The 115,343-nt window shown below is 45.2% G+C and carries 96 protein-coding genes, 3 pseudogenes and 1 riboswitch (2 of these 100 cut by a window edge); of the genes and pseudogenes, 19 read left to right on the forward strand and 80 right to left on the reverse strand.

What is annotated here, in order from left to right; genetic code table 11:
- From HW560_RS24050 to HW560_RS24100, 12 genes are all read right to left on the reverse strand, one after another.
- A protein-coding gene (locus HW560_RS24050) for a sensor histidine kinase (RefSeq protein WP_179264949.1) crosses the window boundary here: on the reverse strand, nt 1-442 show its beginning. The gene continues 926 nt to the left of window position 1, outside the view; 442 of the gene's 1,368 nt are visible here — the first part of the coding sequence; the start codon lies at nt 440-442; its stop codon lies off the left edge, out of view.
- A complete protein-coding gene (locus HW560_RS24055) occupies nt 439-1,113 on the reverse strand; it encodes a response regulator transcription factor (RefSeq protein ID WP_179264950.1) in 675 nt (224 codons plus the stop codon). The genes HW560_RS24050 and HW560_RS24055 overlap by 4 nt, the downstream gene beginning before the upstream one ends.
- An 89-nt stretch (nt 1,114-1,202) precedes the next feature.
- On the reverse strand, nt 1,203-1,955 hold the full coding sequence (locus tag HW560_RS24060) for a hypothetical protein (protein WP_257031422.1): 753 nt from the start codon (nt 1,953-1,955) through the stop codon (nt 1,203-1,205).
- A gap of 131 nt (nt 1,956-2,086) precedes the next feature.
- Nucleotides 2,087-3,160 (reverse strand): sensor histidine kinase, encoded by a 1,074-nt coding sequence (locus tag HW560_RS24065; RefSeq protein ID WP_179264951.1) that lies wholly within the window; start codon nt 3,158-3,160, stop codon nt 2,087-2,089.
- A complete protein-coding gene (locus HW560_RS24070) occupies nt 3,157-3,831 on the reverse strand; it encodes a response regulator transcription factor (protein ID WP_099854353.1) in 675 nt (224 codons plus the stop codon). Before HW560_RS24070 ends, HW560_RS24065 begins: the two co-directional genes overlap by 4 nt.
- 131 nt (nt 3,832-3,962) lie before the next feature.
- A complete protein-coding gene (locus tag HW560_RS24075; protein WP_179264952.1) occupies nt 3,963-4,778 on the reverse strand; it encodes an ABC transporter permease in 816 nt (271 codons plus the stop codon).
- A complete protein-coding gene (locus HW560_RS24080; protein WP_179264953.1) occupies nt 4,775-5,806 on the reverse strand; it encodes an ATP-binding cassette domain-containing protein in 1,032 nt (343 codons plus the stop codon). Before HW560_RS24080 ends, HW560_RS24075 begins: the two co-directional genes overlap by 4 nt.
- A 152-nt stretch (nt 5,807-5,958) precedes the next feature.
- Nucleotides 5,959-7,359 carry a family 43 glycosylhydrolase gene (locus HW560_RS24085; RefSeq protein ID WP_179264954.1) on the reverse strand — a complete coding sequence of 467 codons (1,401 nt, stop codon included), beginning with the start codon at nt 7,357-7,359 and terminating at the stop codon, nt 5,959-5,961.
- Nucleotides 7,360-7,415: 56 nt separating this feature from the next.
- Complete coding sequence (locus HW560_RS24090) at nt 7,416-9,170, reverse strand: glycoside hydrolase family 2 protein (RefSeq protein ID WP_306459215.1); 1,755 nt, start codon at nt 9,168-9,170, stop codon at nt 7,416-7,418.
- 361 nt (nt 9,171-9,531) lie between these two features.
- The gene (locus tag HW560_RS24095; RefSeq protein ID WP_306459216.1) at nt 9,532-10,326 is read right to left on the reverse strand and encodes a glycoside hydrolase family 43 protein; all 795 of its coding nucleotides are present in this window, start codon (nt 10,324-10,326) and stop codon (nt 9,532-9,534) included.
- On the reverse strand, nt 10,323-10,481 hold the full coding sequence (locus HW560_RS34300; RefSeq protein ID WP_306459217.1) for a hypothetical protein: 159 nt from the start codon (nt 10,479-10,481) through the stop codon (nt 10,323-10,325). The genes HW560_RS24095 and HW560_RS34300 overlap by 4 nt, the downstream gene beginning before the upstream one ends.
- Nucleotides 10,482-10,656: 175 nt before the next feature.
- Nucleotides 10,657-11,616 (reverse strand): ArsR/SmtB family transcription factor, encoded by a 960-nt coding sequence (locus tag HW560_RS24100; RefSeq protein ID WP_179264955.1) that lies wholly within the window; start codon nt 11,614-11,616, stop codon nt 10,657-10,659.
- Between the two features lie 216 nt (nt 11,617-11,832).
- Here HW560_RS24100 and HW560_RS24105 point away from each other — a divergent pair, with 216 nt between their 5' ends.
- Nucleotides 11,833-12,108, forward strand: a complete 276-nt coding sequence (locus HW560_RS24105) for a hypothetical protein (RefSeq protein WP_090897446.1) — start codon at nt 11,833-11,835, stop codon at nt 12,106-12,108.
- A 183-nt stretch (nt 12,109-12,291) separates the two neighbouring features.
- Nucleotides 12,292-12,951, forward strand: a complete 660-nt coding sequence (locus HW560_RS24110; RefSeq protein ID WP_179264956.1) for a hypothetical protein — start codon at nt 12,292-12,294, stop codon at nt 12,949-12,951.
- A 68-nt stretch (nt 12,952-13,019) separates the two neighbouring features.
- Here HW560_RS24110 and HW560_RS24115 read toward each other — a convergent pair whose 3' ends face one another.
- On the reverse strand, nt 13,020-13,625 hold the full coding sequence (locus tag HW560_RS24115; protein ID WP_090897441.1) for a TetR/AcrR family transcriptional regulator: 606 nt from the start codon (nt 13,623-13,625) through the stop codon (nt 13,020-13,022).
- 281 nt (nt 13,626-13,906) lie between these two features.
- On the opposite strand from HW560_RS24115, the gene HW560_RS24120 reads away from it, so the two are divergent.
- Nucleotides 13,907-15,346: a DHA2 family efflux MFS transporter permease subunit gene (locus HW560_RS24120; protein WP_179265903.1), complete on the forward strand. Its 1,440-nt coding sequence runs from the start codon at nt 13,907-13,909 to the stop codon at nt 15,344-15,346.
- 34 nt (nt 15,347-15,380) lie between these two features.
- On the opposite strand, the gene HW560_RS24125 is transcribed toward HW560_RS24120, so the two are convergent.
- The 5 genes from HW560_RS24125 to HW560_RS24145 all read right to left on the reverse strand — a co-directional run bounded on the left by HW560_RS24125 (nt 15,381) and on the right by HW560_RS24145 (nt 18,813).
- Nucleotides 15,381-15,815 carry a TetR/AcrR family transcriptional regulator gene (locus HW560_RS24125; protein WP_179264957.1) on the reverse strand — a complete coding sequence of 145 codons (435 nt, stop codon included), beginning with the start codon at nt 15,813-15,815 and terminating at the stop codon, nt 15,381-15,383.
- A 49-nt stretch (nt 15,816-15,864) separates the two neighbouring features.
- Entirely contained in the window at nt 15,865-16,398 is a 534-nt protein-coding gene (locus tag HW560_RS24130) for a GNAT family N-acetyltransferase (RefSeq protein WP_090897434.1), read from the reverse strand.
- Nucleotides 16,399-16,448: 50 nt separating this feature from the next.
- A complete protein-coding gene (gene tenA, locus HW560_RS24135; protein WP_179264958.1) occupies nt 16,449-17,120 on the reverse strand; it encodes a thiaminase II in 672 nt (223 codons plus the stop codon).
- 121 nt (nt 17,121-17,241) lie between these two features.
- A riboswitch (TPP riboswitch) is annotated at nt 17,242-17,340 on the reverse strand.
- A gap of 46 nt (nt 17,341-17,386) precedes the next feature.
- A complete protein-coding gene (locus HW560_RS24140; RefSeq protein ID WP_179264959.1) occupies nt 17,387-17,674 on the reverse strand; it encodes a hypothetical protein in 288 nt (95 codons plus the stop codon).
- Nucleotides 17,675-17,682: 8 nt separating this feature from the next.
- Nucleotides 17,683-18,813 carry an NAD(P)/FAD-dependent oxidoreductase gene (locus tag HW560_RS24145; protein ID WP_179264960.1) on the reverse strand — a complete coding sequence of 377 codons (1,131 nt, stop codon included), beginning with the start codon at nt 18,811-18,813 and terminating at the stop codon, nt 17,683-17,685.
- 242 nt (nt 18,814-19,055) lie between these two features.
- Here HW560_RS24145 and HW560_RS24150 point away from each other — a divergent pair, with 242 nt between their 5' ends.
- Nucleotides 19,056-19,871: an AraC family transcriptional regulator gene (locus HW560_RS24150; protein ID WP_177185696.1), complete on the forward strand. Its 816-nt coding sequence runs from the start codon at nt 19,056-19,058 to the stop codon at nt 19,869-19,871.
- Here the strand turns inward: HW560_RS24150 and HW560_RS24155 are convergent.
- The 25 genes and pseudogenes from HW560_RS24155 to HW560_RS24270 form a co-directional block, all read right to left on the reverse strand.
- A complete protein-coding gene (locus HW560_RS24155; RefSeq protein ID WP_177185695.1) occupies nt 19,868-20,509 on the reverse strand; it encodes an HAD family hydrolase in 642 nt (213 codons plus the stop codon). The two genes, HW560_RS24150 and HW560_RS24155, sit on opposite strands and share 4 nt — an antisense overlap.
- Nucleotides 20,510-20,556: 47 nt before the next feature.
- The gene (locus tag HW560_RS24160; RefSeq protein WP_090897415.1) at nt 20,557-21,150 is read right to left on the reverse strand and encodes a DUF1349 domain-containing protein; all 594 of its coding nucleotides are present in this window, start codon (nt 21,148-21,150) and stop codon (nt 20,557-20,559) included.
- Nucleotides 21,151-21,215: 65 nt separating this feature from the next.
- Nucleotides 21,216-22,460, reverse strand: a complete 1,245-nt coding sequence (locus HW560_RS24165) for an MFS transporter (protein WP_090897411.1) — start codon at nt 22,458-22,460, stop codon at nt 21,216-21,218.
- An 84-nt stretch (nt 22,461-22,544) separates the two neighbouring features.
- Nucleotides 22,545-23,576 carry a zinc-dependent alcohol dehydrogenase gene (locus HW560_RS24170; protein WP_179264961.1) on the reverse strand — a complete coding sequence of 344 codons (1,032 nt, stop codon included), beginning with the start codon at nt 23,574-23,576 and terminating at the stop codon, nt 22,545-22,547.
- A 249-nt stretch (nt 23,577-23,825) separates the two neighbouring features.
- Nucleotides 23,826-25,106, reverse strand: coding sequence for an aminotransferase class III-fold pyridoxal phosphate-dependent enzyme (locus HW560_RS24175; protein WP_179264962.1), 1,281 nt, complete (start codon nt 25,104-25,106; stop codon nt 23,826-23,828).
- A 33-nt stretch (nt 25,107-25,139) separates the two neighbouring features.
- A complete protein-coding gene (locus HW560_RS24180) occupies nt 25,140-26,294 on the reverse strand; it encodes a glycosyltransferase family 2 protein (protein ID WP_179264963.1) in 1,155 nt (384 codons plus the stop codon).
- Nucleotides 26,295-26,679: 385 nt separating this feature from the next.
- Nucleotides 26,680-28,158 (reverse strand): Lsa family ABC-F type ribosomal protection protein, encoded by a 1,479-nt coding sequence (locus HW560_RS24185; RefSeq protein ID WP_179264964.1) that lies wholly within the window; start codon nt 28,156-28,158, stop codon nt 26,680-26,682.
- Between the two features lie 533 nt (nt 28,159-28,691).
- Nucleotides 28,692-30,392 (reverse strand): NAD-dependent malic enzyme, encoded by a 1,701-nt coding sequence (locus HW560_RS24190; protein ID WP_179264965.1) that lies wholly within the window; start codon nt 30,390-30,392, stop codon nt 28,692-28,694.
- A 329-nt stretch (nt 30,393-30,721) separates the two neighbouring features.
- A complete protein-coding gene (locus tag HW560_RS24195) occupies nt 30,722-31,258 on the reverse strand; it encodes a GNAT family N-acetyltransferase (protein ID WP_257031423.1) in 537 nt (178 codons plus the stop codon).
- A 68-nt stretch (nt 31,259-31,326) separates the two neighbouring features.
- Complete coding sequence (locus tag HW560_RS24200) at nt 31,327-31,710, reverse strand: hypothetical protein (protein ID WP_090897390.1); 384 nt, start codon at nt 31,708-31,710, stop codon at nt 31,327-31,329.
- A gap of 185 nt (nt 31,711-31,895) precedes the next feature.
- Complete coding sequence (locus tag HW560_RS24205; protein WP_090902270.1) at nt 31,896-32,501, reverse strand: pentapeptide repeat-containing protein; 606 nt, start codon at nt 32,499-32,501, stop codon at nt 31,896-31,898.
- 187 nt (nt 32,502-32,688) lie between these two features.
- Nucleotides 32,689-33,165: a hypothetical protein gene (locus HW560_RS24210; protein WP_090897388.1), complete on the reverse strand. Its 477-nt coding sequence runs from the start codon at nt 33,163-33,165 to the stop codon at nt 32,689-32,691.
- The gene (locus tag HW560_RS24215; RefSeq protein ID WP_257031424.1) at nt 33,162-35,201 is read right to left on the reverse strand and encodes an alpha/beta hydrolase family protein; all 2,040 of its coding nucleotides are present in this window, start codon (nt 35,199-35,201) and stop codon (nt 33,162-33,164) included. Before HW560_RS24215 ends, HW560_RS24210 begins: the two co-directional genes overlap by 4 nt.
- A 21-nt stretch (nt 35,202-35,222) precedes the next feature.
- Nucleotides 35,223-36,128, reverse strand: a complete 906-nt coding sequence (locus HW560_RS24220) for an ABC transporter permease (RefSeq protein ID WP_371129157.1) — start codon at nt 36,126-36,128, stop codon at nt 35,223-35,225.
- A 39-nt stretch (nt 36,129-36,167) separates the two neighbouring features.
- On the reverse strand, nt 36,168-37,085 hold the full coding sequence (locus tag HW560_RS24225; protein ID WP_063565206.1) for an ABC transporter permease: 918 nt from the start codon (nt 37,083-37,085) through the stop codon (nt 36,168-36,170).
- A gap of 99 nt (nt 37,086-37,184) precedes the next feature.
- Nucleotides 37,185-38,750: an ABC transporter substrate-binding protein gene (locus HW560_RS24230; protein WP_179264966.1), complete on the reverse strand. Its 1,566-nt coding sequence runs from the start codon at nt 38,748-38,750 to the stop codon at nt 37,185-37,187.
- Entirely contained in the window at nt 38,747-39,958 is a 1,212-nt protein-coding gene (locus HW560_RS24235; protein WP_090897379.1) for a M20 metallopeptidase family protein, read from the reverse strand. The genes HW560_RS24230 and HW560_RS24235 overlap by 4 nt, the downstream gene beginning before the upstream one ends.
- Entirely contained in the window at nt 39,958-40,707 is a 750-nt protein-coding gene (locus HW560_RS24240; protein WP_090897374.1) for a FadR/GntR family transcriptional regulator, read from the reverse strand. The genes HW560_RS24235 and HW560_RS24240 overlap by 1 nt, the downstream gene beginning before the upstream one ends.
- Before the next feature lie 180 nt (nt 40,708-40,887).
- Nucleotides 40,888-41,601, reverse strand: coding sequence for a glycosyltransferase family 2 protein (locus HW560_RS24245; protein WP_179264967.1), 714 nt, complete (start codon nt 41,599-41,601; stop codon nt 40,888-40,890).
- Between the two features lie 142 nt (nt 41,602-41,743).
- A complete protein-coding gene (locus HW560_RS24250; protein ID WP_179264968.1) occupies nt 41,744-42,835 on the reverse strand; it encodes a Gfo/Idh/MocA family protein in 1,092 nt (363 codons plus the stop codon).
- 12 nt (nt 42,836-42,847) lie between these two features.
- Nucleotides 42,848-43,771, reverse strand: coding sequence for an AraC family transcriptional regulator (locus tag HW560_RS24255; RefSeq protein WP_256222035.1), 924 nt, complete (start codon nt 43,769-43,771; stop codon nt 42,848-42,850).
- Nucleotides 43,772-43,789: 18 nt separating this feature from the next.
- Nucleotides 43,790-44,794 (reverse strand): Gfo/Idh/MocA family protein, encoded by a 1,005-nt coding sequence (locus HW560_RS24260; protein ID WP_256222034.1) that lies wholly within the window; start codon nt 44,792-44,794, stop codon nt 43,790-43,792.
- Nucleotides 44,795-45,032: 238 nt separating this feature from the next.
- Nucleotides 45,033-45,188: pseudogene (locus HW560_RS34500) on the reverse strand (YheC/YheD family protein); the annotation flags it as partial.
- A 376-nt stretch (nt 45,189-45,564) separates the two neighbouring features.
- Entirely contained in the window at nt 45,565-50,763 is a 5,199-nt protein-coding gene (locus HW560_RS24265; RefSeq protein WP_179264969.1) for a S8 family serine peptidase, read from the reverse strand.
- A 658-nt stretch (nt 50,764-51,421) separates the two neighbouring features.
- Nucleotides 51,422-51,592 (reverse strand): annotated as a pseudogene (locus HW560_RS24270) (YkvA family protein); the annotation flags it as partial.
- Between the two features lies 1 nt (nt 51,593).
- On the opposite strand from HW560_RS24270, the pseudogene HW560_RS34505 reads away from it, so the two are divergent.
- A pseudogene (locus tag HW560_RS34505) lies at nt 51,594-51,758 on the forward strand (sporulation membrane protein YtaF); the annotation flags it as partial.
- Nucleotides 51,759-51,878: 120 nt separating this feature from the next.
- Here HW560_RS34505 and HW560_RS24275 read toward each other — a convergent pair.
- From HW560_RS24275 to HW560_RS24290, 4 genes are all read right to left on the reverse strand, one after another.
- A complete protein-coding gene (locus tag HW560_RS24275; RefSeq protein ID WP_090897359.1) occupies nt 51,879-52,472 on the reverse strand; it encodes a hydrolase in 594 nt (197 codons plus the stop codon).
- Nucleotides 52,444-53,673 carry a multidrug efflux MFS transporter gene (locus tag HW560_RS24280; protein ID WP_090897355.1) on the reverse strand — a complete coding sequence of 410 codons (1,230 nt, stop codon included), beginning with the start codon at nt 53,671-53,673 and terminating at the stop codon, nt 52,444-52,446. Before HW560_RS24280 ends, HW560_RS24275 begins: the two co-directional genes overlap by 29 nt.
- 76 nt (nt 53,674-53,749) lie before the next feature.
- Nucleotides 53,750-54,580: an AraC family transcriptional regulator gene (locus HW560_RS24285; protein WP_090897351.1), complete on the reverse strand. Its 831-nt coding sequence runs from the start codon at nt 54,578-54,580 to the stop codon at nt 53,750-53,752.
- Between the two features lie 225 nt (nt 54,581-54,805).
- Nucleotides 54,806-56,059: an RICIN domain-containing protein gene (locus tag HW560_RS24290; protein ID WP_167434799.1), complete on the reverse strand. Its 1,254-nt coding sequence runs from the start codon at nt 56,057-56,059 to the stop codon at nt 54,806-54,808.
- Between the two features lie 243 nt (nt 56,060-56,302).
- Between HW560_RS24290 and HW560_RS24295 the strand changes: the two genes are divergently transcribed.
- Nucleotides 56,303-57,238: a carbohydrate deacetylase gene (locus tag HW560_RS24295; RefSeq protein WP_179264970.1), complete on the forward strand. Its 936-nt coding sequence runs from the start codon at nt 56,303-56,305 to the stop codon at nt 57,236-57,238.
- A 78-nt stretch (nt 57,239-57,316) separates the two neighbouring features.
- Here HW560_RS24295 and HW560_RS24300 read toward each other — a convergent pair whose 3' ends face one another.
- Nucleotides 57,317-58,777: an alpha-L-fucosidase gene (locus tag HW560_RS24300; RefSeq protein ID WP_373565013.1), complete on the reverse strand. Its 1,461-nt coding sequence runs from the start codon at nt 58,775-58,777 to the stop codon at nt 57,317-57,319.
- 130 nt (nt 58,778-58,907) lie between these two features.
- Between HW560_RS24300 and HW560_RS24305 the strand changes: the two genes are divergently transcribed.
- Nucleotides 58,908-59,732: an AraC family transcriptional regulator gene (locus tag HW560_RS24305; RefSeq protein WP_090897341.1), complete on the forward strand. Its 825-nt coding sequence runs from the start codon at nt 58,908-58,910 to the stop codon at nt 59,730-59,732.
- A 69-nt stretch (nt 59,733-59,801) separates the two neighbouring features.
- Here HW560_RS24305 and HW560_RS24310 read toward each other — a convergent pair whose 3' ends face one another.
- Complete coding sequence (locus HW560_RS24310) at nt 59,802-60,872, reverse strand: glycosyltransferase WbsX family protein (RefSeq protein ID WP_090897338.1); 1,071 nt, start codon at nt 60,870-60,872, stop codon at nt 59,802-59,804.
- Between the two features lie 28 nt (nt 60,873-60,900).
- Nucleotides 60,901-62,010, reverse strand: a complete 1,110-nt coding sequence (locus HW560_RS24315) for a glycosyltransferase family protein (protein ID WP_090897335.1) — start codon at nt 62,008-62,010, stop codon at nt 60,901-60,903.
- A gap of 222 nt (nt 62,011-62,232) precedes the next feature.
- Here HW560_RS24315 and HW560_RS24320 point away from each other — a divergent pair, with 222 nt between their 5' ends.
- Nucleotides 62,233-62,631, forward strand: coding sequence for a hypothetical protein (locus HW560_RS24320; RefSeq protein WP_090897333.1), 399 nt, complete (start codon nt 62,233-62,235; stop codon nt 62,629-62,631).
- 301 nt (nt 62,632-62,932) lie between these two features.
- Here HW560_RS24320 and HW560_RS24325 read toward each other — a convergent pair whose 3' ends face one another.
- From HW560_RS24325 to HW560_RS24350, 6 genes are all read right to left on the reverse strand, one after another.
- Nucleotides 62,933-64,282 (reverse strand): glycoside hydrolase family 30 protein, encoded by a 1,350-nt coding sequence (locus HW560_RS24325; protein WP_179264971.1) that lies wholly within the window; start codon nt 64,280-64,282, stop codon nt 62,933-62,935.
- Nucleotides 64,283-64,304: 22 nt separating this feature from the next.
- On the reverse strand, nt 64,305-65,948 hold the full coding sequence (locus HW560_RS24330; RefSeq protein ID WP_179264972.1) for a type 2 periplasmic-binding domain-containing protein: 1,644 nt from the start codon (nt 65,946-65,948) through the stop codon (nt 64,305-64,307).
- 70 nt (nt 65,949-66,018) lie between these two features.
- A complete protein-coding gene (locus HW560_RS24335; RefSeq protein ID WP_090897325.1) occupies nt 66,019-66,906 on the reverse strand; it encodes a carbohydrate ABC transporter permease in 888 nt (295 codons plus the stop codon).
- A 15-nt stretch (nt 66,907-66,921) separates the two neighbouring features.
- A complete protein-coding gene (locus HW560_RS24340) occupies nt 66,922-67,914 on the reverse strand; it encodes an ABC transporter permease (RefSeq protein WP_179264973.1) in 993 nt (330 codons plus the stop codon).
- 117 nt (nt 67,915-68,031) lie between these two features.
- Complete coding sequence (locus HW560_RS24345; protein WP_111618905.1) at nt 68,032-69,054, reverse strand: LacI family DNA-binding transcriptional regulator; 1,023 nt, start codon at nt 69,052-69,054, stop codon at nt 68,032-68,034.
- Nucleotides 69,055-69,241: 187 nt separating this feature from the next.
- Nucleotides 69,242-69,595 (reverse strand): thioredoxin family protein, encoded by a 354-nt coding sequence (locus HW560_RS24350; RefSeq protein ID WP_090897318.1) that lies wholly within the window; start codon nt 69,593-69,595, stop codon nt 69,242-69,244.
- 165 nt (nt 69,596-69,760) lie between these two features.
- Here HW560_RS24350 and HW560_RS24355 point away from each other — a divergent pair, with 165 nt between their 5' ends.
- Nucleotides 69,761-69,898 carry a hypothetical protein gene (locus HW560_RS24355; RefSeq protein WP_177185693.1) on the forward strand — a complete coding sequence of 46 codons (138 nt, stop codon included), beginning with the start codon at nt 69,761-69,763 and terminating at the stop codon, nt 69,896-69,898.
- Between the two features lie 115 nt (nt 69,899-70,013).
- Here HW560_RS24355 and HW560_RS24360 read toward each other — a convergent pair whose 3' ends face one another.
- From HW560_RS24360 to HW560_RS24370, 3 genes are all read right to left on the reverse strand, one after another.
- Nucleotides 70,014-70,307, reverse strand: a complete 294-nt coding sequence (locus HW560_RS24360) for a DUF3817 domain-containing protein (protein WP_090897315.1) — start codon at nt 70,305-70,307, stop codon at nt 70,014-70,016.
- A gap of 176 nt (nt 70,308-70,483) precedes the next feature.
- Complete coding sequence (locus tag HW560_RS24365) at nt 70,484-71,692, reverse strand: macrolide family glycosyltransferase (RefSeq protein WP_179264974.1); 1,209 nt, start codon at nt 71,690-71,692, stop codon at nt 70,484-70,486.
- Between the two features lie 85 nt (nt 71,693-71,777).
- Nucleotides 71,778-72,746 carry a LacI family DNA-binding transcriptional regulator gene (locus tag HW560_RS24370; protein ID WP_179264975.1) on the reverse strand — a complete coding sequence of 323 codons (969 nt, stop codon included), beginning with the start codon at nt 72,744-72,746 and terminating at the stop codon, nt 71,778-71,780.
- Between the two features lie 166 nt (nt 72,747-72,912).
- On the opposite strand from HW560_RS24370, the gene HW560_RS24375 reads away from it, so the two are divergent.
- The gene (locus HW560_RS24375; RefSeq protein WP_179264976.1) at nt 72,913-74,346 is read left to right on the forward strand and encodes a glycoside hydrolase family 1 protein; all 1,434 of its coding nucleotides are present in this window, start codon (nt 72,913-72,915) and stop codon (nt 74,344-74,346) included.
- Nucleotides 74,347-74,470: 124 nt separating this feature from the next.
- On the opposite strand, the gene HW560_RS24380 is transcribed toward HW560_RS24375, so the two are convergent.
- The 4 genes from HW560_RS24380 to HW560_RS24395 form a co-directional block, all read right to left on the reverse strand.
- Nucleotides 74,471-75,475 (reverse strand): ROK family protein, encoded by a 1,005-nt coding sequence (locus HW560_RS24380; RefSeq protein WP_179264977.1) that lies wholly within the window; start codon nt 75,473-75,475, stop codon nt 74,471-74,473.
- Between the two features lie 118 nt (nt 75,476-75,593).
- The gene (locus tag HW560_RS24385) at nt 75,594-76,181 is read right to left on the reverse strand and encodes a sugar O-acetyltransferase (RefSeq protein WP_179264978.1); all 588 of its coding nucleotides are present in this window, start codon (nt 76,179-76,181) and stop codon (nt 75,594-75,596) included.
- Nucleotides 76,182-76,259: 78 nt separating this feature from the next.
- Nucleotides 76,260-77,426 (reverse strand): MFS transporter, encoded by a 1,167-nt coding sequence (locus tag HW560_RS24390; protein ID WP_179264979.1) that lies wholly within the window; start codon nt 77,424-77,426, stop codon nt 76,260-76,262.
- A 106-nt stretch (nt 77,427-77,532) separates the two neighbouring features.
- Nucleotides 77,533-78,291, reverse strand: coding sequence for a TrmB family transcriptional regulator (locus HW560_RS24395; protein WP_179264980.1), 759 nt, complete (start codon nt 78,289-78,291; stop codon nt 77,533-77,535).
- A 170-nt stretch (nt 78,292-78,461) separates the two neighbouring features.
- Between HW560_RS24395 and HW560_RS24400 the strand changes: the two genes are divergently transcribed.
- Complete coding sequence (locus tag HW560_RS24400) at nt 78,462-78,590, forward strand: DUF4023 family protein (protein ID WP_036664828.1); 129 nt, start codon at nt 78,462-78,464, stop codon at nt 78,588-78,590.
- Between the two features lie 138 nt (nt 78,591-78,728).
- On the opposite strand, the gene HW560_RS24405 is transcribed toward HW560_RS24400, so the two are convergent.
- Nucleotides 78,729-80,765 (reverse strand): catalase, encoded by a 2,037-nt coding sequence (locus tag HW560_RS24405; RefSeq protein ID WP_373564957.1) that lies wholly within the window; start codon nt 80,763-80,765, stop codon nt 78,729-78,731.
- Between the two features lie 233 nt (nt 80,766-80,998).
- Here HW560_RS24405 and HW560_RS24410 point away from each other — a divergent pair, with 233 nt between their 5' ends.
- Nucleotides 80,999-81,262 (forward strand): hypothetical protein, encoded by a 264-nt coding sequence (locus HW560_RS24410; protein WP_090897288.1) that lies wholly within the window; start codon nt 80,999-81,001, stop codon nt 81,260-81,262.
- Between the two features lie 82 nt (nt 81,263-81,344).
- Here the strand turns inward: HW560_RS24410 and HW560_RS24415 are convergent, their stop codons facing one another.
- Genes HW560_RS24415 through HW560_RS24425 form a run of 3 tightly spaced genes read right to left on the reverse strand, consistent with a single transcriptional unit; the run spans nt 81,345 to nt 84,858 of the window.
- Nucleotides 81,345-82,958 carry a type 2 periplasmic-binding domain-containing protein gene (locus HW560_RS24415; protein ID WP_090897285.1) on the reverse strand — a complete coding sequence of 538 codons (1,614 nt, stop codon included), beginning with the start codon at nt 82,956-82,958 and terminating at the stop codon, nt 81,345-81,347.
- 39 nt (nt 82,959-82,997) lie between these two features.
- Entirely contained in the window at nt 82,998-83,894 is an 897-nt protein-coding gene (locus tag HW560_RS24420) for a carbohydrate ABC transporter permease (protein ID WP_257032059.1), read from the reverse strand.
- A 40-nt stretch (nt 83,895-83,934) separates the two neighbouring features.
- On the reverse strand, nt 83,935-84,858 hold the full coding sequence (locus HW560_RS24425) for an ABC transporter permease (protein WP_090897279.1): 924 nt from the start codon (nt 84,856-84,858) through the stop codon (nt 83,935-83,937).
- Nucleotides 84,859-85,193: 335 nt separating this feature from the next.
- On the opposite strand from HW560_RS24425, the gene HW560_RS24430 reads away from it, so the two are divergent.
- Together HW560_RS24430 and HW560_RS24435 are read left to right on the forward strand one after the other, a co-directional pair.
- Complete coding sequence (locus HW560_RS24430; protein ID WP_257031426.1) at nt 85,194-86,945, forward strand: sensor histidine kinase; 1,752 nt, start codon at nt 85,194-85,196, stop codon at nt 86,943-86,945.
- Nucleotides 86,926-88,536 carry a response regulator gene (locus tag HW560_RS24435; RefSeq protein WP_179264982.1) on the forward strand — a complete coding sequence of 537 codons (1,611 nt, stop codon included), beginning with the start codon at nt 86,926-86,928 and terminating at the stop codon, nt 88,534-88,536. The genes HW560_RS24430 and HW560_RS24435 overlap by 20 nt, the downstream gene beginning before the upstream one ends.
- A gap of 90 nt (nt 88,537-88,626) precedes the next feature.
- Here the strand turns inward: HW560_RS24435 and HW560_RS24440 are convergent, their stop codons facing one another.
- The 6 genes from HW560_RS24440 to HW560_RS24465 all read right to left on the reverse strand — a co-directional run bounded on the left by HW560_RS24440 (nt 88,627) and on the right by HW560_RS24465 (nt 100,124).
- A complete protein-coding gene (locus HW560_RS24440) occupies nt 88,627-90,270 on the reverse strand; it encodes an extracellular solute-binding protein (RefSeq protein ID WP_090897272.1) in 1,644 nt (547 codons plus the stop codon).
- Nucleotides 90,271-90,600: 330 nt separating this feature from the next.
- Nucleotides 90,601-92,271, reverse strand: a complete 1,671-nt coding sequence (locus HW560_RS24445; protein WP_179264983.1) for a response regulator — start codon at nt 92,269-92,271, stop codon at nt 90,601-90,603.
- A 4-nt stretch (nt 92,272-92,275) separates the two neighbouring features.
- Nucleotides 92,276-94,027, reverse strand: coding sequence for a sensor histidine kinase (locus HW560_RS24450; RefSeq protein WP_090902245.1), 1,752 nt, complete (start codon nt 94,025-94,027; stop codon nt 92,276-92,278).
- Between the two features lie 76 nt (nt 94,028-94,103).
- Nucleotides 94,104-94,994: a carbohydrate ABC transporter permease gene (locus HW560_RS24455; RefSeq protein WP_179264984.1), complete on the reverse strand. Its 891-nt coding sequence runs from the start codon at nt 94,992-94,994 to the stop codon at nt 94,104-94,106.
- A 15-nt stretch (nt 94,995-95,009) separates the two neighbouring features.
- Nucleotides 95,010-95,915: an ABC transporter permease gene (locus HW560_RS24460; RefSeq protein WP_090897259.1), complete on the reverse strand. Its 906-nt coding sequence runs from the start codon at nt 95,913-95,915 to the stop codon at nt 95,010-95,012.
- A 357-nt stretch (nt 95,916-96,272) separates the two neighbouring features.
- A complete protein-coding gene (locus HW560_RS24465) occupies nt 96,273-100,124 on the reverse strand; it encodes an alpha-L-arabinofuranosidase C-terminal domain-containing protein (RefSeq protein WP_179264985.1) in 3,852 nt (1,283 codons plus the stop codon).
- 387 nt (nt 100,125-100,511) lie between these two features.
- On the opposite strand from HW560_RS24465, the gene HW560_RS24470 reads away from it, so the two are divergent.
- The gene (locus HW560_RS24470) at nt 100,512-102,926 is read left to right on the forward strand and encodes an arabinan endo-1,5-alpha-L-arabinosidase AbnB (RefSeq protein ID WP_179264986.1); all 2,415 of its coding nucleotides are present in this window, start codon (nt 100,512-100,514) and stop codon (nt 102,924-102,926) included.
- Between the two features lie 98 nt (nt 102,927-103,024).
- On the opposite strand, the gene HW560_RS24475 is transcribed toward HW560_RS24470, so the two are convergent.
- Entirely contained in the window at nt 103,025-103,579 is a 555-nt protein-coding gene (locus HW560_RS24475) for a helix-turn-helix domain-containing protein (RefSeq protein WP_076288336.1), read from the reverse strand.
- Nucleotides 103,580-103,712: 133 nt separating this feature from the next.
- On the opposite strand from HW560_RS24475, the gene HW560_RS24480 reads away from it, so the two are divergent.
- A complete protein-coding gene (locus HW560_RS24480; protein ID WP_179264987.1) occupies nt 103,713-104,294 on the forward strand; it encodes a LysE family transporter in 582 nt (193 codons plus the stop codon).
- A 64-nt stretch (nt 104,295-104,358) separates the two neighbouring features.
- On the opposite strand, the gene HW560_RS24485 is transcribed toward HW560_RS24480, so the two are convergent.
- The gene (locus HW560_RS24485) at nt 104,359-105,330 is read right to left on the reverse strand and encodes an MBL fold metallo-hydrolase (protein ID WP_090897245.1); all 972 of its coding nucleotides are present in this window, start codon (nt 105,328-105,330) and stop codon (nt 104,359-104,361) included.
- A gap of 289 nt (nt 105,331-105,619) precedes the next feature.
- Between HW560_RS24485 and HW560_RS24490 the strand changes: the two genes are divergently transcribed.
- A complete protein-coding gene (locus HW560_RS24490; RefSeq protein WP_090897240.1) occupies nt 105,620-106,597 on the forward strand; it encodes an alpha/beta fold hydrolase in 978 nt (325 codons plus the stop codon).
- Between the two features lie 120 nt (nt 106,598-106,717).
- On the opposite strand, the gene HW560_RS24495 is transcribed toward HW560_RS24490, so the two are convergent.
- The 3 genes from HW560_RS24495 to HW560_RS24505 form a co-directional block, all read right to left on the reverse strand.
- Nucleotides 106,718-107,371 carry a serine/threonine-protein kinase gene (locus tag HW560_RS24495; RefSeq protein WP_179264988.1) on the reverse strand — a complete coding sequence of 218 codons (654 nt, stop codon included), beginning with the start codon at nt 107,369-107,371 and terminating at the stop codon, nt 106,718-106,720.
- Between the two features lie 274 nt (nt 107,372-107,645).
- Nucleotides 107,646-109,127 carry a DHA2 family efflux MFS transporter permease subunit gene (locus HW560_RS24500; protein WP_090902243.1) on the reverse strand — a complete coding sequence of 494 codons (1,482 nt, stop codon included), beginning with the start codon at nt 109,125-109,127 and terminating at the stop codon, nt 107,646-107,648.
- A 63-nt stretch (nt 109,128-109,190) separates the two neighbouring features.
- A complete protein-coding gene (locus HW560_RS24505) occupies nt 109,191-109,778 on the reverse strand; it encodes a TetR/AcrR family transcriptional regulator (protein WP_111618927.1) in 588 nt (195 codons plus the stop codon).
- A 666-nt stretch (nt 109,779-110,444) separates the two neighbouring features.
- Between HW560_RS24505 and HW560_RS34305 the strand changes: the two genes are divergently transcribed.
- Nucleotides 110,445-111,866, forward strand: coding sequence for a collagen-like triple helix repeat-containing protein (locus tag HW560_RS34305; RefSeq protein ID WP_373564958.1), 1,422 nt, complete (start codon nt 110,445-110,447; stop codon nt 111,864-111,866).
- A gap of 361 nt (nt 111,867-112,227) precedes the next feature.
- Here HW560_RS34305 and HW560_RS24515 read toward each other — a convergent pair whose 3' ends face one another.
- A complete protein-coding gene (locus HW560_RS24515) occupies nt 112,228-113,445 on the reverse strand; it encodes an MFS transporter (protein WP_179264989.1) in 1,218 nt (405 codons plus the stop codon).
- Between the two features lie 322 nt (nt 113,446-113,767).
- Entirely contained in the window at nt 113,768-114,697 is a 930-nt protein-coding gene (locus HW560_RS24520; RefSeq protein ID WP_179264990.1) for an NAD(P)/FAD-dependent oxidoreductase, read from the reverse strand.
- 396 nt (nt 114,698-115,093) lie between these two features.
- Here HW560_RS24520 and cyoE point away from each other — a divergent pair, with 396 nt between their 5' ends.
- Nucleotides 115,094-115,343, forward strand: partial view of a heme o synthase gene (gene cyoE / locus HW560_RS24525; protein WP_373565014.1) — the 5' portion only. 674 nt of this gene lie beyond the right edge of the window; only the first 250 of its 924 coding nucleotides appear in the window; its start codon is at nt 115,094-115,096; the stop codon falls past the right edge of the window.

Consider the following 115,343-nt stretch of genomic DNA (forward strand, 5'->3'; position numbering starts at 1 on the left):
GTGGAGCGAGCGTCTCAAAAAACATGGCTTTCGCTCCCATTTCCGTTTTCACCGGCAAACCTAAAAGAACTGTGGCAATACCGTTCGGATTGTCCTGGACCACGCCTCCATCTAACACTTTCTTTAGTTGCTCCTTCGTCACCGGGGCCGATTTATGCCCGTTAAGCTTTCCATAAGACTGGAACTGACCCGTTTCATCGTAAATTCGAATATGATATGAATTCAGTAGTTTCATTCCACTAACGAACGATTCAGCTTCACTTAATGGAAGGGTCTTGTAAATCTGCACGACATCTTGGCCGAAGTTACGTATGTTAATTTGAGCATTTTCATTCAATTGATCTTCGAATATCATCGTGGACATAAAAAAAGAAATGACTGTGCCGGCGATAACGGAGACCAGAAATGTCAGGACCACACGGATATATAACGATCTAATCATTCGTAAACCTCAAGCCGGTACCCCAAGCCTCGGACCGTTTCGATCCGAAATTCAGATGTCGTCGCGAACCGTTCACGCAGGCGTTTAATATGTACGTCTACCGTTCGATCATCTCCAGCGTAATCAATGCCCCAGATCTGATCGATCAATTGCTCACGTGTATAGACTTGTCCGGGTGTTCCAGCGAGCTTATAGAGCAATTCGAACTCCTTCAGCGGCAGCGTAAGTGACTCTGTTCCTCGCGTCACCTTGTAGGTTTGTCGATCCAGAATGACGTTGCCGAAATGGATCGTCTGTGTGGACCCGATTTTGTATCGTTTCAGTAATGCTCGGACACGAGCCGTGAGCTCCAACGGATCAAACGGTTTCGTTAAATAATCATCGGTTCCCAGTTCGAAGCCCTTCACCTTCTCCCAGGTCTCACCTCTCGCAGTCAGCATGAGCAACGGAAGATCAGGATTGGCTCTTCGCAGCTCTTTGCATAACGTCCAGCCATCCATGACAGGCATCATGATATCAAGCACAACAAGATCAACATGGGTTGAGCCGTATACAGTCAGTGCCTCCTTGCCATCTGCGGCTTCAGCCGTTTCAAATCCGTCATTTCTCAAAAATAAACAGACGAGTTCACGAATATTCGGATCATCGTCAGCAACCAGTATTGTAGGCATTTGTTTCCTCTTTTCTTGTTTCCATGTCATGTAGTTGTAATCATTATACTATTATTGAATTTGTAAAAAGCAAGAAGCACGTAAGAAATTTAATCACGCCATCCCCTCAGAAGGTTCTGCATCCCCGCTTTGTTATGAAAAAATTGTTTCACACGAGAGCCGTTGACACCAGATGGATGAGGGAATCCCCATAAAATTTTCCCTTCAACTAACCTATGTTCATCTAGCAATTGATGTAGTACAGCCTCCACCGACTTTCCTAATGGAATAATAAGAGGATGATTTAACTGTTCCAATTCAGGCAGAAATGACTCAAGTACGGCTTGATACAAAAAGGCATTTTGAGGAATGGAAGGCTGATGTCCATTGTAATTTTGCTTATTTACCAGGACTGGATACCGAATCAGAGAAGTTGTATGTAACAACGTACAATCAGCTTCAAATAACCTTTGCACATGGGGCACTCTTACATATTCATGCAAGCCTATTTCATGGAGCATTTGAATCAAATTGCTGCGCATGGAGCCCGCCATTCTTGCCGCTATTTTGGCTTCTTTACAGGCTTGCTCATATGAGTTGTGTGCTTTCAAAGCCTGGATTGCCGTTCTATAAGCAATCTCCATCTGCTGCCAACCTGGTGTGATGCCCACAAGCATGACTTTTGCGGAGGGATTGATATATTCATTATGTGGAGAGTAGAACATCTCCACTTCTCCTGATGAGCTTAATTTCAAATCATTAATCAGCAGCTGTGCTTTGGAGTATTTAGGTTGTATCGGGAATGAATTCATCACGTTAATCAGACGCTGTTGTTGAGTGGGAGATATCAGCAGATTGCTCACTCCTTACGGACTTATGTAATGGCTACCCTGCAGCTTATCACTTATATACCTTATTTTGTACAATATCAGCCGAATGAATTGAAATAAAAAGGGGAATTGACGGACACGTCCATCGATTACCCTTTTTATGATTATGAATGGACAGGTAGTTGTACAGTAAATGTCGCACCTTCCCCCAGTTCACTGAACACAGAGACAGTGCCCTCATGCATCTCCACAATTTTATGCACGATGGAAAGTCCAAGCCCACTGCCGCCCAAGGCACGTGTACGGGATTGATCCGCTTTGTAAAACCGTTCGAATATGCGAAGCTGATCCTGCTTGGTAATGCCGGGTCCGCTGTCAGTAATACGCACACTGACCTTGCCTTCACCTTGCGTAAGGAAAACATCAATTTTTCCGCCTTCTGGTGTGAACTTGATTGCATTATGAATCAGATTGATCCACAACTGAATCATCAAGTCCTCATCAGCAAAAATTTCTACTTCCTCCAGGTCTACATTCATATCAATTTTTTTGTCATCCCATTGGGGTTCACAGGCCAGAACCAGAGTCACCAGCTGCCGATCCAAGCGGTAAGATGTTTTGTGAGATGCATGCTCGGATGAATCCAGAACGGCGAGCTTCATTAAATTATCACTCAGTCTGGACAAACGAACACATTCCGTCTCAATGATCGTCAGATACTTTTCCCGTTTCTCCTGGTCCATATCTTTATTTTTCAGCGCTCTGGCGAAGCCACTGATTGACGTGAGCGGTGATCCGATCTCATGTGATACATTCGAGATGAATTCCTGACGCAGATCTTCCATCACTTTGAGATTTGCCGCCATGTCATTGATGCTTTCAACTAACTGCACATACGGGTGGGGATTTCTCTGTCTCCCGTTTCTATTAGCAAATTCAGGATCCAGATTCACACGAAAATCCCCCCGGGAAATGCTTCTCAAAGCCTGAATCATCTCATTAAAAAATTCATACTGCCTGCCTTTAACCAGCGGACCGATAATGGTAATGCATATTCCAAAGAAAATGAACCCAAGCATGGCATTGATCAGAAAAGCAAGCAATTCATGTGGTACCCATGGGATAAAGGAATACACATATCTCGTAAGGTAGAAAGCTGCTGTCCAGCAAGCAAACAGAGCCAGAGATACCAGAACGACGTTTCTGGCAATATGAAGAAATCCAGCCTCCTGCTTCATTGTCGTACCTCCAGGCGATAGCCCAAACCTCGCATGGTACGAATGACGAAAGCATGCTCTTCCTCCGGAAACCGTTCACGAAGTCGCTTGATATGCACATCAATCGTTCTCTCGTCCCCTTCGTAATCATAACCCCAGATCTTTTCGATTAATTGATCACGGGTAAAGGTCTTGCCAGGATAACTCGCAAGGGTGAATAACAGTTCAAATTCCTTGCGTGGCAACACAATATCCTGATCACCTTTCTTGCACTCAAACGTATCACCACGCAGGACCAGTTCACCAAGCAGGATCACTTGTGAAGTCATAATCCGATAGCGTTTCAATAAAGCCTTCACCCGTGCAACCAGCACTAGCGGATCAAAAGGCTTCACCAGATAATCATCCGTCCCAAGGGTAAAACCTTTGATGATCTGCGAGGTTTCTCCTTTGGCCGTCAACATCAATAGCGGTAGATCCGTCTGCTGCCGCAACTGGCGGCACAATTCCCACCCGTCCATGCCTGGCATCATAATATCAAGAACGACCAGGTCAACCTTATGGTCAGCGAGTAATCGCAGTGCATCCAAACCGTCAACAGCCTCGATTACGTGCAAACCCTCCTGCTGTAAAAAATGTCCTACCAGCTCTCGGATATGCGGGTCGTCATCAACGACCAATATGCTTGTCAATGTGACCACCTCCATTTTTCCAACCTTGCCTTATACTCCACATTCTGTCAAGAAGAAGACCTTATACCATGAAGGCATAACGTCTCTTTCCTGACATACTAGACTTTTTAGCAAAATTTGATGATTTCCAATTACGTTCTGCGCATATATGCCCGTACTGTCAATGGTGCAAAAATGGCTACAATAACCGCAGCTCCGGCAAGGCTGGTCACCAGATCTGAGCCCATTGTCCCTTGATTCGCCAATTCCCGTACAGCCGAGACCAAATGGGATATCGGATTGACATTAACTACCCACTGAAGCCAATTCGGCATCGTATCTACCGGAACGAAGGCGTTCGAAGCAAAGGTGAGCGGAAACAATACGAGCATGGAAATCCCTTGTACACTGGACGCTGTACGTGCAATAACACCGAGAAAAGCAAAAATCCAACTGATGGCCCAAGCGCACACAATAACCAGCAATCCTGCCATGGCGACATGACCCAATCCACCTGCAGGGCTATATCCTAATAAATATCCAATTGTAAAGGTAAGGAACGTTGCAATGGTATAACGAATTGTGTCAGCCAGCAATGCTCCGGCCAGTGGTGCAATACGTGCTATAGGTAATGATTTGAATCGGTCGAATACCCCTTTATCCATATCCTCACGCAATTGCACACCCGTAACGACTGAGCTTGTAATTACCGTCTGCACAAGTATACCCGGAATAATGACCAACAAATAAGCTTGAATATTTCCCGAAATTGCACCGCCAAAAATGTACGTAAACATCAATGTGAAAATGATCGGCTGTAACGTCACATCGAATAATTGCTCTGGTGTTCGTCTAACCTTCAAGATCCCGCGATAAGCCATCGTTAAGGAATTCCGGACGGTTTGTCCAAAGCTTGTGTATTTTCTCAGCTTACGGCTTGGGTTTTGTTTCGCTGTTGAACTATTCATACTTGCAACTCCTCCACTGCTTTTGATTCTTGAGACGTATGAGACGTTTTGCCACTCGCATCTTGGCCCGTAATGGTAAGAAATACTTCATCAAGTGTAGGTTTCTGGACACTCATCTCAGCCAGATCAATGCCTGCCGAACGGAAGGCAATCAGCAGATCTGCTGCAATATTCGCATTTGCCATCGGCGCAGTAATCTTCCCTGCTTCCGCTGATACGCTGGAATCTGTCCGAAGGATCTGCTCCACAATCTGACGGGCGTGTTCAATCCGTGTCGGTTCCTGGATGCGCAGTTGAAGTGAGGCAGTGCCAACGGAGGCTTTCAAATCATCTACCGTGCCTTCGGCCACAACATGACCCTGATCAATTACGGCAACGCGGTCTGCCAGTTGATCCGCTTCATCAAGATATTGTGTGGTCAGAAGCACCGTTGAACCAGTCTTGACCAATTGGCGAATCGTATTCCACATCTGTGCACGTGTCCGTGGGTCAAGTCCAGTCGTCGGTTCGTCCAGAAAGATCAGCGGCGGCTGAGCAATAAGACTTGCTGCCAGATCCAGACGGCGGCGCATACCTCCCGAGAACCCTTTGATCGGACGTTTCGCTGCATCCGCCAAGCCAAACTCTTCGAGCAGCTCGGCTGTTTTGCGCTTCGCTTCTGCTCGGCCAAGACCCAGGAGCCGTGAAAATATCATCAAATTTTCGTTGGCACTAAGTGACTCGTCAACCGATGCATATTGTCCTGTAAGTCCAATCAATTGACGTACGATATGTGACTCCTTCACCACATCATGCCCAAATATTTTGGCTGATCCTCCATCGGACCGAAGCAGCGTGCCGAGCATCCGAATGGTTGTTGTTTTCCCTGCTCCATTCGGGCCCAGTACGCCGTAGATCGTACCTGCCTTCACGTTCAAATTCACACCATCGACTGCACGTTTATCTCCAAAGATTTTAACAAGCCCCTCTGCTTCAATGGCCCAATCTCCAAGTTCATTACCTGTTGCTCTTTGCTGTGTATTGTTCAATTGTGGTTCCTCCCATATCGTTTATAGGGGAAGAATATCGTACTTTTATGAACTGAATATGAATGGAATCAGAAAGTTTTCAATTTCAAAACGCAAAACCCCGCCAAGGTCCAAATGGACCTCAGCAGGGTTCAGATCGGATTTATGATTCTCTAATTTGCAGGTTTGATATCAAAGAAGTCCAATTCTCCATATCCTTCACCTTTGGAGAAACGAATTTTGTTCACACCAGCCTTTAGCTGAACTCTCGCTGTAGACAGCCCCCAATTCTCCCATCCCTTGTTCGTAATGTAGAATGGGCTGGCTGTACCTTCATTCACACTCAGCAGCAGATTGGACCAATTTCCACCTGCTGTGCCATTCGCCGTCCTTGCCAGAAGAATATATTGCCCTGCAGCTGCTGCATTGACGTTAAATTCTACATAGCTGTCCGCCGTATCGATATGACCAGCTTTCATGCCGCCTGAACCAGAAGGACTCTGGGACGCATAAGCAATCCCCCCAAAGGTTCCCTCTTCTCCTTCATATCGAACGATTGACTTTTCTCCCGAAGGTAAAGCAATAGGTGCGTTGGGATTCACCGGTGTACCCAAGTTCGGGGTCTTGTCAGCATTCCAGGCGAACTTCTGTAGGCGAATCTCACGATTCCATCCGGAATTATTGGATTTCGCTGTATGATATATGATCCAGTCCTCAGTCCCATCAGGCGATTTCGTAAAAGAATGATGACCTGGACCATACAAGCCGTTGCCCGATTGGAAGATAGGCTGACTGCGCTTGTTCCAGGATGCCGGATTCAGCAAATGGCTTGAGGCGTTGGCGGTAATAAGCCCCAGACAATAGTCGTTGGTCCAACTACCACTTGCTGAGTAGACTAGACTGATAACTCCGTTTCGAACGATTACCTGCGGTCCCTCATTTACATTCGGGGAATGATTGGTTTCCCAGGCGTAGGTTGGTCGTGCAATTTCCACGCGATTTGAATCGATCGTCCAGGGATTGCTCATATGGGCAATGTACAGATTCTGCCTTACATTCGCATCTGCTTCCCAACCCGACCAGATGAAGTAGAGCTGTCCATTCACCTGTAATACCGTCCCGTCGATGGCCCACTTGTTGGTGGAGTCCGTAATCTGTCCTTTGTATTGCCAGGTTCCCTGTGTAGGATCAGCTGACGTATTTTCCATAACATACATGCGGTGATTGACGTTGTCGCCATCATCCTTGGCATAATAGATGTACCATGCACCGTTGATGTAATGAAGCTCAGGGGCCCAGATGCCGCAGCAGCCGGTATTCACCACTGTGGTTGGAGCGGCATCAATGGTCGTTAATTGAGCTGACTTCCAGATGGTAACGTTGCCACCTGTTGTTTTGGTGAAATAATAGAATCCATCTGTGTGCTTGTAAACCCATGGATCTGCTCCATCCTGCATCACGACATTGTAGAAGTTATTTTGCACGGTGGCTGCATGCGTCGTCTGTCCCATTGGGAAAATAAGAAATGCACATAAGGCCAGCAACCATTTGTTCCTGTAATTGATTAGTTTCATCTACAGTCACGCTCCTTAACGGATGATGGATCATGCACGCAACTAACCTACAACGTTCAATCTTCGATGGCAGCCTTGCGGGAATTAATGCGACGAATCGTTTCCGGGTCGAATTTCGGACGACGGTCATAGGTGTACAGTCCATTCACTTCCTGTTCCACATCGTATAGCTGGGTATAACAAAATCCGAACATGTTCGGATGGTCCAGCAGGACGTTGGTTAAGCCCTCATAACGTGCAATGAAAGCTTCTTCGGATTGCGGTCTGTCCCCGTAGCCCCAAGCTTTCTCATCTTGCTGATCGGGGTTCCACCAGATACCGCCATACTCGCTAATAAAATAAGGCTGGCCCTCATACGTCTGCCGCTCCGGAAACGTATTGAACACTTCCCCGCCGCTTTTCATCGGTTCATATCTTTCCCGGAACGTTTCCGGGTTCTGATCATAGTCATGCAAATCGAAGATATCCGTCACCACATGAAAATTACCGCTCGTATCAATGACAGGACGTGTCGGGTCCATACGTTTAGTCATCTCATAGACAATGCGGAGCACGTCGTTATCCTGCCGCGTTCCATCGCGATCCCACGTTTCGTTGAACGGACACCAGCCGATAAGCGATGGATGATTGAAGTCACGTTCCATACCTTCCATCCATTCCGGCAGGAACCGGGCAAGGCTTTCGGTCGTTGTAATATCCTGTCCCCAGTTAGCATGTTCTCCCCATACCAGGTAACCAAGCTGGTCAGCCCAATACAGGAAACGTGGCTCGAACATCTTTTCGTGCAATCTCGCTCCATTAAAGCCAAGCCCTATGGAGATCTCGATGTCCTTGCGCAGATCCTCGTCGCTGGGTGCCGTGTAGATGCCATCCGGGTAAAAGCCCTGATCCAGCACAAGCCGCTGAAAAACGGACTTCTCATTGATGCGAAATGCCATGCCATCCAGCCTTACCGTCCGCAGTCCGAAATACGAGCCTACTGTATCAATGGTCTGATCCTGCCCATGCAGATTTAACTCCAGATCATACAATCTGGCATTGCCCGGCTCCCATAAATGGATTTCAGATAATGGAACGGTAAGCTTCACAGCAGGTCCATGAACAACCGCCGTTGCCGATCCAACATCCTTGCCGTCAAAGCGGGCAGTTGCAGCCAGCTTCCCTCCAGCAGTGTTACCGCATATTTTCACTTCCAGGTGCACACATGCATTATCCGGGTCAGCGGCGACTTTCATGTCGGAGAGATACACCTCTGGCACCTGCTCCAGCCACACCGTTTGCCAGATGCCGGTCGTCCGCGTGTAATCGCAGCCATGCGAGTGGAATCGTTCGCTCTGCTTGCCTCGCGGCTGAAGTCCTGAACGCACATCGTCTTCCGCATAAACTGTGACTACATTCGTCCCCGACGAAACATACGGTGTGATATCGAAATGGAATGACGAATAACCTCCCCGATGCTTGCCAACAGCTTTTCCGTTGACCCAGATCTCGGCTTCGTAATCCACAGCGCCAAAATGGAGCAAAATGCGTCCATTCATCCAGGCATCCGGGATGGAGAACTCACGTTTATACCATACTGCTGCCATAAAATCGGTATAGGCCACCCCGGACAGTTTACTCTCTGGACAGAATGGAACAGTGATTGTTCCAGAGAGGTGATGTTCGGACTTTTCATAACCTCGTTCTTTTCCACTTTTGCCGTGATCCATTTCGAACTGCCAAATTCCGTTCAGATTGATCCAATCGTTACGTACCCACTGAGGGCGAGGGTATTCCGGGCGTGGTGTCAATGTCATCTTGTCGTTATTCATACGTAAATCACTCCTATTAACCTTTGATTGAACCGATATATGATTTTCTGGATTTGAATCAAATTATAATTACACAATAATTAGATGTAAACGTTTTCAATTTATTTTCTTGTAATAAAATATGTCTTGTATTCTTACTTACATCTCCTTCAAACAACATGATAAAGTTATTTATTAACTGGGCCAAACCATTAAAACGCTGTTACAATGCAGTAAAATCCAGTTTAAAGCCAAAATAATTATTACTTTCTTCGTCTATTGAAAACATTCGTTTTTATCACAACATTTATCTATTTCGTTTTTAATTACAAAATATTTGTAACTATAGGCATACCCATCCCCTATTCTTGAGTCTTATGTCTTACTCTCCCGATGGAATGGGGAGCGCATGATCATCGCTGAAAGGCACACCAAAATCAGGTGTTCCATCCCTGTTCCATTCAAATTTTTGTACGCGTGTTGCCCGTAAGCCGGTATCAGCACCCGGTGCCGGAAGAGCATGAAATACGATCCAGTCCTCCAGACCATCCGGTGATGTAGTAAAGCTGTTGTGCCCTGTCGCATATACACCATTCTCCGCACTCTTCCGAAAAACGGGCTGTGGTGACTTGATCCATGATGAGGTCAGCATCGGATTATCTTCTTCATTCATGGTCAACATGCCAAGTGCATAATCTTCCAACCAGGTTGTGCTGGCCGAGAAAATCAGAAAAACTCGTCCATTGCGAAGCAGCGTAACCGGGCCTTCATTAATCGCCATCCCGCCTTGCTTTTCCCACGAAAAGGTCGGAGCTGTTAACAGCACATGGTCACCTGTCAGAGTGTAAGGATTAGACATCCGCATTATATAGATCGCTGACCCATAGTCCGGAAAATGACCGTAGCCTGCGTACAGAAAATAGAGTTGACCACCCAGCTTCAGCACGGTACCATCCAGACCCGGGACAGGAGTGTCCAGAGCCCACTTCCATATCCACTCGCCATCCATGGGATTTGAGTTTTCATTCTCCAGCACGCAAATCCGCCGTGAATCGTCCCCTCCTCCATCATTGGCGGTATAGTAGATGTACCATTTTCCATTCAAAAAATGGATTTCCGGTGACCATAAATGATGGCGTAACGCCAGCCAGGCTCCGGTGACCAAATGATTTTTCACATCCCTTCGTCAATCTGAGATAGTCGGGTGGATTGTATAAGCTCCAGGTAATTAGAACGTGTGCGCATAAAATAATAATGACCATCGACATGCCTGTAGACCCAAGGGTCTGCGGATTGCAGGACCACCGGGTTACGAAATGTACTGGTTTTCATCTTTTTCCTCTCCCTTCCTGTCGCGCTATTTTCTATTATCTGGCAGGATTTGTTTGCAGACAACAGTGTTATTTCATCATAAGCATGTGAACGGGACTTGGATATACCTTCACCCTGCTCCAGATGAAACAAGTTTGGTTTAAACCGCTCGATACTCACGATAAATGAAGTACCGTTATTTGGCATATCTCGGATGCTTATCACCCGCATTCATCGTATACCTTACCTGCATAATAATGTTCTGTTCATGATCTCCGAACTCATGCCCAAACAGATTCATGCCTCCCTGATGTCTGGCATCCGGATGGATTCCAATGCGTAATCTTAACTTGGGTTTATCCTCCAGATCAAGATCTGACAGGGACACATCCGAGATTTTCTCCTGATCCAGCATGGTCTTGTTGCTGTCCACACGCCATTTTTTGAGAATGCCATATTGTGTGGAACCATCAGACCACCAAGCCGGATTCAGTTTACCACGGCGGTCGCCCAAATCTCCGGGACTAGTCCACATCCCAATCTCAGTGCCATTCACCCAAACGGAAATATCCGAGGGCCAATCATTGTTATAGGTCGCTACTTCAGAGCAGATTTCCATGGATAATTCCAAAGCTTCAATCGTTGCACCTTGCGGAATATCCATCGGAAGCAAATATTCCAGATAACCTTTTGCCAGCCAGATGATCTGAGCATCAATATGCTTGGGATGATAGAAGCTCGCCGGATCGTCTTCCTTCAGAATCATCTCCTCCGTACTCGCCATGCCACATGTTGGCTCAACTTCACAGTCGCTGTAATGCCCTATCGGCATCTGTACTTCATAAACATTCGTCTCCCGTGCGGGAAAGGATCTTACCCGATCCAGGGCAATATGAATATCATCATAATTGCGGCTGCAAACCTTCATGGCCCCGCGAGAGGCGGGGAGCATTTCCGTATGTATTAAATGGGCCGCCTCCAGCACTTTAATATGGTTGGCTACCGTTGACACCGGCAGGTTAAGTGCTTCGGCAATTTCGATAATGTTTAATTTGTTGATATTTAAAAGCTGGAGAATGTCAATCCGGGAACGAGTTGACAGGGCATGTGTTACAGTTACCAGTTTTTCCGGGTCGTTAAAGCTGAGTTCCAGCACGTATTTGCTCTCCTTTGGAAAATATTAATTAAAAATAATTCTACTGAATAAGAAGAATAAACACAATGTTGCCATGAGTAAATTATGCTTGCGAAAGAAAGCATTTGAGAACATTTTCCACGTAATCTTTTCTATAGTAAAGGCAATGAATAGAAGTAATCTGCATTTCTTGCATTTATTGCATTTCTTGCATTTCTTTCGAAAGGAAGGTTAAACGTGATAAGTGAAATCAACAGCTGGATTAGGCATATTGCTTCTAACTATATATTGATTATTGCGGCAGCTTTCATTTTCTTTGCGATTAAGGCTGTAATTGGATTCTATACCTACAAGCATTACAACAAACAATTGGACCATCTTCACCATAAAGTCGATCTGCTCATTCAGGAGCAGCAGCTTCTCGCTCAGCAGTTTTCCGTTCCTAACGAAAACAGAGAAATAACGCAAAAAGAAGACCACCTCGAGTCTTCATCGCAAACTCCTCTAATGTGAGCTTCTATCTTTTATCCATTTTTAACCACATGAGAAGCAAATGAAAGCATCATTTATACAGGATTACATACAGTCAGGGATGAACATGTCTAAACTTAATACGTGGACCATATGGTTTACTATGGTATGCTTGAACACTAGACTCATTCTTTGCACATCGGGGTTTCGTTCGGGAGGGATACAGTGAATTGGATACGTCCAGTGAATAGAGGGGAATCTGTCTTTAAAGTTAAAAATAATCGCATTATCTACTTTGCAAAATTATCTATTCCACTCAATGCCCTTATCGCAGTTGGAAAAATATTTTTGGGAATCTTCTCGCTCTCCTTCTTTTTATGCATTAACGCCTTTTATAATATCGGCATCGCTGTTGCCAAATATTACGCAGCAAAAGCACATGAGGACTCGAATCTTACTGATTCCAGCCCGGAGGATATTCTAAAGAAACAATACGCTGCATACCGATTTATAGGCAATATTGTACTCGCTTCAAGTGTGGTCTACATCATCTATTGCAGCAAGTTATTGTTCTTTACAGGCAGTAGGACGCATTACCCTCACTATGTCGCCTTCATCATCGCTGCCGTTACTTTTACTGAGATCGCCGTTTCTCTTGGGGGCGCCATTATGGCGAGACGGAATAATGAACCGGTCATTGAAGCCATCAAACTGACGAACTTCTCCTCATCATTGATCTCACTTTCATTAACACAAACTGCAATTATGTCATTCTCATACAAAGGAGATCCTACCTTTTACAATGGACTATCAGGCATCTTTTTTGGTGCTCTCGCAGCACTCATCGGACTCTATATGATATTACGAACTCCGACAGTAGAATAGCCCTTTTATAATCTGTTGAAAAGACATCCGCGTATAGTTGAGCCTGACTATAGCTGGATGTTTTTTTGTTAAATCAAATCATTGTAAGAATACGCACGAATTAATGAGAACTGTTTAGCTAGAAAATGCGGTGCATAAGGCATGTCATTGCGAAGCCAGGATACAATGGTACCAATCAGGGCGGAGGAACTGTACCAGATGGCGATCTCCTTATGAATACCCGCTTGTGCAAGAGAGTTCCCCAGCTCCAAGCTTTCGATCTTGGCCGAAACGAGTTTCGATAGCAATTTCAACAGCCTCTCCGTAAAAATAGGCGTTCGTCTGGAAGCGAGAACGACGCGATAGAATTTGGAATGGTCAGCAAAGTGTTCAAGCAATTTCACTAGCACTGGCCAACCATCGTCTTTGGCAGCATCCTCAAATTGAGGAGCATGTTCCTCCACAATGCGTTCAATGTTCTCAATCATCTCATCCGCCATTTTCTCCATCATGTCTGTGATATCCCGATAATGCAGATAAAAGGTCACCCGATTGATCGTCGCTCGTTCTGCAATTCGATTGACGGACAATTTCTCGATGTCCATTTCCTGCAACAGATCTACAAAAGCATCACGAATCAACTGTCTTGTACGAAGTATACGAGGATCTGTAGCAGACTTCTTATCGTTTTTCATGCAAAATCACTCCTCAAATTTTGAAAATTACAATTTTAAATGATCAGTCGTTTATTTCCGAATTAGACGACATATTTTATTATTTCGTAAAATAAGCAACGAAAATACCCAAAATCGTAAATTGTAATCTGCGGGAATATGTATATAATTCAATAGATACAATGTAAACTATACAACACGTTGTAAATTTAGTCACGTGTGGATTGAAAGGATGGAATGGATTGAGTCAGGCTAGATTAAAAGAAAGAGATGACGTAAAAAAGGGCCCCATACTGTTTGTTATGATTTTGGGTGCATTTCTTGCCACATTGAACCAAACCGTTATGAGTGTGGCAACGCCGGAGCTGATGGGTGATTTTAATATCTCAGCAGCAACAGCCCAATGGTTTACGACAGGCTATATGCTGGTGAATGGAGTCCTCATTCCCATCACAGCCTATTTCATGCAACGCTTTTCGACACGGCAATTATTTCAAGCTTCGATGTTTATTTTCCTCATCGGTACGATTATATCTGCCCTTGCGAGTAATTTCGGTACATTGTTAACAGGACGTATGGTTCAAGCAGCCGGTGCTGGTATTATCATGCCATTGTTGATGCATGTCATTCTTACCTTGTTCTCTCCTGAGAAAAGGGGGGCCGCGATGGGTATGGTCGGTTTTGCCATCATTTTCGCTCCGGCCATTGGGCCAACCCTTGCTGGTTATATTCTTGAGCACTACACATGGCAAACGATGTTTTACGGGATGATTCCCCTAACCGTTATTGTTATTGGTTTTGCGTTTGTATATCTCAAAAATGTATCTGAACGGGTCAAACTCAAATTCGATACGCTCAGCGTGCTGCTGTCCACGATTGGATTCGGCGCATTGCTGTATGGCTTCAGCCGGGCGGGAAGTCTGGGATGGACAAGTGCAGAAGTCATCATATGCCTTGCAGCAGGAGTTGTTGCTCTTGGACTGTTCACATGGAGACAGCTCGCGTCAGCAAATCCCCTGCTCGATCTGCGGGCTTTCAAGTATAATATGTTCTCTCTGACCACGATCATTAATATCGCGATCACGATGATCATGTATGCCGATATGATGTTGCTTCCTTTGTACCTCCAAAATGCACGGGGTTACACGGCATTGGAGTCCGGATTATTATTGCTTCCAGGAGCGCTTGTCATGGGCTTCCTGATGCCAATAACCGGTAGATTGTTTGACCGGTTTGGTGCAAAATGGCTGGCGATTATCGGGATGGTTATCACGATCGTAACCACTATTGGTTTCATTGATCTAACCGATTCTACCAGCTATACCTACCTTGTATTAATGTCAACAGGTCGTCGAATTGGTATGGCCTTGCTCATGATGCCGATCCAAACTGCAGGTTTGAATCAACTGCCTCCAAGACTTGGGCCACACGGTACAGCAATATCCAACACCGTCAGACAGGTAGCCGGCGCTGTGGGTACTTCATTGCTTGTAAGTGTAATGACCAGTCGCACAACGGCACATGTACAGGATATGGTGGCAACGGGGGCAGCCAAAGGCTTAACCCAGCAGCAGTTGGGAATGGAATCCATGATCCAGGGAATTAATGATGCTTATGTTGTCATTATCGGCATTGCCGTTGTCGGATTGCTACTTTCCTTCTTCATCAAACGTACCAAACAAGCAACGGAGGAAGACTCCAAGCAGCCTGTAAGACAAAAAGTCTCGATGAATACAAATTAAGAACAGCATTTACATGAATTACATCATGTAGAGCCTATTGTATCGTATACCAAAAGCGGCAGATCAGGACCCTAAGCTTTACGTCCAATCTGCCGCTTTTTTGTGTATGAAATAATAAAATAAACCGTAGCCTCTCCACTGAAGTGAGAACTTCCGCGCTAACGTAGAATAACTCCACAACCAGCTTTGTTTCTGGCAACATCATCGGGACCATAATCTGATCCACCAGTAGATCAAAATCGGAAGCATAGCTTTGGCTCTCCAAATCTTTGCGAATCATCATGTCTTCCTGTACACGCTGCTCCAGAATGGCAAGAATACAATCATCCTTTGAACCAAAGAATTTGTAAAATGTTCCTTTGGACACACCTGACTCGTCTAGAATCATTTGTATGGAAGTGTTGGTTACTCCATGTTTCTCAAAGAGCACAAGTGCTGAGTCCAATAACATTTGTTTCCGTTTATTCATAAGTTCCCTCTGGATGAGTTAGGCGGTTCACGTTACGATATTCAACACTCTACTGCAAATCCACTGCAAACATCACATGTTCCTTCCAAATTCCCTTGATTTTAATATTCTGACGGTCCGTTTCCTGGAAGCCCGCTTTACGCAACACTCGAATTGATCCGGCATTGTCGGGAAGTGCACCTGCCTCCACTCGTTTTATTCCCCCGTCATTCACGGCAAAATTAAGTGCTAGCCGCAGAGCTTCACTCATGTATCCCTTACCATTCTGGGCCTGATCGAGCACATAACCAACAATCCATTTGCTGATGGAATCCAGTTCAAGTTCGAACAGAGAGATCTCCCCAATAAGCTCATGCGTATGGTTCAGGAAGATCCCGAAAGAGTAACGTTTCCCTTCTTCCCTCGCCTTGTTCCAGCCTTCAAGAAGGGCTAACTGGCCCTCCAGTGTATAGAATGTCTCTGATCGTTCACTTGCCGATATCTCTTCGAAAACAGCCCGGTTACGGAACTGCAAATCCAGCAGTGTCGGCGCGTCCTCCACGTTCAAAAATCGTAAATAGATGCGTTCCCCATGATTGTTCATCTGTATGTTCATCCTTGTCTCTGGTTGTAATAGATTTGAGATTTCATTCATCAGAAGTACGAGAGTTGCTGATTATAAGCCATATCCCAGAACAGATATTCAAATTCAACACTTCTTCTAAATATGTCTTCAATGGCCTCCAGTTCCTGCTCGGTTTTATGTTCACATAATGCATCCAATGTATCATAGAACCATTCGAATGAATCGCGGAATTCATCACTTGCATAATTTTCGATCCACGTCTGATAGAAATTGCCCTCTAATGAATCTCGATATTGTTCTTTTAATCTTGTTGCATAGTCGTAATACGTCCACGCACATGGGAAAATGACGGCGATGATTTCGGCAACACCACCTGTTTGTGCAACACTCATCATATTCGACGTATACGCCTTGTTGTACAGAGATGGTTTGACCGTATGATTTTCATCCAGCGTAATCCCAAATTCCTTCATATAATTTCGATGCAAATCCATTTCTTCGTACAGAATAGCGTGTTGAATCACCGTAAAGTTCGTCATCAGTTTTTCATCTGTCGCCTTCACCGCGCCCATGGCAAAAATCTTCGCATATTCAATCAGATAGGTATAGTCCTGAAGAAGATAAAACTTAAACGCTTCCTGATCCAGTGTGCCTTTCCCCATTTCGTGTAAAAAAGGATGGTTGTATCCATCTTCCCATACGATTCTGGACTTATCTTTTAACGTTCTCGAAAATGACATGATCATTGCTCCTTTTATTAAAATCATAATGTCCCCGCTTCACACCCAGCTATCGCGTTCTGTCCCCCAAAATGCAGACCAAAAAGCCCTTGACCTATTTTCGGCAAGGGCAAAATAACATGAGTACATGTCATTTGCTCCCTACGTCAGTATTAACTAACAGGTTCAAAGGGTCAGGTTTTAACCTTCTCAACTGCGAACAGTCCCCCTGCAAATAGCTCAGGCTTATTACAACATGTGTTTTTCCAAATGTCAAACTATTCCTATTAATCTTCAAGTTCCCCTAAATCTTCTTGCAAGTTCTTAAGTCGTGTCCGGATGGTCTTAATCATACTGTGTACCTTGTTTAACTCAACCACTAATTTTTGCTCATTAGAGATGTTCGTTGCTGATGTTGAATGATCTGGAGACTTCCTTAACTGATCTAAATCCGATTCGTATGCCCGCCGCTCTTCCTCGGCTTTTGCCAATTCCTCCTCGGCGATGCTAATCTGGTGCTCCAGATAAATGATGTCTGAGGAGTTGCCGTGAGTTAAGCGCTGTGAATACGTCATAGTTCACCTCATTTCTGATGATCCATTGCTTTTCCAAGGTCATATGGCTGAATATCGATATCTAACTCCATACCAAGAGCCAACTTGGCCAGTTGACTTCCAATAAAAGGCCCCATCGTTAAACCGGAAGCTCCAAGCCCGTTGGCTGTAATCAAACCATTCCAACCTGGGACAGCACCCATTACCGGAAGAAAACCTGGTGTAAATGGACGAAATCCTACTCTTACTTCCTGAAACGTGCTATCAGCTAAACCGGGAGCCAGTTCCAATCCTTTATTCAAAATTTCCTGCATTCCGCCTGCGGTTACTCTTGTATCGTATCCTTCAATATCATTTTCGTGAGTCGCTCCGATCACAATCTTCTGTTGATCAAAGGCTAACAAATATTGATCCGAAGGAGGCATGACTACAGGCCAGTTCCCAGTGTCCTTTCGATCGTGAACCTGCAAGTGCATAATTTGTGCCTTCTGATAATGAACCTTAAAATCAATGCCCAAGGGCTTCAACAGTTCATTAGCCCACGCGCCGGCACACACAATTACCTCGTCAGCCGATATGACTTTACCGTCCACAACCACTCCAGTTACTCGGTCCGATTCATATTGAAGTGTCGCGTCTCCATCAATCAGAACCGCTCCATTACGCTGTGCCGATCGGATTAAGGCATCACGCAGTGCACGTCCATCGATACGCGCAGCACCGCTGATGTATACTGACTGAAAGCTCTCCTCCAGAAGAGGAAAACGCTCATGGGTTTCTTTTGCATCCAGACAAGTAATATCCGCAATCTCTGGTGCATCTTCTTTACGAAGGTGTGCTCGCTCCTGCATCTTGTTGATTTTCTCCACATCCGTATGAATACTAAGAGCACCCACTTGAGCGTAACCTGTTTCCGTTTCCCCTTCGCTCTTGAGTTCTTCAATCAACCCGGGATAAAAACGTGCACCCGCCTTGGCGAGCTGATACCAATCCTGATTGCGGCGCTGAGATAACCAGGGACAGATGATCCCGGCAGCAGCATCCGTAGCCTGCCCTCGATCTTTCCGGTCTATAAGAAGAACTTCCGCACCCCTTTTTGCCAATTGATACGCTGTGGAAGCCCCAAGAATTCCTGATCCTACGACGATGACTTTCTTCATGACTGCATCCCTTTCCTAAATCACTGTATCCATTATAGCGTATACTATATGGTCTGATAATGGCAAAGCATCGACATGATGATACGTGTTCCTAAAAGGTTTTCGATAAGTGGTTCATCGAAGTGAATAGACCGTTTAAATTAATGTCATTTATGTAATATAATTCAAATCATGTTTCTTTTAACGCTGTATCTTCGCCATTTACGCACACGACCTTTAACGAAATGAGGAATAACACAACGATGCCGAAACCTAGTACGGGGAATTCACTGGATACCGATATGCCGCTTATGATTACAGGTCAAAATCAGCTGACTGTAGATGAATTAATGAATTGGAACGGTCATTCACGGGATTACAGTATTGTGCAGTGTATCGGGGGAACAGGGAAAATCACAGCCCAAAATCATGAGTTTTCAATTCGGGAAGGAACAGCTCTTATTCTGTTTCCAGAGGTGACATATCGTTACGACAATCTGAGTGATTCATTGTTGTTCGATTGTCTGTCTTTTAATGGCTATTTATTGCCCCGGTTTCTGCATACCTTGCAGATCGGGGAGCTGCGCGCCTTCAAGCCGGATGGAATGCTTCATATCCTGTTGCATGAAATAACGTTGGCGCTGCAGTCCCGACACAAGGATCAGATCTGGCACGTATCCGCATTGCTGTACATGCTTCTGGTCAGGTTAACTATTGATGGCGATCGTTATGGTACTTATGAACGCTCGGATGCCCGATTAAAGCTGGGCGGACTAGTTACTTTTATCAAGCAAAATTATGATCAGGATATCTCGCTCTCCATGCTGGCTCAGCAAATGGACGTCACCGAGCAGCATTTGAATCGGATATTCAAAAAGGAATTCCAAATGACTCCGCTTGATTATCTGACACGATATCGGTTATTGAAAGCGAAGGAAATGCTTGTCCATGACGCCGGAATAACGGCCCACGAGATTGCTCGGGCTGTCGGTTTCAACAGCGCCAGTTATTTTGGATCCGTATTCAAAAAATATGAAGGGATCTCTCCTATTGAGTTACGCAAGCAATACCAGGGTTAAAGAATCTCCATCGTAATCTCTGCCAGCGAGGTTAACCGCAGATCATACTTCGAGAATTCCAAATTACGTGTTACCTCGTTAGGCACAATGACACAGCGAATTCCCGCGGCTTTGGCTGCCTTCAGTCCATTCGGCGAGTCCTCGAACACAACCGCTTCGGATGCCCCGATCCCGAGACTCTCCAGAGCAAGCAGATACAATTCCGGGTCCGGTTTGACCCGCTTCACATCCTCAGCTGTATGAATAACATCGAATAGTTCGAAAATGCCGAGTGTACGCAAATAACCATGAACCCAATCCCGGGTAGAGCTGGAAGCAACGGCAAGCCCAATCCCTTTTTTACGGGCAGACTGGAGCAACTCATGCACGCCTGGAAGAATTGCTGCCTGTCCAAGGTAGGCTTCGTATTTCTGTTCAGAGAGTAACTTGATATGATCGTGATCGATCGGTTTTTGCAGCGCTTGCTCCAGATATTGAAAAGGATGAAATTCTTCAAACGATGTCCCTACATTTTTCGACCAAAGCTCCAGGCCAAGTTCAAGTCCATGCTCTTTATAAATATCGCGAAAAGCATAGAACCAAGGTGTCTCCGTGTCCACAATCAGTCCATCAAAATCCAAAATAAAAGCTTTTACCATTCCGCTTTTCTCCCCCCAATGATCAGCCGATTAGCAGGGAGATGGGCTTAAAAGCGTGCAGTCACATCCGGACGGGTAACATTCATCGATAAAAAGTGACAGGTGCATCCCGTTCCGGCTGGTGACTGTCCAACAACTCCAGCCCGGATCTCCCCCTCTATTGGCATGCCGAAATATCTAATTAATTTCCACTCCACCCCATCGGGTGAATAAAAGAATGAAATGCAGTCCTCCACTTTACGTATGCGCAGATAAGGATTGGTTACGGGAACTTCAACCGAATTGCAATCGTCGGATGAACCTTCCTTCGTTACTACCGACACAATGGTAGCCGCTTTTCCATCATATTCAAAACAAAGCTTGCACCAGTTTCGCTCATCCGCCATCACCATCAAACATCCGGAATCATATTGGTGTTTCATGTCCACGGTTAGCTGGGTCGTCATTTCAAAATCGTTAGGCACCGGCATCGACAGAAATGGCGCGGTTGCACGGATATGCTTACCCGCCGGGTCCTGGAAAAAGTCCGTATCAGCCTGAGCTTCTACAATTAGAACGCCTTGATCGGTATAAGACCAGGTCTTCGGCTCATTAATCCAGTTCATTTGGTTTCTTGTTTCTGTTGCAAATACGTTTGTCATTTCTATGCCTCCCAGGTTCATTTTCTGTATTATATATTCGTTTCATATACAGAAAACCCCTTCTCCTACATATTTTTGTAAGTGCTAATCACTTGGGAGTGTTTCTGAGGATCAGGGAGGAATAACATAATGACCATGAGTACGATGTAAAGTGCAAGAATGACACTGAACAACAGCACGGGATTATAGTGATACAGCAGACCTGTCAGGTAACCTGATGGAATCGCTGTTAATGTCATGACCGTCTGCACGGCCGAGAACATATCCGCTTTTTCATGTGTACCCAATCGGTTCATAAGCAGTGAGTCCCGGTACGTTTGCAAGATGAAATTGCCTGCCGCCAGTACAATTAGAGTCAGAAATAACATGGCTATATTCCCCGCAGGTATCAACAGAAAAAGTATTGCCCCCACTGTACTCAAAATGATCGAGAAACTGACATACTTTTCTTCTGAACGCCGTTTCAGACGCGGGATAATGACTAAATACAAGAGCATGACGGTTACAGCGGTGACGACCGGGATAAATGATATAATCTGATCATTGAAGTTTAACTGTTCCTTGAAAAAAATTACCTGGAAAAAGTTCAACTGCAGGATCAGATTGGATAGCACCGTGATCAGAATAATCGGTAAAAGCCTCCGTTTATAGAACGATTTGCCGAAAAGTCGCAGACTGGAAGCCAGACTCTGGATCACCCGGGTTTGGCTATGCATTCCCATAAGTTCCTTCCCTACTGCGGTCTCATCCGTATATCGGTTGCGAATGAAGAACATGACGGTCATGAGAATGCCACCGACAAAATAAATACTGGCCAGTGTTGGCACAATGCCAAAATCGGCAATCACTACCCCGGCGATCGGTGTCAGTACTCCAGCACCCGTAATGATCATGTTGAGAATGGCGAATACCTTGGATCGCTTGTGTTCCTCAACATCCTCAATAATTAGACAGTTGAAGGAAACGGTCACAAATTTGGAGGTTGCATTCAGCAGGTAAGCGATCAGAAACAACCAAAAGTTCTGGGAGAAAGCCCAGATGAACATGGGAACACTCCAGGCAATCAGATCAAAGATCAGCGTTGTTCGCTTGCGCCCAAGCTTATTCGTGATTGAACCCGCAAATAACTGAAATATAAAGGCAAAATAAAGATTCACCGAATTGATCAAACCAATTTCAATATCCGAAAGTCCGGCTTCCTTCATATATAAAGGAGCATAAAAAAGAACAATCGTGCCCGGGATGGCCCACACCGGTTCAAGTAAGATGGAGTACCGCGGATTTCTCGGCAAATCCTGTAGCAGCTTCAATCGATATCTCCCCCCTTTTCTGCGGTGTTTCACCGCTGCGAATACCTGCTTTTCGCAGCGGCAAAACCGCCAATATCTACATGCTTACAAGATCAGAGCTGTTTTAACCGAATTCATGGGCAATTTCTCTCCGGTACGCAGATGATATCCGATTGTCCCATTGAATGCCTGTTCATAATCACTCAGCAGTTCCGTAGAGGTAACCATTTGCTCCAGTTCCGGAATACTTTGTGCAAATTTCAATGCTGTACTGATCATCGAGTGATTAGCTACCGCACCAATGATACTAATGCCATCATTAATCACGGCAGTTGATTTAAACGTCACTTCATAGCTGTCGTCATAACCCATAGGAATGATCTTGCCGCCTTTGGCAATCATCTCAAATCCTACATGAAGCTGGTTACCAACCGCGTCCACTACAATATCAAACTTCTTGTTATTATTGATCTCGTATACTTTATCCAGTGTCAGATCCTGAGGATAGAACACATGATCCGCGATCTCTGAAGCGAACTCTTTGCGGAATGGATCAACTTCCGTGCCTACAGTAAGCCTTGCCAATCGTTTGCTCACAAGCTGACACAAGGAACCTATTGCACCAGAACCGAGGACCAGTACAGAGTCACTTGGCTTAGTCCCTGCTTTCATGAACGTCTGAAGTACACATCCGAGTGGTTCGATCATCATGGCCGTTTCCCAACTCATGGAATCCGGTATGGGGTAGATATATTTCTCGTCCCCAACGTAATATTCTGCAAAAGTACCGTGAGTGGTCATACCTACTTGGTAGTCATCAAAGTTTTCGCAATAGATGAACAAACCTTCACGGCAATAGGAGCAGGTACCGCAAGATTGCGTGGGATCAACCAATACCCGATCACCCACCTTGAAACCACGAACTTCGTCGCCCACCTCAACCACTGTACCTACACCTTCATGACCAATAATCGTTCCTTTATTCGCCGGAACTTTGCCTTTGACAATATTCAGGTCTGTACCACAGATGCCTGAACCATAGATTTTAATCTTTACCTGGTTTGGCTTTTGTATGGTTGGCTCCTCAATATCCTGGTAAGTCACCTGTTTAAGATCCTGATATACGAGTGCTTTCATTGAATATTCCTCCTAGTCGATGTTTTATATAAGTTGAAATAAAGATTTTACACAATCCACTCCGATGACAGAACAACCTTCCAATCGCTGTTATCCCCAGATTCTTTAATTCCTTTTTTTAAAGGGGAACATCCGGGGATAAAGGCGAGCGCTCCGCTTTTTCAGGTTTATTCTGTCCTCTCCGTTCACGTGTAAATGAATAGTTCAACTAATATAATTTGAATAAAATTTTAAACGTTTTCGTAAATCTCAATTCGAAAGGTGTTCCTGTTTCAGCATCTCTTTCCAGTCGGAAAGTGTCTGCAAGAGAGCTTCCTCCACCCATAGCAATTCTTCCCGTGTATGTGCATCAGAGAAAATTAAGTACCCTTTGGTAAAAATTCCGAAGTGGGCCATTCGTTTGACCATAAACTCACGGAAAGGATCGGTATGGAAGTTTTCCTCCGAAATAGAGCTAATGGAGAAGCTTGCATAGGTCCCCTTCAGCACCAATTGATCGGTTAATCCAAGAAGCACGAGTTCAGCTTCGATCAGATCCATAATCCGAATGGTAGCCTCGCGCCAGCTAGGCCATACTTTAGCGCTTTTCATCAATCGCTCACATGCAATCGCTGCCGCGAGTGCAGTGGTCTCGCTGGAATGGGCGTTGCTGAATCTGACCTGTCCTGATAATGACATCAAATGTTCCGGTCCCATTACGGCTGCGAGTGGCAGTCCATTCGCCATACCTTTGGAAATACAGAGCAGATCCGGCCAGATGTCATACTCCCCAGCTGTAGCTTGCTTGCCCATTCGAATACCGGAGGTGACTTCATCAAATATGACAATGATATCCAATGACCGACATAGGGATACAACTTGCGCCAACGGCTCACGTTTCCATTCATTTGGACAAAGGACAATGCAGGCGATATCCTCGGGAGAGGATTGGATTTGGGCCTCGATACGCTCTGGTGAGGGCTTGTCTATCCAGATCGTTGTGCGCTCGATATCCACGGGGATGCCTCGCTCTTTCGTTTCGCGGCCATAGTATCCATAGGCAGACCAGTCATGCCACCCATGATAGGCCGTCGCGATGACCCTGCTTTTGCCACTTCCTGCACGAGCCAGACGCACAGCTCCACTGACTGCATCTGCGCCGCTTTTGGTGAATCGCAAAGAGGGATAGCGGCCTTCAAACCGCTCCAAAATCAGTTCAGCGCATTCAAGTTCAATGTCAGCAGGAATCGAATAACTTGTCCCTTTTTTCAGCTGATGGATAACGGTCAGTTGAACTTCGTGCCGTGCATGTCCCCATGGCGCCGTACCCATGGCCATCTCACAATCCAGCCATTCATTTCCATCGATATCTATAAAACGGGAATTGCGTGCTTCTGCGCAGCATACGGGTGTATATCCCGGAAATAATCGCTCTGGTGCTTTGGCTAACGTACTGCATCCGCTCGGAATGACCTTTTCGACATGTTCCAACCACTCCAGATTCCGTGTAAACCTTACGGCACGATCCAGCGTGCTCTCTTTTGATTTCACCTTTGGTTCCTCCCTGTTTACTTGGTTTGTGAGTTAGCGAACTTTGGAGCCTGGCCAGCAGCCGTCATATATGCGATCCATGGTAATGACATTGCCATACAGATCAATGATCAGATCTTTAGCCCGATGAGCGTGTCTCATCTCGATCCAGTAACGGTTTTCCAGCAACCGGGCGAAATTGTCCACCAGAAACAGTAATCGGTTCTCGCTATGAATCAACTCCTTGCCCAGAACCTGCGGCAGCCAGATAGCACCATTAGAGTTAAAGCGGTTGGAATAGTCACGTACCTCAGCAACAGGTGCAATGTCAGCTTCCTCCAGCTTGGTCCAGAACGTTTCCGCGTCACTGCGAACCTCTGCAAGATCAATGCCAACGATCGGCAGATGCTGATATTCACTCTGGCTATCCAGTTGTTCTTTCAGATGACCGAATACGAATGGCCAAACATCGGCCTCAATTTCCCCACCCCACTTTTTCCAGAAACGTGCCAGATTGTTTTTCCGGTTGAAGTTGCGGTGAATGCCACTGCTCCGTTCCCAGTGATAGGCGAGAATATTCGGATTAATGACCGTATCATATCCGGCTGACCGTGCTCGCATCTGATAATCAAAATCCTCATATCCGTTAAAGAACTTCTCATCCAGCTCGCCTACCGTTTCATATACTTCCCTCTTCATGCCGAACATGGCGAATACAACAAGCTGAACTGAAAAAGTTTCCTTCGGAATATCATCAGGCGATGCGTTCAGGAATAAGTGGCGGCCAATTGTATCAGCAAATGCAATACCACAATGCTGCACACCTCCCGTTTGCGGATAGAGCAGAACACCGCCAATCATACCGATCGTAATGTCGCTGTCCATCGTCTCCTTCATCATTGATTGCCAGTTCGGTTGAAGGATCGTATCGGAATCCAGAAAGAAAATATAATCACCCTCTGCTCGCCGAAGTGCGCTGTTGATTGATACAGCACAACCGAGTGGAAAATCATGCTGAAGAATTTCAATCGTTACCCCTTCTCTAACCTCTTGTTTCAGTTTCTCCAAATGCTGTAAAACAGCAGAACCGGAACCATCGTTGATAAAAATGATTTGAGTGGACGGGCTGACGGTCCGCAGCAATGAATCCGTAAACAGGTTCAAAATGTTATAGTCCTGGTTAACTGGCACTATAATGGTGTAAAGCATGGAATCCCTCCTGTTGGATATGATGGAATGCGTGCAAAAGCGAGTTGAAACGGTATCGCGTTTAGTGCGGATTATCGACCTCCTTGTCGCAAATACACTGTCTTAATTTGGTAATGATTTGAATCTACTAGAAATTTATATCATTTTTTGTAAGTTTGAAATCTTAAATTCTGAACTCTGTTAAAATTTGAATATGTACCGAAAAGAAAATATGCGCCTTTCAAGTATCGCGGATAGCTCTCCACGCAAAAAAACACCTCCAAAGTGAGTCCGTATCCAATGACAAGACCGACTCCACAATGGGGTGTTATATTGCATTAATATATGTTGTTATAAGGTAGCGGCTCTTAGAATTTATATTTATATCTTTATCTTTCCCTTTTGCTCATAGCTCGATAATTCTTGTTGCTATATTTGAGCAAAACTCACTGTCATGCTCTACAAACAAAAGGGTCGGGGAGTACTCCAGCAGCAAGTCTTCAATTTGCATACGAGAGATGACATCAACAAAGTTGAGAGGTTCATCCCAAATATGCAAATGAGCTTGCTCACTGAGACTTTTAGCAATCAGCACCTTCTTTTTTTGGCCTGCGCTAAACGTCGAGATATCCTTCTCCAATTGCAGCCTGGAAAAATCCAGCTTTCTTAGGATCGATTTAAACAAGCTTTCATCGATTCCCTGTGTGACAGCATAATCCGATAATTGGCCGCTGAGATCAGACGTGTCCTGCGACACATACGAGATCTTAAGTTGGTGATCCTTTCGAAAATGACCTGTATAAGGGATGTCCTCACCACAGATCAGTTTAAGGATGCTTGATTTCCCCGATCCGTTTTTACCATAGAGTGCAATCCGATCCCCCTTTTCAACTGTGAAACTCACGTCCTTACATACCGTATTGGAGCCATATGCAATCGATACATGTTCCAATTCGACAAGTTCTTTTTTGTGAAAATCCAGTTGATGAATCTGTAGACGTTCAGCACTCTCAATATTTTTTAGAAGTTTGGACTTTTCTTGGATGGCGGATTGCTGTCTCTGCTCAATATTTTTAGAACGTTTCATCATTTTGGCAGCCTTGTGTCCGATATAGCCTTTATCCACCTTTGAACCGGAATTTCTCGTACCATTTTTGGTTCTTTCCACTTCATGCGACCATCCACCCGTCCGTTTGGCAGAATCGGACAAACGCTTGATGTCCTTTATTAACTTCTCATTACTTGCAAGTTCAAACTGATCTTGCCTTTGTTTATTTTCCCACCAAGCGGAGAAATTCCCTCTCTGAATCTCGATGTTATTTTTATTAATGGACAGGATGTGGTCTACGCAGTTATCCAGAAAGGATCGATCATGCGACACCAGAATAAATCCACTTTTGCTGCGAAGATAATTACTGACGAGTTTTCTCGCATGAATATCGAGATGATTAGTAGGTTCATCAATGAGCAAAAATCGATTATCCTTCAGGAACAAGGCAGCCAGCATGACCTTCGTTTGTTCGCCATTTGATAAAGAGTCGAAAGGCCGATACAGAATATCTTCCGAAACCTTTAACAGGTTAAGCTCTCTGACAAGCTGCCAGTGCAAATATTCAGGATAGACCTCTTCAATGACATCGAGGGTCATAGCTTTTTTATTCTGAACCTGAAAAGGAAAGTACTCAAAGCTGACATTCGCAGAAATAGTTCCACTGTATTCATATTTACCAAGCAGCAGGTTGAGGAATGTCGTTTTGCCTCTGCCGTTTCTTCCGGTAAAGCCCAATTTCCAATCGGAGTCCAGCTGAAAACTCACATTTTCAAATATATTATCGTAACTGCCATCATAGGCAAAGGTTAGGTTGCTAACGTTAATTAAAGACATAAAGATCATCCTTTTTATGTGAAATATAAAAGTTAACCGACGTGAAATTTACCACGACATGGTCCCTCACTTTATATTTGAACATAATCAGAATTTCAATCCGCTCTTGCATGAATGACATATCCCTCGTGTCAGAGTGATTGGAATATCCTCAAATGAAAAAACGCAAAAAAGCGCCATTCACCGGTGCTTTTTTGCGTTACATCAACCTGACTATGATAAAGAAACCTGGCGCCTGAGAACTTAACGCCAAGATAATCTATGCATAGGAGGATTAAGTGCCGGTTTCTGATTAGTTATGTTGTGAACCATGTCAGTGTTCATGTTCGTTGACAGGTTCACATAAACATCTACAACCTCTAATTCAGTCATCGCTCTATCCCCCTTTAAAAGCTCAACAATTTAATATCAGAAACTTAACATGGAATACAGCCATGGGTCAAGGCGAGAAACAAATCGTGCCGCTTTTAAAATCCAAATCCATATGATTAGACCCACAAGGGTTTATAGTCACCACGCACTGTATTCAGTTATTAAACGGCCGCATACAGCGGTTTGTACACCGGATGCCACATGGCAGCTTTTACAGCCTCTTCAACGTCTTTCAGCTCTACACGCGCAACGCCATCTTCCACTGCCGCCTTGGCGACCGCCACTGCAACTTTGTACGATACAGCATGCAGTTCTTTCACTCTGGGCAGAAGTGGAGCACCTGGTGCAGAGGAATCTACCGAATTAGCTACGGCCACTGCAGCTGCGGTGAACATGTTTTTGGTGAATTTCGATGCTTTCGCAACAATCGCTCCTAGACCCAAACCAGGGAACACAAAAGCATTATTGGATTGACCAATTTCATACAACGTGCCATTAAACATGACAGGTTCAAATGGGCTACCTGTTGCAATCAGTGCTCTGCCATCTGTCCATTCAATCAAGCTTCTTGGTGCTGCCTCGGCAAGCGAGGTCGGATTGGACATGGGCATAATGATTGGGCGTTCCACATGCTTCGCCATTTCTTTGATAACTTGTTCATTAAAGGCACCTGTCACACCGGACGTCCCGATCAGGATCGTTGGTTTGATCTGTTTCACAGCTTCCAGCAGACTGACCTGCCCTTGCTCATTCAACACCCAATCTTTCACTTCCGCAGCTTTACGCACATAAGGTTTCTGGAATTCAAATAGACCTTCTGTCTCATCGGTAAGGATTCCGCGGTAATCGAACGCCCAGAAACGGCTCTCCGCTTCCTCCTGCTCAAGCCCTTCCTCCATCATAGCGTCACGAATCTGATCTGCGTTACCAATACCAGCGGCCCCCGGTCCAAATACCAGGACACGATGCTCACGAAGAGGCATACCCGTCACTTGAACTCCGGACATAATCGCCGCAAGTGTGACCGCACCCGTTCCCTGAATATCGTCATTAAACGTAAGGAGTTCTTCCCCGTATTTCTGAATAATATTTCTGGCATTCACGCTGCCCAGGTCTTCCCAGTGAAGCAGGATATCCGGGAACCACTTTGTTGTTTCTTTCACAAAGGCTTCGATAAATTGCTCATATTTTTCCCCGCGAATACGTTCATGGCGATTACCTACATACAATGGATCATTCAGCAATTTGGGATTATTGGTTCCAACGTCCAGCACAACAGGCAATACACGGCTTGGATCAACGCCTACGGCTGCTGTATATACTGCGAGTTTACCAATGGCAATTTTAATGCCGCCAACGCCCCAGTCTCCGATGCCCAGAATACTTTCCGAGTCGGTTACCACAATCAAATCCACATCTCCCGCATGTAATCCACTGTTGCGGAAAGCTTCCTCCAGCCCATCCATGTCATTGATGGATAAATATAGACCTCCAGGTCTATGGTACTGATGGCTATATTCTTGAATGGCTTGTCCGACCGTAGGTGTGTACACAATCGGCAGCATTTCACTAAGATGATCTTTCATTAGACGGTAGAATAGTACAATATTTCGGTTGAACAAATCACTGAGCATAATGCTTTTACGCAAATTATCCGATTCATTCTGCAATTGCTGATATACTCGACTCACTTGTTCTTCAATATTTAAAACCATCGGTGGCAAGATGCCATTCAGGTTAAGCTCTCTTCTTTCTTCTTTGTTAAAGGCAGTACCCTTGTTCAACATGGGATTGGACAGAACATCCTTGCCTTTCAAAGAGGTTTTTAAGTTTCCATCAGAATCTACAAAAAATGAGTTCATTTACTGATTGCCTTCTTTCATGATGTCTGTTGACGTCTTAACGCCTTTTTAATTTATTTTTAACACTTAATAACTTTTAGTTAGTTACATATCTTCCGATGACAATTATAAAATATTTTCTATGTCATGTAAACGAACTCATGAAACTTCCATGAATGAAATTCAATTTCATTTCGATAAATAAAATTTATCACCTTGTCATTTTTCAACAAATTCATTTTATGAATTTATACATATCTCACGCCAAAAAGCCACGATCTTCGTGGCTCCAAGCGGTGTTCCTTTCTGAATGTTCATTTCCTAATCTTACATTGATCCAGATGCTGTAGTCAGTACAGATATCCTAAAAAATCAAGTTCTCCCTCACTCCAAGGCAATGTTCCGACTTCTTTAACCATTAATCCGTCGATCTGCTCAATTCCAACTCCAATTGTAGTTAAGGTCTCATGGTCAATTTTCAACCACTTACAGGTGTTGCTGACCATTTTGAACCCATTTTTGCTATACAAGCCCTCATGATCAGCAAATAATAGCACAAAATCAATATGCCCTCTGGACAGCTTGTCCACTTCTGATAGCAACAACGAACCGATTCCTTGAGAGCGATATGCTGTCGAAACACACAGATCAATGACCCCCAGCACTCTTATTGCTTTTCCATTTAAATTCATCATTCTGTAATCTAATCCTACATGTCCAATCAGTTGATTATCTGGGTTAAATGCTAATATTCTGCAATGTGGAATTTGTTTAAAAAACAAACGGTCCTCCGGATAAACATCTGGAAAACTGTCAATAAGCAATGCCTGAAGATGCGTTGACCTTTCTTCGTTCAAATCCATATCATAAGCTTTAACTAATTTCAAAAAAATGTCCCCCTAAATTAAATCGATTTCTGTTCTATATTTGTCTCAGCTGAGTTTTAAAAGTTCAATTACGGCATGTAAGCACCTTCTACTTCAACCTTTCGTTCATTTCCGTTTGCTATGTATCTTACGTGAATGACATTTCCTTTCTGAAATTGTGGAATATGTGTAACCGGGATATATGTCTCTACGACAGAGGGAAAGGTACGGCCGTCAACTTGGGTTACGGTCAAATCCAGTCGTACTCCCGGCCTTCCATCCATACTGGATGAAGTTTGTGTAATATCATGAATAACCGCCTCCGCGGGAATCCCTTCCATTAAAACCCTTTTTCGAGTGTGTTGTATCTGTTTGTTGTTACGGAGCATTTTAAATATCATAACCATAGTGATCGTGCCTGTTATAAGCCCAAAGCCAATAATAGCAACAATAGTAAATAAAGTAGTCGTCATAATGGCCTCCTTTTATTTGAAACTTATGTTTATTAGTTCTTGATTATATCTCTTATTCCTGCAAATTTGCTTGAACAGGAACATCTTCATGCCAAAAAAGCCACCTTGTTGGTGGCTTCATGCAGTTTATGAAGTTTTTGAATTGTCTATAATACTGGCATGAACTGTAGCAGTATATGTTCAACTTAGTCTACTTTCGCACCATATGAGCGTACAAACAGAACCGCTTGTTCGCGATCCAAACGTACGCCTTTAATATCCAATGATTTCAGATCGATTCCTTCCAGATTAGCGCCTCTAAGATCCGCTCCTTGCAGCTTGGCTCTGCTTAAAACTGCTCTTGTAAGATCACAGTCTCGCAAATCCGCTTTGGTAAAATCCGTGTCCGTAAAGTCCGCTTCAAAAAAACGAATTCCTCGCAAATCCTGTTTACCCAATCGGGTATGTCTCAGATTCGTATAAGACCAATCGCCCTGACTTAGTGTGATACCATCCATTTGTGCACCGGAAAAGTCCGACCCCGTCATTTTGCAGGAGGTGAATTTGGAAGCGAAAAGATTAGCACCACCAAATAAGCAGTTTTCAAAAGCCGACTCTCTATGGATTGAGCCATTCATTGAAGCGCCTTTAAAGTCACATTCGATAAAACGGCAGTTGCTAGTCTCGATTTCCTCCATCGAAGCGTTCATAAAGGTACACTGTTTGAAAACACAACTGACCAGTTCTCCATACCGCAAGTCACGTCCTTCAAAATGTACACCTTCATACTCTTGATCCTTATATTGGTACATCACGTACACCCCATCTTGTATGATTATCATGTTTTCCCCATTAAAAAGCTTTTTATAATATACCATACGGCTGTCAAGTACCTGCTTAAAAGCCTGCAAAAGTCAAGTTACTTTTTTTTGAAAAACGTAGCTACTCAAATAAAAAAACCGCGAAAATCGCGGCTTTTGGCTCTATAACTGTTTTTAGCTAGTACTTCAATCGGATATGAACAGGGATGGGAAACGATGCGTCTCTTCCCTTGTCTCTGTGCTCGTCTTTGTTTTGTTCTTCTTCTTTCACAATCCACTGTCTGCCAACCATCAATTGCAGCAACTCGATCTCTTGTAAGGTCAGGTAAATATGTTTTAGTGACAGTCCCTCCTGGATATAATCCTGTTCTACCTTGAGGTTAAACCGGAAATAGAGCAGTCTTTTCAGGGCGTTAATATGCAAAAATTTGAATTCATAGACTCTGCTGCGTATGGCCTCTTCCCAGTTGTCTCCTATCTCAGCTGCTGTGTCCAGTCTCTCCACCAGATCCATCGTTGGTTCCTTGATCTTGGATAACAACGAAGAAAAGTCTTTTCTCTGTAAACAATCAATCATTAATTCGCTCGGTTCACCGCTCGTTAGAACATTTTCCACTAACATAGCTACGGGAATGGATAACCGAATACGGCTCATGCTCCGCCCTCTCCATCTCTGAGGTATTGATTAAACCAGGCATTTACTTGTTCAAAGCTATCCACGCGCAGCGAGGGTTTTCCGCTTTTGAGCAAAGTATGATTGGAGCCTGGGTATCGAATCAGTTTAGTCGTTTTTCCATATCGTTTTAACGTGGTATATAACTCCTCCGCCTGTCCGATCGGTGTACGATAATCTTGCTCTCCATGCATAATCAGAAGTGGCGTTTGAATCTTGTGCGCATGAGCAAGGGGAGAACGGGACCATAACATGTCTGCATGTTCTGTCGGATTGCCACCAATTACGCCCTCCACATAAGAGATTCCAATATCACTGGTTCCATACAAGGACAACCAATTGGATATACAACGCTGCGTAACTGCCGCCTTAAATCGATGGGTATGAGCAACGATCCAGTTGGTCATGACACCTCCGTAACTACCTCCACCTATACCAAGACGTGTTTCTTCCAGGAAATCATATGTTGCCAGTGCATAGTCCACCGCCTCAAGCAGATCTCGACAGTCTCCCCCGGCAAAATCTCCTCGGCAAGCTCTGGCGAATTCCTGCCCGTACCCCATACTTCCTCGGGGATTCACCCATAGTACGGCATACCCCTGTGCAGCAAGTGTCTGCATTTCGTGGCTGAAGATGCCTGTATACATGGCATGCGGTCCACCATGAATCTGTAATATCATCGGTACTTTGGTATCCGATTCCTGCATAACCGGCTTTAACAACCAACCCCGGATCGGCCATCCGTCTGACGAAGTAAACTCGATACGTTCAGGTACATTGACTTTCAAGCCTGCCAAAAATTCATCGTTTCGCCGGGTGAGTCTGAACATGTCCCCACTGTTAATATCCACACGGTACAGTTCTCCAGGGTGATCCTCAGTCAATGCACCAATGACCAGCGTCTTACCATCAGGTGACAGGGTATATTGATATACATCCTTCTCCCCGCTACCCGTAACGGATTGACAATGCCCATCCTCGGTGATTTGATACACGTCCACATTTCCACCCTGGGTACCCAGTACATATGCCGTACGTTGCGCATGATGGTCATCCATCAGTGGCGACGGGGATGGACTTGCCGATTTCATGTCCCCAAGTGCTGCGTTCCCCAACTGCATATCGACATCAGGTGCCAGCTGCTTTGGAATACCTCCACTACTCGGCACTTCATATAGTCTATTGTGACTGCCACTGCCGTACTCTCGGTCGCTGGCGATCAGAACCAGTTGCTCTCCGTCGGGTGAATATGCGAACTGGCTCACCTGAAGACTGGAATCCGTTACTCTATACTGCTCGCCGTTTGCCAGATTGACAGTATGTACGTCTGCAAAGTACAACAGATCCGCATCCACCCCCTGATCCTGTACCTGCTTGGAAATGAAGGAAATAGCCTGACCGTCTGGCGACCAGACCGGAGCAGTAACATTCCATGGTCCGGTTGTGATCTGTCTAATGGTTCCACTTCCAATCTCATATACAAACAGATGGCTATTCAGACCATCCCACCAGCCAGAGCCTTCTGCCTTCGGTGTCGTGCGCTCAAAAACCTTGCCCCTCAGGGGAGATACTTTAAGTGATTCGTCTGTCTTTGATGTTTTGTCAGCTATTGCTTCTTCTTTGCCTGCTACAACTTTGCTAGTAAACGCAATATACTGCCCATCCGGGGACCAGACAAATTGTAAAAGCTTGCGCTCAGACGAGATGAGATTTATAGCCTTTGTATCACCTGACGCAAGGGTCCACAATCCTTTACCCCCACTTTCCAATCGTAAAAAAGCGAGCTGTGTTCCATCTGGTGACCAGGAAGGATATGAATCCTTTACTCCATCTGTAAGCGGCTTGTCCCCACTACCTTCAAGTGAAACGCCACGAATTTGCGTAATATATTCATTTTTCTGCTGATCAATCGTCTGTTCAACGTACGCCACCTGACCATCTTGATTGATTACAGGCTGGCTAACCCAGCGGTAATGATATAAGTCCTCTGGCAAGATCGGTCTTTTATTCATATCCATGGCTATCCCCTCCCGTTCCTCTTATTTCTTGTTTGTATCCGTACGTGGATCAAGTACATCGCGCAGCCAATCTCCCAGGAAAATGACACCCAGAACCGTCAGGGTAATTGCCAGTCCAGGGAAAGTTGCCACCCACCAGCTTGTTGCTACATATTGCCTTCCATCACTGAGCATACCTCCCCAGGAAATGTCAGGTGGCTTAATGCCCAGACCCAGGAAACTGAGCGAAGCTTCCATAATGATCGTGGTCCCAACATTCATACCGCAGATCACGATAAAGGAAGATAAAATATTCGGCAGAATGTGTTTTAGAATCAATCTCCCATTCTTGGCACCAATCGATCTGGCAGCGTGAACAAAGTCCCGTTCCTTGATACTCAACACCTCACTGCGGACTACACGGGTGAAAGGAACCCAGTTCGTCACACCGATAACCAAAATCAGCGTCGTAATCCCTGGCCCCACAATAGCCATTACAACGAGCATAAACAGAATGGTAGGGATGGCCATGAATGCATCACCTACGCGCATAATAACCGCATCCAGCCATTTTCCGTAAAATCCGGACAAGAGACCAAGAATGGCACCGATGATTCCGGACACGATGACTGCTCCCATACCTACGATTAATGAAACACGCGCACCATATACGATTCGACTCCACATGTCCCTGCCCAGATTATCCGTACCCAGCCAGTATTCAGCCGTTCCCCCATCAAGCCAAGCTGGAGGTTTAAGGCGATTAAGGGGATTCACTGCTCCAGGATCATGACTCGTTAACAGAGGTGCACATATGGCGATTAACACAACCAACAATACGAGCACAGCGCCAAATATTCCGGTCTTGCTGATGATCAGTTGTCTCCAGATGTAGCGAAGTCCTGTTGGTGTACGTACATTCTCATGTTCCTGTTCTGCACCCGGCATTGGCATTTCATTGCTGCCTGTCATCGATTGCACCTCCTTCTAATCGTATTTAATGCGTGGATCAAGCAGCCGGTAGGCCACGTCCGTCAGAATATTCGTTACAACCACGATAAATGCAATGACAAAAACAGCGGCCTGTACAATCGCCATGTCATGGGTGTTGACTGCAACAACCAGCAACTGACCCAGCCCAGGCCAGGAGAATACCGTCTCCGTAATCAATGTTCCACCAATCAAGCTTGTAAACTGCAAACTCATAATCGTTACGACCGGAATCAATCCGTTACGAAACGCATGTTTGCCAATCACGACCATCCGGCCAAGCCCCTTACTCCGTGCTGTACGAATGTAATCCTGACTCAGAATTTCCAGCATGCTAGAGCGAATCAGACGAGTCATCTGAGCAGCAAGCCCGACCCCTAGTGTAAAGGCAGGCAATATCAGATGTGATACTCCGCCGCGGCCGGATACAGGCAAAACTCCCCACATCACGGAAAATAACAAAATGAGCATAATGCCCATCCAAAAGTTCGGCATAGCTTTACCGATGACCGATATACCGGAGATGATCAGATCGGTAAACGTATTTCGTTTGACTGCTGATGCAACTCCAAGCGGTACAGCCATAACAATGGCAAAAAACATCGCTGCAACAGCCAGTTCAAAGCTGGCCGGCAATCGTTCCAGTACAAGCTGTAAAGCCGGTTCTCCATAACGGAAAGATTGACCAAAGTCACCCTGCAATGCGCTGCCAAGGAACTTCATATACTGTGTGTATAACGGCTGGTCCAGTCCGAGTGCCTGCGTTAATACAGCGCGGTCTTCCGCAGTAGCTGTTTCAGGCAGCATCAGAGCTACCGGATCACCCGTGACGCGGACCAATATAAAAACGATCAATGAAACAATGAACAGAACCGGAATAACCTGCAGTAGTGACTTAAGTACATATTTGCCCATTTCTCTATCCACCTCCTTTTAAAAAAGAACGACAGGAACGTGGTACAGTCCCTGCCGTTCTCGGCTTATCCTTGTCATAACAGGTTGTTCTGTCTGATGTTACTGTGCAGGTGTAATCTCGTCAGCATAGAACATTTCATCGCTACGCGGCTCGAAGTTCACACGGCTATCGATACCATAAACTCCTTCCATTTGGTACAAATACACAGCCGGGCGATCTTCAGCAAGAATTTGTTGTACTTGCTGGTATTCTTTCTCCCTGGAAGCCGGATCCATGTTAACCAGCGCAGACTGGAGCAATTTCTCCACTTCCGGATTGTTATAGTCCGACTCACCTTTGGCTTCGTCCAACATGTAACGATTGTAGTTATTGGAAGCATCAAAGAGGGAGTTCCCAATTCCGATCATGAAAATTTCCTTGAATGATTTGGAACTGTAACGTTCACTGAAAGCACTTGGTTCAAGCACGTCCAGATTAATTTTGAAGCCCACTTGCTCCAGCATTGCTGCCACGACTTCGGCAGGCTCTTTGTATTGAGAAGATACCGAGATGGTCATCTCCGCTTCACCTTCTGCGTAACCTGCTTCCTGCAACAGTTGCTTCGCCTTCTCTTGATCATACAGTGATGTTTTGTACAACGAAGGATCTGCCCCGAAGTTGCCAGGTGTTACGGATGTGCGAGTCACGATACCTGCACCTCCGGCAATGCTGTCTACAATACCCTGCTTATCAATCGCTAGATCAATAGCCTCCCGAACCTTCGGATCAGCTGTGACGCTGCCCTCTGTTTGGCGGAAAATCAACTGAAGTACACGCTGAATCGGCGCTTTGACGATCTTCTTGTCTGCTTCGCCTTCAATGCGGGCAATATCTGTCGACGGAATAGATGCTGCGATATCAACACCACCTGCCAGCAGTTCAGATACACGTGTGGAAGCTTCGGGGATGACACGGAATACAACCTCATTCCATTTCGGTTCACCATCGAAGTAATTTTCATTTTTCACAAGTTCAACCCGATCATCTTTTGTCCACTTCCTGAATTTGTACGGACCTGTGCCAACCGGTTGTTTAAGGAATTGATCAAAACCATTGTCCTCAATATATTTTGCTGGCAAGATGCCTGCCCCCATTTTGGATAGACGATTAAGCAGCAACGGATCTGGTCCGTCGGTAATAATATCTACCGTATATTCATCGACCGCTTTCACTTCAACAATGTTTTTGAAGTAGCTGTTTTGTTTCAGTGTACTGTCTTTGGCTACGCGCTCCAGTGTATACTTTACATCCGCTGAGGTGAATGGATCACCGTTATGGAAGGTCACGCCTTCACGCAGCTTGAAGCGCCAGGTTGTGTCATTCACTTGCTCCCATGAAGTTGCGAGACCTGGAACCTTCTTCTGTTCACTATCATTTTTGATCAGATAATCAAATACGTTGACCAGCACCGCTTCACTGGATGTATTATTGTTGTTGTGCGGGTCAAAGCTCTCAATATCCGTAGCAGCTGCAATGGTAAGTGTAGTGCTGGCAGAAGTACTACTGCCCGATTCACTTGATGCCGAATTGCTATCCGTGCCAGTGCTCTTGCCACCACAAGCGCTCAGTACCAGTACTACAGCCAATAATGTGATCCACATGCTAGTCCATTGTCTTTTTTTCATTTTCCATGCTCCCCCTCAGAAGTTGTGTGTCTTGACAAATATTCAAGTGCTACGGCCGACAGCATGCCCACACCATACGGCATGGCCGTCTCATCCAGATCGAACATCGGATGGTGAAGCGGATAACGAGTTCGCTCTTCCTCGTTCCCTGAACCCAATCGGAAGAAAACACCCGGAATCTGTTCACAGTAGAATGCGAAATCTTCGCCGCCCGTGGACGGCGGAATAATGCTCCGTCCCTTCGCCCATTCGAGTCCGTCAACGGTCTCCGTAAGCAGGTCAACCATACCCAGATCGTTAACTACAACGGGGTAACCATCGCCATAGATGACTTCATGACCCGCCCCGAACGAACTGCACACACCACTTACAACCTGTTTAATCAGGGCTGGCATGCGTTCGCGAATGGCTGGGGAGAGTGTTCGAACCGTGCCGATCATCTCAACCTCCGGCGCAATGGCAGTTCCCATGTAGCCTCCAGTTATTTTACCGATCGTTACCACAACCGGCTCCAGCGGGTCTACCATACGACTAGCCAGATTCTGTAGTGCAGTGATGACCTGAGCAGATACAGCAATGGCATCGATGCCTTCATGCGGGCGGGCAGCATGTCCGCCCTTGCCAAGTATCCGAATCACCAGACGATCTGCCGAGGCAAACGCCACACCTTTGCTAACCCCGATGGTACCCGTATCTTGTCCTGGAGTCATATGTAGCCCTGCAATCGCGTCCACCTTTGGATTCTCCAGTACTCCATCCTGAATCATGGCACGTGCACCTGCCAATCCTTCCTCCGCAGGCTGGAACACAAATTTGATGTTGCCCGATTTCGGTCGGCCAAGGCTTGTTAGCAGCTCAGCCGCCCCCATTAGAATGGTTGTATGAGCGTCATGCCCGCACAGATGGGCCTTGCCTTCTACCTGTGAGCTGTACTCAGCCACCTTTTGGTCCTGAATTGGCAATGCATCCATATCTGCCCGAAGTGCGAATGTAGGCCCTTCCGTTTCTCCCCGCAGCACTCCTACGACTCCTGTTTTCCCTACCTTACGTGTTACTTCAAGACCCAGACTTTCCAAGTGTTTGGCTACGATCTCTGAAGTTCGAAATTCTTCATAGCCAATTTCCGGATGGCGATGGAAATCTCTCCGCCAGGCAATGAGTTTGGGCTGAAGTGCTTGTGCGCGTTGATATAGTTGTGATTGTTCCATTAGTTCTCATCCCCTTCTTTTTCATCGGATTCTGAAACGAGTCTGGCATAGATTGCATCAGCCGAGAATTCAATGTGTTTTTTCATCGTCTCCCGGGACTTGATGCTGTCATGTGCTTTCAGCGCTTCAAGAATCTCCATATGTATCCCATGATTGAGGGAGCGAATTCGGTCATCATAGGGCATCAAGTCCAGTGCCGGATTAATTTTTGTCCGGATTTGTCTAACAGCCGTCTCACAGTACGGATTACCGGATGCCTTGGCAATGGTCAGATGAAATTTCACATCCAGGGCCCGGAACCATTCCCTCGTACAGTGAGGTTCAATACTTTGCTCCATATAGGCTTCAAGCAGTTCCAGCTCGCCTGCGGTGATCCGCTCAGCAGCCAAAAAAGCCCCCTCCGGCTCGATAATGGTCCGGTATTCAAACACTTTCAGCATCTGATCCCAATCCCGCATAATTTCTTCTCTTGTGCGTTTATGAGAATTCGCTGTCAGTGGCAACACAAAAGTACCACCTTTGGCCCCCACGCGTTTCTCGATCAGGCCTTTTTCCTCCAGCGCAGATAACGCCTCGCGAACCGTAATTCGACTGGCATTAAATATCTCGGCAAGGTCTCGTTCGGAAGGAAGCTGTTCTTCACTCATTAATTCTTTGAGTATGATGGCTTCTTCAAGTTGCTCCCTTATAAATTCACTAACCTTTTTGGTAGATACTTTCTCAAAACGAAATGAAAACGTACTGGACATGTAAACACTCCGATCTGTAAATGGTCTAGACCTTATACCATTAATATAATTCCGACTAAACAGATATGCAATACTTTTTTTTATGAATTTATAAATCGTTTTCAACTCAGTCTGTTTTCCAAGCAAAAAAGGATGCATCTGCATTAGACAGACACATCTTTTTAGTTTGAATTATTATCTCTATAATTCCTTATCTGCATATGATCTGAAATTTCCCGTAACAGCTAACCGTTTGCTTCCTGCTAGGTAAAAGCTATCATCTGCTCTCCAGGTATGACTTTGTTTATTTTGTCTCCGGTGATACACATAGTTATATGGTGACGTAGCATAGGTTTTGAATCCTCTTTTTCTGCATTGTCTTAGAAAGGTTACATCTTCCCCAATGGAACGGTCCGTGAATCGGACCTTCTTTAATACTTCCCTTTTGAACAGAAGTGTTCCGCCTTGTATGAATTCCACATGTTTATTCTTTTCTTCGGGTGATCTGACAAGCAGCGTTTTAGAAGCACCCAAGTAAACCAGACATGAATGTTTGCCCACGATATCACTTTTTGTTCGTCTTAGCCCATTCACTTGTTCTTTCAAATAAAATGGCGAGTAGTAGTCGTCATCATCAAATTTGGCGATCAACGGGAATCGGGCTCGGGTAATTCCCGCATTTAGACTTTGTCCGAGCGATATGCTTTCTGGTACTTGATAGACGCTAACATTCGCATGTTTTCGAACGCGATTTTGATATAATTGCAAATTCATGCTGTCATGATTCAAAATGATGATAAGCTCTTTTGCCTTATAGCGCTGTCGATTGTAATTTTGCAGGATGTTGTCAAAGAATTGTGGCCGATTGGTACATACAATAATGGACACACCGTTTCCCGTTTTATTTCCAGTCATGACATACCCTCTTTTCTGCACATATATATTTTTTCATCATACGTTCAGAAGTAGAGAATGGTATAGACGAATCGATAGCGTATAAAACACCAAAAAACCCTCTGTCCTCAAGATCAGACAAAGGGTTCTTTTCATGCTAGGCTTAATTGGATTCGTTCATATATACGGCTTTACCTGTACGAGCGGACTCATAGAGTGCCTCCAGGATCTGTGAAACTACCAAAGCCTGTTTAGGAGTTACAACTGGCTCCAGATCTTTATCGATCGCTTCAATCCATTTTCTCATCTCTACATCCGGTGCACTTTCACTCTTTCCATCGTAGAAAGCGACCCCGCCTGCACTCAGTTCAATTTCGTTGGTGTACAAACGGCTGAATTTCTCGCCATTGATGCGCAGGCCATTCTTCATATCCGCACCCGCTTCGCTTCCGCTCAAGCTGCATTTCGCTTCATCCACGTCCAGTGAATTCAATGCCCAGCTGGATTCCAGCATAATTGTCGCGCCATTCTCCATTACGATCATACCAAAAGCGGAATCTTCAACCGAGAATTTTTCCGGGTCCCATGGGCCCCATGCATTCGCTGCATTTTCTCTTTGTGAAAGCTCGTGATACGTTGTGCCCAGAACAACCTTCGGTTGATAGTTATCCATCATCCACAGCGTCAGGTCAAGTGCATGTGTACCGATGTCAATCAACGGTCCGCCGCCTTGTTTCTCCTCATCAAGGAAAACACCCCAAGTTGGTACCGCTCTTCTTCTGATCGCATGTGCTTTGGCAAAGTAAATCGAACCCAGTTCGCCAGCTTCACACAGCTGCTTCAGGTACAAGCTGTCTTCTCTGAAACGGTTATTGTATCCGATGGTCAGTTTTTTACCCGTACGCTCGGCTGCTTCAAGCATTTTTTGCGCTTCAGCAGATGTCTTGGCCATTGGTTTTTCACACATGACGTGTTTTCCGGATTCAAGTGCAGCAATAGAAATCTCTGCGTGAGAGATATTTGGCGTAAGAACATGAACAATATCAATCGTTTTATCCTGAAGTAATTCTTGATAATCCGTATATACCTGTGCTTCGGAACTACCATACTTTTCTTTGGCTTCTTCGGCACGTTCCTGAACGATATCGCAAAAAGCAACCAGTTCTACATTATCTAGCTTGCTCAGACTTGGCAGATGTTTGCCGTTTGCAATCCCGCCACAGCCAATAATCCCTACACGATACGTTTTACTCATATCTAATCACCCTCACTTTTGGTTTGGTTGTTTCATTTTACGGAAAGCCGATGGGGTCATCCCCAGACGCTTGCGAAAAACAGCATGCAAATAATTCGCATTGGTAAACCCTGAAGCCAGGGCGATTTGTTCGATGGAAACATTGCTTTCTTCCAGATTTCGGCACACCGCGCGCAGGCGAATATCCTCCAACACACGGCTGAAAGGCATTTCCGGCTGAACCTGATAAAAGATGCGTTGCAGTTGTCTGCTGCTAATATGCAGCTTCTCCGCTACATTTTCCAGCGTTACCGCTGAAGGATGATTCGCTTCCATATACTGAATGGCATAATCATACCTGTACACAGACATGTCTCGCACAGGAGCTTCCGCCCGATTCCCCCCGATATCGTAGGCTCGGACGGTCTTCAGTAGAATGCTGATCACCTGCTGTTTAATAGACGTGTAATATCCGATCAGTTTACGGTCACAAGCCTCATAGGCTTCCAGAAAACAGTTCATGGCGCGATGATAATCATGTACCGGAGCAAGAGGAAGTGTTCTAAGCTTTTCGATCGTTTCCTCTGATTCTGCTGCCTCCCACGGATCTACATCCTCTCTGGGATGTTCAATAATATCCACGTGCAGGCATAATTCATCCATGGCCTCTTGGGAATCCGCCTCCTGATAATGAACAAGACCCGGACCCGTTAAATACAGCATGCCTTCAGAGAGCGGATGCATCTCATCCCCCAAAATGACTTTTCCTTTCCCTCTCGGGATGAAATGGAACTCGAATTCCGCATGGTTATGAAAATCAACGATTCTGCCTGCCGGAAAAGAAGTCAGATGAAATCGCAGAACCCTTATCTCGTAATGTCCCCACAGGATCGAGACATCCAGTCTTTCCAGGATATCCTGTCGTTCAAGCATCTTCTCAAAAGGATATCGGCTCAATGTGGCACCTCCCAATACCTATCCCTGTAACTCTTTCAAGGAGATTTTGCGCCCTTCCTTCGCAGAAAGGTTGGCTGCCTCCATCAGGCGAGTTAACTGAGTAGCCGTCTGCAAATTCTCGGTAGCCATCGTATCATTCTGAATATGGGATACCCACTGGCTGAATGCGCTTTCTCTTCTGTCCAGCAAAGGAATCTCCGTCCATTCTTTCTGTTGATCTGAACCCACATTCGTACGAATTAATAGCTTATTCTCCGGTGTTCCGTATAACAATGTGCCCTCTGTACCATGAACCTCTATCGCAAACGGCGAATGACTGTTCACAAATCCAGCCTCAACTACACCGATCGCTCCGGAATCCGTAAATAAGGTGGCTACCGCGTTATCTTCCACTTCTTTTCCAGTAACATATCCAAAATTAGCATTAACCCCTGTCACCTCTTGACCCAGGAACAGATTTGTCAGATACATCGGATGACAACCGAGGTCAATTAATGCTCCGCCCTGGCAATCTTTCAGATCGTAAAAATGCTCAGGCAGCCAATTGGCAATCGCACCGTTATGCGAGAGACGCACACGAACATAAGTCACCTTACCAAGTAGTCCTTGGTTCAGAACATCTTGAATCGTTAATGTATATCCATCGTTCAAACGCGGTAAAGAAACCGTCATTTTCACTCCGTTATCCTGTACATCCGAAATGATCGTATTTACTTCTTTAATGGTTGAAGCGATCACTTTCTCTGTAAAAATGTGTTTGCCCGCTTTCGCGGCAGCAGTGATCACATCTTCGTGAAGACGTGTCGGTGCATCCACAATGACGGCATCGATGTTGTCCTGTGCCAGCATATCTTCAAGCGAAGCATAGAAGGGTACGTTCAGACGTTCAGCAGCTTCCTGTCCACGCTCGGCATCTTCATCCCATACAGCAGCCATCACCGTATCTTCGTGCTCCTGAGCCTGTTTAATGTAATCCCAGGCATGTACGTGCCATAAGCTTATTTTCCCTATTCGAATGGTCACTATGATTAACCTCCATACTATATGATATTCTGACATCTAACTATAAATTAACACAGACCTGATCTAATTTTAATAGGAACTTACGACAATAACTATATAAAATTACGACACGAATTAGAATTACCTTCTGAGAACAACAAGCAAAAAAGCTTCCTGTTCACCAAGTGGTGAGGATAGGAAGCTTTCTCTGCATGTAACCGTTCGAAATCAAGGATGTCCAAAGTTAGGTTGAAGATTTTTATAGCTTATGATCTGTATGGTGGAAGTACCCGATTACCTTGCGATACATCGTCTTATCTTTTAATTGATTAAATATATATGGATCGGGCTTGGCATTCACTTCAATGATTCAGGGTTTCAGACTTTGGTCAAGTCCAACATCCACGCCAATTCTCTAACATCCCATATCTGGTTATCATAGATTTTAGATTCACCTTGTTAAACTTTTGTGTATCAGGTATGAACGGTTTTATTGAATCATTATTGATAAGCTGCTTTGTTTTTAGCCATTTGCTTCTTAACGGTTGTGATTTCTCAATATCCGCAGCTCGTTCCTCCCGTCTTCATATCCAACACATCTCGCTGTTACATTAAGCTGATGCATTATATGCAATATCATTGAAGAATCTTAGGCAACACTTCTTGAATTTACACACAAAAAGCCGACAAGCCCCTATCTTTGGGCTTGTCGGCTTTTCAACTTAACAATTTCAAATCATCGGTTCCGTTTCCATTTGAAGCTGGATGATCAGCATTTCTCCATACTTCAATTAAGGCAGCAGATTTTCGTCAGCTGGTACATTCGTCTCCGGAGCTTGTGCTGCTGAAACGAACAATCGTCCTGGCGCTTCCACTTCGACTTTGTTTCCTGCCTCATCCTGCGCACGGATTACGATCACTCCACCCTCAAGCACCAGCGAAGATGCCGTGGTATAGGTGCCTGAATAATGACCAGGTTCTGTTTCCACCAATGGAATCTCTGCACCAGCCTGTGTGCTCAGATTGGATGGCAGTTCGATCCGGAAGGAAGCCTGCAATTTAGGGACACTATCGAACGAAACCGTTACGGTTTCTCCTGCCACAATCCGTACATCCTCCGCCGGAGAGATATTGGTCAGTTCAGGCAAAGACGTTTCCACATAAACCGTCCGTATCACGGTTGTTTTATTGCCTGCAATATCTGTTGCAATGATTGTGATTGTGTTCTTGCCCTCATTCACAAGTACGCGGTGATTAAAGCTTCTATCTTGCTCCAATTTCACCTTCTGTCCGTTAATGGTCACTTTATCGAGGAATTGGTCCTGTGCATCACCCGTCACATGAACGACTTCTGTGTTGGTTCGGCTTCCTTCCTCAGGTGTAAGAACCGTTAACACAGGTGCTGTCTGATCCAAGATGATGACAACTGGAAGGGAGCGGTCTGTCGTTTTACCGTTAACTACTGCCTCGGCAGTTATGGCATTAACCCCTGCACGAAGTTTAACATTCAGCTTGAATTTTCCATTCTCCACTGTCGTTGTTCCGGCTAGTTCTTTCCCGTTATATATCTTGATTTGAGCCCCAGAAGCTGGGGAAGTTCCCGATACATCAAATGTCGGCTGGTTGGTATAGGTGTTCGTCGGTTGCGTGAGTACTGGTGCATTGACCGGATATTTCACTACTGCACGAATCATATAGTTACCCTCTTCTGCTGGTGCAGTACTCCATACACCGCCTACACGCTGCCAGCTCCGACCTGCATTCACACCATTTTCATCAGTTGCCAGTCCCGGTGCGCTCGTTCCGACAGCAGTCTGTACATAGACGATATAGAAATCACCTTGTACCACTACAGGTTCAGGAAACTCAACGGTTGTCCACTGATCATTGCGCAATGCGGTACCATCGAATGGTCCTGCCAGCAATCGGCCTGGCGCTCCACCCGATCCAGAGGCATCATAGACGGCATATTTAAATGCCGTTCCACCTGGTACTGGCCATTGTGTATTCCAGAATCGAAGTGATGCACCTGTAAGCTGTGCTGTCTCCAATTCTGGCGTCATACGTACAGCCCATGCGTTATCCGCGGCCACAAAGGCTCTTGCATTTTCAGCCGTTCCATCGTCATAAGCGATTTCACCAGGAAATCCGATAAATGGTTTTAAGGCAACTTTCGCTTCGACTGTACCGTTTCCAGGTACCGTTACGTTTACAGTTTTGCTATAATAGTCCGTCGCGATGACCGACAAGGTATAGCTTCCTTCCAGAACATCCAGAACGAATTTGCCGTCTGCTCCTGTGCGAACAGCGCCCACTTGAACATCTTCCAACACGAGAACGGATGCTCCAGCTATAGGTTTTCCTGTCCGTTCATCGCTCACAATACCTTCAATCTTACCTTGGGGGATGGTTTCCAGATTGAAGTTGGCTGTTGCTCCACTACCGTCCGTGATCGTTACCGTCTTCGTCTGAGGATAATATCCATAGGCCTCAGCCTTCAACGTGTAATCACCCGCCACGTGAGTGAAACTGTATTTGCCTGTTGTCGGGTCCGTCTTCACTGAACGCCCTGTTTCCAGAACGGTAACCGTTGCACTTGCAGGCAAGCTTTGCGGTGTCACAGAACCTGTGCCAGGTTTCTGCACTTCTGGCTGCTCCTGCTTGGTTTTATTGAACTCAGCCTTGTCCGTGCTTGAAACTTTGTACCAAGGAGTATCATATTCCGGCTTAGGCTTGTCACTGTTCAGAACAACCGCAGTATCTTTCGTAACCGTCTCAGCGGCGATACCCAGAATGCGGAAGTCATCAATGTACCAGCCTTGCTTGACAACACTGCTGTCCGAAGTCAATCTGAACCGGAATTGAACTTCATTTCCTTTCAATGCAGCCAGATCATAGAATACCGGAGTCCATTGTTTTCCATTGGAAGAATGAGAGAACTTGCCAAGCTCAGACCATGTGTTGCCACCGTCTTTCGTGGCTTCAACATAACCGTAATCATATCCACTTTCGATTTCATACCAATGATTGAACGTCAGCGTAGCTTGATCCACCTGGGTTAGATCCACGACTGGTGATACCAGAGAATAGTTAGAACCGTTCTCATAGGTGCTGTCCAGATCAGTTGCCCATACATTCGGCGAAGAAACCGCACTGGCAGGTCCAACGACGGGTACTCCGCGTTCCCACTCGTCCTTGGTTCCCGAATGAGTCCACCCATTGTCACTGTTACCATCAAAGTGATCGATGAAGATATCTTCAGGGACCTCCACCGTAATGGATACCTCATTCGACTTGTCACTCTCATTGCCACTATAATCAAGAGCGGCTACCGTATAAAAATAAGTCGAATCTGTTACTGTAGCCGTATCCGTAAATGTCGTTGCAGAAGTATTTCCGAGCAATTCATAACCTGAGCCTGAATTTGTTGAACGATACACGTTGTAGGATTTCAGATCCTCATCGTCCGATCCCGTCCAGGACAAGTTTACGTTCCCCAGAATGTCGGCAGAAGCGGACAATCCGCTTGGTGCTCCCGGAGCAATATCATCTGGAGCTTGTACTGAAAAGTCATCGATATACCAACCAGCCTTTTGAACAGAATTGTCACTGGTCAGATTAAATTTGATAAATACCTGTTGACCGGCGTACTCACGCAAGTCAATATATTGCGTTTTCCAGCCTCCACCGGCACCTGTAAAGCTCAATGCCTCTTCAAATGCAAAATCACTATCCTCTGTTGCAATATACACTTTGCCAAAATCGATGTTGCTCTCCAAATCATACCAGTGCTTGAAGGTTAATAATGCTCCCTCTGGGCTCTCGGTAAGATCAATTGGTGCTGCGAGCAAATAGGCATTGCTGTTGGCTGCATAAGTACCCGTCAGATTGGTTGCAATCAGCTTGTCACCAGAGAAGGCACTTCCCGGTCCACTTGTTGGTGCTCCCCATGTCCAAGTGTTGCCAACTCCACCCGAAGTAAAGCCCAGATTGTTTTCCTCAAAATCCTGCAGATACCCAGGCTGGACTCCATTCGATACTGCGACCTTGTAAACTTCACTCTCAAATCCGTTATTGCCATAATCATTGACCCGGATATAATACTCCAAGCCTTGTGACTCGATCAAAAATGCCGGAATTGTCGCTGTGTAGGTTCCATCTTTGGCATCCCCAGCTACTCGATTCATCGGCAGATATACGTACTGGCTCGTACCTGTTGTTTTGGCAAAAGCCTCCACTGTGGTTACCCCGACATTATCGGTAACACGCGCAGACAGTGGAATATCAAGCCCGGAAAAAGCAGAATTGACAGGCGTATGTTCCAGGACCGGCGCTTCCAGATCGTCACCTGCTGTAACAACTCTGCCGGATACCGTGCCTATGCCTTCAAGGACGGAGCCCACAGCATCCAGTGCATTGATAATGCCATGACCGTAGCCGTTATTAGGCGAGGTTGGATACCGGCTGTCTGTTCTCGGTGTTGCTGTATCCATAATAATTTGCTCCAACTGATCAACCGTAAGGGAATGATTGGCTTGAAGCAGGAGTGCGGCCAGTGCAGTAGTATGCGGGCCTGCCATGGATGTACCGTTCCAGCCCCCCTCATATACTCCGCCCGGAACAGAGGAACGGATGTTAACACCTGGAGCCGAAACTTCCGGTTTAATTTCCTCATAAGGGGAAGGACCAAGGAGGGAAAAAGAAGCCAAGTTCCCGTTGATATCCGTTGCTCCCGTAGCAAAGCTCTCTGGATAGTTCGCAGGGTTTGCAACCGAACCTGGGCCTCCCGGATTCGTCAGTGTCACATTCCCGGCTGAGAATTCCGGAAAGATCTGTGCATCACGCCAGGCCTGAACCATTGGACGGAACCACTCGTCCAATCCTGGACCACCACCCCAGGAATTGTTAACCACATCCGGGGCAAGCTCAGGATGCAAGTTTCCTTCAGCATCCACTGGAGCAATCAGCCATTGCCCGCCATCCAATATAATGGCATCCGTGGTACTCGGATTGAAAATCCGGACTGCAATCCATTTTGCTCCAGGAGCTACCCCGATCTTGTTGGTGCCGTTCGCTTCGGAGCCTACCATGGTACCCATCGTATGTGTACCATGACCGTCTCCATCCGCAGGAAGGGAGGCATGGCTATGGGGATCATACCAGCTTAGCTCAGGATCAACGACATTACCCGAAGCATCAAGCCCTCTCCATTTGCTGCGGAGCGCCGGATGGGTATAATCCACCCCGCTGTCCAGGTTGGCAACAACGATTCCTGTACCGTCGATTCCTCTATCCCAGACTGCTGGCGCATTGATAGAATCAATGTTCCATTCAACGTTCTCTGTCTGCAGGCTCTTATCGTTAGCAGCTGCACCTTCCTTCGACTCTGCCTCTTTGGCTGGTGCCTTGGCAGACTCCGTTGCCGGAGCAGCTGTTGCATTTTCGCTGCTAATCTCAGTTTTCTGCATATAACGCTGCTCGTTAGGCAGTATTTTATCCACCTCGGGAAGAAGTGCAATCTGTTCCATGACATCCTTCGTACTTGTTACTGCAAGTGCGTTAACGATGAAATAACTTTTATAATCTTTGACTTTGCCAAGGTCAAGTTCCTGTTCAAGAAAACTTTCCAGGGAGTACTGGGATCGCGAGGCCGTTTCCCGCAGAGAGCTGACAACGGTACTTCGCACGGACAGTTTCGTTGCCGAAGCCGTTTGCTTTTCGATTGTTGCCTTTTGCAAGGCTTGTTTGGAGACAGAGGCTGTATCTACCTGTTCTTTCATTTTCACCAGATAAGTAACATAATCATTGCTCTCAAATTCCTTGCTCAGCTTGGCGTTGACTTTAGAGGTGGTGATATTGTCCGAGCTGGATTTCATGTCGATCTTCTGCGATGCGGCGTTTTCAGCTGAAACCGGATGAATGATAGATAATGCAAGGAGAAGCGACAGGCCCATGGAAAGCGGCTTGCGTAAACGATTCATCTTTATCAAACTTTTCCACTCCTTTTACCCGGTTTTTGTAATACAGCGATTCACTGTATCCATTTCTTTAAACGAAACGATGATTGAAACGGCCTCCACTGGACAGACTTATTGCGTTTATTTACACCAAGCCTCACCTCCTTTACAGGACAGGTAATGAAATTACATCGTATGTGAAAGTTAATAGATAGCCAATTTCAGCTATATGAAAGAGGTGGATTTCAGATCAATCCATCTTGTGCGCGGAAGTTTATTTGCATGCATTTAAGGAGGGTAATCACCGGCGTTAGCAAGAACGCATACTTTACATGGGAGTATTATGGATCTGAGTAGATCAGGAGATTTCTTTGCCTATGTACAAACCAACACTTAAAATTACATATAATATAAAATTTAGAATCTAATTGTATATTTATGGTATATTATAGAGTCACAAAAAGAGATATACAAGCACTTTTATAGAAAATAATAGAAAATAAGCCTTTTTAATGCTTTTATAAGTCTAATGACTCTCCCTTATTCGTCCGCTTTTCACAAATGCGAACAACTCGGCTTTTTGATTGTCCCAGACAGTTCTTTATAACTATGTCTGATTCATTTGGACATCAAAAAGAACGACGTGAGAAACTTCACGCCGTTCTTTGTAGGTTCTCCCAAGCCAATCATGTTATGTGCGCTGCTTCAGACGATCCAACACCAGATACACAACGATCGCATCATCCAGATAACCAATCGGAAAGAGATAGTCGGGAATCAGGTCGGCAGACGAAATAAAGTATAACAATGCACTGCCGATCAGAGAACGATCATTCTCAGGTGTAATCTCATCACAGTATTGAATTTCCCTCACCGCAGTGATCGGCAGTTTTGTTACCGTATGGTTTGGTGTGTGGATGGGGTCCAAAGCGGCTAACATTCGTATTGGTTCATTCACATTGGGACAGTTCGGAACGCTTGTCAGCGGGATTCTCTTATTACTGATTGCGGCCAATAATTTGTTCTAATCATTTATGGCAAACTCCAAAAAAGGAGATATCTGATCAGATGTCTCCTTTTTGAGCATTTTAGAATTTTGTTGATGGAAATTGTCTTGTCAGAATCCTTGGCTATATACCCGGCTTATCTTATTTCAGTGCCGTAACCACTTCTTCACTGGAGCGAATCCGACCCAATCTGGGGAAAATGGTTTTACAAACGTAGTCATGCTCTTCCTTGGTAGCAGCTGTCATTGCATCTTCTACGAAAATCTGTTGATAACCATGCTGATAAGCTTCTCTGGCTGTAGTATCCACGCCGATTGACGTGGAAACACCACATAATACAATGGTATCTATTCCCCGACGGCGCAACTGTAGATCAAGATCCGTACCAAAGAAAGCACCCCATTGACGCTTGGAAACCGTATGATAAGGAGTATGGGCAGTCATTTCAGGCACAAATTGATCCCAGTCTGCGCTAAACTGAATCGCTCCCCGTTCCATATCCGTCTTTGGCTTTAACATGTCTTTTCCATCAACGGACGATACTTTTACAAGCACGACAAAGGCTCCCTTTTCCGTAAAAGCCTCTGCTAACTTGGCTGCATTCTCCACCACCTGCTCACCTGTGCGTGGAGCCTGCAGCGGGCTATTCACAATCCCCTTTTGCAAATCAATCACAACCAACGCTGTTTTTTCAGCTGAAATTTGTTCAGCTTCTGCTTTGTTCAAGTTTTCCATGATCTTCTCTCCCATTTGTTTCAAGTTTTCTGTATACCTTAAAATACACCCAGCCAGCATTGATCCATATCAATGCACTGGTAATGAGAAACACATATCGTATTCCCATCCAGGCGGCCACTTGTCCACCCAAAACGGCACCGCCGAATACACCCAGATATCCTGCTGACATATTAAAACCAAACATTCTACCTGTCAGGGAAGCCGGTGTAATTTTTTTGATCAGCGTATTCACCGAAGGAATCAGTCCGGCTGCTGCCAATCCCAATAAAAAACGCAGACCCATCAATTGCCACGGACTCGTTACAAAAGCCTGCGCTATGAAGAGAACTCCGGCAGCTAGAAGAGCAGCCAGTATTACTTTCTGCGCACCTATTCGGTCCGATAGCTTGCCCATTCTTGGTGCCGCAATGAGATTGGCGAGTCCTGATGCCGAGAACACAATTCCGGCCAACAGAGCAACATGCGAAGTGTTACCGGAAAGCTGCGTAATATACACGGTAATGATAGGCTCCACCGAATATAAGGCCACAGTGAGTACAAAAAAAGTAACAAACAAGTGAATCGTCAGACTTTTCTCGGGCACTTTTCGCCAGACTTCCCTGAGGCCAAGCACCACCTTGTCCTCTCGCGTGAACGATTCCTTCACAAATAGAGCGGTCGTAATAAAGGCGACCATCATCAGACCACCCGTTATAAAAAACGAATTCTGGAGGCCCCAATTTACCCCAATGAACCCACCAATTGTTGGACCGATCAAGGAACCTGCGATGTTGGCGGTTGAAAGTGTGCCCAAAGCATAGCCCGCATGTTTGGAATCGGTTTGGGTCGCTATCAGCGTTGTACAGGCGGTGCTATATCCTGTGATGGCACCCTGTAGCAGCCGAAGTCCAATGAGCATGTACACATTCGTTGAGAACCCCATACAACCTACCACTACAGCCATGCCCAAACTGGCTCGAAGCAGCATCGGTTTTCTTCCCCATCGGTCGGCAGCCGCTCCCCATATGGGGGAGAAAATGGCGGAAAGCACAAACGTGATGCCAAAGGCAATTCCGGAGAATTGGGCAATCGCTGCTGAGTCATTCACACCAAGCTGCTTGATGTACAGCGGCAAAATCGGTGCGATCTGACTCATGCCTACTCCGGTCACAAACATTCCGAACCAGCATACAATCAAATTTCTTTTCCACAGCGGCATATCAACAAGCCTTCCTCCTGCTTCAGAATCATATCCTCATCTTAGCGATCAGAACGGCTATGCACCATGCATTATGTTAAACTCCATGGACATTTTTGCTGTAAAATTCCGATGGACTCATTCCTTCCAATTGTTTAAAAAGCCTACTGAAATAAAACTCATCCGTGTAACCAAGTAACTGCGCCACCTCTTTCACTTTGTTGTTTCCTTCCAGGATCATCTCTTTCGCCTTATCCATCTTCAGTTTGTTAAAAAATTCGATGATGGAATATCCTGTAATCTCTTTGAAGGCTCTTGATAAATACGGGGCAGATAGCTGCACCAGCTCAGATAATTCGGTCAAGGTGACTTTACGATGCAGATGTTGATTCATATAGTTAATGATCTTTTCCACTTTCAAGGATGTGGCGTAATTACGATGACGTTTTTTTATATTTTGGCCGATCGCGATAATCAATTGCTGTAGTAAGGACTTGGTGCTAAACTCATAACCCGGTAATTTCGTATACCAGGTGTCTACCATATGTTTAAATACTTCTTCCAATTGATAATAGTCCTGTAATTGCTGGACAGCGGGCAAGGGAAACATCTCAACGTCCTCGTTTACAGTCCATATATTGTCATTCTGCTCGATCCGGACATAACTGAAGTGAACCGAAAAAAAACTTATGGGATTCTTAAGGTCAATCTCTATCAAGTGAGGGACATCCGGCTGAAGGTAGATCAGGACGCCTTCCTGAATGGTATGTCTTTTCCTATCAATGGTAATTTCCGCTTTGCCACCTGTAATAAAAATGAGTTCGTGATGTTGGAGCGTCCTCACCCCTTTATTTGAAAATGTCCGAAGTTCATTCGGTTTCCTTGAGTTGCAGTATAAAATATGGAAAAAGAGCTGATCTATATTCATGGTTCCCTCCACGCACATATCTTTCATTCAATCCTGTTTCTGACGAAGATAAACCTAAACGAACAAAAAAACAAGCTGCCTCCACTAAAATATGGATTGCAGCCTGTTTCGTGATTTTTTATTTTTTTGATCATCAAACGAAATCAGGTGATGTTCACGCCACCACTTGCATAGCCGACAACATCAAGTTTTGTGATGAATACACCTAAACGTATTGCCATTTAATTAATTCAATTTGTTAAACGACCATCGTTGTGCATCTGTACCATTATCATTCCATTGCTGGATCGCAGCCCCATCCGCCGTTGAAGAGCTCGACACATCTACTGCCAAGCCATTCACCTTGGAAATGATTTTGTAGTAACCGTTACCCGCATCCTGGATGCTCCACCTTTGGGCGTTAGAGCCGTTATCATCCCATTGCTGGAGCTGTACGCCGGGTGATGCTGTTGAGTTAGGCACATCCAGAACTTTTCCGCTGTGAACAGCCGTGAGTTTATAGAAACCATCTCCAGTGCTGTCGACCCTGAACGTTTGGTTACTCGCACTATAGTTGGTCCATTGTTGTACTTTGGCTCCGCTTGCCGTAGATACATCCACGATATCCAACACTTTACCGCTTGCTTTGGAACCGATCGTATAGAGGCCTCCGCTGACAATGTTCGGTGTACTCGCTGCTTGATATACCCGCACATAATCCACCAGCATTTGTGATGGGAAAGGTGTTGCATTATTAGGGCTTCCAGGCCAATTCCCGCCCACAGCCATATTCAACAGGAGGAAAAACGGACGCTGGAACTCCTCGGTGTTGCCTGTTCCATTTTCGATGTAAAACTCATTGAATTGTTTGCCATCCACAAACCATCTTATATATTTGGAATCCCATTCGATGCTGTACACATGAAATTGGGAAAAATCAAGATTCTCCGATATCTTTCCATAATCGGCATGCCCGTTAGCATCCCAGTGCACGGTACCGTTTACAAAAGCATTGTTGTTGACCCGCTCCATAATGTCAATCTCTCCGCTCTTGGGCCAGCCGACAGAATTAATATTACTTCCCAGCATCCAAAAAGCAGGCCACAGCCCCTGACCGGACGGCAGCTTGATGCGTGCCTCAACCTTCCCGTAAGTAAAATCCTTCAAACCTTGGGTTTTGATTCGTGCGGAGGTATAGCTGCTGCCATTGTAATTTTCTTTACGTGCAGTGATGACCAGATTGCCACCTGTAACTTGCAGGTTCTCGGTGCGATTCGTATAGTACTGCAATTCATTATTTCCCCATCCACCGCTGCCGGTACCAATCTCTGCAGACCAATTCGACGTATTCAGAGAACTTCCATTGAATTCGTCACTCCATACCAAATTCCAGTTGGTCGCTGCGTTGGTCGTCGTGCCAGGCAGCAAAGCGATTAGGAAACTGAACAACACCAGCGTACTTACGATTTTTCTTTTTTTCAACAATCTTTCCCTCCCCATATTAACGGACCGATTCTGAACGGGATACCCCTATTTTTCTCAATCCGTAACAACGTTTACATTAAATGTATTCTACCTGCGACTCGATTATTTCTACCAGCGAACATGATATATCCTGGACAAGAAAGCATTCGAAGTATTTTATCAGGCCTGTGCGAATGAACGGTCCATACCTTGTGACCTTTAATATATTAGGGAAATGGAAAATGATTCGTTCTCAACGTGAGGAAGGAGATCAGAGGTATGAGCAAGCAAGTGATCATTAATGCGGATGATTTCGGGCTGTCTCCCGGCGTTAATGAGGGAATTATTCAAGCGTATCAGGCGGGTGGAATTACGAGTACCTCGATGATGGTGAATATGCCGGGCTTTGATCATGCACTGAGTTTAGCCAGGTCACTGCCGGACCTCGGAATCGGTTTGCATTTTAACCTGACTTACGGGAGACCCGTGTCCGATCCGGCCCTTGTGCCTTCTTTGGTGAATCCTGACGGTTCTTTTCATCATGGCCAGTGTGGTTTAATACGAGACTTCGCTGATATTGCCAAAGAACTCGATGCTCAATGGAACGTTTTGGTTCAAGCGTTTCTTTCACCCACACATCTCGATTCCCACCAGCTGCTGCATCAGAACGATCCCATCATATTCAAAATCATGGCGAAGAAAGCCATCCGTGAAAACATCCCGCTTCGGAGATCACAAGTCCGGCACGCAAGCCCTGATATGCCAGCCCCTCGGATGACGGATACGATTCTGTTGGATACTTATGGAGATCATGAGGGTTTGCAGCGAATGCTTCAACATTTATCTACGCTCCCAGATGGCATAACCGAGATTGTATGTCATCCGGGATATGTCGATGATGCTCTGCGTGAAATCTCCAACTGGCTGGACATTCGCGAGCATGAGCTTGCCGTGTTTGTCAGTCAGGATGTTCCCCGAACGATACAGGCGTTGGGCATTGTGCCAATAAACTACAGAGCGTTGATGGAAACTACGGAAGAACCATGCGAACTGCCACCAATACAAATGACATCCCCTCTCAAACCAATAGAAAAAAGGCGGCCTCGTCATATGCGGCAGCGCTTATTGAAGCGGCAGCGTATGGCGAAGGTACGTCGTCTGTCCAAAAAGCGAAGAATGCTCCGTCGATCTTCTTCAACCCGCAAACGAGTGTAATTCATTGCTGAATCGCACAAGGAATAGGGCTATAACCAGTACATATCGCTGCTGGTTATAGCCCTTTGATCTTTTCTCTTAATCCAGCTCTATTTTAAATACAACGGGTGAGCCGCTATGCACGTTCCTTGTCGTGATCGTCAAGGACTCTTCCGTTCTGCTCCATTCCGGTTGTTCCTCGAAGCCCAATACCTGAATGTCCCTAATCAGTCCATGGAAATGATGAGAGTTTTCCTTCAACGAACGGATATGAACAATCCCGTTCTCCGGGTAGGCCATAACCGTGGCATAAAGGCAGCTTTCTTTTACAGTGAAACGAATGTCCTCACTTGTAAAGATCTTGGTCTCGCCATCTGTAAATTGTCCTTCCTTCACCTCGGTCGGCCCTTCCCCATACGTTCGCCAGAACGTCGTGTCATAGATCGCCTCGCCATTCACTTTCAGCCATTGACCTATGGCAAGCAAAATATCTCTGTCTTCATCCGGGATGCTGCCATCTGCTTTTGGACCGATATTCAGCAGCAGGCTGCCATTTTTACTCACGATATCGACGAGATCCCTAATAATCTCATCCGCTGTTTTATAGTTGTTGTTTTCTGTATAACACCAGGAATTTTTGGCGACAGCCGTATCCGTTTGCCAGAAATACGGTTTCAGATCGGCGAATTGTCCACGCTCCACATCGGGAACGGCACAGCCGAGCATAAAGGCATCATGTTTATAGTTAATCGCTACCGGAATGCCCCACTCTTCACCTTTGTTATAGTAGTAGGCGCTGAACTTTTTCAAGTAAGGTTTGAACGCTGCCGTCTGGATCCACCAGTCAAAATAAAAAACGCTCGGCTGGTATTGATCCACCAGTTCACAGCAACGAATCAGCCAATCTTCCAGATATTCATCCGTTGGAGGTGAGCCGTATATGTCCTGATGATCCGGTTCTGGCATGGCAGGCCAGTAGAAATCACCGCGTTTGAGCGGCTCCTTAACATCTGAATCAAATTTTTTTCCATGGGACATGAAAAACCAATGTTCAGCACGGTGTGACGAGACACACAAGGTAAGTCCCTGCTTCTCATACGCGACCTTCATCTCACCCAGCAAATCCCGTTTGGGTCCCATTTCATATGTGTTATAGTGAGAGATGGAGCTTTTGTACATTTGAAAGCCATCATGGTGCTCCGCAACAGGCATCACATATCGGGCTCCTGCTTGCTTGAAAAGTGTTGCCCACTCGTCTGCGTCAAACTTCTCGGCGCGGAACATCGGAATGAAATCCTTATAGCCAAACGCCTTGGGATGACCATAGACAGCAAGGTGATGCTCATACGCTTTGGAGCCCTCGATATACATATTTCGTGAATACCATTCACTGTCATAAGCAGGGATCGAGTAAAGACCCCAATGTATGAAAATACCGAACTTGGCGTTCTTGTACCACTCGGGAACCTCGAATGCGCTAAGTGAATTCCAGTTGTCCTTATACTTACCTTCGGCAATCGTTTTGTCGATCTGCTGCAAATATTCATTTTTGTCCAGCATTGTTCTCATTCGGTTCTCATCCCTTCCGTTATCGGCTGCACTTGTATTGTAGTAGCTGATTGAACAGATAAACATGCAGAACATTAACTTTTGCTTGGACAATACTAACCTTGTAGGGGAGATGAGGATCATGAATCATCAGACACTGCTCACAAACTACCTGTCCAATCTGCAAATTGAATTGTTCATGGTCAACTTCAATCGCTGCGATACGGATTGGCGGGACATCGATTACACACCCGATTACAGCAAATTTTATTTGATCTGTGAGGGCGAGGGCTGGCTCAAGATCGGCGATCAGGAGTATTATCCTGCACCGGGACAGCTTTTTTTGATGCCGGAAGGGGTCACGCAGTCTTATTCTGCCATCAGTGATCGTCCTTTTCTCAAGTACTGGTGTCATTTCAGCGCGAAGGTTGGAGGCATCAACCTATTTCAAATTTTGAACTTCCCCCACTTCTGTTCATCGGATCGGCCCGAGCTGATACAGGAAATATTCAACAGCATTCTTGATTACGCCCGATCCGGTGAAGTCTATGCGCATATGATGGCAAAAAGCAAATTAATAGAGTTGTTGTCCCACTACATTATGCATGTGGATCAGGAACAGATTAGTTATATCAATGTGCCTGTTGTGGAGAAAATATCTGCGATACTGGCCTATATTGATTCCAATATTGAAGAAAATATTTCTGTCCGGGATCTGGCTCAGATTGCATACATGCATCCCAATTATTTCATTCGTTTCTTCAAACAGCACATCGGTGTTCCACCCATGCACTACATTGCCAGCAAAAAAATGGAAAAGGCAAAAGAACTACTGACCTGTACGCCAAAAACAATTACTGCCATTGCAGAGCACCTTGGGTTTAGTGACTTATATTACTTCTCCAGGCAATTTAAAAAGCATACTGGTCTTAATCCAACGGAGTACCGCAAACAAATCATGGTCTGAACATCGACAAAGATGACATCATTTCACTTGCCCAAAAGCAAATGGAGCCCCACACAGGGAACTCCATTGTCATATCTTGCTGCGCTTGCCCGCTTCTTGCTCAACCACTCTTTTGACCTCTCTCAAGTAGGCGTACCCATAATCGTCATCGGGTTCAAGGTACGCCCCTTCCGCCCACTCATTCCATGCGTTGACAAACAGGAAGCCACTGCTGTTCAATTCCCTGGCTCTCGTTATCTGTCGCGATAAATACAAGCCGAATTTTTCAGGAGTTGACCCTACTGTACTTTGTCCATCAATCGATCGGCGCGGTGTATTGTCCCAATTCACAAATGCACCAGGATATACGACTTCCCCGTTTCGGTGAGGTGTTCTTTCGAGAATGGATGACCACACTTTATCGTAGTTCACCACAATGTGCTTCTGCCCCTGGATGTCCAGTTCAATCCAGATTCCATTCATATGACCATGTGCAAACGTATAGTGGGGCTCAAATTCCATGCTTGCGTCAAAGACAGGTTGATTAAAGGTAGGAAATCCACCGATCGTCTGCACAAAATGAATACCCTCCAGCCCGTGTTCTATCGCAAGCCTACGCCAATAATGAATCATTTCCTGACATCGAGGTATGCTTGCAGGCCGATAAATCAGAAATAGCGGTTTTCCCTCTACACGAATGTATCGTTTGTCCTTAAACGCTCTGATTAGATAGTCGAAATGTTGTTTCCAGTCACTCTCTTCCCCGTAGTCCTGAGAAATAAGAATATCCGATTCGCGTCCATCCCATTTGCGTGTCCACGTTTCATTAGCCCATGACAAACAAAAAGGGAAATCCGGTTCCCCACTTTCCAAAATCTCATCAAACGGCTTTTCAAGCAATCGTTTTCCTTTAAACCAGTAGTGATAATAACAGAATCCGTATATTCCGTACTTTTTGGCCGTGTCAGCCTGCCATTTGCGTACTTTGGGGTCCGTTAAATCATAGTAGTTCTGATGCAATGGCTTTTTGGGTTGCAGATGGCCTGGATAAAGGGGGATTGTTTTTTTTACATTGGTCCATTCTGTAAACCCGTCCCCCCACCACATGTCATTCTCCACAATCCGATGAAATTGAGGTAAGTGTAATGCAATAAGCTTCAAGCAGGACTCCTCCAATTAACAGACATATTCATTGGAAAATAATATCCATAAGCTGCAAACTTTTATGAAGATAGGATTGATTGTACTTCATATAAGAAAGTGCCCTGGAGGCAGCTAATCTTCGTTGATCCACATGGTCCCAATAATGTCCAAGCTTCTGTACAAGCTCTTCAAATGTTGCATAGCGTTGGAAATCATCCGTGTTCAAAGGGCCGCTTGAAGAAGCCGAAATAAGTTGAAATGTACCGCACGCAGCTGCTTCCATGATATGTCTAACGGAAGAGTTGTCCTGAACAACAATTTTGGTGCCGTTGTATAACTTTTCCGGAATTTCATGAGGTTGCACGGGCACAAATGCACCGAATCTCTCCCACCCCTGTCCTTCAACTCGCACTCTTTTATCCGATAACCACGCATGAGTGGCAAGAGCAAACAGGCAGCTGCCTGGGTGTGCATCCCCAATGATATAAACATCGGATTCATATTCTCTTCCCACCACCTGTGGACAGAACACAGCGGGATTCGGTGGAAAAGGTATGGCATGGCATGAGACATTCCCCATATGCTGATCCGAGGGAATCTGGGTCGAATGCTGTGTAAACACATAATCAAAAAAAGGGATGATTGATTCCATCTGTTTTACATCCGACTGGTCCGACAACCAAATCGCCTTTTTGGCAGATGATGTCCTCAACGCCTCCAAATTCTGATTCGACAGAGCATCTTCTCCATCCAGTACCAGAATCAAATCCAAATCCTGCCCCGCCGTATGATCTGCCAACGACTGAATCGTTTTGATTTCATTAACATATTGAACCAAATGCCTCAAGCTCTGTTCAATCAGAATAGAGTTCGCAGAACCTTTTCGTTCTATTGAAGGAGTAATCAGGAGGACCTTCAGCTGTTTATACTGAACACGGGGAGAATCCGAAATATTCCCATTGTCTTCACTAGCCATGGACTGTTCCTTACCGTCCTGAATCATTTTCATAAGATGCTGTTGCAGATCCGATTGCTGTAACACCAGATGACGCCGGATTGATTTGAGTTTTCGGTTCAATGTTGCGTTCATTTGTCTGAGGTATACCTGATTGGGATGCTGGACAGGACGCCGACTCTTTGGGGACTTGGCTGGCATACGCCTCCTTTTTTTGATGACCATACCCTCCAATCACGAAGCGGATTAACTCTCATTGCCTACAATATGCATTTGTCTTTGGCTAGGTTTCTATTGCCTCATTTTTAGGTGTATAACTATTCAAAGATGGGCTTCACCCGTGTCTTTAAATGTGCCACAACCCCGTGTCCATCCGGTTCTTGTCCTCATAAAATATATCAAACCAGATAGGAGTTGATATGATTGCCAACATTCGATAGCATTCTTGTCACGGGAAATCAAACCATTAATCAGGATTTGCAGGTAAACGGTAATGTAACCATTGGCTTGGATCTGCAGGTGAATGGAGAACAGACGGTTGCTGGCAGCTTGCAGATTAACGACAGCTCCTCCATTACAAATAATCTGGGTGTCGGTGGGGTTATCGAGGCAGGAGACAGTGTAAAAGCAACAACTCAGCTCATGGCGATGAATCAGCCGACTCATCCAGTTGCCTTGCCACTCATCCAGCAGCTATTATATTATAATCCCGGTGTACTTAATCAGCCGGGTCTAGTATTAACAGGCACCAGCGGGAATAAGTATGTTCTGTTTATTGATGAGAGCGGAGGAACACCAAATCTAGCGATTCAACGCGTGTAGGTTTCGCACGTAATATAGGCCGTAGTATAAAGGGGATGTCCCAAAAGTCATGAATATGACGATGGACATCCCCTTGTTATCGTTATTTTGTTTTAACGAATCTGGTACACGCTATTTGCTTCTATTAGCCTAGGTCTGTGATCTAACGAATTACAGAGACGTTATTTCGTTAATGGGGCCAATTTTTAAGGTTATAACCCCGTTTTGTAACGGAATAACGTCACTGAGGTTCGTTAAAATGTGCATTCCTTGAAAATTCGCCGTTTAAGGTGTAGTAGGTTCGTTGGCACCTTAAGACGACTTATTCAGGGTTGATCAAAATGGACAAGGCCCCTTTGGATTCCAATTGCAGGTGTAAAAGCTCATCATTGCGAAGGTTCACCTGCACATTTCCGGTTTGCTCTCCATCATTGAATAGAACGACGGCAATCGAACCATCCGTATTTTTGAAGGCAACCGAACGGATGGATGCCTCATTGGAGGAAGAGTCAATCCGCACAGCCTTTGGACGAATCAATGCACTGAAATGAGCCAGGGCATAATAGTCCAGTGTATAGGTAAGCTCTTTTGTTTGCTGGTTAACCTTCACAATGCCGCGGCATGTACTTTTCCCGAAGCCAGGAACGGTAGGACCGTTGTTCTCATCCAGTGCCATATTCCAGAGCACAAAAGATTTGCTGTAATTGCGAAGAATCTCAATACCTGTTCTGATCACATTGGAGAAAGCCTGCTCGAATGGAGGAATCCATTCCCCGCCTGATCCTTCAGTGAAGTGGACCTCTTTACCAGCAAAGGCTTCATACACCTTAGTTTGTGCCGAGGCCTCGCCCCCATACCAGTGCCACGCGACTCCATCTACCTCTTCTGCCGCCTCATCAAGTACTGTCAGCGGATAATCCGGACGATCCCAGTTGTGATCATAACAGAGGATTTTGGTTTGGATGTCGTTGCGGACCAAAGCCGGCTTGAGATGATTTTTGATAAAGTCTGCTTGGGCTTCAGCTGGCATCAACATGCCGGGATAATGTCCTGGTTCATAAAGTGCCTCATTCTGTGGTGTTACTGCATGGATAGGCAATCCATGGGATGCGTAGGCTTGAATATATTTCACAAAATAGTCGGCATATGCCGGATACCACTCATGTTTCAATTGACCTGTAATCATGGAGCCGCTAGTTTTCATCCAGCCCGGGGCGCTCCAAGGAGAAGCGAACAGCTTCAATTCAGGATTCAGCTCCAAAGCCTTTTGAGTCAAAGGAATAACATCCGCTTCATCGTGTGCAATGCTGAACCCGGATAATCCCGGGTCCGTTTGATTTTCTGGCAGATCATTATAGCTGTATACGGTTCTGGCATAGTCGGAAGCTCCCATCGGATTGCGGATGACCGACAATCCAATGCCTTCCTCGGGATGGAACAACCGGGTCATGACTTCAGCTCTCTGCTCTTCGCTTAATATCTGGTTGATCAGATAGGCAGATGAGTCCGTAAAAGAAGCCCCAAATCCATCCATTTCCTGATACGTTTGCTGATCATCCAGAAGGATGGTTGTAGTCTCCTTGCCGGAGTCCTGCGGTTTTAATTGATCCTGGGAGACGGATACAAACAATGCATCTTCTCCCGTGGATTTGTACATTTTCAATTTCGTCATATGCTTTCCCTCCATATTCCTCTTATTGGATACCCAATTTCTCTTTATTTTGCTTCATTTTCTCACTACGGACCTTCACGATGTCATCCCAACGGTTTTCACCTAAAAATGAATTGTAAGCAGCGAGTGCATTGTCAAAAGAGGCATCATCTTTGGCACGCACCATGCTTACCAGTGTTGAATTCCACTTGGCGTTGATCGCTGACAACGCACGTGCTTCAGGTGTTCCTTGATTCGGACTAATATTCTCCAGAATAAAGTGTGGTTTCAGTTTGCCTTTGCCCCACTCTTGCATTTGTTTAATCGCTTCCGGGAATGCATCCGCACTCAGTGCTTTGTGACGGTCATGACCAAAGAACATGAATTCGCCCATCCGGTATTCCTTCTTGAATTTGTCCGCATTGTGCAGCTGCAGATCCTTCACAGCTGGCAGCAGCTCAACCGTACCGTCTGCATTCTTTTCATACGTCTCGCCTTCAATACCATAGTTCATCAGAAGCTGACCTTCTTCACTCAGCAGATACGTAAAGATTTGAATGGCTTTAGCTGGATCTTTGGCGTCTTTGGAGATGAAGTTGATCATCCAGCCTGTAATGCCGGATTGATTGAGTGTTGGTGCATTACCCTTAGTGCTTTGCGGTCCATCAACGGCTACATACTCTTTGCCTTCATTGGCACTCAGATAAATTTGCAGATTTCCACCCTGTTGAGGTGTGCCATCCAGCAGCATCGTTGCATATTTTCCAGATTTCACTTTTTCCTCAAAAGCCGTACCATCATCAGCAAAGCTGTCATCACTGATATTTCCGTCTCTGTATACCTTATTTAAAGTCTTCAGCCATGTAAGATAATCTTCATCCTGATTGCGATCATAGAATTCTCCATTTTCAGTTTCAAGCGGCACACCAATGAAGTCTTGCAACGTATCTCCGAGTGAACCTGTTCCTTCCCCGATTGAGTTAAAACCAAATGGAATCAGCGTTGGGAACTTTTCTTTGATCTGTTTCATCACATTTTCGAATTCCTCTGGCGTTCCCATGACAGGGCTTCCCAAAGCTTCGTACACGTCTTTACGGATGATAAAGGCCGTTTTGGCCGGGATGTTGCCACTATCATAATCGGCCTGAGTATTGGAGTAGTTCGGATAGCCATAGGTCTTGCCATCAGCCAGCTGGAACCAGTTCAGGGTATCCGCAGCTGCGACTTTATTGAAGTATGGATCATATTTCTCCGCAAGATCATTCAGCGGCAGAGCCCAGGTTGCAGCTTTTTGCACTACAGGAGAGTTGGAGTCAAACACGGTCAGCAGGTCAGGCATGTCGCCACCGGCAAAGAATGTATTCAATTTCGTGTCATCACCAGTAATGAATTTGATATTGATGTTCAGATCTTCCTTGATCTTTTTGGTCACAATGTCTTTGCCGAAATCCGTGTTCCACCAGTCCGCATTAACATACCAGGTAAGGTCCGTGACTTCTTCCTTTTTATCGAGCTGCCACGCTGGTTTTTCCGGATCGACTGTATAGCGGTCTTCAATGGAAACCCAGTTGCCTTCGCTTGAACCCCCTGAACCACCACTGCAGCCTGTAATCATAATCACCGCTGTCAGCAATGCCGCGCACAGTTTAACGCCTTTTTGGCCTGCTGCCTTATTCATCTTGAACATATTGTTTCCTCCTTAAGGTTAGGTGAGAAATATTGAATAGAGCGAACTTTCGAACAAGCTTGGATTTCTTTTACTCCTTGACTGCACCGAGCATCATACCCGAGATAAAGTATCTTTGAAGGACGGGATAGATCAGTACAATCGGCAGCGTGGTAATAACAATCGTGGCCAGCTGCACCCCTTTCGTCGTTGTTTCGATGACTGCCGAGCCGCCCACATTTTGCATGGATTGTGTTTGGGATTGAACAATAATCTCGTACAGCATCATCTGAAGTGGATACAGCGACTGATCGGTAATGTACAACTTGGTTGTCATAAAGTCATTCCATTGCCCCACCCCATTGAACAATGCAATGGTTGCCATCGCTGGCATGGACAGCGGAATGAAGATTTTGAGGAAAATATGCCAGTCTCCTGCACCATCGATTTTGGCAGACTCCTCCAGGGAATCCGGTACATTCCGGAAGAAATTCATCAGAATGACGACATCATAGAAGCTGAACAATGCCGGAATAATGTACACCCAGAAGCTGTTGAGCAAGCCGAGTGATTTGATCAATAAGTACGTTGGGATCATTCCGCCTGAGAAGAACATCGTGATAACCCCCATGGCAACGTACAGTTTACGGCCACGTATGTACTTTTTGCTCAGACCGTAGCCGACCATGGCACAGAAGAACACGTGTGTAACAACTCCGATTGTTGTTTTGGACACGGAGATGAAGAACGCCTGCCAGATGCTCGAATCGTTGAACACGGCTCTATAGTTCTCCAGCGAGAACTCCGGTGACCAGAAGATGAACCCGCCTTCCGCCAAAGCCTTGCCCGAGCTAAAAGAAGAGATGATGACATTCCAGAGCGGAACCACAATAACGACAGTACAAATAACGAGTAAAATAATATTTAAGGTATCAAAGATCCGACTATCGAGATCTTCTTTAGCCACCTTTCCATTCACACGGGATGCCTCCTTCTACAGCACAGATTGATTATCGTTTAATTTGCTTGTAATTTTGTTCGCGGTGACCAGCAGAATAACGGACACGATCGAGACGCCCAGACCAACCGCGGTAGCATACGAAAAGTCACCCTGTGACATCCCCATACGGTATACATACGAATTGATAACTTCTGCCTTATCACGGTTTTGCGAGTTCATCAGAACGAGTGTCTGGTCCAGATTGGAACCAAGTAAACCGCTTACAGTAAGAATCAGATTAAGGCTGATGATCGACTTCATGTTAGGCAATGTGATATTCCAGATTTGTCTGAGACGGCTTGCACCATCAATTTTGGCTGCTTCGTAATACGTAGGATCAATTTTCGACATAATCGCCAAATACAGAATCGTTCCCCATCCGGCCTCTTTCCAAATATCGGATAAAACTGCAATCCACCAATACTTGCCTGCATCCAGCAAAATGTTCTGCGGTTGCGAGATCAGTCCCAAGCTGAGTAACAGCTGATTAAATAATCCCGTTGTTGAAAACCAGGTGATCAGCATACCGCCCAATACAATCCAGGACAGAAAGTGAGGCAGATATGAAATCGTTTGCACGAACTTTTTGAAGCGTCCGCTGTTCAGTTCATAGATCATGATCGCCAGGATAATAGGAATAACGAACCCGATACCCAATTTCAAAAAGCTGATCCCCAGCGTATTCACTACAGCATCCCAGAAGTATTTGTCGGACATAATGATTCTGAAATTTTCCAAACCGACCCACGGTGCGCTAGACAACGTATCAATGACGGTGTAATTTTTGAATGCAATCGTCAATCCGTATATGGGAATGTAACAAAAAATAATCATAAAAATGATGCCGGGTATAATCATCGATTGAATTTCCCATTGTCTTCGATAATCGATGACAAACTCTTTTACTTTTTGTCCAATTGTCTTCCTTCCCCCCGGTCCTACAGGCTTTTTACCGGTGGACGACGTCTCTACGGCTAATTTACTCACGCTCTTTTGCTCCCCTCCAACTTAAGCATTCCATCATAAAAACGTTTTTATTTTCCGACAAAAAAACCCCCTAATCTCAAATCTATAATTAAAAAAGACCGGAAATGATTGAATCACCTATGTTGAAAAATCACTCCGGTCCATCTTCACATGACTTGAACCCCGTATGATCAGTTCACCCGCCAGTTTCTGTGAAACCCCATGTTCCTTCTTCTTGATCATGCGAACCAGGTGATTGACCGCCAGGATACCCTGCCTTGCAATCTGGTTTCTTACCGTACTTAATGGCGGGGAAAAATATTGGGCAATATCAATATCATCGAAGCCTACTACACTTACATCCTGAGGAACTTCGAAGCCATGAGACTTCAGGGCATGAATGCAGCCGATTGCGCTTACATCGTTTCCTGCAAGAAAAGCATCAGGCAGCTTGGAAGGATGCAGATGAAGAAAAGATTTTACCGCACTATAGGTGCCCTCTTCCTCAAAATATCCCTGTAAGATGTAATCATCATCCATTGGAAGCTGGTACTCACGCAAAGCGGCCAGATAACCATCTCTACGCTGATTACTGTCAAACATGGTGTCCACGCCGGATATGTAGGCAATTTTCTTGTGTCCCAGTCCAATTAAATATTTGGTCGCTTCGTAACCCGCTACATAGGAGTCAAAAATGACGCTTCCCATCGTATCGCTCTGATAGACCCGATCCAGAAATACAGCCTTGATCTTGTCTTTCTCCATAGCGATAATATCCTGCTCATCAATCCGCAGTTCTTCGTAGATGATGACACCATCCACACGTCGACCCAGAATATTACTCATAATGACCTGCTTATCCTTGGTCACAAACACATTGAGCCCGTAACCCAGACGATCGCATTCGCGAGACATGGATTCAACCAGCTTATAAAAATACGGACCCGACACACTTGTGGTGAAAAAGCCCAGCATCTTGGTTTGCCCGGATTTTAGCAGCTTGCCGTTCAGGTTGGGAACGTAGTTTAAACGCTCAGCAACCTTCAGGACATGTGATTTGGTCTCTGGGTTTAAGACATCCACGCCGTTCAAGGCGTTGGAAACCGTAGAAATGGATACCCCGGCTTCCCGTGCAACATCTTTAATTGTAATCTTTCCCATAATTTTTTGGTCCTTTGCTATAAAAACGTTTTTATATATTTTAAATTAGCATAAAACCGTTTTCAATACAACACTTTTTCTTTTAATTATTTTTCACATTCTTTTGCTATGATCATGGCATGGCTGCTTAGCACTGTCGTTAGAGACAGATATGTAAAAAAGCAGCTCCTCTGTGAGCTGCCGATAATCATGCTTCTTGTTCCCCATTCTGCGTGTACATATGATAAATTTGTTGTACCTGCTCTTCCAATCGATGCAAGCGAACAAAACGATCAGCTCGAATATATTCCTTCTGCTCCACCAACATAATCATCGTGGGAACTGTGAAAATAAGAAACCTGGACGCCACCTCTTCCACTTGGTTGGCATTGATGTGGGCCAGATACACCATCGGATAAGGTTCAAGTAACTCCCTAATCTTGGGAAGTAAAGCATGACATACACTGCACTCTGGCCTTGATACATACAAAAAGACCAATTCATATTGTTGAATCATCTCTTCGATCATTTCTATGGATGTTATGTCATTAAGCTCTCTCATAAGGATCATCCCTTTCGGTCAGTTGACAGCTAGAGTTAAACCCTAGTTTATCACGAATGTCTAACTGTACAAATCTCGCGCTCGCCTAAACTTTTCTTTTCAAACACAGCCTGTTTGCATTAAAATATAGTTGGAAGATCATCCCATATGAAAAGAGGTTATTGTATGAAAAAATCATTTCTTTTTCTGCTTACTGCCCTCATTGCTGTTATCTCCTTCTCCGCGTATGCACCTGCATCTGATGCCTCTGGTAATATTGGAGTTAGCCTGCTATCGGATCGTGAAACAGGCACCGTAAAATAACGCGTTCACACTCTTTCCAAGAAAAGAATTTGCACAGAAACGAGCAGGCGACCCGTTCGGATAACATCCGGAGTTGGTCGCCTGCTGTCATTGTCATTGTTCTTTTCTGCAACCCTTACTTCCAGTCTCTCTTGCGAAGATAGGACTCGAATACAAAAGTTCCAAAAGGCAATAAACCTGCTACCAAGCCCATGAACCAGCGTGAAGCTTTCCACTTCTTCACAACAGCCAAATGTACAAGCGTGATCAGATATAGTGGAAAAAGAATACCGTGAATCATACCCATAATCGCTACCGGGGAAGACATATCGGCAAAATATTTTAGCGGCATGGCTACAAAAATCAACAGCAGTAAGGATACACCTTCCCATATGCCTGCAATTCTGAATCGACCTGTGACCGTCTTCATCCTGTTCAATCTCACCTTTCCAGCGGATAGTATGTGAATTATGTAACTTGTTACAAGATGTTTCAACTTGAAGCCACATCATCTGTACTAATGCAGCTTCATTTGAAACGTCTTGTTCAGTATACCGCATGGTTCTGGTTCGGAAATGCTTCAATTTTGAATAATTAATGACTGAACTATCCGTGCAGGTGATGTTGAGTTTTAAATTCGAAAATCGCATCAACAGCATAATGATATCCGCCTGATTTTCGAAAGGATTCCCTCAGATTCGCAGCAGCTCTCTCAAAAGAAGGAACCTTCAACACATGATCTACCGTTTCATGGAGCTGATTGGCAGTCAAGGTTTGCATTTGTAAGCTGATGCCTGCTCCCCTGCTAACAACCTGCTCAGCGATGATCGGCTGGTCCGCGCTCTGAGGGAGTACAATGAGGGGAACCCCGTAATATAAACCTTCATTGGTACTGTTCATCCCGCCATGTGTGATAAATAATTTTGCGGACTGCAATACATCCATTTGTGGAACATAACGTTTAACGATAAAATTTTCCGGAATTGTTCCCAGTGCCGTAATTTGTGTTCTATCCCCTACAGACATGACAATTGTATGCTCGGTATTCCCCAATGCTTCCATGCAAAGCTTATAGAAATCAAGAGCCTGGTTAAAAATTGTACCCAGTGAAATGTAAATAGGTCTTTTCCCTTTAATTGCTTCCATGTCGAAGTCTTCATGCGTTAATCTGAAAAAAATAGACGGTCCTACGAATTTATAGGTATGGTCGAATGCATCTCCATAAGGCTGGAATTCCCTTGTTGTATATACGATGGTAAGCGGTGCGGGATTGCAAAACACTTCGTAGGGAGAAGCAATCTCTACATCATATTTTTCTTGTAACCTGCTCGTCAGACTATGGAATGTATCGTTTATAGGTTGAGCGATTTCGGCAGGAACATTTAAGAAAAAGTGTTGCATCAAATGATTGAATGATTCTTCGGTCTGCGCAAAAGAAGTGCATGAATTAATTGCAGGCAGCTTCAGTATTTGCGCAAGCAAACGTCCGCAGCCAAACATGGAATCATGGACGATGTAATCAAATTGTTCACCCTTAATCTGTTCAAGGACACTCGGAATGACGATATCTGCCGTAAGCAAAAGACCGTTGACTCGTTCAAGCAAATAATCTCTGCCACCTGAGATAAAAGCTTTAATAAATTTTTGACCGTCAAAGGTTCGGACTACAGCCCCTGTCTTTTCCATACGTTCCCGATACGCTTCTATAGTGAAGTACACAACCTCTTCCCCTCGTGAAATAAGTTCTTGTACCACACCAATCGTTGGATTGACATGTCCCTCTGATCCACCGTTAATAAATAAAACACGTGCCATAATTATCCCTCCTTTGTTATACTACGTGCTTCAAATGGTGTAAGAATTTTCGTAAGCAATGACGTACTTCCCCCCAAAAAAAATTTTAGGTAGTCGCACGTTCTATCAGATGAAATTCCAATTGCCGAGGCTGCAGCTCCTGCTTGCCAAGGACGGCCCATAATTGATGAAAGGCCTGCGTAGCCTGTTCTGCAATGGGATTATGTATAGTGGTTATTCCAAGCACACGAGACAGTTCAATGTCATCGAAACCAACAATGGCAAGTTGTTCGGGAACTTGTATATTCTGTTTGCGTGCTTCGGACCAGATTCCGATTGCAGCATAATCATTCGAACATAACACCGCTTGAGGAAGTTCTGGTCCACTAGCCATTCTTCGCATCGCCTCTTCGCCATCAGATGAACTGAACACGGAATATTGATAAGCTTCACGCAATACAGGCAGCCCCTTATCTGCCATAAATGATTCATAGGCTTCCCGCCGACTTTGGGTATTCAGGCTTTCTGCTCTACCAAAGGCATTGGCAATGCGTATATATCCTTTGGACACCAGATGTTCAAGAGCCAGCCTGTAGCCTTGTGCCTGATCCATAGCCACTGACGGAATTTCGTCATTCCCCATCCGCTGCCAGGATACAATCGGACCATACTCGCAATAGGATTTCAGTTTGTCTGGATGATTAACACAGGTCATAATCACCAATCCATCCACCCGTTTACTCCGCAGATCCTCGAACGCCTGCAATTCAATCTCTTTATCTCCACGCGAAGTATAGATCAGGGTCTGAAATCCATAATCCATCGCTGTATCAATGAATTGATTCATGAACGTAAGGATAATCTCGTTGGTTGCGGATGTGACAATTCCAATTTGCTTGGTCTGTCCGGTGGATAACGAAACGGCATTTCGGTTCGGGATATAGTTGAGCTGTTTCATGATTTCCGTTATTTTCTGCCGGGCCTCGTCACTCACATGCGGCGAATGATTAATTACTCTGGACACCGTGGCTTTCGAGTAGCCGGACAGCTTCATAATTTCATCGAACTTGGACACATGAAGTCTCCTTTCTTGCTGACTATCTATAATGATTTACAGTTTGCCTCAAAATAAATAAAAAGTAAAACTTGACGTGTAACCCGTTCCAACGTTTAAGCTTTTTTTATACAGTGCTGCTGTATGTAACATCCACAACGAATTCTTAACGATTGGAGCGATACTTATGAGTCAATCTCAACATCCATCCTTTAATTTCCCCAAAAACTTTCTGTGGGGTGGTGCGATTGCCGCCAACCAGGCCGAAGGTGCATATAATCTAGGTGGCAAAGGATTGTCCACTCAGGATGTGGCCCCCAAAGGTATTATGGGTCCCATTACCGAAGAACCCACTGAAGATAACATGAAACTGATCGGGATTGACCTGTATCACCGTTATAAAGAGGACGTCAAGCTGTTCGCCGAGATGGGATTCAAGGTATTCCGCACCTCCATTGCTTGGTCCCGTATCTTCCCCAAGGGCGATGAGCTGGAACCCAATGAAGAAGGTCTTCAATTCTATGATGATCTCTTTGACGAGTGTCTTAAATACGGAATCGAACCCCTCGTCACCCTTTCACACTACGAGACACCTCTCCATCTCTCCAAAGAATATGATGGCTGGGTCAATCGGAAGATGATCGGATTCTACGAGCGTTATGTGACTGCCGTATTCAAACGTTATCAAAATAAAGTGAAATACTGGCTCACATTTAACGAGATCAATTCGATTCTGGAAGCACCCTTCATGAGTGGTGGTATCTACACACCAAAAGAGAAGTTGAGCAAACAAGATCTTTATCAGGCAATTCATCATGAGTTTGTAGCCAGCGCTTCTGCTGTGAAGCTCTGTCATGAGATCATCCCAAATGCGCAGATTGGTTGTATGATGCTCAGTATGCCGACCTATCCGCTAACACCGAATCCCGATGATATGATTAAAGTGATGGAATTCGAACACAGCAATTATTTCTTCGGAGATGTGCATGTGCGAGGCCGTTATCCTGGATACATGAAACGTTACTTCCGTGAAAATGGAATCCAGATTCAGATGGAAGATGGCGATGAAGACATGCTGCTCCATACCGTCGACTTTATTTCTTTCAGCTATTATATGAGTGTCTGCCAAACGGCTGATCCAAATAAACAAGTTGCAGGGGAAGGTAACCTGCTTGGCGGTATACCTAACCCTTACTTGCCTGCAAGTGAATGGGGATGGCAGATCGATCCGCAGGGACTGCGGTATGTGCTGAACATGTTCTATGACCGTTATCAGAAACCACTTTTTATTGTGGAAAACGGACTGGGTGCTGTGGACGAGCTTATTACCGGACCTGATGGTGAGAAGACCGTTGAAGATGACTATCGCATTCAGTATTTAAATGATCATCTCGTTCAGGTCGCAGAAGCCATTGAAGATGGCGTTGAAGTTATGGGATATACGTCCTGGGGTTGTATTGATGTGGTCAGTGCTTCGTCAGCACAATTGAAAAAGCGTTATGGTTACATTTATGTTGATCGCCATGACGATGGTTCAGGAACACTCGAACGTTATCGCAAAAAGTCGTTCCACTGGTATAAAGAGGTGATTGGCAGCAATGGCAAGAGCCTGAAACGTTAAGCATATGATATACCTGTAGCAGGTGCAAACTTGCGCTCCCCCAGCAGAAATCAAGTACAAGCATTGGGTACCCGATGTATTGATGCATTGTTTTCTGCTGGGAATTTTTTTTCATATAGTACGTTCAGTTAAATTGGACCAAGGCTGGCTCCAACGCTTTCAATGTTAACCATCTCATTCCGGCTTCAAAGTCTTCCTGGAAAGAATCGATCAGAACAAGGCCAGGATCGGATGGCATCGACAGCTTGGCTTGATACTTTTCCCATGCTTGAATAACTGCATCTTGGTCAACCAACTTCTGATAGATTACTACCTGGTCTGGAGCAAGAATTGCATTAACCGTTTGAATCATTCTGCATACCGTTTCAATAAACACTTCCTCTTCCACTGGGCTATACCAATCCACTCCCATTGGAAGGTATTTGACTTCCCCGGCCATGCCAAGTTTTCCTTTAATCACTTTACCGTTCAGATAAATGCCCATGCCTGGAGGATATTTGGTTGGAAAATACATTCCGATGACACACAGGTCCTCGTCCAACTCTTGTTTGGCGCAATATCCGCTAATTGCAGCATTCACATCATTTTCCATGATGACTGGTAATCCGAACTGTGCTTCAAGATCTTCAGTCATTCGGATGCCTTCTAACTGCTGGTGACTGCTCACCGTAATTTCCCCATTCACGGTTTGCCCTGGAATACCAATACCGATCACTTTAATGGAATCATGCAGAGCCAATACGTTCCCAATGATCTCATAGAAGTGTTTCTGATCAAACGTAGGCATCGTATATTCTTCTCTGAACACCATGTTATCCTCTAGGTTAATGACGGTGGCCGTAATCAGGTCCTGCCCTTGCTTTTCGTTGATATACATGACCAAAGCCAAGCTGAAATCGTAATTATATCGGTAGGTTAACGCCGGTCTCCCCCCATTGGAAGGCACTGTCTGATCTTCAAACAGTTCACCCAGGTCACACAACTCTTTTACCAGTGAATTTACAGTTACGACACTGAGCTTGGTCAAGGAGGCCAGTTGTGGCTTGGTTGCTGTTTCCACCCGTTTCATGACCTGGCGTACATGGTTTATATTAATTTCTTTCATCAAATACGCGTTCGCTATTTTCATAAGCACCCCTACTCCATAGTTTCTTCTCCAATGTAGTAACTATACAATATCTCCAGAGGTATTAAAAATACCCGATGAGAACATCGGGTATTCTAAGGGTTTCGTATACACTTGGTAACTAGCTTCTGCTATACTTCGTTTTGTCTGCTTCCGTTATTTTGCGAATAACTCTGCATGGATTACCCGCAGCGATTACATCAGAAGGAATGTCTTTGGTAACTACACTGCCTGCCCCGATGATTGTATTATCTCCAATGGTCACACCCGCAAGCACAGTCACGCCGCCACCGATCCATACATTATTGCCCACTGTGATGGGACCTACAATTTCAAGACCTTCGTTACGTTGTTCCACATCATAAGGATGACCCGCAGTGTAGAATCCACAGTTCGGAGCAACAAAAACATTGTCACCAAACCGGATTTTGGCTCCATCCAGCATAACGATATTATGATTGCTATAGAAGTTCTCACCAATTTCTATGTTATAGCCGTAGTCACATACAAACGGCTGCTCGATCAGGAAACGATCCATCGTTTTTCCAAGCAGCTTTTTGAGCAGCGCTTCTCTCTCGGTGATCTTGCCTGGATGAAGCTGATTATACTCGTAACAAAGCCCCTTCGCGTACATACGCTCATCAATCAATTCTTTGTCGTAATTCGCATTATACAGCAGTCCCAGTTGTGATTTCTCTTTTTCAGTCATGAATTCTTGTGCCTCCAGCTCTTCTCTATATATTAAAACACTTTATAAAACCATTTTAATTATAGGGGTTAATTTCAATTAATCAAGTAACCGTATAACCGTTTGCTCCTTGCGACTAATTGCATAAACGGCTGACACCAGACCCATCAGGATTAGAATCGATCCCACCCATCCTGTATACATAATGGAAGAATGATCGATAACCACCCCGCCGATATAGGTTCCCAGAGCAATACCGGCATGTGCAATGCCTGAATTGGTGCTAATTAACGTTTCAGCCGTTGCCGGTGAGGTTTTGATAATCAGACTATTCTGTACCGGGGTAACCGTCCAGCTTAAGGCACTCCATATACTTAGCAAAATCAAGAAAGCAATTAAAGGCAGCCCGGTACTAAACGGAATAACCGCCATGCTTATCATAAAGGGGATCAGCACGATAATAATGGCTTTGGCCGGGTGCAAGCGATCTGATAAGATGCCGCCAATGCCGCCGCCTGCTACGGCAGCGATACCAAACATCATATAGATAAAGGTAACCATGGTTGAACTGGCTCCCAGCGCTTCCTGGAGAAATGGTGTGAAATACGCATATAACGTCAAGTGTCCTGCGAGCACAAGCAATGTTGTAACATGGATTGCCAGCATTTTCGGATTCCATAGAGCCGTAAGCTGCTTCTTCAGGGATACGGCCGGAATTGGCTGCACACGATCCATGGCAATGCCAATGGCAACCATGACTACTGCAGTTAGAATCGCAATCAACATAAACACTTCACGCCATCCGGCGAGGTTACCTACAAAGATCCCGAGAGGTACACCCAAAATCAGTGATGCACTTCCTCCCATCGTGATAATTCCCACAGCACGCCCTTTATACTGAGGCTCCACAATACGTGCAGCGAGCGTTAGTGATAGTACAAAAATCAATGAGCCTGTTGCCGCCCCCAATGCTCTGCCTGCCAAGAGCATATAGAAGTTGACACTAAAGGCAGAGATGAGATTACTGATTAGAAAAACGAATAAAGTCCACATATAAACTTTTTTACGTTCGAATCTGGCCGTCATATTTAACAAAATAGGCGCAGATAACGCATAGACAAGTGAGAAAATCGAAATTAAATACCCGGCTTTGGCCAAGGTCAAATGAAGATCTGTCGCAATCAAGTCCAGAATCCCGCCTAATATGAGTTCAACGGTACCCACCACAAAGGCCGCGATTGCCAGAACATATACTTTTTTATTCATTTTTGAAGCCTCCTCAAAAGTTACAACTACGATAGTAACTTAATCATGAGAAGATTTCAATACAAAAAAGCTATTCTCAGAAAGAATAGCTTTTGGAACCATCGGTTTAATAAATTAATCGTGCCAGCAAACGTGCAATTTCTTCATCCTGAAGCAGATGATCACCGAATCTTTTGGTAATTTGAGTAAGAGCGACGTCATGATAGAAATAATCCGTCATGGCTTTAACAATCGGTTTGGACGTAGTCTTGATGGCCTTCCATGAATCATGCTCGATCCCTGCAAACAAAAGATATTCATGGTCAACAATAATTAGCTGCGAGGGCTCAAGCTTACTGTCCTCAAGCATGGGTATTAACGAATACTTATGCGTTAAAGACGTTTGCAATCCGCCTACAGCCAGAACCTCAACATGTACCCCTTCATCCTCTTTTTGCTCCAGCAGCTTCCGGTACTTCTCCATTTGCTCGTTCCACGCCAGAAAAAGGATCGATGAATCCGCTTCTTCAATAAGCTGTTCAATATTCGATGCAATGGATGATGCATCCTTCAACGTCCAGATATGTTCATCTGTGAATGTACGTTTGATTTTATATGTCTTTAACTCTTCAATATCCTTCTCAAAGTCGGCCCTTATTTTGAGGATAATGGACTGAAGATCAACCGCCATGTACAATTTTTTCTTCCCATGCATGGTGGTTAGGACCGTTCCCTTATCAATAAGCCGATTAAGCACTTCGTATATTTTAGCCTTAGGTACATTGGAATAATTAACAATCGAGGTGGCATCGAGCGGCGCATCCTGTGCAAATATAGCCTCATATACCTGACTTTCATATTGTGTAAAACCGAATTTCTGCAACATGGTTCGATTCGGGCTCCTTCTTGTTTTGTATCGTTCTATACAGTTTAGACGCCTGAACTTCCCATGTCCAGTTTATCCCACCATTCCTTTGTATCCAAATATAATGACCTCTCTGTGGGTATATTAACACTCAGGCTACGCATTTTATCTTGAAGGAGGTGTGCTTAAACATGGAGAGTACCCATGATTTTGTGAAAAAAGTGAATGAGAATGCCGAAAAAGCACGTCATAACAAAAACAATGGTAAAGGTACGCCAACAGACAAACTACCAGCAAAGCAGCACAGCACCAATAAATAAACTTGTAATGGCATTACATCATGTTAAGGGGATAAGTTAAGCGAATCGCTCAATTTTCTTTCAGCAAGAAAAGGACCTCTGGAGAGAGATCCTTTTCTTGCTATTCGTGATTGGACCTTTCAAAAGCTTCCCGGCTGATTACGTTCGATTCCAGAAGCGTTGTTGGGTCATGGCTTGAATGAATTGATCTGCAAAAGCCGCAGGTTGTTGCTCCACAATGACACCAGGTTTGCCGATAATACCGGCTGGCTGGATCAGTGCTGCACCGGTTGGTGTGGCTCCTATGGGCTTAAAATGATTATACGTTTCAATGGCATAGGATCGGGTGTATTTTTGAAAATATTCATCTTGGTTCTGTCCTCCAACAATGAACAGTCCATCGTATACCAAGGGTGATCCGGTTAGGAAGCTATCGTCCACTTTGAGCTCCACACCTTCTGTTCCATGCACCACACCCTGTCTTTCATGAACAATGACCGGACGAAGCCCTGCTCCCTTAAGCTCATTCAAAATATATTGCGTGCTTGGACCATCAAATCCTTCACCAACAATCACCCCGACACGCAGTGTCTTGGGAGAAAATACGGTATTGGCCATACTTAGCGCAGGGGAGGACTTTGTCACCGTAGATTCGGAGACGTTAGGTACAGCGACTCCAAGTTCGCGAGCCAGAGTGGTTGCCAGCTCTGTGCTGATATGGCCCAGCATATCAACGACCTGTTGACGAATCGAAACGTCCTTAACCTTCCCAAGCTCAAACGTGAGCGCCTGAATGATATGACTCCTCTCCACACCTGTCATGCTGTTCCAGAATAAACGGGCCTGCGAGAAATGATCCAGGAAGCTGGGTGCTGTTTTCCGTTCCTTGAGTCCTTGCACCGTGGAAGGGTAGGTTACAAATCCACCTTTGGTACCGGGCACAGTATAGGGAGAATTATTGGCAAGAGAGTTATCGTGATAGGCGACTCTCCCCCGATCAATCGTGTAACGGGAAGCGCCGTCTCTCTGGTTGTTATGTACAGGGCATACGGGACGATTGATAGGTAATTCCTGATAATTCGTGCCCACTCTTGCCAATTGTGTATCCGTATACGAGAATAGTCGGCCTTGAAGCAGTGGATCGTTGCTGAAGTCAATGCCACGTACAATGTTGCCTGGATGGAATGCCGACTGTTCCGTTTCTGCAAATACATTTTCGACATTTTGGTTAATCGTCATTTTGCCAATGATTCGTACCGGAATGTCTTCTTCAGGCCATAACTTCGTTGCATCCAAAATATCAAAATCATACTTGAATTCATCTGCTTCCTCCAGCACCTGTATTCCAAGTTCGAACTCCGCGAAGTTGCCTGCATTGATATTCTCCCACAGGTCCCTGCGATGAAAGTCCGGGTCCGCCCCGCCAAGCTTCTGCGCCTCATCCCACACAAACGAATGCATGCCAAGTAACGGCCGCCAATGAAATTTCACGAATCTGGATTTGCCTTCTTTGTTTACCAGCCGGAAGGTATGTACCCCGAATCCCTGCATCATTCGAAAGCTTCGCGGTATCGTGCGATCCGACATAATCCACATGACCATGGTTGCCGACTCCTGATTATTCGCAATAAAATCCCAGAAGGTATCGTGCGCAGTGGAACCCTGTGGAATTTCATTATTGGGTTCCGGCTTCAGCGCATGTATCAGATCCGGAAACTTGATTCCATCCTGAATGAAGAAGATCGGAATATTATTCCCGACCAGATCAAAGTTACCCTCTTCGGTATAAAACTTTACTGAAAACCCACGCACATCCCGATTCGTTTCGTTCACTCCTTTGGAGCCTGCAACCTCGGAAAAACGAACAAATAGCGGTGTTTTCACACCGGGATCCTGAAGAAAATGCGCCATCGTTAACTCTTCAAGTGACTCATATAACTCGAATTCACCGTAGGCTCCGTATCCCCGTGCATGCACAACTCTCTCCGGAATGCGTTCCCGGTCAAAGTGCGACAGTTTCTCACGCATCAGAAAATCTTCTAGCAGCGTGGGTCCGCGATCCCCCGCTTTTAGCGAGTTGCTATCATCCGATATTTTAACCCCTTCATTGGAAGACATCTCTTTTCCGTTATTATCCCGAAGAAAGGCATTTCGCTGCTCTATCTTTTTGTTCTCATCCATGGGTTCCTTGCTCATTCCAATCACCTCCAGCATTATATGTATGGGCTTGGAAGTAGACTTATGATTGACCGGCACACCATACTTTGGTCCGAGTCATGTGTGTGAATTACAAATATGAATAACATGAGCTTGGCTATGAGGCATAGCTGATGATTGTCCATTTATTAAACATCGCATCTTCTGTCTAGCACCTTCTTCATCTACTTTTCATTTACTATAAAGAATCTAATAGAAAAGAGATGATGAAGATGGCATGTGTAAAGGCTGTTCCACAACCGGATTTGGTATTGATCTATTGGTCCAGAAACCCGCTCGTTCCTGGTTCTGCACGCCGAATCAGAAGTGTACGTGTGATTGGAAACACGTCCCCTTGTACCTTCACACTGGTGCGTGGTGCATTGCTGATTAATGCCTTAAACTGTTTGCTGGATAATGATATCGGTTTTAAAGTGGTCTATAGCAAAAAAACATCGAGCATCAGTGGCGTTTTATTGTTAAAACGCAGATCCTAAACGAACAAACAGGTGCCCTCCTTCAATAAGGAGACGCACCTGTTTGTTATTTAATCAATGAATGATGTAACTGAACTCCACTCTATTTGACGTTCATATAACGTTCGAAGGCATTATTACGGATGGTCAGTAACTGTTCAAGTCCCATATCATTCAACTTTTTGATATAAGCATCCCAGCCCTCTTCGATACCGCCTTTGGTTACCCACTGTGCACGCATCGTTGCTACATAACCGTCAATATCCGTTGTCAGTGTTGGCAGCTCCTGGAACTCTTCTGCATTGTACATAACCTTTGGATAAGGTGTCGTTACATCCGCACTGCCTAACTGATCGATTTGCAGCTTGAGTCCGTCACCTGCTTTCGGATTAAGCTTAATTTTTTCTTCAAAGGAAGGGCTTACATATTTGGGCCCGAAATCACGCAGGGATTGATCCCAGTACCATGCATCGGCGCTGGTGCCTGCTGGCGGGTCCATCAGCGTATATGTGCCATCATCATTTTTCTTGATTACAGTTCCGATCGCACCCCAGAAATTCTGAATGCTGGCTTCGTTGGAATAGAACTGATCCGCCCAGCGTGCGGCTACTTCCGGAACAGTACATGAACTTGTAATGAGCAGTTCATTACGGGCCAGATTCATGCCGCCAGGATCCCCTGGCTGATAGCGTTTGCCATCAGGTCCGGCAATAGGCGCAATCGCTTCATATTGGTCGCTCCACTTTCCAAACACAGCATCAGGTGTCCACTGATTGCTGAAGCCAACGATTGGAATGTCTGCATTTTGCCATTTGGCTGATGTCATTGTATTGTCTTGGGTGAACAGTTCCTGATCAATCAGGCCTTCTGAATACAGCTTGTGTGTATAAATAAGAGCTTCTTTATAGGCATCGGTCGTTGGGAAGAAGACCGGTTTACCGTCCTGGACAATCATACTGCTGGCATTAATGTCGGTGATTCCGAATGGATTCAGGAAGTCCACATTCAGACCCGTTTCCGTGTACGGAATTTCGTCCTGTTTTCCATTTCCGTTCGGATCTTTTTCCTTAAACGCTTTCAACACCTGGTACAGTTCTTCTGTTGTCGTTGGTGCTTTCAGCCCCAGCTTATCAAGCCAGGCCTTATTAATTACAGGCTGGTTCCGGCTCTTCGGACGGGCAGGCAGTCTTGTTGGCATGGAATAGATTTTGCCATCAGGAAACGTGCTGATTTTCTTCATGTCTGGCGTCTCTTCCATCGCAGCCTTCAAGTTGGGCATATATGAGTCAATGTACTCATCCAGTGGACGGAAATAGCTCAGGTTGTTTACAATGTCCGAATCGCTGAACACCTGATCACCTAAGATAATGTCCGGGAGTGTACCACTGGCAAGCATAATGGATTTCTGCTCACCCCAGTCATTAGAGGACATGACCTGCCACTCAATTTTCACATTGGAATCCTTCTCCAAATCCTTAAGCCATTGATTCTGAGTAAAGGTATCGCCCATATTCCCCCAACGAACCGTCAGTACCTTGAGTGTGACCGGTTTATTGACAATTGGCAGACCTTCCTGATTAAAATCGCTGGATACCGTAGTCTCCGCAGGTTCACTACTATTTCCACTACTACAGCCAACCACGCTGACCAACATCACCGACGCGAGAAGCACGCTGCTCATTTTGGTGAATAACTTCTTGCCTATCTTTTTCCCCATTTGGGAACCCCCTTGATTGGTATTGAATTTCAACCTGCCTTATTCTTTCACTGCGCCGATCATCACCCCCTGATTGAAATACTTTTGGATGAACGGATACACACACATGATTGGAATTGTGGCGATAATAATAACGGAATATCTCATCAAATTGGCAAGACGCAGAGCAACTTGTGCCGCTTCTCCTGTACCCATGCCGGACTGCATCTGATTCGTGATGAGGATATTACGTAAAATTAGTTGCAGCGGATACAGATTCGGATCTTTCAGATAAATCAGGGCATTAAAATAGGAGTTCCAATACCCTACAGCAATCCATAGTCCAAGGACTGCGATGATTGCTTTGGACAGCGGCAATACGATGAGTACAAAATACCGCAGGTTTCCACAGCCATCGATCTGAGCTGCTTCCCATAAATCTCCCGGAATACTGGTCTGGAAAAATGTCCGGGCGACGATCATGTCGAAAACCACCACGGAGAACGGAAGCACCATCACCAGGAACGTGTTATAAAGATGGAAGTCACGGATCGTCAGGAAGGTTGGAATCAAGCCGCCGCTGAAGAACATCGTAAAGATAAAGAACAGCGAGAAAAATTTGCGCCCGACCAGATCTTTTCTCGATAATGCATAAGCCGCCGAAATATTGACGACAAGCCCGAAGAGCGTTCCCACCACCGTATACAGAATGGTATTTCGATATCCGATCCAGATGTTCTCGTGTCGCAGCAGTTCCCTATATCCTTCCAGCGTAAAACCTTTCGGAAACACCCACACCTGTCCGTTAGCCACAGATGAAGGATCACTGAACGAGGCGATGATTATAAAATAGATTGGATAAATGATAGCTATTAGAAAAAGAACTGCAAAGGCATACAGTACGACTTCTGCAATCGAAACACGTGATCGACGTTTGGCTCGGGGAGCTCTGGTCATTGCTGCCGGTTCCATAACACTCATCTTGTTTGTCTCCCCCCTACCATAGACTGTTTTCACTGTATTTCTTGGACAATTGATTGACCAGAATAAGCAAAATGAAATTAATGACGGTATTAAACAGGTTGATTGCTGAGGAGAAGCTGTATTGGCTGCTCAGCAACCCGATTTTGTATACATAAGTGGACAGAATCTCACTTGAGAGAATGTTCAGGTCATTCTGCATCAGATACACCTTCTCAAAGCCTACACCGAGTAATCCGCCCACCCGCAGAATAAGCAGTGTAATGGCCGTCGGCAGCAGCATCGGAATATCGATATAACGAACCTTATGCCATCGACTTGCTCCATCTACCGTTGCCGCTTCATAGAGGCTTGGGTCTACGGCGGACAGCGCGGCAATGTAGATAATGCTGTCCCAACCGACATGCTGCCACACGTCAGACCATACATACACACTGCTGAACAGAGCTGATGAACCCATTAAGTCCGGTGCTTGTGCTCCAAACAGCTGATACATATTGCCAACAAGTCCTGTACTTGGCGAGAACAGAATCAGCATCAATCCGACCATAACTACGGTTGAAATAAAGTGAGGCATATAAGAGACTGTCTGAAAAAACCTCTTGAACCTCCCTGCTCTCATCTGATTCACCAGTAGTGCAAGCATAATTGGAATCGGAAAAGTAGCCAAGCTGTACAGACTGATCACAAGTGTGTTACGAATCGTATTCGTAAATTGATAGGATTTAAAGAATTTCTCAAAGTATTTGAATCCAGCCCAAGGGCTGTCTCCGATCCCAAGCGCCGGACTGTAGTCCTTAAAGGCGATTAATACGCCGTACATCGGCTTGTAGGCAAATAAAAGTGTCAACAGAACCGCTGGAAAAAGCAAAACATAAAGGCCCCAGTTTCGCCTGATTCTCTCCAACGTTCTTCCCATATAAAGTGGATTGGTCCTCATGGTTCTTCCTTCCCTCCTGTAAATATACTGATGCTGCTCTCCCGTAGGACCTGTCATCTCTGGAATAGCTTCAGTATAAACTGCTTCACATTGGGTTTACCGGACCGCTAAGGACGTTATTCGGACTTCTATGGTTCCATCCATGAACTTTACAAGTAACCAAGACGCTTACGAACAAAAATCATATCGTTATCCAGACTTTCGTGTGTGTAATCCGGACTTCTGGATCAAAAGATGCAATTCTTTATGTTTTTTTCAAATAAAGGTTTTATACTATTCCTGAGATATTAAAGCGTATTCATAACCAAGCAATCAAGAAAGTGGTGCATTGTTCCATGGCAAACCTGAACGCGATCAAACCCTACCCCATCCGGCATTATATCCGTATGATGTTCGTCATTTCTTTTGTTGTGCTCATCTTGGATCTCGTGATCAGCATTGCTTCCATCTCCATGGTCAAACAGCAGTCCACCCAATACTTGCAGGATGCGGCCGATCTGTATATCAACCGCATTAATCACGATTTTGCGTACATTAATCATTTCATGGGGTGGACACTGGCCAATGACGAGAATCTCGACAACATGAATACATATGGCGTGAACAGTATTCCGTTCCTGAAAGCCAACGAGAAATTACATTTGCTCTTCGCCGAACTACAGCGAAACTACGGGCAGTCGTACAATTTCTTTTATTATTTGGAGAATAGTGAATACTTCCTCAACTGCGCGCCAATAAGCATCTCCTATTCGGATTATTCAGAAGTAAAAAAGCAGATCATTACACTCACCCGGGATAAAGGTGTATATGAGAAGTTCTATTCCCATTGGACACCAATTCACGTGAACGGCACTTCTTATCTTATCAATATTGTGCCGTACTACAACCGTTATCTTGTTGCCTTAATATCCGCAGATGAACTGATCGCCCCTCTCCAGCAAATTAATCTGGGTGCCAACGGATACGCCTCTCTGGTAGACGAGAATGGACTGCAACTTTCCGGACCTGCGGGCGGGGATCACATACCAGAAGAGAGACACTCCTTTCTCGATCTGTTCCAGTCTCATAATATTGTCAGCAGCGAGTTCTCCAATGCAGCATTCAGCGTGCATATGGCCATCAAGTTTGGCACATTCGAGAAAATCATGGTCGCTCAGCTGCTCATCATGCTGCTTTTTCTGATCGTGACCTCCACGTTAAGCGCAATCATCATGTTTTTCAGGAGAAATTTGCTTGTTCCCATTCAGCGATTCTCCAAAAATCTGGCGCGTATTAACGAAGGGGATGAAGCGACAGACTTCAAGAGCAGCCGGATTATGGAGCTGGAGCAGGTCAATGCACAGTTTAAAGAACTGGTAGGCCAGATTAAACGATTCAAAATCGATCGCTACGAGCAGGAATTGGAGAAACAAAAAATACGACTGGATTATATGAAATTGCAGATTAAGCCGCACTTTTTCCTGAATTGTCTGACGAGCATGTACAGTATGGCACAGATGCAGATGTACGAGGAAATTGAGAATATGGCCCTGGCTACGTCCCGATATTTCCGATATATCTTTCAAAGTGGGGAGAATTTCGTTCTTCTGGAGAATGAAATTGAACATGTGAGAACGTTTCTGGATATCCAGAAGTCGCGTTACCGCGATGCTTTTTCCTATCGCATTGAACATCCAGATATGATCACGGGCATCGCAGTGCCACCACTCGTCATACAGACATTCATCGAGAATGCAGTCAAGTATGGGGTATCTCGGGACCGGGAACTATGTATTACTTTATCCGTGACGGAACAACGACAGGAAAATGGCGATCATGTGCTCATCCGGATTTCGGATACGGGTCCAGGTTTCAGCCCGGATGTTCTTGACGCTCTGGTGCGTGGAGAAGCGCTGGAACAAACCGGCGGCAACCGGATCGGCATTATGAATACCATCCAGCGTTTGGAATTGTTATATCGGGATGAAGCAAATATTACGTTTGCAAACGACGCAAGTGGCGCTCGGATCATGCTTTCCTTGCCTAAAATGATACTGAATTCAGATACTCCGGGAGAGGTGACAAACCATGAATGCATTGCTGGTTGATGATGATTACTTTGTCGTCATGGCTTTGGAAAAGAAAATTGATTGGAAGGCATTGGGGATTCATACAATATTCACAGCCTACAATATTGCGCAGGCCAAGGAAGTTTTGCAAAATCATCCCGTACAGATTCTCATATGTGATATTGAGATGCCCCAGGGAAGCGGTCTGGAACTGCTCGCATGGGTCCGGGAGGAGTCGCATAATGTACAGACGATATTTCTGACCAACTATGCCGATTTCAACTATGCCCAGAAAGCAATTGAGCTGCAAAGCTTTGATTACTTTCTGAAACCTATTGAGTTTGACAAGTTAACGCTTATTATACAAAAGGCGGTTGCCAAAGCCCGAGACCAGCAGTTTATAGAGAAAGCCATTCATGAGGGTGAACTGTGGCAGAAAAATAGGAGCAAACTAATTGAGGACAGCTGGCGCAGGCTGATCTCCGGTAAAGCTTTTCCTTCCGGCCCTGCCGACGTCTCTGCCTTTTTGACAGAACAACATCTGCCTTATGAAACAACGGATCTGTTTCTGCCTATTCTGGTTAACCTGTTTCCGTATGATCATACGCTGGGCAAGACAGACAAGAACCTGTTTGATTACGCTTGTTTGAATGTGATGGTTGAACGGTTTCAGGACACTCTTTTCTCCATTGAAGCCATTACCGAGATCAGGGATCATAACTGGATGATCATTCTAAAATGGAACGGAGCACCGGATGCACAGCTGATCGAATCCATGTGCGGTTCGTTCATCCCGGAGGTTAATAACTACCTGAAGTCGGATGTCTGCTGTAGTATCGGGTTCTCTCTGCCGCTGGGTCAGATTCGTCATACCATCAACGAGTTGTTGCTTATGAATGAAGAACGAATCAAACACCGCAACCAAACCTTTTTACTGGAAAACTATAATAGACCCGAGTTGAATTACACCCCACCTGATCTGGGATTACTGGAGCAATTGTTGAATGAAAATCGCTTCCAGGCATTTCTGGATGAAACGGGTCGTTACATGCACCAACTGGTCCGTGAAGGTGTGGTGGGTACCGCTGTACTAAGTTTGCTGCGTCTTGATCTGGTGCAACTTGTGTATGCCCAATTGAAAAGTAAGGAGATCGAAGTGCACAAGCTGTATATGGGCAAAACGAATGATCAATTGTTCATGCAATCTCTGCATTCTATTGAAGATATGCAATCCTATATTGCCTACCTGGTTAATACGGCTGCGGAATATCTGAATGTTGCCGAACAGCCCAAGTCGGTTGTACATGAGATTACCCATTATATACGCACACATTATGGAGAAGATTTAACGAGGAATAATCTGGGGGAGATGGTCTATCTGAATCCGGATTATCTGGCAAGACTGTTCAAGAAAGAGATGGGAATATCACTGGGCCATTATGTCATTCATACCCGTCTTGTGGCGGCCAGGCACTTACTGGAGACCACCGCACATTCGGTGCATACCATTGCTGGAAATGTCGGTTATACCAACTACTCTCACTTTACCAAGCTGTTTAAGCAAGAAATGGGCTGCAGCCCCAATGAATATCGCAAAAAGCAGAAAGAAGGCTCTCATGAAACCGGATGACCTTTCTCGCTTTTAATACAAAATGCCACCCTGCGTATCGTACGCAGAGTGGCATTTGCTGTTTTAATGTGCCTTTACCTTTACTATGCCTTATTTATTTGCATTAATGACCTCATTCACTTCCTGAGTGATCTGGTCACCACCAAGCTTTTTCCAATTTGCAACAAATTTATCGAACTCGTCAATGGAGAGGTTGCCATAGATGATTTTCAGAAACGTCTCAGCGCGCAGTTTATCCAGGGTTGCCTGTTTCGTGTTCATGGTTCTGGTCGGGGCGTAGATAAATTCATTCATGACAATGAGGTCGTTATCCCGATAATATTTAATGACGCCCTGCGAGCTTTCCGGTCCAAAAATGCGTTCCATATGCCACTTATCCAGATTGCCATTGCGGTAATCCATAATATCATCGTAGAACAGCTTCGCTTCAAGCTCTAATCCGGATGTATCTCCCGTTTTGAGCGCCTGCTCGACTTCATCCTGTGCTTTTACGTTTTTGTTGGCAGGCAGATTGGACACAGTCGCATTATGAAAACCAAGTCCGGTCAAGCCGTTCAAATACGCAGCACGTTCTTCCTTGGCTGACTCACCGAACATTTTCTCTGCCTGAAAATTCAGCAGCTTGATCAATGCTTCCGGGTGCTCATAACCTTTACGTACGGCAAATATGCCGCCCAAGCTTAGGTGGTTCTGCGTTTTGGCAGGTTGATCATCGATCGATTGAACCGGGTAAGGCAGCCAGTCCACGTTCTTATCCTTCTTGATCATGCTGCTAACCTGAAATGGTGCCCATTGTGGCAGGAAGAACATGCCTGATTTGCCTGCATTCACATCTTCCATCATCTTCGTAAAATCCTTCACTCCAAACTCAGGATCAATAACGCCCTTCGAATACAGATTTTGCAGCTCGCGTAACCCTTCCTTCACCTCAGGCTGAATGGTTCCATTCACAACCTGACCTGAAGCATCCTTGATCCAGGTTTCGAGATAACCATGATAACCGAGCAGGAACGCATTAATTGGCAAATCCTTGTTGAGTGCAATACCATACGTATCCTCTTTGCCATTTCCGTCCGGATCTTCAAAGGTGAAGGCTTCCGCAATCTTGATGACGTCCTGCATTGATTTTGGCGCTTCAAGCCCTACCTTCTTTAACCAATCCTGGCGAATCCAGATCATATCCGAGGAATCCAGCGAGCCTGGAAAACTCACCATCGCGTATATCTTGCCATCTTTGGTTACTGGCTTCAACCCTGCTCCGTCCTCAGCAGACATAAATTCCTTGACCAGATCGGATGCATACTTATCATAGACTTCTGTCAAATCTTCCAGCATCCCCGCTTCATGCAGCTGCTCGAACTGCACAGCACTTACTTTCAATACATCTGGCAAATCGCCACTCGCCAGGGTAACGTTCATTTTGTCGTTATAATTGGCATCCGGGACAATCCAGTCATAGGTGACATCGATGCCCAGCTCGTCCTTGTATCCTCTGGTCCAAATGTTATTGGCGTGTGTATCGCCCTCAGCAAGTGATTCTTTCCCGGTTTCATTCATGGTTGAAGTTAATTTGATGGGTGGATCATATTTCGTAAGCGGACCTCCGGCATCCTGCTGTGTGTTCGGCTGGGCTTCATTCTCAGCATTCCCCGTACCAGATGAACAAGCTGCAAGCGTGGTTGCCAGAACCATGGTTAACGTTAACAGTGCGAATTTCTTTAATGACATGTTCATGCGAATCCCCCTTTTTATTCCTCCCGTGAGGTATATAAGATGAATTAATGAATATTAAACGTGGCACTCCGATAGCAGAACAACCTTTTGATCGCTGTTATCCCCAGATTTCCTTTATCCCTTTTTGAAGGGAGAAATCCGGTTATAAAGGCGAGTTTATGCTTACGAAGTAGCTTTCATGGAAAGCTTTTAGCTCCGCTCCTACAGGTCTCTTCTGCTCTCTCCGTTATGATTTAATCTTCTTTCATCTTATATATATTTTATTTTAGTAAGAAAGCGCTATCACTTCGAGTGTACCCCGTTGACATCTGGTATCTTTGATTTACCATTTCAGACTTGATCTAACTTTTTTTGATCCCGATATTCCTGCGGCGTGCAGCCGGTGGCTTTTTTGAAGAAACGATAAAAATAGTGCTGATCACTAAATCCGACCTTGGCGGATATTTCATGCATTTTGCAGGTGGAGCCGAGAAGTAATTCCTTGCTGCGCTCAATACGCCGGTCGTGAATATAGTCGGATATGCCTTTGCCAGTAATACGTTTGTACCAACGGGACAGATATGACGGATTGAGGGAAACCTCCTGTGCAATTCGGGTTAGCGATAGGTCATCCTCCAGATGGTGCTTGATATAATGATGAATGGTAATGAGAATCTGCGACTGATCATGGATGCGCGTAACACTTCTTTTGGAGATGATCCATTCATATGCCGATTGATAGAAGACCAACAGATCAGACCAGGGCGTATGGATGTCAAAATGAAGCATTCGAGACAGCGCAATTTCCTCCATTGCTGATTCGTACAAGCCCAGTTCATGAACAAGCTCAATCAGTGCATTACCTGCGCCTGAATAGATCTTCATTCGAAAGAATGGGTCCTGAAGCCCTTCTTTTGCAGCCTCTGTCCATTTGTGAAACGACTCCATCCACTCCCTGTCACCTGCTGTAACAAGCTGCCTGATCTGATCCAGATGAAGAATCGCAACACTCTGCTGATTCAAAATATTGGGAGTGTACGGCGAATCATGCTGCACCTTGACGCGAAGAAGCTTCTCCATCCCAAGTCCAGGGCCCTCATGGATCGACAGACGTAACTGCGCAATCGCCTGACTTAACTCCATCCACTCCACCGCCTGTTCACTCACCATAATGGAGACGGAGAGATTCAGACAATCCGCACAGGATTGCTGCACAGACTCCAGCGTTCCATAGACGAAACGCAGCGTCTGTTCCCACTTCTCCTGCTGTCCCGTATGGAAGCTCGATGGCTCCGTCTTGGGCTGAACAAAGCAGGCGATCACCTGATAATCCAGATCAATGGCTTTGACCTTGGCCTTATCCTGAAGCAGCTCCTCCGCAACATTGGCAACCGCATAGCGAATTAAACTCCGATCCGCCTGGGATTGATAGTTATTCCACTCCTCAACCCGTATGATGACCGGGATTACCGGCTCGTTGGACATGAAAGGTAGCTGGACCGCATCCAATTCTTCCTGAAGCGAGGCGATATCATGCCTTTCCGTTCGTTTTAGGAGATCCAGCAGTAACTGTCTCTGTAGCTGCGGCAGCGCTCTGGGCAGCTTGCTGCGAAACCAGGCATGCTGGTAACGGAAATCATTTTCCTCCGATAGTTGTGTTAAGGCCCGCTCTACCGCTGCACGAATATGACTCATGCCCTCTGTTTTTAACAGGTAATCCACGACACAAGGGTTGCGTATCGCTTGATGTGCATAATCAAATTCGTTATGACCTGTCAGCAATAGCACTTTGCATCGTGGCCAGCGATCCATAATCTTCTCGATCAGCTCCATGCCATCCATACCGGGCATACAGATGTCGCTCAGCACGATATCAATTTTGACGGAATTCAACCACTCGATTGCTTCAAAGGCAGAGTATGCCTTAATGATTTCCATATCCTGAAAATCCGCTCTTTGAAAGAAAGCATAAAGACCATCCAAAATAACCGGTTCATCATCTACAATTAACATCCGCTGCATACGATTACTCCCGTCTCCATGGAATATTTAAAATCATGCATAAACCGCCCAACGCACTGCGCTGCGCACTAAGGCCATAGCCCGTCCCAAACTTGATCCTTAAACGTTGATTCACATTCATCAGTCCCGTAATCTCTTCATTCCCATGTCTCTGATTCGCAGATTCTTGAAAGGATGCTTGCAGGCTGCTCAGGATTTCATCCGATAATTGATCGCCATCATCTTCTATCCGAACGGACAACTTGTCATGTTCGACTTGATAGGATAATTTCAGAATCCCGCCCTGACTGCGTTTGGCAAGGGCATGCTCGAAGACGTTCTCCACAATCGGCTGAATAATGACTCGGGGAATGGTGATGTCTCTATACTCCCTGCTTAGTTCCTCCAGTTGCAGTTGGACTCTTGAGCCAAATCGGATTTTCTGAATGGAAGCATAGACCAAGGCATGGTCCACTTCTTCACCAAGCGAAACCTCGGAATGAGAATCCCTGGACATATACCTGAAATATTGACCCAAATAATCGGTAAATTCCTGAATCAATTCAACATTCTCGACCTCGGCCATTTGCTTGATGCTGAACAGACTGTTATATAGAAAATGAGGCTGAATCTGGGACTGCAAATGTTTGAGTTCTGCCTCGCTGGTTCGAATCCGGGCAACATAATTTTCATCAATCAAAATATGTAAGCGCTCTATCATGTGGTTGAAGCGAGAGTATAAATAACCGAATTCATCGCGTCTGGATTGCGGAATATGAATACTGGTCTGACCTTGCTCCGCCATTCTGAACCCGCGAATGAGCACAGATAACGGCTTGTGAATGGACCTGTAGATCGAAAAAGAGAAGATCATAATGATAACAATGGAAATAAGCGTCAACGTCCATAGCCATAGGTTGTACTGTTCCAGGGGTGCTTGGAGCACATCATTAGGGATGCTGGCTGTCAGCGTGAACGAGTGATCGGGATCATATAGCGAATAATACAGATATGCATCGGATTGAAATCTCGTCACTTGCATGGATTCTGCTGAATCCGGTGATACCTTTTTCAATTGTGCGGCCGATACAGGTTCATCCGAAGAAGAAATGAGCACATGGTGCTGCTCACCGAAGCTCAGTGTAATATCACTGCCTCCTGTTTCCGCGAGCTGCTGTAATCTGTGCTTCAGTTCTTCCGCAGACAAGCGGATGCCTAATATAAAATTGGGCGCTTCCTCATGATTCATGTTATACGGATTGCTTTTGAGAAAATAAAGATTGTTATCCGAATAAGACAACTCACCATTCAGATTTCCCATAGTTGCCAGCAGATCCTTCCATTCTGAATCCTCCACATTGCGAATTCCGTCCACTGCGCTGACCCGTTTATGCAGAGCCGGAACGTAATATACCACATCGCTGATATAGGGACTCGTCACCATGATCTGCCCCAGCTTGTTGTGGATATTATTGAGACTGGAAGTCACTTCATATCTGTTCATAATGGCAGCTCGTGTACTTAGGGTAGACATCGTTTCATCGAACGAGAATTCGGTAACAAGTCCACTCATTCGCTCCAGTTCAAATTGCAGATGATTGTGGTAGAAATACAACTTCGATTCATGCGCCTTCTCCACTTCCGTCTGCATTTGCTTGGAGCTGGTATGCGTGATCATAATGCTGATCCCATATAAGGGCAAAATGACGAGCACAAAGGCAATCATCAGTTTGACGACGATGGATGCATTTTTCCAGCCACCCACTGCAAATCTCATTTCCCCTTCACTCCTGTCCTCAACGGCAAAAAGGAGCCGGAAATCGGCTCCTCCCATTGGTTTTCCTCCATCGATCTTATCCCTTTACACTACCGACAACAAGTCCATGAACGAAATACCTTTGCAGGAACGGATACACGAGCAGAATGGGTATAACGGACAAAAAGATTTGGGACGCCTGGGTCGTTCTGTCCGACACCTGACTTAACAGGGTTGCATCCTCCAGGGTCATCATCTCACTCTGAATCATCGTCACTTGCTGGAGCATCGATTGCAGATACGTGGCTAGTGGATAACCTTCCGGACTTTTCATATAGATCATGCCGTCAAACCAAGCGTTCCAGTGCCCCACCATGGCAAACAATGTGATGGTTGCAATACTGGGCAATGAAATAGGAAGGTAAATGCTGCATAGTGTGCGGAAATGGCCTGCTCCATCCATCCAAGCCGCCTCTTCCAGCTCCTTCGGCAAACCCCGGAAGAAATTCAGCATAAGCAATACATTAAAGATCGGAACCGCTCCCGGTAAAATCAGGGCCCAGATCGAATCCAACAGACCTGCTTCCTTAACAACTAGATAACCCGGAATCAATCCACCACTGAACAGCATGGTAAAGACAAAAATCCACGCATAGAACGTTCTTGAACGAAACTTCGCTGCCTCTTTGGAAAGCGGATAGGCTACAAGAATCGTGAAAATCAGGTTGGTCGCAACTCCGAGTACAACACGGAGAAGACTTGTACCGAATGAATTTAGAAACTGCTGATTTTCGAGAATGTATTTATACGAAGACAAGGTGAAGTCCACCGGCCAGAATGTGACACTCCCCGCCTTGACTGCATCACTCGAGCTAAAAGAAATTGCCAGAATATTCACAATGGGAAACAGGCACAGCAAGGCAAGAAGGGTCAGGATGACATAATTCATCCCCAGAAACCAACGATAGGCTCTCGAAGCGTGATGCATGTTCTTGCCTCCTTTCTAGAAAATCCGATAATTGGCTAATCGATAGGCGAGGAAATAACCCAGCCCGATAAAGATAAACGAAACGACTGACTTAATGAGACCTAATGCGGTTGAGACCGAATATTGTGCATCCTGCAGACCGATCCGATAAATCATCGTATCCAGAATGTCTCCGGATTCATAGACGAGCGGATTGTAGAGGTTGAACACTTGGTCAAAACCACCGTTAAGCACGTTACCCAGACTCAGTGTAACCATCAGAATCACGATGGGACGAATGCCAGGAAGCGTAATATGCCAGGTCTGCTTCCATCTTCCTGCTCCATCCATTACAGATGCTTCGTACAGGGATTTATCAATGTTTGTCAGGGCGGCCAAATATATAATCGTGCCAAATCCGAATTCTTTCCATTGGTCCGTAATGACGAGTATGTAAGGAAACCATTCGTTACTGGCCAGGAATTGAACAGGTTCAACCCCTATCGCCTTAAGCAGCATATTGACGATCCCGGTACTGGGGGATAATACATCCACAATGATTCCAGCCAAAATGACCCAGGAGAAGAAATGCGGCATATAGATAACCGTCTGAATCGTTCGTTTAAAGCCTGTTCTGCGCACCTCGTTCAGGAGCAGGGCCACAAGTACCGGAATGACCAAACCGGACACAATCTTCATCACGGAAATAAATACGGTATTCCATACGACCTGTCCGAACCCCGGCAGATCAAACAGATATCTGAAATTGTCCAGGCCGACCCAGTTCATATTTTTGAATCCGGCAATGGGAGAGAAATTCTGAAAGGCAATGGAGAGTCCCGCCATCGGAATGTAACCGAATACAATAATGATGATCAGTCCAGGCAATATCATGAGATGAAGCGGCACGTTTCGTATAAATTGTTTGTAGTTGGAACGCATAAGCTGTCTCCTCCTTCAAATTCATTATAGAATCCGTCAGGAATCGGCAATAGTGTAGGCTATTTACTTTAGGTATCTTTTGTTGACTCTCTTCCCGAAACACCAAAAAACCGCGAGTATCGCGGTTCTAAGGCTGCATCAGGTTATTATTGAGATATTAACTATATAATTTGTACTAGACATTTACACGATAACGGAGAGGTCAGAAGGAATCTGGAGAAGCGAAGCGTTCGCCTTTATCACCGGATTTCCCCTTTTAAATAAGGGATTCAAAAAAATCTGGGGATAACAGCGATCGGAAGATGGTTCTGACCACGTAGTGACTTTGCGTGAAAAATACTGGTTCAACTTATATAATTAGTTCTGGACATCCATAACCAGTACATTGACCGAATGAGCAGGAAGCTGCAAAACAACCGAATCCTCCTGCAGATGTATCACTTGTTCTTGTGGAACAATTTTCTCATCATTCTTCTGGTTCACATTAGGCACATGTAACAATTCTTCATTTCCGCCAAGTGTTATCCATTTCGCAACAGAGGTAACGCTCAGATTCTGAAGGCAAATTTGGGTTGCTTTGTCCACCCCGTCTGCGTTCACCAGCTTCACATACACATGCTGCGCATCCCTCGTAACGGAGTGAAATACGTCCCGGTTGTACGCTTCCAGCTTGTAATCCAGAATTCGGCTGGTCGTGTGACCATCGGTATACGAGCAGATCAGATTCTTCCCTGTGTCACCACCATAATTGACCGTAATCGTATAATTCGTATCGTTCTCCAGCGGTTCATAATTGGCTGCCCGGAGATTACCCGCCGCGGAACTGGAAGAATAATCACCGAGTGTGTATCCTTCTACGCCTTGTTTAAATACTTTGACTCCCGTTGCATTGCCGCCATATCCAATTGCGTACTCGATGGCATCCTTTTTCTCAGGTGATATATCCGTCAATCCAACACCGATAGTGAAGCCATCCTCACCCGCTATGCGCTCCGCCTCGACTTCCACTTTATAATTCGACCATTCATCATTCAGTAGATATAACCCATTCAGTCCGCTTGACTGGGCTTTCAAAATCAGTCCTTTTCCCGTCTCCAGCGTGTATCCTGCCGATCCCGGAATCCAATTCCACGCCTCATTCAGCGCTGTCCGCTCCCTGAAATCTTCTGTAAACAGCACGCTGCCATCCTGGTTCGATGTGACCGTAATCCGTTTCACCACAATGTCGGCATTGCCTGTCGCAATCTCGATGCCTCCACGTGGAATGAGTGCTATCGGTTGACCCTTGCTGTACGTTGAAAATGAAGTGCCCAGCACCTGTTCACCCACATACTTGGCAAAAAGCTGCTGCACATAGTAATTGGGTGTGTACCACACCGTTTCATCATCAAACCAGATGCAGTCTGGCGTCCAGCGATAGGTGCCGTCCGTCAGTACTTTGTTGAACAGCGGCGCATAGGCAGCGAGGCGAACAACATCCGCATTATTTTCAAAGCCGGTCATGACCGCAGCTTCTGCGATCGCACCTGCCAGTGTATTTTTGTCCGTGGATGCATATTCTCCCACAAATACCTTGGATGTCTCTGTCCAATCCATACTGCCGTCTTCATGATAAGCCCGCTCATAATAGTTGTACCGATCCACGTTGTTCAGCAAATAGTCATTGGAGCGATAGTAGTGCTCATCCGCAATGGTATCCATATAGTTGTCCTGATTCTCATACCAAGTGATCGTCTCTTCGATGACCTCTTTGCCATCTGCAAAAGCCACCTGAGCTGATCCGGTCAGATTGCCGCTCAGGAATTTCCAGCCCTGCTGGTACGCATCATCGTCTGCCTGGGCGCCGACTGTCGATATGATATGAAGCTCATGATCAGGATAATTACGTTTCATATACTCATCTATTGACGTCTTGAAGACTTCAAAGTTGGCAAAAAATTCGGTTCCCCAGTTCTCATTGCCCACGCCAAGATAACGCAGATCGAATGGTTCAGGATGTCCCATGCTGCTTCGGATGGCAGCCCATTCGTTATGTTCAATATCCGTGCTGAGCGCGAAATCGATCAGATCTGTAAAGTTTCGGATATAATAATCCCTCAAAGCGCCACCCGCCGGATGTGCGTAATCTGAACGAGCCTGGCACAGGACGCCGCAGGCCATAACCGGAACCGGAGCAGCATTCAAATCTTCTGCCAGTTGGAAATACTCCATATAGCCGAGACCCATCGTCATCATGTAACCCCAGACGTTATAGTTCTCTTTGCGGAGCTCCACCGCTCCAACCGAATCCTTCCAGTCATACACATTGTCCCAAATGAACGAACCTTCGGAAATACATCCCCCCGGAAAACGCAGAAACTTCGGATGCAGATCGACTAGGGCCTGAACCAGATCTTTCCGGAGTCGATAGTTCGGATTCCCGGTGTAGTTGGCATGTGCTGAAGCGGATACACCCTGCTCTTTCGGATCGGCTCCCCATACATTCTGCGGAATCAACGACACCATGTCGATGGAAATGTCTCCTTCAAAGGTAAGTGCCAATTGCCCCAGCGCGGTCTCCGTCCCGGTCAGGGTCACTTTCGAATGGGGGCTATGGGAAGAATTGGGATGAGTCAACACATGGCTGCCACTTGCATGGCCGCTGATTTCGGCATGGGCTACAAGGACGCGGGTATCGGAATAGGCAATCCCGTACTTCTTCCATGTGTTACCACCCTCAACTTGCAGCGTAACTGAATCACTGATAGCTTCACCGTTACCGTCCTGCAATTGAATCGTAATCGTCCCCGCGGATACTGCCTTGGCCCAGACGGTAAAATCATATGCCTCTCCTTTCTGGATGGACATGGCACAATGCTGATTGGAATCCGAGAATCCGCGATTTCGAATGGTCGCACCCGTCTGAACCGTTACATAATAAGCGTTCACTTCCGGGTCTTCTACGTTAAGATGAGTGTTTATTCCATCGGTATGCTGTACGATCATTTTCTCGGTATCCCCTGACCAGGCAAACAAAGGATCACGGTTCCGGCCTGTCGAACAACCACATTCGCCAGAGTCATGCGAGTACGTATCGAATGCAAAGGATTCGAACGAACGGTTCTGAACTAACTCCGCATAGATTCCCCCATCTGCTGCATTGTTGATATCCTCGTAGAACAGGCCGTACATCACTTCACTAATATCCGCCACATGCTGGTCCCCATGGATTGTAACGGTATAAGGCGGAAGATGTTCTGGCACAACGGACACATCAAAACTTTTGTTCAGCGTATTCCCACCTTTGGTTAAAAGTGCGTTCAAACGAATCTCCTGTGCTGAGCTCAGAGGTTGAACTGCTCCATTCGCTGACAGAACTTCTGGCTGACTTGAGTTCCATTGAACGTTTACCTTGCCCCCCAGTAAATCTAAAGGCAATGACACATCTTTGGTAATAATCCGGGCTGGAGCAGACAAATATTTATCTCCTGCCAGCTTCACGATCTCTTCATCCGTCAGGGACTCGCACATGACTTCGATCACTTCATCCATGGACAGAGCGGCCTGATAAATCCGAAAATCGGACAGCGAGCCTGCAAAGTCCACATCTGCCGCATACTGAGAGCGTCCAATATAATTGCGGCTATAATTCGCTGGCTCTACGAAGGAATCAAACCATTTGCGCAGCTTGGCATAATTGCCACTGGATGTCTGACTGATGGAACCGTCAGCCACCTTCTCACCATTCACATATACAATGGGACCCGCACTGCTGCGTGTGCCGCCCTGACTGCCAGCTACGGACAAAGCAATATGCATCCATTCCCCACTGGCAAATCCGCGTCCCGGGTCTACAACCAGATCATCGCCTGCATATAACGTGCCTCGCATCTGACGAGTCAGAAATAAATAGGGACCCTTCTCGCCTTTACCGAAGTCGAAAATCCGCTCCCACACATTTGATCCCTTGCCCAAATGGACCCATGCTGCAACCGTCACTCCAGTGTTGTCGCTTACATTTTGCAGTAAATTCGAAGGCAGCTCCAAATAGGATGTTCCGTTCGATCCTCCGGTAAAAGTCACCGCCCATCTGCCATTCACTTCAGAAATGTGGGGCGATTTCTCTCCTGCAGCAGCTCCAACGTGCCCGTTCCCTGAACTATCCTTGCCAATGTCGGCTGCATCTTCAAACTTGTAGTGTGCAATTAGTTGATTATGAAATGTAGTCATGTTCATTCCTCCTATGTAGCATAAATTATCGTAGGTAAGTCTTCTTTAATTCGTATAAATATAAATTGATTAATAAATTTATAAACACATGATCTAATCGTATAGTATCTTATTCCGCGTAAAGATTTCAATCCCAAAATCACAAAAATCCTTTGTATGATAGGAATTATTTCGAATACATCGACCTTTTGCCTATCTCCCTTTCCATCTTAAAGTCACTCTAACCCTGATATTTATGGTTTACAAACATATAAATTGATTGATAATATATCAAATGAAAGCGCTTGATAATTGATGAGAACCCAAAGGAGGGCTGCCCGACCAAATAACGTTTATGGCAATGCATAGGGTTATTTTTCATTTCAGGTATTGGGAAAGGGGAAACGTATGAAACGTTATTGGGTAAGCGTACTTCACATTTCTTTACTGAGCTCTGCACTACTTACGACAACAGCTTTGGCTCCTGTCTCCGTATTCGCGGACAGTCCGGGGGCAATCAGTTCCAGCCCGCAAGTTTCCACATCCATTGAAAATGCGGTTCCAGCATTCAGGAATGTTTCCGTTCATGACCCTTCCGTTATTAAGGTGGGTGATACCTTTTATATTTTTGGTTCACATCTTCAAGTGGCAAAGTCCAAGGATTTGATGAATTGGGATTCGGTCGCATCCGGAGTTACGGATGACAACCCTGTTGTCCCTAATGTAACCAAGGAATTCGCTGAAGCCCTGCAATGGGCGCAGACGGATACGTTATGGGCAGCAGATGTCATCCAGTTGGCGGATGGCAAATTCTATATGTACTATAATGCGTGCAAAGGGGACTCTCCCCGCTCAGCGTTAGGCGTTGCTGTGGCAGACAACATTGAGGGGCCTTATAAGGATCAGGGTATTCTGCTCAAATCCGGCATGTGGGATGAGATCAGTGAGGATGGCACCATATATGATGCAACCATACATCCGAATGTGGTCGATCCCGATGTATTTTTCGATAAAAACGGCAAGCTCTGGATGGTATACGGTTCCTATTCCGGGGGGATTTTCATCCTGGAGATGGACGAAACGACGGGGAAACCACTCCCTAATCAGGGTTATGGCAAAAAACTGACTGGAGGCAATCACAGCCGAATTGAAGCACCTTATATGCTCTATAGTCCCGAAACCGACTATTATTATCTGTATCTGTCCTATGGCGGATTGGGTGCTGACGGGGGATATAATATTCGGGTAGCTCGCTCCAAAACACCTGACGGCCCTTTCCTCGATGCTGAAGGAAACGATATGATCAACGTCAAGGCGGACAAGGACAAACCCTTGTTTGATGACCGCTCGATCGAGCCTTTTGGCGTCAAATTGCTGGGGAACTTCCTGTTTCAAAGACAGATCGGTGACCCAGGCACAGGTCAAGGTATCGGCTATGTATCACCAGGACATAACTCCGCTTATGTTGACGCTGAAACGGGAAAACAATTTCTGATCTTCCATTCCCGCTTTCCAGGACGCGGAGAAGAGCATGAAGTACGCGTACATGAGATGCATATGAACTCGGAAGGATGGCCTGTCGTTTCTCCTTACCGCTATGCGGCACTAGAAGAAAACACTGCCGAACTGACAACCCAGGAGGTTGCTGGTCAGTACAAATGGGTAAATCACGGGAAGGAAATCACGCCCGAGATCAAATCTTCACAGACTGTTCAGTTCACAGCAGATGGGCAGATTAGTGGTGCGGTGACAGGAACATGGAGTCTTGAAGCAGACAATCAGGTGCAAATCACATCGAATAATGTTGTGTATAAAGGTGTCTTCACGCATGAATGGGAGCCAGATTCCCAAAAGGCGGTTCTGACCTTTAGCGCTCTCTCCTCCTCTGGCGTGGCAATCTGGGGAAGTCAGATGGCTGCAATGAAGGATCAGGATATTGTCAATGCGGTGAAAAAGGATCTGAGTATCGGCGACACAGGGAACGTATTCTTCAACCTGTCCCTCCCGATCAAGGGAACTCGTGATGCAGAGATTACGTGGAAATCCTCCAACACCTCTGCGCTGTCCGCTACCGGAGTAGTGAATCGTCCTCGCACGGGTAAGGGAGATGCCAAGGTGGCATTAACGGCAACGATTCGCAAAGGTAGTGCGGTAAGCTCCAAATCGTTTAACGTTATCATTCCACATCAAGCGGTTAGTCCTTTGCTTGGAGAATATACTTTTGAACAAAAGAAACTTGCCAAAATCGCACAGGATTTCAGCAAAAATAAATATCATGGACAAGCCTTTAATGTGGTGACTTCTGCTATTAGCAGCAAGGATCAGGCTGCTGCTTTTAATGGAACCGACAGCTACATCCAGCTGCCCGGAATCATTACCGATACGAACGATTTTACCTTTAGTGCATGGGTCAACTGGAGTGGCGGCGGAGCCTGGCAGCGAATTTTCGACTTTGGAAATGGCCTGACCCGACATATGTTCCTTACTCCCGCTCAGCATACCGGAGCTCTGCAATTCACCATTCATAATCAGGGACGGGATCAGAGCCTGATTGCTGCTGAACCGCTGCCCTCCAATCAATGGATGCATGTCGCTGTTACCCTTCAGGGAAATACCGGCACGTTGTACGTGAATGGAAAAGCTGTAGCAAGCAGCACGGAAATCACGTTTAACCCGAAGGATCTGCAAGTGACGGAAGCTTATTTGGGCAAAAGCCGCTATACAGCCGATCCTTTCTATAAAGGCTCAATGGATAACGTAAAAGTATATGATAAAGCGTTAACCTCTACAGAAATTCAGCGTCTGGCAAAAGAAAAGCCTTAATTTATTCAAAGCCTTACGCATGGAATTGATTTGAAATAACAAAAACGCCAATCTATCGGTCGAATTCACAGACTGTTGTATTGGCGTTTTATTTCATTTCACTTTGAATAATGAATGACCATGCTTAATTTATTCGCAGAGGCTCCCGAATTTTTATAGCCATGAGCCTTATCCGCGCGAAAACGAATCGACTCCCCTTGTTTTACCGTATAATCCTCCTCCCCAACCCGAATCGTTACTTCTCCTTCAAAAACCGTAATAAATTCCTCTGCCCCTTCTATATGCGGTTCAGCATTCAAAGAAGACTCTTCATCCATTTCCATCATGTACATTTCAAAACGCCGCCCCTCTTCGAAGGTAAAATGCGGATAAATGCGAATCTTCCCCTCATCCTCCATCAATGCTTGAATATCACTGCCAGTTACAACTGTAGTATCCGACTTCGGCTCGTGGATCAAGGCGGTAAAAGAAATTTTCAGGCCGTTTGCAATTTTCCAGACTGTCGCAATTGTAGGGTTGGATTCACCCCTTTCAATCTGACCAAGCATCGTCTTGCTGATTCCCGACATCTCGGCAACCTTGTCCAGACTAAGCTTTCTTTGTTCCCTGAGCTGCTTCAGATTCTGTGCCAGAACAACATTAATGTTTTTCATTATTAAGTCACCTCTGTTTGAAAAATTATATTGTGCTATATAGCGTACATATTGTACAATTATAAAGAACGTGCGTTATAACGTACATTCCATTTAAATATAACATACAAGAAGAATGAAATGTGGAGGACTTATGAATATCTTACCGTTACTGACTTACGCAATTGTGGCTTCATTCACTCCGGGTCCCAACAACATCATCGCCATGACGCATGCAAGAAACGAAGGATTCAAAAAAATTGTTCCGTTTATTGCCGGCGTAGCAGCTGGCTGCCTGCTTATTATGTTTCTGTCCAGTTATTTCAACCTTATTCTGCATCAATACATCCCTAGGATCAAACCGGTCCTGAACATATTGGGGTGTGTATACATGATCTATTTGGGGATCAAAATTATGCGAAGTAAACCTGTGAATGCCAAAGATCCTAAGGTCAATCGTTTTACGTTTCTCTTTGGCTTCACCCTGCAATTCATCAACCCCAAAGTCATTCTGTATGGTCTTACGGCCATCTCGGTATTTGTTATGCCTCTCGGAGACTCTCATGTTCATATGATCGCATTTTCGTTGCTTCTAACCATCATTGGCATTAGTGCCAATATGACTTGGGGGTTATGCGGTATGTTATTTCAGAGCTTTTTATTGAAATATGAGCGTCCTTTTAATATCGTGATGGGTGTTTTGCTCATCTATAGCGCTTTATCCATTTTAAAATAAATGCAAGAGAAAAAGCGTCCTCCCCTCTCATGAGTTGGACGCTATTTTATTTATTTCAAATTACCTAGTTTGATCTCCACCACGGTTGGCTTGGGTAAGCTCCCATATGCAGTACAACCTTCTCACCGATTTTGGGCGTTGCAATGGAGACATTCAAGGCATGTGCAGCCTTGGTGATCCGTTCAACCGGCTCGTTCCAGGCATGATAAGCAAGCGTAAATGCGGCCCAATGAATCGGAATGAGCAGCCCTCCCCTTACATCCAAGTGTGCCTGTACCGTTTCTTCCGGCATCATATGAATGTTGGACCAACGCTCATCATATTGTCCACATTCCATCAGGGTCAGGTCAAAGGGTCCATACTTACTGCCGATCTCCTTAAAATGAGGACCGTATCCGCTGTCGCCGCTAAAGAAAACCTTCGTTTCTTGTCCAGCAATAACCCACGAACACCATAGTGTCGAATTGCGGTCCAACAACCCCCTGCCCGAGAAATGTCGCGCCGGCGTGCAGGCTAATGTCAAACCTTTGAAGGATAGCTCATCCCACCAGTTATGTTCGGTAATCTGTTCCGAGGGCACACCCAGTTGAATCAGTCTTCGACGCACGCCAAGGGGGACGATAAATCGCTGTGTTTTATTTTTCAATCTGCGGATGGAGGAATAGTCCAGATGATCATAGTGGTCATGCGATATAATGATTGCATCCAAGGCTGGAAAGTCCTCGGGTTGAATCGGCAGGTTAGTGCTGTATCGTTTCGTACCCGCCCAGGATACAGGAGATGGACGGTTGCCCAGCATCGGATCAAAGAGCAATCTGTGTCCTTCAATCTCAAGCAAAAATGCGGAATGACCGAACCATGTCACCTGTGGATGATCGGATACATGCAGCGATTCCGCTGGTTCATATTTCTCCACAGGAATATCACCCGCAGGTCTTCGCTCTATACTTCTCCGCATGGAATCTTTCAACATGCTCACAAGGGAGCTGAAGCTCATACTTGCCGATGTCGGTACCTGATTTTCGTATTTTGTCATTATTCATACCTTCTGTTCTCTATAATCAGTCATTCAAGCAATAATTCAATCTTGAGTAAAACAGGAGTAATATTAGCCTTTATATTAAATCATTGCTCGTTTATAATCAATTTGCCTTGAAGAGGTTGAACGTCGAAGATTTAAAGCCCACCGACGAGCATCTCCACAGGACTATATCACTAATAACTATTAAAAAAAATAATTAAGGTGGAATTAAGACTCTGTTTTCTCTCCAATAAGATTGGGCATATATGATAGAGAAAATACAACAGAGAGTATGTGAGAGAACATGAAAAAGTGGCGCAAGAGATTCGTTAAATTTTTGATATTTGACCTCGTGATCGTTCTATTGCTCCTGAGTACCGGTCTCATCTACCAACAAGTGGGTGCGAGAGAGGACGCAAAAATACTTGTCCCTCCTGGAAAGCTGTACAAGGTACATGGTGACAATATGCATTTATACACTGGTGGAGAAGGTGATGTAACTGTAGTACTTGCCTCCGGCTGGGGTACTGCTAATCCCTATGTGGATTATTATCCATTATATGAAAAGCTCGCTCCCAATACAAAATTCGCTGTATATGATCGCTTTGGATACGGTTATAGCGATAGGACCGACAAAAAACGTGATGTCGATACTGTGGCCGATGAATTGCACGAGTTATTAGAGGTATCTGGGCAAAAACCGCCATACGTTCTGGTGGGGCACTCCCTCGGCTCGTTGGAAACGCTCCGGTTTGCGCAAAAATATCCGGATGAAGTACAAGGTATTGTCATGATTGATGGTGGAAGTCCAGAACATTACGCCAATGACACTAGCGATACGGCAAGTGTGATTGGTGGCTTCATGAACCAATTCCGGATCAAAACCGGTTTGCTTCGTTTGAGTTTACAGTCTGACGCTGTTGTGGAAGCCTCCAATGCCAATCGTAATGAGCTGAAACTTGTGCCCGATAATCTGAAGAAATTGGATACCACTGCGCTGTTGCACAACTATGGGAATGCGAACACGGTGGATGAGTTACGTGAAATGTCTGCCAATGCCAAAGTTGTCGTTGATAACAAAAAGCCCTTCCCGTTTCCGCTTACCATACTGACCGCAGATTACTTCGGAGCAAGTGAACCAGAATGGGATAAAACGCAGGCTGAATTTACATCCTGGTCGGAACACTCCAAACATGTAACTGTTAAGGATACCGAGCATTATATTCATCAATATCACCCGGATCTTGTTGCCAATGAAATATTGGAACTGGTCAAGAAATAGACTCCCTGAACCAACATTGAATAAGCAGTACAAGGAAACGTTAAAAAAGCAATACCATTTTTTCAACATAAAACCCTAACGATTCGGGTAATCGTTAGGGTTTTTATTTCGTTAAAATCGTTATTGTGCTAAGGCCATTCTCGGTGTATGCGATCTGAAATGTGCTAAGGCCTCTTGGACCTCCGTGGTCGTAAGACCGTGTCGATCAAAATAATGCACGACCTCCTCCAGATCAGTTTCATCGCCGCTGTAAATCCGCTCAATTTTCCGAATGATATTATGTTGTAATCGCTCCCGCAACCGCATACAACTGACAGGTTCACATAGCCAAAAATCAGTTCGCTTGACCTCCCCTGTTGCAGTCCATAACAAATTTTCATATCGAATGACATCCCAATCACGATAACCTGCCTGAATCTGTTGAAGTTCTGTTGAAAACAGATCATATATCAGATTGTGCGGTATGTGTCCGTACGTTGCTCGATGCTCGCTCAGATTGAATCCTTCAATCCATTCTGTAAGCACAAAATTCCCAGAAGCGTACGCATACAATTCAGGAACATGAGGGTTGTTTTGCAATGACAAGAGCGCCTCACACTCCAATTCTCCATCCACTTTTCCACGAGGTGTATACACCTTAAGGCAGTATTCTTGTAAACGATAGACTACCGACTGTTTTCCCATTAGCGAAGCTTGCATGGTCAGATGACCATTTTTCTCATAGCGATCTAGCAGATGTTCAATATTCGCAGGTACAGATTTAACAATTCTCATAAAGACGTCTCCTTGATTATAAAATATATTCTAAAACGTTTTCTTCTATCCGTTATTATTAATCTACTCTCTATATTATCTTTAAAATTTCATATGAACATATACTATTTCGCCAGAACATGAACTATTTGCTTTCATCATCAAGATTTTTTCTATCCACCTAGCAGGTTTATTTTCACTCTAATGGTTGGAACCCGTTTCATGTCAAGGTACAAAAAAACGATGCCCTCCTGTTGTAGAGAGAGCATCGTTTCATTTCATATATGGCTTTCAATTAATGCATAGGACCTTGTTGTCCCTGCTGAGCACCGACCTTCACTCGTTTCACAAAGATCGAAATGATCAGTCCAATGACAGCAAGAACCAGTGCGAAAACAAATGCATTTTGTACACCGGATGTGAAACCTGCCAACTGATTTTCTGGACTCTCAGGGTCTGTCACACCGCTCAAGAAGCGGGTCTGACCTGCGCTCAGTATACTTACCGCAACAGCTGTACCAATAGCTCCCGATACCTGCTGCAATGTATTCATGATCGCCGTTCCGTGAGGATAAAATGCAGGTGGCAATTGATTCAAGCCGTTGGTTTGTGCAGGCATCATGATCATTGAAATACCGATCATCATAAACACATGCAGCGTAATAATTTTGCTCAGAGTCGTAGTTGGAGTAATTCCTGTGTACATGAAGAGTACAACAGTTACGATCGCAAGACCGATAATCACAAGCCACTTCGGACCGAATTTGTCAAACAGGCGTCCCATAACCGGGGACAAGAATCCATTCAGCAAGCTGCCTGGCAGTAGTACCAGACCGGCAGTCAGTGCCGTTACCGCCATACCTTGTTGCAGGTACATCGGCAGGATCAGCATGGATGACAACATCATCATCATACAAAGGAAGATCAGAATCAAGCCGATTGTAAACATTGGATATTTGAACGCCCGCAGATCCATCATCGGCTGTTTCATTCGCAATTGACGGATGCTGAACAGCAGCAAAGATAATACTCCGATAACCAATGTGGCTACAACGATAGGACTGGTCCAGCCACCGCCACTATCCCCATGTCCTCCTGCACTACTGAATCCGTACACGATGCCACCAAAACCAAGTGTGGAAAGTACAATGGAAAGAACATCAATTTTGGGCTTGGTCAAATTCGAAATATTCGGTAAGAACAGCAAGCCGCATACCAATGAAATAATGAAGAACGGCAAGGAGATCCAGAAAATCCAGTGCCAGCTCAGATTGGCCAGAATCAGACCCGAAATACTCGGACCACTTGCTGGTGCAAACATAATAACCAAACCGATCAATCCCATGGCAGCGCCACGTTTTTCAATCGGGAAGATAACCAATATGGTGTTGAACATTAGTGGCAGTAACAGAGCCGTACCTACAGCCTGCAATACCCGCGCCACCAACAGAATTTCAAAGCTCGGTGCAATAGCAGCAACTAGCGTTCCTGCAATCGAAAAAATCAGAGAAGTTGTGAACAACTGTCTCGTTGAAAACCATTGTAACAGCATACCGGAAACCGGCACCAAAATACCCAAAACGAGCAAATAACCTGTTGTTAACCATTGAATGGTCGTTGGTCCCACTTCGAGCAAGCCCATAAGCGGTGTCAATGCCACATTTAGTGCTGTTTCACCGAACAGACCAATAAAACCGCTAAGTAGCATGGCGAATAAAATCGGAAATACTTTATATTGTTTTGTTTCTTGTTGATCCTGTACAGAACCAGCCTTCATGGAAGCCTCCACGATCCCATCCTCCTCAAACGATCTGACGATTTCTATTTCTCTTTACGAAGCTTATTGCTTCTCTTTTGCATTCTTCGCCACAACGGACAAATAATCAGCAGCCGTCAGCAAGGGCTGTTTGTCCTGGTTGGTCAAGCTGATAATCAACGCGCCCTCCATTAAGGAAATGACGAGTAGTCCCATCTCTTGTGCTTTCTTTTCACCTATGCCATCCAAAATCAGATGTTTCGTAATGATACGCTGCCATCCGGCAAATACGTCCTGACAGGCAATTCGCAATTGATGACTGATGCATGAGGTTTCCACGGCAGCCCAGAAACTAAATGGAAGAAAACCTGTAAAACCTGCCGCTTCCGTTTCAATCGCCAAGTCATGAATAAATTGCTGAATCGCATCCCCCGTATTATCATGAGCAGCAAACACTTCTTCAAACTTATGCAGAATGTTTTCATTGGCTTTTTGAATGCACTCGTGAGCGAGCTCTTCCTTGCCATGTGGGAAATAATGATATAACGAGCCTTTTGGCGTACTGCTCTCCTTAATAATCTGATTTAGACCGGTCGCATGATATCCTTGTGAAAAAAACAGTCTGGCTGCTGTGCTGACGATGAGTTCTCTAGCATTAGACTTTTCACTCAATAAAGCCACATCCTTAAATGAATTATAACAATCGGTCTATATAATTAAAACCGTTTCGAAAACTAGTGTCAACCCTATTATTTAGGCTGATTCGCATGAAAGCATTTTCATATTAGTTTCTATATGTATAACTATTTTTTTCTCATTATCGCTTTTTTTGCACTCAGATCTGTGAAAACAGTGAACTTTTCAACATATCCGAATAAACATACATCAGTGTGAATTACACTTAATTCCATTGTGAGAAAAGGAGTGAGAAAATTTGGCAGTCTTGCTTACTGGCCCTATTGATAATAGTCCTGTAAACGGGGTAAGGCCTACCCAGACCGTTTCAATTAAAATTGAAAATCAGAATACTGTGAATGCTGCAACGATACTCATCCAAGGATATTCATTAACTACCAGCAGGATTTTATATGTAAGTGAACAATTTACGATCTTACCCGGTGCAGTAGCTACTCGAGATTATTTTGCCAATATTAGCAGCTACGAGTACGTTGTTACTATTACGGGAGCATCCCCCCAGGACAATTTAGTTTCGATTTGGGGTAAAAACAGTATCGGTGCTTTGGTTGCTGCTCACCGACTCGTTTATTCCGAATTATTTGGCAGCGAGAATTCTATTGAGCTACTGGAGCGACAGGAACGACTGGCGCAACAGGACTTATGGGTGCGACAGGGGTCACAGGCTCTACGGGCTCTACAGGTGCGAAGGGCCTTACTGGAGATACAGGAACGACTGGAGCGACCGGCGGATCAGGTCCTACCGGGACTACAGGCATTTCCGGCTCGACAGGAGTTACGGGTGCAACAGGAATTACAGGCTCTACAGGAGTAACAGGTGCGACGGGTCTCACTGGAGATACCGGTACGACAGGTGCAACGGGGGCAATGGGCCTTACCGGAGCGACGGGTATTTCCGGCTCGACAGGAAACACAGGGGCAACGGGGGCATCAGGAAACACGGGGACAACAGGCGTTACTGGAGATACGGGGGCGACAGGGGCAACTGGCGCAACTGGTGCGACGGGCCCTACCGGAGCGACGGGTATTTCCGGCTCGACAGGAGCTACAGGAGCTACGGGGGCAACAGGAAACACAGGGACAACAGGCGTTACCGGAGATACGGGAGCGACAGGAGCAACTGGCCCAACTGGTGCGACGGGCCCTACCGGAGCGACGGGTATTTCCGGCTCGACAGGAGCTACGGGAGCTACGGGGGCAACAGGTCCCACAGGTGATACAGGTCCATCTGGCGGCCCAGAAGGCCCTACAGGTGCAACTGGTGCGACGGGTATTACAGGAGCCACAGGAGCCACTGGAGCTACTGGTACCGGAGCTACTGGAGCTACTGGCTCTACGGGAGCTACGGGTACAGTTCAACCCAATCCCTTTGATGTGTATGTTTTGCAAGGCGCGGTGGGTGGAGATGGAACGCAGGCCAGTCCTTTTGGAACGATTCAACAAGGTGTAACTGCGGTATCTCCAACGAGTACTGTTCATATTCTTGGTGGAACATACCCCATCACTACGAATATTACCATTAATAAAGCTGGAATAACGCTAAAAGGTTATCCAAGTACAGTCATCCTTTTGCAAGCTGCTGTCATCCCTTTCACCATCATTGGAAGCGGAGTAACTGTAGACGGATTAACGATCACGAGTGATAACCCTTATGCTGTTGAGTTTATTCAATTAGGCGGGACCAATCATACCGTAAAAAATAATACGATATTTGGCCCACCTCAAGCAGGCCCCTCCTCAGGTTGGGTCGTCAATCGGGGGCTCGTGACCCAGATCGGAAACATGACCGGATTGATTGTAAGAAATAATATTTTTTATTCTTTGCGTCAGCCAGCCTATTTTAACCCGAATACAACCGGAGAAATTATTAGCAATGTTGTTTATAACACCAGAGGATTTGTTAATGATCAGGCCATCATGGTCTTCTCTGGAAATTCATGGGGCAGCCCAGTAAATGCCGTGGATATCGCACTGCTTGTAGGCACAATAACAGGACCTCCTTTCGACCCACTTACTGATTTGAGCGCCAACAATAGCTCTGCAACAATTCAGGATTCACGGTAAGATTCTCTTTGGAATTGAGTAAACTTAAATTTCATTGGAGGGCGTATGCCCTCTATTTTCCATCTCTCATTTTCGAAAAAAGTTCTTTAAGACTTGCATCAAAAATCATTTTATCTTCTAAAATCAGCTCACACTTTCATAGAAGTTGCTCACGTACAGACCTTTAGCTGAATTTACGGCTCGTTTACCAGCCCATATATCCTGTACGTAACGCCCTTCCGATTGAAGCTGATTGATCCTATCTTATGCCAATGATTCTGTGATTCTGCACACAACAAAAAAAAGCGAGAGTAGTTCCTCGCTTTTTTTGTGTATCATTTTTTAAATGGGATGTTTAAGTCTTATTACACCCCTACTAGCTCTACCCATTTAGAATCCTCTTTTTCAAAATACGATTCACTTGCTCTGAGTTGGCTAGCATTAGGATAAGGAAAACAAGTACAACCAGCGGGAAAAAGCCGATATTGGTTTTCGCAGCAAGCACGCCAAAAAGCGGAGGAAGCAATGTAGTTCCTGTGTATGCCAGTGCCATCTGGTATCCCATTAATCGGGCAGAATTCGCTTTGCCGAATCGAGCTGGAGTTTCATGAAGAAGTCCGGGATAGATGGGTGCAAGCCCCAATCCAATCAGCATAAATCCAGCCAGCGCAAACGAAATCGATAATGGAAGCAATAAAATGACTCCACCCACAATGGCGGTCACTTGACCCGCCAGAATTAATACCCGATTTTTTATTTTTAATGTGATAAAGCCTGTAATCAACCTTCCTATCGTAATACCACCGTAGTATAAGGAGATCCATCCTGCAGCCGTTTCTGCCGAGATATTTCTTGCTCCTACCAGATAGCTGGCTCCCCATAAACCGACCGTCGTCTCGACGCCACAATAAAACAGAAATGCGATCAGGGAGTTTTTGACTCCCTTAATCTTCAATACATTCCGTTCGGGTCTATCCTCACGCTGTACTAACGTGTTGTCTGCTTGCACATGATCTGTTTCGTTGTTCAGACTCGCACTCTCCCGACTTGCAGCAACACGCTTCCACAACGGCAACGTGGCAAACAAAATCAGGACTAGACAGCACTGGACCACGGCTACAGCTGTATACCCGCTTCTCCAGGAATGATGTTCCGCAATGTAATACGACATAATAATCGGCCCTGTCGTCGCGCCAACACCCCAGAAACAGTGCAGCCAGTTCATATGGTGTGCTTTGTAATGCTCTGCGACATAATGATTCAGTGCGGCATCCACGGCACCGGCCCCTAGACCGAGCGGAATGGCAAGAATGACGAGCCATACCAATGAAGGTGCGAAGGAAAATCCAAGGAGTGCTCCGGCGGTCAAACAACAGCTAATTAACGTAACCTTGCCTGTTCCCCATTTTTGAATAACCGTGCCGCTAGCCAAGCTTGAGACGATAGTTCCCCCTGCAACGACCATCGACAGAATTCCTGCTGACCCAAACGAAGCGCCAAGTTCAGACCACATGACGGGCCATGCCGAACCAAGCAAGGAGTCCGGAATCCCCAAACTGATAAACGCAAGGTAGATAATGATAAGAAACCAAGTTGCCATAATTAGATCCCTTCCCTGCATATAAATTAAAAGTAAATGAACACAATAATGCTAGTGAACTACTTTATTTATATACTTTATAAAGTTATTTTATTATATTGCGTCAAAAATTTTTCTTTGTCAATAGATCGTATCTGCCAAATTAACACAGCCGCCGATCTAGTTGAGAACTCCAGATCAGCGGCTGTTTTTCGACATAAGAAAAAGGCGGCTATTGCCGCCTCCTTTTTAACGTGTCTTCGAATACTGGGCCTGCCTTCTTCATAAATCATGCCCTTCAGGCAGCAGTATATCTTGAAAGATGAAATTGTACATCGTTATTCTATGGGTTTAGATGTTTACCGCGCTCATCCCAGGCTTCCATATTTAGCTCACTGTTGATCGTTACAGCGGTTAATGCACCAAGGGACGCCGCAGTAATGGCCTGGTACAACTCCGATGCTGCATCTCCAGCGCTGAACAGACCCGGTACGGTTGTTTTGCCGAAATCATCTACAACGACTGTACCCGCATCCGTAACCTCACAGCCTATCGTCTGCGGCAGTTCTGATCCAGCCGTTAGTTTCGGTCCAAAGAAAATCCCCGTGCACGAGATTTCGGTACCATCGTCTAACACCACTTGCTGCACCATACCATCGCTTGATTCAATAGATTGAATTGGAGAGTCCCATACCGGGACACCATGCTGCTTCAATTCCTCCCGCTGCTCATCCGTCAATTCATCAGGTCCATTCGTGCAAATGGTAAACTGGCTTGTCCAGCCCGAGATCGTCTTGGCCATATGAAATGCCTTGGCTCCATTCACAATGATGACAAGCCGTTGATCTCTTAATTCCCATCCATCGCAATAAGGGCAGACAAAAGCACTCTTGCCATATACCTCTTTCAACCCGTTAATATCCAGCGGCAGGTCTTTTTTCCCTACTGCAAACAAAATTTTCTTCGTGTGATAGACGACTCCTTGGGCCGTTGTAACTTGAAAATCACCATCTGTTCCTGTCACTGAAGTCGCTGTGTCCCCTACAAAATGAACGGACGGGTAAGCGCTAATCTGTTCTTTCGCAACCTTCCGAAATTCACGTGGACTTGCACCATCTCTTGTCAGAAAACCGTGTGTTTCACGCGTAACCCAATTACGGGGACGTTCATCATCTATGACCACAACATGTTTGCGAGCTCGTCCTAGTACAAGTGCAGCATTAAGACCCGCTGGTCCTCCGCCTATAATTAATACATCCATCTTTTGATCCATATTTAACACCCTTTCCAGATATTCAATGTCCTTTATTGTTACAAAAAAAACCTATACTGATTACATCCTGCCTCCTGCAGCTGTTCTTTAATAGAAACAATGCAAGACGAGATCACTTAATACCATTAAGGATCTCTTATATCTACAATAAACAAATAAAGCTCAACATGCAAGAAAAATATGCTTCTCTTGTTATCCCTGCTATTCGGTTTCAATGACCTGTATCACAGAAAATCATTTTTAACAATTAAAAAAAACCTTGTTTTTAAATTGTTCACAATCAAATGACATTATTTTAAATACTAAATCGTTAATTAATTCACATACTGTATTGAGTGCTATAATAAAACCACGAGATATATAAGTATAGATATAGGAAGTGAGTTCTTGAAAACATTGAATAAAGGGGCACGGTCCGAAATCAGCCTGGAGTACACTAGCTCGATTCCGAAAGTATTTTTTGATACGATCAAGATCGGAATCATCAAATCCAATCTGATCGCCATGTTTGCCGGTTTAAGTTTGGCTTTGTATGTATTTGATGCATCTATTTTAGCAAATATTGTACCCATTATCCTATCTGTTATCGGGTCTTCCCTGATTATTGGAGCGGCCGGGGTGTTTAACAATTTGTATGATCGGGATA

Source organism: Paenibacillus sp. E222, assembly GCF_013401555.1.
In the GTDB taxonomy this organism is placed as follows: Bacteria; Bacillota; Bacilli; order Paenibacillales; family Paenibacillaceae; genus Paenibacillus.

Excerpts from the sequence above, each read along its gene's own strand:
- HW560_RS24055 (WP_179264950.1), bottom strand. The coding sequence starts at position 1,113 with ATGCCTACAATACTGGTTGCTGACGATGATCCGAATATTCGTGAACTC.
- HW560_RS24065 (WP_179264951.1), bottom strand. The coding sequence starts at position 3,160 with ATGAAGCAGGAGGCTGGATTTCTTCATATTGCCAGAAACGTCGTTCTG.
- HW560_RS24075 (WP_179264952.1), bottom strand. The coding sequence starts at position 4,778 with ATGAATAGTTCAACAGCGAAACAAAACCCAAGCCGTAAGCTGAGAAAA.
- HW560_RS24085 (WP_179264954.1), bottom strand. The coding sequence starts at position 7,359 with ATGAAACTAATCAATTACAGGAACAAATGGTTGCTGGCCTTATGTGCA.
- HW560_RS24090 (WP_306459215.1), bottom strand. The coding sequence starts at position 9,170 with ATGAATAACGACAAGATGACATTGACACCACGCCCGGAATACCCTCGC.
- HW560_RS34300 (WP_306459217.1), bottom strand. The coding sequence starts at position 10,481 with ATGAAAACCAGTACATTTCGTAACCCGGTGGTCCTGCAATCCGCAGAC.
- HW560_RS24115 (WP_090897441.1), bottom strand. The coding sequence starts at position 13,625 with ATGAAAAACGATAAGAAGTCTGCTACAGATCCTCGTATACTTCGTACA.
- HW560_RS24120 (WP_179265903.1), top strand. The coding sequence starts at position 13,907 with ATGATTTTGGGTGCATTTCTTGCCACATTGAACCAAACCGTTATGAGT.
- HW560_RS24125 (WP_179264957.1), bottom strand. The coding sequence starts at position 15,815 with ATGAATAAACGGAAACAAATGTTATTGGACTCAGCACTTGTGCTCTTT.
- HW560_RS24130 (WP_090897434.1), bottom strand. The coding sequence starts at position 16,398 with ATGAACAATCATGGGGAACGCATCTATTTACGATTTTTGAACGTGGAG.
- tenA (WP_179264958.1), bottom strand. The coding sequence starts at position 17,120 with ATGTCATTTTCGAGAACGTTAAAAGATAAGTCCAGAATCGTATGGGAA.
- HW560_RS24140 (WP_179264959.1), bottom strand. The coding sequence starts at position 17,674 with ATGACGTATTCACAGCGCTTAACTCACGGCAACTCCTCAGACATCATT.
- HW560_RS24145 (WP_179264960.1), bottom strand. The coding sequence starts at position 18,813 with ATGAAGAAAGTCATCGTCGTAGGATCAGGAATTCTTGGGGCTTCCACA.
- HW560_RS24150 (WP_177185696.1), top strand. The coding sequence starts at position 19,056 with ATGCCGAAACCTAGTACGGGGAATTCACTGGATACCGATATGCCGCTT.
- HW560_RS24155 (WP_177185695.1), bottom strand. The coding sequence starts at position 20,509 with ATGGTAAAAGCTTTTATTTTGGATTTTGATGGACTGATTGTGGACACG.
- HW560_RS24160 (WP_090897415.1), bottom strand. The coding sequence starts at position 21,150 with ATGACAAACGTATTTGCAACAGAAACAAGAAACCAAATGAACTGGATT.
- HW560_RS24170 (WP_179264961.1), bottom strand. The coding sequence starts at position 23,576 with ATGAAAGCACTCGTATATCAGGATCTTAAACAGGTGACTTACCAGGAT.
- HW560_RS24180 (WP_179264963.1), bottom strand. The coding sequence starts at position 26,294 with ATGCTTTACACCATTATAGTGCCAGTTAACCAGGACTATAACATTTTG.
- HW560_RS24185 (WP_179264964.1), bottom strand. The coding sequence starts at position 28,158 with ATGTCTTTAATTAACGTTAGCAACCTAACCTTTGCCTATGATGGCAGT.
- HW560_RS24190 (WP_179264965.1), bottom strand. The coding sequence starts at position 30,392 with ATGAACTCATTTTTTGTAGATTCTGATGGAAACTTAAAAACCTCTTTG.
- HW560_RS24200 (WP_090897390.1), bottom strand. The coding sequence starts at position 31,710 with ATGACGACTACTTTATTTACTATTGTTGCTATTATTGGCTTTGGGCTT.
- HW560_RS24205 (WP_090902270.1), bottom strand. The coding sequence starts at position 32,501 with ATGTACCAATATAAGGATCAAGAGTATGAAGGTGTACATTTTGAAGGA.
- HW560_RS24210 (WP_090897388.1), bottom strand. The coding sequence starts at position 33,165 with ATGAGCCGTATTCGGTTATCCATTCCCGTAGCTATGTTAGTGGAAAAT.
- HW560_RS24215 (WP_257031424.1), bottom strand. The coding sequence starts at position 35,201 with ATGGATATGAATAAAAGACCGATCTTGCCAGAGGACTTATATCATTAC.
- HW560_RS24220 (WP_371129157.1), bottom strand. The coding sequence starts at position 36,128 with ATGCCGGGTGCAGAACAGGAACATGAGAATGTACGTACACCAACAGGA.
- HW560_RS24225 (WP_063565206.1), bottom strand. The coding sequence starts at position 37,085 with ATGGGCAAATATGTACTTAAGTCACTACTGCAGGTTATTCCGGTTCTG.
- HW560_RS24230 (WP_179264966.1), bottom strand. The coding sequence starts at position 38,750 with ATGAAAAAAAGACAATGGACTAGCATGTGGATCACATTATTGGCTGTA.
- HW560_RS24235 (WP_090897379.1), bottom strand. The coding sequence starts at position 39,958 with ATGGAACAATCACAACTATATCAACGCGCACAAGCACTTCAGCCCAAA.
- HW560_RS24240 (WP_090897374.1), bottom strand. The coding sequence starts at position 40,707 with ATGTCCAGTACGTTTTCATTTCGTTTTGAGAAAGTATCTACCAAAAAG.
- HW560_RS24245 (WP_179264967.1), bottom strand. The coding sequence starts at position 41,601 with ATGACTGGAAATAAAACGGGAAACGGTGTGTCCATTATTGTATGTACC.
- HW560_RS24250 (WP_179264968.1), bottom strand. The coding sequence starts at position 42,835 with ATGAGTAAAACGTATCGTGTAGGGATTATTGGCTGTGGCGGGATTGCA.
- HW560_RS24275 (WP_090897359.1), bottom strand. The coding sequence starts at position 52,472 with ATGGAAAACTTGAACAAAGCAGAAGCTGAACAAATTTCAGCTGAAAAA.
- HW560_RS24280 (WP_090897355.1), bottom strand. The coding sequence starts at position 53,673 with ATGCCGCTGTGGAAAAGAAATTTGATTGTATGCTGGTTCGGAATGTTT.
- HW560_RS24285 (WP_090897351.1), bottom strand. The coding sequence starts at position 54,580 with ATGAATATAGATCAGCTCTTTTTCCATATTTTATACTGCAACTCAAGG.
- HW560_RS24290 (WP_167434799.1), bottom strand. The coding sequence starts at position 56,059 with ATGGGGAGGGAAAGATTGTTGAAAAAAAGAAAAATCGTAAGTACGCTG.
- HW560_RS24295 (WP_179264970.1), top strand. The coding sequence starts at position 56,303 with ATGAGCAAGCAAGTGATCATTAATGCGGATGATTTCGGGCTGTCTCCC.
- HW560_RS24300 (WP_373565013.1), bottom strand. The coding sequence starts at position 58,777 with ATGCTGGACAAAAATGAATATTTGCAGCAGATCGACAAAACGATTGCC.
- HW560_RS24305 (WP_090897341.1), top strand. The coding sequence starts at position 58,908 with ATGAATCATCAGACACTGCTCACAAACTACCTGTCCAATCTGCAAATT.
- HW560_RS24315 (WP_090897335.1), bottom strand. The coding sequence starts at position 62,010 with ATGCCAGCCAAGTCCCCAAAGAGTCGGCGTCCTGTCCAGCATCCCAAT.
- HW560_RS24325 (WP_179264971.1), bottom strand. The coding sequence starts at position 64,282 with ATGACGAAATTGAAAATGTACAAATCCACGGGAGAAGATGCATTGTTT.
- HW560_RS24330 (WP_179264972.1), bottom strand. The coding sequence starts at position 65,948 with ATGTTCAAGATGAATAAGGCAGCAGGCCAAAAAGGCGTTAAACTGTGC.
- HW560_RS24345 (WP_111618905.1), bottom strand. The coding sequence starts at position 69,054 with ATGGGAAAGATTACAATTAAAGATGTTGCACGGGAAGCCGGGGTATCC.
- HW560_RS24350 (WP_090897318.1), bottom strand. The coding sequence starts at position 69,595 with ATGAGAGAGCTTAATGACATAACATCCATAGAAATGATCGAAGAGATG.
- HW560_RS24355 (WP_177185693.1), top strand. The coding sequence starts at position 69,761 with ATGAAAAAATCATTTCTTTTTCTGCTTACTGCCCTCATTGCTGTTATC.
- HW560_RS24360 (WP_090897315.1), bottom strand. The coding sequence starts at position 70,307 with ATGAAGACGGTCACAGGTCGATTCAGAATTGCAGGCATATGGGAAGGT.
- HW560_RS24365 (WP_179264974.1), bottom strand. The coding sequence starts at position 71,692 with ATGGCACGTGTTTTATTTATTAACGGTGGATCAGAGGGACATGTCAAT.
- HW560_RS24375 (WP_179264976.1), top strand. The coding sequence starts at position 72,913 with ATGAGTCAATCTCAACATCCATCCTTTAATTTCCCCAAAAACTTTCTG.
- HW560_RS24380 (WP_179264977.1), bottom strand. The coding sequence starts at position 75,475 with ATGAAAATAGCGAACGCGTATTTGATGAAAGAAATTAATATAAACCAT.
- HW560_RS24385 (WP_179264978.1), bottom strand. The coding sequence starts at position 76,181 with ATGACTGAAAAAGAGAAATCACAACTGGGACTGCTGTATAATGCGAAT.
- HW560_RS24390 (WP_179264979.1), bottom strand. The coding sequence starts at position 77,426 with ATGAATAAAAAAGTATATGTTCTGGCAATCGCGGCCTTTGTGGTGGGT.
- HW560_RS24395 (WP_179264980.1), bottom strand. The coding sequence starts at position 78,291 with ATGTTGCAGAAATTCGGTTTTACACAATATGAAAGTCAGGTATATGAG.
- HW560_RS24400 (WP_036664828.1), top strand. The coding sequence starts at position 78,462 with ATGGAGAGTACCCATGATTTTGTGAAAAAAGTGAATGAGAATGCCGAA.
- HW560_RS24405 (WP_373564957.1), bottom strand. The coding sequence starts at position 80,765 with ATGAGCAAGGAACCCATGGATGAGAACAAAAAGATAGAGCAGCGAAAT.
- HW560_RS24410 (WP_090897288.1), top strand. The coding sequence starts at position 80,999 with ATGGCATGTGTAAAGGCTGTTCCACAACCGGATTTGGTATTGATCTAT.
- HW560_RS24415 (WP_090897285.1), bottom strand. The coding sequence starts at position 82,958 with ATGGGGAAAAAGATAGGCAAGAAGTTATTCACCAAAATGAGCAGCGTG.
- HW560_RS24420 (WP_257032059.1), bottom strand. The coding sequence starts at position 83,894 with ATGACCAGAGCTCCCCGAGCCAAACGTCGATCACGTGTTTCGATTGCA.
- HW560_RS24425 (WP_090897279.1), bottom strand. The coding sequence starts at position 84,858 with ATGAGGACCAATCCACTTTATATGGGAAGAACGTTGGAGAGAATCAGG.
- HW560_RS24430 (WP_257031426.1), top strand. The coding sequence starts at position 85,194 with ATGGCAAACCTGAACGCGATCAAACCCTACCCCATCCGGCATTATATC.
- HW560_RS24435 (WP_179264982.1), top strand. The coding sequence starts at position 86,926 with ATGAATGCATTGCTGGTTGATGATGATTACTTTGTCGTCATGGCTTTG.
- HW560_RS24440 (WP_090897272.1), bottom strand. The coding sequence starts at position 90,270 with ATGAACATGTCATTAAAGAAATTCGCACTGTTAACGTTAACCATGGTT.
- HW560_RS24445 (WP_179264983.1), bottom strand. The coding sequence starts at position 92,271 with ATGCAGCGGATGTTAATTGTAGATGATGAACCGGTTATTTTGGATGGT.
- HW560_RS24450 (WP_090902245.1), bottom strand. The coding sequence starts at position 94,027 with ATGAGATTTGCAGTGGGTGGCTGGAAAAATGCATCCATCGTCGTCAAA.
- HW560_RS24455 (WP_179264984.1), bottom strand. The coding sequence starts at position 94,994 with ATGCATCACGCTTCGAGAGCCTATCGTTGGTTTCTGGGGATGAATTAT.
- HW560_RS24460 (WP_090897259.1), bottom strand. The coding sequence starts at position 95,915 with ATGCGTTCCAACTACAAACAATTTATACGAAACGTGCCGCTTCATCTC.
- HW560_RS24465 (WP_179264985.1), bottom strand. The coding sequence starts at position 100,124 with ATGACTACATTTCATAATCAACTAATTGCACACTACAAGTTTGAAGAT.
- HW560_RS24470 (WP_179264986.1), top strand. The coding sequence starts at position 100,512 with ATGAAACGTTATTGGGTAAGCGTACTTCACATTTCTTTACTGAGCTCT.
- HW560_RS24475 (WP_076288336.1), bottom strand. The coding sequence starts at position 103,579 with ATGAAAAACATTAATGTTGTTCTGGCACAGAATCTGAAGCAGCTCAGG.
- HW560_RS24480 (WP_179264987.1), top strand. The coding sequence starts at position 103,713 with ATGAATATCTTACCGTTACTGACTTACGCAATTGTGGCTTCATTCACT.
- HW560_RS24485 (WP_090897245.1), bottom strand. The coding sequence starts at position 105,330 with ATGACAAAATACGAAAATCAGGTACCGACATCGGCAAGTATGAGCTTC.
- HW560_RS24490 (WP_090897240.1), top strand. The coding sequence starts at position 105,620 with ATGAAAAAGTGGCGCAAGAGATTCGTTAAATTTTTGATATTTGACCTC.
- HW560_RS24495 (WP_179264988.1), bottom strand. The coding sequence starts at position 107,371 with ATGAGAATTGTTAAATCTGTACCTGCGAATATTGAACATCTGCTAGAT.
- HW560_RS24500 (WP_090902243.1), bottom strand. The coding sequence starts at position 109,127 with ATGAAGGCTGGTTCTGTACAGGATCAACAAGAAACAAAACAATATAAA.
- HW560_RS34305 (WP_373564958.1), top strand. The coding sequence starts at position 110,445 with ATGGGTGCGACAGGGGTCACAGGCTCTACGGGCTCTACAGGTGCGAAG.
- HW560_RS24515 (WP_179264989.1), bottom strand. The coding sequence starts at position 113,445 with ATGGCAACTTGGTTTCTTATCATTATCTACCTTGCGTTTATCAGTTTG.
- HW560_RS24520 (WP_179264990.1), bottom strand. The coding sequence starts at position 114,697 with ATGGATCAAAAGATGGATGTATTAATTATAGGCGGAGGACCAGCGGGT.